Source organism: Streptomyces bathyalis, assembly GCF_015910445.1.
GTDB classification, from domain to species: Bacteria; Actinomycetota; Actinomycetes; order Streptomycetales; family Streptomycetaceae; genus Streptomyces; species Streptomyces bathyalis.
In genome coordinates this window covers 5,761,940-5,876,264 of the sequence record NZ_CP048882.1, presented here as the reverse complement: position 1 = coordinate 5,876,264, position 114,325 = coordinate 5,761,940, and the positions used below count along the sequence as shown (strand labels likewise).

The following is a 114,325-nucleotide window of genomic DNA, read 5'->3' as shown; positions in this document are numbered from 1 at the left end:
CGTCGGCCGTGTGACCGACCGGGCCCTGCTGGTGCACGGCGGCATCGGCTACACGCGAAAGCACCCGGTCGAACGCCTCTATCGCGACGCCCGCCTGAACTGGCTCGAGGAGGGCACGCCCACGATTCAGTACATGGTGGCCGCGCGGGAGTTGCTCTCCGGGTTCCGGTTCAGCGACGGCTTCGGGGCGATAGGCTGGCCCGGCCGTGACGAGCGAGTTCAGGGGTATGCCGGCAGATGAGCACGACCTACGGGGACAACCGGGAGCGCGTCATCGGCATCGCCGCCGAACTCTTCGCCCGAAACAGCTATCACGGCACGGGTGTTGCGGAAATCTGCACGGCAGTCGGCCTGGGGCGCGGTGCGCTGTATCACTACATCGGGAACAAAGAGGCCCTGCTGTACGAGATCAGCAAGACCCAGGTCGACCGCATGAACGACCAGGCCGAGGAGCTCCTGAGGGCCGGTCGTCCCGCGGAGGAGCTGCTTCGCGAGATGGCCCGGCAGCTCCTGCGGAACATCGCGAGTCATCGTTCCGAATGGGCGGTGTTCTTCCGGGAGTACACAGCGCTCACGGGCGAGAAACGGGACAAGGTCGTCGCCGCTCGTGAGCGCTACGAAGGATATTGGCGCCAGGTACTCGACCGCGGTGTCGACGAGAGGGTACTCAGGCCCACCCCTCGACTGCTCGTAAAGGGAATCCTGGGCATGCTCAACTACACGTATCTGTGGTTCGAACCCGGAGGCCCGGTCAGTCCGGACGAGCTGGCGGACGAATTCCTCGACGCGCTGCTGGACGGTGTGCGCTTGAAGGGTTGAGTGCGTCGCGGTCTGCTCCGGACGCCTTCCCTCGACACGTAGCAGCAGGGCCGTGCACCGGAGGCGGAACCCGCGCTCCCACCCGGCGCGCTCCGCCGTACCGCTGCCGCACCTGGTCTCACGTGATCAGTGCTGTTCCATCTCCCAAGTCACCGATCAGCCGCGTCAACGACGCATCAGGTCAATACATCTAGGCTCGTCCTCATGACTTCTGCGGACATGCGCTACGGCCGCTGTGGGGTGTGCGGCAGCGCCGAGGTGTACCGGGGTGAGTACGTGTCGCAGGCCGGGATCCGCCGGCCCGGAGCGGGCGAAGCAACCGGTGTTCGACGCCTACGTCTGCGCGGCCTGCGGGCATGTCCAACTGCACGTGCAGCTGGACGCGAAGATGTCGTCACACATCCGGCACAAACTCGACTGGATACCGCCGCAGCAGAGCATGGGCTAGCTTTCGACCTCGTGCGGCGCTGCGCGTCGCACACGCCGGTCGCTGTCGCTGCCGAAGCGCATGACCGTATCAGCAACATGGATGCCGTCCACCCAGGTCAGCATCTCCCGGGGTTGGATGCCGTGACTCTCAAGGTGCTTCGTCGCGGAGAGGATTCCCGTACGTCGGAGTAGGGCGGTGGCCGGAGATCACTTGTCTCCGGCCACCGCCATTGCGCTGCCGGGGCTTGATCGCTCGACGACGCCGAATACCCCCCTGTTGGTTTCGGTGCCTCTCGGATCGTGCCCGGTCAGCTCGTCAAACGCGAGGTGCGGCCGAGAACTTGTAGGTGCGCGTGCCCTTGCCGTCGTTGTTCCAGTTGAGCCGGAGCGCTGCGTCGCCGCGGCCGTACTTGCTGACCCGGCAGCCGACTCCTTCGGCGGTGTAGCTTCCGGTCGACTTTCCGAACTTGCCCCGGAGGGACCGCGAGGTCTTGTAGCAGCGCACAGGGTCCGACCCGGACTTGCTCTTCTTTACGTAGGTGCGCAGGCGGGCGCCGTCGAAAGGGCTGCTCGAGTAGCTGCTGGGCGTCGACCAGCTGACGCGCGACTTGCCGTAGACCGTGCCGCCGGACCGCTTGGAGCAGGCCTTGACCTTGAACGCGACGTTGTCCGCCCACGGTCCGGAGTAGCCGGGATTGTCGATGCTGCGGCTGGACGTGTTGCAGTGCCAGCTGCCCGCCTTCGCGTCCGCCGGCGCGGACGTACCGGCGGCCGAGACCGAGGGTACGGCCGCGCCACCGAGCAGTACGGCGGTGCCGGCCGCGCACACCGCAGCCCGCCGCATCAGATTCGTTGTCATGAAAAGGAGTGCCCTTCTGGGTATCCCGCCCGGTCTGTCCGGGCGGACATCTGTGGTGGGGGTCATGAGTCCTCCCGCGGGTGGGAGTCGTCGGTGGTCGTCATGAGGTCGGTGAGGGCGTCCACATCGTCCGGGCCGGGTGCCGTCCGGTCTTTCAGCGGTCCTGCCCAGAGTCGGAGCGGGGAGGTCAGGGCGCAGATCAGATCGGCGAGAGGGTCGTCGGCCCATGTGAATGCCACGCACAGCGGAGGGTCAGGAGTGAGAGTGCCCGGCTGCTGGACGTACGGGACATGGATGTATCGCGCCCCGGCGGCGGCTGTGCGTTCCGCCAGGCCGGCCGCGTGTGCCAGCGGCAAGGGGCCGAGCTGTACCCAGGTGGCGGGCGGAGAGAGGAGCGGAAGTGCGGGCAGGACCGCGGCGGTTGTCGAGTCAAGTGTGGGGAGGTAACTGATGAGGGTGGTGAGTCGGTGCACGGGCGGGGTGCCGGTGGTCCAGGAGTGCGGTTCGTAGCCGCTTTCGGTCAGCCAGGTGTGCAGGCTCGGTCGGGCCTGGTCGCTCGCCAGCACCGCGATGCGCTCCGGTGTGTTCATCACCCCTCCTCGCTGCCGTCACCGGTGGTTCAAGAGGAAGGTAGAAGGCACGTGGCCGAAACCCGTGGTGCATAGGCACCGATCAGGTGGTGCATTGGCGCCGTATGAGAGACAGCCGGTTCACTTGCGATGAACCGGCTGGTCAGGGAGGTGAGTTGAGGGTCAGTGCGGAGCTGGATCTTCTGCGGTGGGATCGGGCAGGAGCCCGACGTCCAGGTCACCACGGATGACCAGCGCCCACAGCACCTCGTGCAGCCCGCTACCGCCCGGGTCGGTCAGCGGAAGGGCCAACTTGTGCGCGAGTGCCTCCAACCTCCGCCTCACGGTGTTCCGGCCGAGCCCGCAGGCGCGGGCTGTCGCGATCGTCTCCGCGTTGTTCCGCAGCCACGTCGCCAGCAGTTCGATCGAGTCCGGGTCGCTCCGGGGAGAGAGCACCGTCTCGGCCCATCTGCGGGGACCGTCATGCGCCAGCAGACTCGCCAGCGGCTGTACGGGAGTGGTGGAGGCGTCGCCGACGGCCGGTACGGACGGTGCGGTCAGCGCGAGTTGGGCCACGGCACGGTGCGTCTCCTGACGGTGGTCCAGGCCCATGGCACCGATGACGGTCTCCATGTAGGTGCGGACGGTGGTGTGTCCCAGGTTCAGCAACCGGGCGGCGATGGTGGTGCCCTCCGCCACGGCAACGACGGTGGCGTGGACCATGTCCCGCTGACCATCCGGGAATCGCCGTGCCAGGGGGGCTCGCACCGCTGCGGCCCACGCTGCGTACAGATGCTGCGGAAGCTCACCACTCAAGGTGGTGCCGCCGGCAGCGACCACGATGCGGTCCTCGGCGCCCCGGGCCGCGGCCAGAGCCCCCCGTGCCGTGGTGTAGAGGAAAGCGAGACTCCAGTAAGGCATCGTGTTGGAGACACCCACGGCCGCCCCGGTGCCCTCTGTCAGAGGGGAGAGCATGGCCCGGACTGCGGCATCGTCCCGGGCGATCCGTTTCGGCAGCACGATCAGAACGTCCCGCTTCACCGCCGGGCATTCCGACACCAGAGCACGCCCCCCGGTCGCGTCCTCGGCAGCCAACATGGCCAGCTCACGGTCTTCCGCTGTCGCACACTGCAGCACGGCCATGCGCGCGTCCTGGCCCGTGAGTTGACCGGAGGGCAGCCCCGCAGCCGCGCGACGGGCATGGCCGACATCCCCCGTCAGCAGCTGCTGAACAATCGCAACCCGGACGGCCAGTTCCGTCTTCCTGAGTTGCTGCCGCAGCGCGACGCCCTGGGAGTAGAGGATGTGCCGGGCGGTCTGCCGCGCCAGATCGACCAGGTGCGGAGTCCATTCCCGCGGACTGGCGGCCACCAGCACCTCGAAGGGCCGCGTCGCGCTCGTGCGATTGAGCAGCACATTGGGCTTTCCCGGTATGTGAGCGGTGGGCCGCTTCCCGTCACGCACCTGCCGGTACGCCTCCTCGGCGACCTCGTTGCCGGTGATGATGTCGGGAGGCCGCTCGCTCGGCGGTACCCGTCGTGCCGTGGCCTCCTCGCGGGCCAGTTCGCCTGCCAGCCACCGGGTCAGACGGGCCGGGGCATTCTCCGGGTCGCGATGCTCCAGCTCCGTCGCCAGCCGCGCCCCGTACGCGATCTGCTCCCTGTGCGCCTCCTGCACGGCCACCTGGAGGTCCACCAGGTCACCGCGGATACGCTCCGCGGTGGCGCTCCCCGCCCGCGCAGGAACAAGAACGGGGATTCCGCAGCGGGCGGCCTCCCGCTCGATGCCGTCCGGGAATGTCACACCGTCAGCCGCCGTGAGAGCTATGGCCGTGACTCCCTGCTGCACCAGGCGGGCCATGGCCTGCGGGATGGTGGCGGCGTCGATGTCTGCGCCCTCGGCAGGTATGACAGCCAGCGCCGCCTTGCCCGGCTCCGCCTCGCTCAGCCGCCAGTCCGTATCCGTGATCACCACGCGCTCGACCACGGCGGATTCCCGCCGCAATGTATGGATCCCCGGGTAGTAACAGAGGCTGTCCGCCGAGGAGTACAGAAAGTCGGCCAGACTCAGCATCCGTCTCACTTCCTACAGGGCGAAGAGACATCGTCCCCCAACCGCGCCACGTGAACCAGCATCAGAGACTGCAGGACGACGGCGCCATCGCCGCGGGGATCGCCGCCGGCGGTGAAGTCCTCGACGCCCTAGCCACGACCTCCGCCGCCCACACCGGACGCGAACTACGCGAAGCCGCCTGGCCGTTCGAGCGTGCCTCCAGAACCCACGTCCGTGCCGTCCGCGGCCACGACCGCGCACTGCGCCAAGCCGCCCGCGGCATCGTCCACAGGGGCCGGGCCCAGCCCCCGGCCGCGGTGCGGACCGGGGCCACCACCGCCATGGTCATCGACATGCTCTTCTTCGCTCGCGAGACGCCCGGGACGAGGGCGTCGGGGCCGGCGTCCAGGCCCTGTTCCGTCGGCTGCTGCGGAGCCGGACGATCAGCTCGACGGTCTCGTGCCGAGCGCGTCGGTGAGGTCTTCGCCGCCTGTGTGGTGGCTATTCCTTGCGAGTGTGTTCGGTAGCGGCTACCCAGGTGACCACGTGTGCTCGGGTCTGCAGATTCAGTCTGATCTTCACGGCTTCCAGATGGCTCGCGGCGGTACGTGGCGAGATGTGCAGACGCGCGGCGATCTGCTGGTTGGTCAGGCCCTGTGCGACGAGTTCGGCCACCTGCCACTGGCGGGAGGTGAGAACCGAATCGGGGTGGTCGCAGCGGCCCGGCGGCCAGGCGTTGTGCAGGGCGTAGCGGATGACCTCGTCATGGCTGAGCTCCGCCCCGTCCGCCAGCGCGGCGGCGGCACGGGCTGGGGGCAGGTCCTGGCGGGCTCGCTCCGCGGCCGTCTGCACCATGTCGTTCCACCATGCGTCAGCGACCAGATGTGATTTCTCCCGGATCGTTTTCGCGGTGGAGAGCAGGCGCAGTCCGCGTTCGGGCTGGCCGTCGGTCATGGCGACGAGCGCCAGGCCTTCGAGGTTGTACAGCTTGCCCTCGGCGTCAACGGACTGCATGGTGAGCGCCATCGTGAAGTACTGGGCGGCCTCTTCGAACCGCTGCCGGGTGATGGAGACGCCAGCCGCGGTGTGCAGGGTGGCGCTGAGCGCCTCCAGCGCGTTGTCGCTGTCAAGTAACGACAGCGCCTCTTCGATGTGCCCGGTCGCCTCGTCGGCCCGGCCGATCATCAGCAGCTTCCAGGCGAGGCGGTTCAGGATCATCGCGAGGAGTGTGGGCTGCTCCAGTGTGCGGAGCAGCTCCACCTGCCGCTGATATATCTCAAGCGCCACGTCGTGCTCACCCAGGCAGCTGCGTACTCTGCTGAGCGCACCGAGCGCGCGGACGATGAGCGTGGGATGCTCTCGGGTCTGGGCGATGCCAAGAGCTTCCTCCGCGGGGGCGACGGCGTCCGCGTGGTGCCCTCGTCGGCAGAGTGCGTCCGACAGCGTGGTGGACAGGCAGGCACGTCCTACCGAAGGGGACGCGTGGGCTGCGAGCAGCCTCTCCGCGAGCCTCTCGGCCTGGCGGGGAACGCCGCGCCTGTTCCAGCAGGACGTGAGCGCGGCGCCGAGGAGCGGTGTTCGCGGATCGCCGAGACGTTCAGCGGTGGTGACGGCGTAGTGCAGGTTGTGGCGTTCCCGATCGAGTTGTCCGGCGAGGTCGACGGCGGGGTTGCTGGTCCACAGCAACAGCCTCTCCGAGAAATCCGCCATCCAGGCCAGCAGCCGCTCGTGCACTTCTTCGGACTCGTCTGCCGCTTCGAGGCATTCCCGGCCGAAGACCCGCAGTGACTCGAGCATGCGGAATCGACCCGTGGCTACCTGGTCGCTCACCAGCAGGGACTTGTCGGCCAGGGCGGTCAGCAGTGTCCACATACGGTGTCCGGACAGTCCGAGACCGGCGCACAGAGCCGTCGCCAATGGCTCCTCGAAGCCGCCTGGGAGCACTGACATCCGACGGAACACCTGCTGCTGCTCCGCGTCGAGCAGGTCGTAGCTCCAGCTGATGGCGGACCGCAGGCTCTGGTGGCGGTGCGGCGCGGTGCGCAGACCTCCCACCAGCAGGTCGAGCCGCCGGTCGGCGTCCTCCAGCAGACGGGTGGGAGAGAGGAACGCGGTCTGCCGCGCGGCCAGTTCGATGGCGAGTGGGATGCCGTCGAGACGCATGCACACCGTCGCGACGGTTTCGGCCATCGTGTCCGTGAGGGTGAAGGATGGTTGCACCGAGCGCGCCCGGTGTACGAACAGTTGGACGGCGGCGCCGGAGCGGGCCACGGTGCCCCTGCCAGATCCGGGTACGGGCAGGGGTGTGACAGGGAAGACGGTCTCACCGGTGATCTGCAGAGCTTCGCGGCTGGTCGCCAGCACACTGAGCCGGGGACATCGCTCCAGTAACGGTTCGACGAGTTCCGCGCAGCTCTCGATCACATGCTCGCAGTTGTCCAGCACGATGAGGGCGGACCGGGAGCCGCAGCCGTCCGCGACGGCATCCTCGACGGAACCGTTCGGCATGGATCCGCCAAGGACGGCCGATGCGACCGTGGGCGCGACCAGCGAGCCATCCGACAGGGGCGCGAGGTTCACCCACCGCACACCACCACCGTAGGAAGCGCGGATCTTCGCGAGGCATTCCAGCGCCAGCCGCGTCTTGCCCACGCCACCCGGACCGGTCAGGGTGATCAGGCGGTTCTTGGCGAGTAGCGGACGCAGGTCCGCGAGTTCGCGTTCCCGCCCGACTAGCTGGTCCAGCACGGCCGGGGGATCGCCGTCCTGCTGGCGTGGCGGCGCTCCTGGGGAGGTGGCCGGGGCGTCGGCGAACGTGGGCTGTCCGGCCGCGTTCGCCTGTCGGTCTCCCGTCTCCGTGTTCGTCTCCGTGGGCGCCGGGCCGCCGCGGTGCTGTCCGATCGCGAAGACGCCGTGTCCGGAGTTGAACTGCCGGTGCAGCGTCATCGCCGGCATGTCGAGTGTGACGGCGAGCTGACGCCAGCTCGCTCCCCGCTGCCGGGCACGTGCCACAGCGGCTCGCAGGGCCCAGCCACTGGTCCTCTGCAGTTCGGCCAGTACCGAGGCCTGATCCTTCCCGCTTTCGCCATTCGGAGATGTCCGCGCAATTGCCTCCAGGCGCACCAGGCTGCGCACAAGAGTGCGGAGGGAAGCGGAAGCATCCTGCTCATGACTCACCACCTCATCGTGCATCTGGCCGCGAAGTGGGCGGAGTTCATGGTGCTTGCGTGACAAGAACCAGGACGGGATCTGTGTGAGAAGTCGAGTGGTTTTGATTCCGATCTCTTGCGTTCCTCTTCGCTTGTGTGGAGGTGCTATCCGTCATGCGGCTGAACCAGATCGGTACGCCCCGGGCGTCCTGCGGTCACCCCCGGTGGCCCCTGTCGCCCCCGACGTCCGGTAGCGGCCGGCCAGGTCGTGCGGGTGCGGATTCGCACCGCCCCTCATCGCTGCACGATCTGCCGATGCACACTCAGTCAGCAGCCGGTGAGGATCGAAAGACAGGTGATGGGGCAGATCACTTTGGCGCGTAGTCCACACACTTCGGGCCGAAGAAAATGACTCTAGATCCCAGAGATGACTGCGATGAGCCAGACCATTCAGATCCACGGCACAGAGGCCACACAAGCGCGGCAAGCGGGTCGAAGGCGTTCGGCGTCGCCGGACTGGGGGCGGACCTCCAGTTACCGAAGACAGCCCACCTGAAACGCTGCCACAGATTCTGTGAACCTCGATATCGACCGGGCTGGTCGCGTCGGGCAGTACCCGACGCACGGGCGCACGGGCCCACGAGCAGTGCGAGCAGCGCGCCTTCCACAAAGACCACCGGGGTCGCTTACCAACTGCCAAGAGAGTCCACGTACAGCCGACACCGGTGAGCGGTGTGGCCTGTCCACGTGAACCTGCCCCTGAATGAGGAGCTCTGAGTCCAACTCCCATGCGTGATGTGCTTCTCAGCGTCCCTGCTCCCACGCCACCGCGTCGTCCGTCGCGCATCAGAGCAGGTCGTCAGCCCCAGCCGACCCAAGAGCAACGTGGGCGCGGGTTGGATACCAATGCGATGGCAGTGCTCGGTGTGAGCGCGGCCGAAGAAAAGGTCTACCGGTACTTCCTACGCAACCCGAACACCTCCGTTGAGGAGATCCACGCGGAGCTGAACCTCGACAAGGAGTCAGTACCGGACTGTGTTGACAGGTTGCTGGACCTGGGCATGCTGCGCATCATCGGCGGGTGCCGCATGATCCCTACCGATCCGCACACCGCCATCGCGCGGCTCGCGGACCAGCGACTGGGAGCGCTGCACAGCGAACTCCAGCAGGTCACCGGGTGTCGGCAGATCGCCGATTCGCTGCGTACCGAGCAGAGTTCACGGACTACCGCCTCGTGTGATGTCGAGCAGCTCACGGATCTGGCGGAGATGCGCAACCGGATAGACGACCTCTCCTTCTTCGCGCGGGAGGAAGTGCTCTCCGTCGAACCCTACGAGGAATTGCAGCCGGAGAGCATCGAGTACGCCCGCCGCCTGGACCTGCGCTGTCTGCGCAGGGGAATCCGGCTGCACATGATCGTGCTGCGCGCCGCGCTCGATCATCCCCCAACAGCCGCCTATCTGCGCGAACTGGCGGGCCAAGGAGCACGGATCCGGGTCGTCGACGAGACCACGGAACGCATTCTGGCCTACGACCGGAACGTCGCCGTGGTGCCCGTGGATCCCGTGGAAACGTCACGCGGAGCGTTGATAGCGCACGAGAGCGGGTTGGTCTCCAGCATCGTCGCCCTCTTCTGGCGGATCTGGGAACAGGCCGAGGAACTCCCGGCCAGAGACGAGGAGTCAGCCGACGAAGCGCTGAGCGCCGCGACCAAGCGGGAGGTGCTCGTGGCCATGTGTTCGGGCGACAAGGACGAGGCCGCCGCACGGAGCATCGGCGTATCGGTGCGTACGTTCCGGCGCAAAGTCGCAGCCGTGATGAAGCACCTGGGGGCTGACAACAGGGCACAGGCGGCACTGTTGGCCCGCGAGCGGGGCTGGATCTGAACCCGGGTCAGCCCATGCCCTCCGCCACAGTCGGCTCGGGTGCCAGCGAGGGTGTGGTGGTGATGCCGAAGCGTGTGCGCAGTGCGGATTGTGCGGCCAGGTAGCCGGACATGCCGTGGACGCTGGGTCCTGGTGGGGTTGCGGCGGAGCACAGGAAGAGGCCGGGTAGTGGGGTGCGGTAGGGATCGATGCTGAGGGTGGGGCGGGCGAGGGACTGGGTCAGGGTCATGGCGCCGCAGCCGATGTCGCCGCCGACGTAGTTGGGGTTGTAGGTCTCGTAGCCGGCGCCGGTGACGCAGCGGTGGGCGAGGATGGTGTCGGTGAAGCCGGGGGCGTAGTGCTCGATGCGGGAGCGCACGAGTTCTGCGGGTTCTCTGGAGTCGCCGTTGGGGACGTGGGCGTAGGCCCATACCGGGCGTTTGCCGGGGCGGGCGCGGCCCGGGTCGGTGACGGCTGGGTCGACCAGCAGCACGAAGGGTTCCTGGGTGGGTATGCCGCGGGCGGTCAGGGTCTCCTGGTGGATCATCTGGGCGTGGGTGCCGCCGAGGTGCACGGTTCCGGCTCTCCCGACGGCGGGGTTGGCCCAGGGGATGGGTTCGGTGACCAGGAAGTCGACCTTGGCGGCAGCTGGGCCGTAGCGGTATCGCTTGAGGCGGCGGGTGTAGCGCGGTGGCAGTTGGTCCTCTGCGAGGGTCAGTAGTCCTTTGACGCTGGTGTCCAGCAGGATCGTGTGGGCGCTCGTGAGCTGGTCCAGGCTGGTGATGGGGCAGTTGGTGTGGAAGCTGCCGCCGTGTGCGGTGATGTCGGCGGCCATGGCCCGGGCGATGCGGGCGCTGCCGCCGCGTGGCAATGGCCAGCCGGTTCCGTGGGCGAGGTGACCCAGCAGCATCGTGACGGCTGCGGAGGCGAGGCTGGGGAGTTTGCCCATGGCGTGTGCGGCGACGCCGGTGAGCAGGGCGGCTGCTTCTTCGGTGGCGAAGCGGGCGGCGCCGAGACGGCTGGCGTGTACCGGTATCCGGGTGGCCAGTGCCAGTGCGGCGGACGGGTCGCGGGGCAGGGTGCGCTGGCCGGAGAGGATCAGGTCCACCACGCCCTGGCTGTGGTTCAGCAGTGGCTGCATCAGTGTCCGCCAGCGTTCGCCGTCCGGGCCGAGTTCCGTGCAGGTGGCGGCCAGGTCGTGGTGGGCGAGTCCGGCCCGGCCGCCTTCCAGCGGGTGGGCGTAGGAGATTTCCGGGTGCAGGAGTTCCACGCCGCGGGTGGCAAGGTCGAATTCGCGGAAGAAGCGGGAGGCGGCGGCCATGGGATGGACGGCGGCGCAGATGTCGTGGGCCACGTCCTGCTCGAAGAGCGGCTGGGTGCGCAGTCCGCCGCCGATGGTGTCGGCCGCCTCGTACAGCTCCACCTTCAAGCCCGCCCGGGCCAGAGTCACCCCCGCCGCCAACCCATTGGGCCCGGTACCCACAACCGCCACGTCGGCGGAGGTCATATGGTGCCGCCCACCGGTTCCGGGAACTGCTGACCGGCCTGGACGTCCGAGGTGCCCTCCGCGCTCTGCGGCTGGAACGCGTCCGCATCCGGCCTGAGTTGCTGCGGCGGGTACTCGAACGCCTCGTAGGCCGGGTGCTGTTGCTCCAGTCGCGGAATGACCGGCTCGCCCACGAGCCCTGACTCGGCGTGGAGCTGGGAGCCGGCGAGACGGCGGTAGAGGTCGTCCCGCTCCATCAGATCGTCGTGGACTCCGGTGGCACGGACCCTGCCGTTCTCCAGCACGACGATCTGGTCCGCGTCGATCACCGTGGAGATGCGGTGCGCGATCGCGACGACCGCGCAGTGCCGGGAGATCCGCTGGAGCACTTGCCGGAAATCCCGCTCCGAGTCGGAGTCCAGATGAGAGGTGGCCTCGTCCAGAAGTGTGATCGCGGGCTTCTGCAGCAGCGTGCGGGCGATGCACAGCCGCTGCCGCTGACCGCCGGAGAGCCCGCTGCCCTGATCGCCCAGATCGGTGTCGAGTCCTTGTGGCAGACCTTGGATGACGTCCGAGAGACCGGCCATCTCCACGGCCTCGCGGATGTCGGCCTCTGCGGCCTCCGGGTTGGCGTAGGTGAGGTTCTCCCGGATGGTGCCGCGCATCGTCGCGCTGTCCTGCTGTACGTAGCCCACCAGCCCGCGGACGGTGTCCAGGGGCAGTGCTTCGATGTTCTGGCCGCCGAGAAGGATCCTGCCGCCGTCCAGCCGGTAGAAGCGCTCGATGAGCTGGAACAGGGTCGTCTTGCCCGCTCCGGACGGGCCGACGATCGCGGTCAGCCCGCGCGTCGGTACGTGGAAGGACACGCCCGCCAGCGCGTTCGCGTCCGCACTCTGCCCGTCATACCCGAACCGGACGTTGTGGAACTCGATCGCGCCCCGGTCCTGGATCAGCGATCCGACGAGGGCGGGCTGCTGGACCCGTTCCTCCTGCCCCTCCTGGGGCAGTGCGGCCAGCCCGTCCACCCGCTGTACCGCGGCGCGCCCCTGTACGAACTGGCCGATGGCCATGAAGAACAGCACCAGCGGCGACACCAGATGGAAGAGGTACATCACAAAGGCGGTCAGGTCGGCGATCGACATCGCTCCGCCGGCCACGCGGGTCATCCCGACGCCCACCACGATGGCCAGCGCCGCCTGGGTACCGACGTTCATGGACGGCATCAGCAGCGCGTTGAACGCGTTGACCCGGATTCCCGACGTACGTGCGAGGTGGGCCTGTTGGCCGATACGCAGCAACTCCCGGTCCTCCGCACGGGAGGCCTTGACCGTGGGCAGCGCCGAGAGCACCCGCTGCACCTCGGTGCCGAACGCACCGGTGTCCTCACGGTTCTGCACGGCTACCTGCCGGAGTTTGCGGGCGAGGCCGATGGACACCAGGCTGGCCACTCCCAGACAGGCCAGCGTGATCAGCATGAGCCAGATGTCGATGGCGAACATCAGGGCGACACCGCCGATGATCGTCGCCCCGTTGATGAAGAGCTGCGCCAGGCTCTGCGAAAGTGCGATCTTCACGAGGGAGGTGTCGGTCACCGTCCGGGTGAGGATGTCGCCCTGTGGCTGCTTGTTCACCGACGTCAGTTCGGCCCGCACCAGCCGTTCGATCAGGTTCCGGCGGACGTCGAAGACGATGTTCTCCCCGGTTCGTCCGATGGCGTAGGCCTGGAGTGAGGAGAAGGCCGCGTCCGCGCAGAAGAGTACGACGAGCAGAGCGATCGGCCCGGCGAGCGACTGGTCCAGCTCGGCAGTCTCGATCAGCTTGCCGATGGCGTAGGGCTGGGCGAGCGAGGCGACGACACCGAGTAGTCCCAGCAGCATGCCCGTGATCAGCAGCGCCCGGTGCTGGAGAGAGACGGTCCAGACTGAATCCGGCTTGCCGCAGGTCCCCTCCCAGGTAGTGCGGTCGGTCTTGCGGCTGTGCCGTCCGCGGCCCCGCCGACGATCGGTGTACCGCGTGGCGGTCATTGCGGGCTCCTCCCGGAGTTGGTGGGTCGTGTCCCGGAGTTGGTGGGTCGTGCTTCGGTGGCTGCTGGGATCCGCGCCGGGCTCGCCGGCCCGTCTCACCATCCCGTCAGGGGACCTCGTAGACGGCGATGTACATCGCGCCGCGCTCGTCGTATGCCGTGCCCTGCCAGTCCGACCAGCGGTGAACCAGTTCCAGCCCGCACGCGGAGGCGTAACGGTCGACCTCCTCCGGCGGGATGAGCCGGTTGACGTCGGAGGCGATGCGGAAGCTGTTGTCCTCGAACCAGACGTGGGACGACTGCCACAGACCCGTGTCCTTCTCGACCAACCAGGAGGTGAGCAGCCCGGTGTTGGGGTCCGGGTAAGGAGCGAAGGAGGTGAAGTGCCCGCCTTCCTGGCTCATGGCGAGGATTCCCGGGGTGTTGAAGTTCTCGATCACCAGGCGGCCGCCCGGTGCGACGCGGTGTGCGGCCCTGGCGACCGCCTGCCGCTGCTGCTGGGGCTCGAGCACCATCGAGAGGGTCCCGCACACCAGGTAGACGAGGGGATAGCTGCACTCGTCCTCGTATGTGCGCAGGTCACCGTGGACGGCCTGGACCGGAGCTCCGGCGCGTTCCACGTCGCGGCGCAGTTCCTCGAGCATCTCCGGGGAGGAGTCGACGCCGATGACAGCGCCGATGCGTTCGGCGAGCGGTATGGCGATCCGCCCGGTGCCCACGCCCAGTTCCAGGGCGGGACCGCCATCGGCCATGGATGCGAGAGCCTCGGCTATCGCATCCGCACCGGCGTTCTTGGGGAAGAGCTTGTCGTAGAAGTCGGCGAACCTGCGGCCGTAGCCGGGGTCGTCGACCTGCGGCGCGGCCTCGCTCTTCGTCATGCCGCGTGCTCCAATTGATCTGCGGCACCAGTGTGATCGGCGTCGCCGGCGTGGTCCGTGGGATCTGGCTCGGACAGCCGGATGAAGGGAGAGATGAAGGAGTACTGCGGGTCCTCGGAGTCGTCGTGTCCGCTGTAGAGCACCACCAGGAACTGGAAGCCCGTGAGCGAGACGCGTCGCGGGTCGGACTCGTCGAGGTGCCGGATGACGAAGTCGCGAAGCAGCCGGTACGCCGCACTGTCGGCGACCTTCACATCCTTACGGACGATCAACCGGCCCAGTTCGCCGCACACGTCGAAGATGGCCTTCTCCTGACGGCGTCCGGGAAACCAGACGGCGTGGGCCCATTTCCGTTTGTTGATCTGTGATGCCGACTGCCAGGCGGACTGCTCGCCGTCGGTATCCAGCGTCCGGTACAGCAAGTGGTAGTCGTGCTGGGCCGGAGTCGGGGCGAAGAACCGCCAGTTGGGTATGAGCAGCCCGACCTTGTCGGCTGTCCGAAGCCGATCGAAGGCTGTGTTCGGGTGCTGGCTCAGTATCGTGATCGTCAGCCAGCTCGCGAAGCCGAGCTCCACCGCCCGCCTTATCGCTTCGCTCTTGGGCCTGGGCAGCAACATCAGCGCACCTCCGGCGCGTCGAGTGTCGGGCGGAGCCCGCTCGTGCAGAGCCCGCTCGTGCGGAGTCCGATGGTGAACTCCCGGATCAGCTCTGCTACCTGGGCCGCGGGCCGTTCGTTCATCACGAGCTCGTCGTGCCTTGCGTCCTCGATCAGGCACAGGTCGCCATCGGGCGACGTGCCAACGAGTTCCCGGTGCAGCTCGGCGTGGATCGGGTCCCTGGCGTGCGTGGTGGCCGCGGCCACCAGGCGGAGCGGTACGCCGACCTTCGGCAGCACGCCGTCGTGGTCGAGGAACTCGGTGTGGGTCGCGTGCCATTCACGAACGGTGGCCTTCCACAGCTTCCAGTCGCGGAACTGGTCCAGAATCAGCGGCCGCATGTCCTCAGGCAGCCACCGCAGCCAGGGAGGAGAGGTGAGCAGGCTGCCGAGACCGAGCCGGGCGGACTCCGGCATGAGCGCCAGAGCGGAGGTCAACACGTTGGCGCCGTCGGCCTGCACGCGCGACCGCAGCAGCTCGGCGGGGTGGCTGGGGTCCAGCAGCACAACGCCGGTCACCAGGTCGCGCAGCGGCTCGATCGCCCGTAGCGTGAGATGGCCGCCGAGCGAGTGTCCGACGAGTACCACCGGCCTGGAGGGGCAGACCGCACGGACCAGGTCGCTTAGGTCGGCGACGGCCGCGGCAAGGGAGAAGGGCTCCCGCAGCCGGTACTCACTTCGTCCGTACCCGGCCCGGTTGTACGCCAGGACCGGGTGGTCGCAGCCGAGCATGCGGCGTAGCCGGATCCAGTGCTCCACGGTGGAGCACAGGCCGGTCTCGCAGACCAGGACCGGCGACGAATCCGGTCCTTCGGCCTCGGTGAGCTGATAGGCGAGCACGTTGCCCGTGGACGTCTCGAAGAACGACTCGTCGCCCTGGCCGCGCAGCACCCTGCGGTGGCGAAGCTGCTGGACGGTCAGCCCGGTCGCGACGACGGCGCTCAGCAGGCCGCCGGCGATGCGAGGGAGCGCGTCGTTGCGCACGGGATGCATCGTGATCCTCGTGGTTGCGGTCATCGGCTGCCTCCGCCGGGCTTCGTGGACTCGCGGCTCTGGGTGACGTAGAGGATCGCGGGGTAGGTCGCCAGGAAGGCCCACACGAATCGGCTCAGACCCATCACCCGGGCATTGACGACGTGGAACGAGCCGAGTCCGGCGAGCATCGCTGGGGTGAGCCGTCCCTTGGCGAGGAATACGGCGGGGAAGGCGCACTCCATGGCGAGTACCGCGTGCGCCAGCTTCCGGGATGCCTTGGGATAGCGCTTCATCAGGTCGTAGACCTTGCCGTCACCGTAGGTCTCGGTGCGCATGATGCCCGGCAGGGCCTCGCCGGAGCGCCAGATGGGGCTGGCGATCTTCACATAGCCCGATGTGGCGTACGAGAGCGTGGCCTGGAGCGCCACGTACCACAGGCAGCTGTCGACGAGTGCGGGCTGCCGCTGGCCGAGTCGGGCGATCATGGCCGCGGACTGCACGAGGAAGGAGAGCTGATCCGATCCGTCGGTGCCGTAGTGGTGCCTCGGGTAGGTGGCGACCGAGGTGAGGGCGAGGAAGCCGTTCGCGGCAGCGCGGTGGCGCCGACTGGTGCCCGGTACGAGCAGCGAGGCGCTGGCAAGTGCGCGGGCCCCGTGGATCCACCGGGTGACGTCCGGCCTGGCGAGGAAGTCGAGCGACGCGCGCACCTTCGGCGGTGCCCATGTGTAATTGTCCCGGGCCAGATCCCAGTTGTTCAATCCGCCTTTCTGGCGGTCGCGTTCGGCTGCCAGTATTTCCAGGCTGCTCATGAGATATGCGGTCGCGCTGAGCTGTTCCGCGGTGGTCAGTGCACGCTCCCGGCCTATGACCGGGGAGGAGAGTGATCTCCGTGCCGCAGAGGAGATGTTCATTTTTGCTCTTCCCTTTCCCTTCCCCGGCCATAGGAATTATGTGCCGCCTCTCACCGGCGTGGGTGGCAGGTGGTTATCGAGAGGCGGCATTGGTGCGACGTGAGTCAGCCGCCCGCGGCCTGCCCGGCGGCGTTTCCGACCGCAATGCCGCCGGCTGCCGCACCGGCGATGGCGGCTGCGCCGGCAAGCCCGGCGCCGACCGCGGCAGGGGTGGCGAGGACCGGAGACATCCGGCCGTTCCACTCGTTCTCACCGGCGTGTATCGAGACGCCGTTGAGTTCCTGGCTTGCGTTGACCTTGGTGGAGATTGCAGTCACGTTTACTCCTTGAGCGACGGTTTGATTCTGCTTAGGGCGCCGATGTGGCGGTTGTCAGCCGGCCTGGGCCTGGGTGACCCCGAGCCCGACGCCGGCTCCGAACGCACCCGCGGTGACCAGGGCTCCGCCGGCAACGGCGGCCGGGGTGGACAGGACGGGCTCGGCCGGCGACATGTCCTCCACGTTCGCGGCATCCGTCAGTACGGTGTCCAGCAGGTGACTGTTGTTGACCTTCTCAAGCAGCATGAGCGTGTCTCCTTCTTTCTCGTGCTTTCGTGGTTTCTCGTGTGGCACCGGACTCAGGAGCCGAGTGCGCGGAAATCACGGAATCCCGCCATCAGAATGGTGATTGGATTCCTCGACTGCTCGCTTCCGACATCACATACGATGGCATGCGTCAATCTCCGAACGAAGGGGTTTCGGTGTCATCTTGCTGCCTCGCATGCGGCAGCATCGGGCCTCCATTAGGCCGCCAGCCGTGTGGGAGTGTTGTGGGTATGCAAATGACGCTCGATGAGCAGGTGGTTCTGCTCTCCATTGACGCTCGGGGGCGCTTTCCGGAGCCGTGGCGGACAGATTGCGCCGCCGCTGGAGCTGTCCTCCTTGAACTGGCCTTGGCAGGGCGGCTCGACGTGGACGACCACAAGGTCGTCGTAGCCGACCGGACACCTGTGGGCTCTGCCGTACTGGACGACGTGCTTGCGGTGCTGGCCGCACGCGAGAAGCGGGCCACCGCGCAGAGCTGGGTGCGTGAGCTCCGTAAGAGCGTTCGCGGTAAGGCACTGGACCGGCTTCGGGAGAGGGGGACAGTGGGCGAGGAGGTGAGCAGGACGCTGGGGCTGTTCACCACACGTCGCTACCCCACGCTCGACAGCTCCGTAGAGGTCGCGCTCCGCGATCGGTTGGACGGTGTGGTGCTACGGGGTGAGACACCGGATGAACGCACCGTCGGCTTGGCGGTTGTGCTGAGTGCTGCTGGTTTGTACGAGTGCGCCTTCCCCGGGGTGCCGGCCCGGGACGTCGAACGGCGCACGGCAAAGCTGGCACGTGACAACTGGGCCGCTCCCGCAGTACGTAGGGCCCTGGAGGCAATGCAGTACGAACTCGTCGCCGTCGTGGGCGCCGCGACCGTGGGCGCCGCGACCGTGGGCGCCGGCACCAGCTAGTGACCTGAGTCGGAGATTCGTTGGCAGTATGCGGCGACTCTTTCGAGGATCTCGTCGGCGGTTTTCGTCCAGAGGAACGGTCTGGGGCTGTCGTTCCAGTCGGCGAGCCACGTTCGGATATCGCGCTCAAGGGCCTGGACGGAGCGGTGCACGCCACGTTTCAGCTTCTTCTGCGTCAGCTCGGCGAACCACCGCTCCACCATGTTCAGCTACGACGATGCCGTTCCGTCGGAACGCGAAGAACGTGCGCCGGCGCGGGCGAGCTTGTCGATCCTGGGCGGCTTCCTGTTGCCGCGCTCGATGTCACAGCGGCGGCAAGCTGCGCAGGGTGAGGGCGAGTCCGACGGTGAGGACGGCGAGTGCGGTGAGGAGTGTGCCGAATCGGGTGTAGCGGGACCATGCGGGAAGGCGTCGCTCAGCGAGTGTGGTGAGGCGGTTGCCGCCGCCGGAGAGCAGCAGACCGGCTGCGGTGAGGGTGGCCGCCATGCCGAGTCCGTAGCCGAGGACGAGCAGGACGCCGAAGAAGGTGCGGCTGAGGGAGACGGCACCGAGCAGTACGACCAGGGCTGAAGGGCTCGGCACGAGTCCTCCGGCGAGTCCGACGCCGAGTAGGGAGGGCAGGCGGAGGTCCGTGCGGTGCTCTTCATCTCGGGCGCGAGGATGCTCATGGCTGTGGCTGTGGCTGTACTCATGGGCATGATCGTGCGAACGGTGGTGGTGGTGGTGCCGGTGCTGCCAACTCGTCGGCGGCCTGCCGGTGTTGAGGGCGCGTACGGCCGTGATGACCAGCCATGCACCGATGGTCGCGATGAGCAGGCCGCTGATCGTGCCCAGCCAGCCCAGCAGTTGATCTCCCAGCAGGCTGCCGGAGAGGGTCAGCGCGAGGCCCACGATCAGCACGCCCGTGGTGTGTGTGGCCGTTACGGTCACGCCGACAGTCAAGGCGGCTCGGACGCCGCCCGTACGGCGGGCGAGGCATGCTGCGACGGCGAGTTTCGCGTGTCCGGGCAGGGCGGCGTGACCTGCGCCCAGGAGGACGGTGAGCATGACACCGAGAAGTCCTACCGGAAGGGTGAGGTCGCGGCTTGTGGTGAGTGCGGTCAACTCCCGCTCCAGAGAGGGGAAGAGGGAGGTACCCGCTGCGGCGGAGGGGCCCGCGCCGGGTGCGGCGTCGTCCGTGCCGGTGGAGGGCCGGTCGTCGCCGGGCCGCGTGCGCAGGCTTGCCGTGGTCTGGTTCGGCGGCTCGTCGGCGGCGCCGGAGGGATAGCGGCGCAGTCCCGCGCTCGCGCTCCGTTCCGGAGCGGACGATGCCGTCAGCCGCACCCGGTTTCCGCCTGTGGCGGTGATCTCCTTCCAGCCGGTACGACGTCGGTCCGCACCCGAGGCGAACGTGATGGCTGCCGCCCGTGAGAGATCGGCGTCGGTGCGGAGGCGGCAGGTGAGCCGGGCGATCGGCAGACCGGCTGTTCCTTTGCCGTATGTGAGGCGGCTGGCGCGCACGCGCCATTCCTTGCGACGGCTGTTGACCGTCACCCGGGAGGCTTCGGCGAGTCGGGAGCAGCGTTGCCGGGCGCGGTTGGTGGCCTCGGACCGGGAGACGTCGCCGTCGTTGTCCGTATCGGTCTTCTCGCGATCCTGGGCGGTTGGGATCTCCGCGCTGTCGACGACGGCGGTGTCCTCGATGTGCCCCGAGGACAGCCGCAGTCCGTCGTGGTGGTTGAGGCTGAAGTCGCCCAAAGGATGGGCGTGCGTGCCGGGCGCCGCCCCGACGCTGATCAGCAGCACGAGGACCATCGTCACGAGGACGCGGAGCGGGGTACGGGAACGCTGGATCACCGGCGGTCACCGTGCTCTTCGGCGGTCGCGCAGTCGCGTCGGTGGAGCAGCCTGGCGGCGCGGGGAGCGTGGTACGGCGAGAAGTGCGGGTTGAGCTGGAGCGCCTGCCGTAGGTGGTGATCGCCTGCGGTGTCCTGCCCGAGCCGGTACTCGATCACCCCTCGGTGGTAACGGAAGAGCGCATTCTTCCACCCGGTGCGGGCCGCGGCCCTGGCGTAGGTCAGTGCCTCGGCGTCACGTCCGGAGCGGTGCAGCGCCCAGCTGAGCGCGTCAGCGACGATGACGCTGCGCGAACGCTTCCACTCGCGTCGCAGCAGTGCGACCGCGGTTGCTGAGTCCCCGTGGTCGGCCTCGTACAGCGCAAGGTGGGGATCGACGGGGCCGCCCGTAGCACGCAGCATCCGCGCCTGCGCCTTCAGCCCCGCGAGTGCGCCCCTGTCCCGTCGACCGGGCCGTGCCAGCCGCAGTTCCGTCGCCTCCAGCAGGAACTGCGGCAGTGGCGTCCGTTCGACCAGCCGGTCGTACATCCTGAGCGCCTCCGCCGGGTGCCCGCGTGCCGCCTGAAGCCGGGCGAGCCCGGCCGCAGAGTAGGGATGATCCGGCACCGTGGCCGTGGCGCGCTCGAAGTGCCGTTCGGCACGCCGCAGTTCACCTTGTGACCAGGCCAGTTCGCCGAGCCGGGACTCGGCGAAGGCCATCTCGTCGGGTGTCTGGGCACTCTCGGCGGCTCGTTGGAGAGCGAAAGCGGCGTCCTGGTCGCGGCCATGGGTCTCAAGGTCGTAGGCGGCGCGACTGTATGCGGCAGTCGTCGGCTTCAGATCGAGCATGCGCTGAACGGCCACCCGGGCACCGCGGTAGTGCCCGAGCTGGATCTCGGCGTCGGCGAGTACCCCATAACCTTCGGCCCGGTCGGGTGCCATCCGTGTGCTGCGCAGACCCCACCTGCGCCCTGTGGTGAACTCGTGCCGCGCATTGGCGAGTTGCCCCATGCCCGTGGTCGCCGGGTAGTTTCCCGTGCGCTTCAGGGTGAGCGAGCGGCGCAGCGCCTTCCCGGCCGCATCCAGACGCCCGGCGTCCAGGGTGGTGCGGGCTTTTTCGATCTCCGCGTGCGCCAATTCCGACCAGACGCCCGGGTCTCTCGGTGCCGTGTCCACCGCCCGGCGCGCCGCAGAGAGAGGATCGTCTGCCCCAGCGCCCGCCCGGTGCGCGGTGCGCGGACTCGGAGACGGAACGTCGTCGTTGAATCCGGCCGGCCCCATGGCCAGCAGTCCCGCGACACAGGCTCCGATGGCGCAGGTCACGCCGACGGCCGCGCCCCAGCTCTTCACACGGCCCTCACAGTGCCGCGTGCGGCGGATTGAGGTAGGGGAAGGTGTATTGCGCGTCGGCGGGCTGGAGCTTGAAGTCCGGGGTCGGCAGCAGGTGTTCGGCGGATGGGCCTCCGGGCTCGCCCATCAGCATGCGGATCAGGGGCCCGTCGATGGTGTCGTTGAGCCGGCGCCCGTTGGGGAAGCCCTGCCTGTCGCCGTCGATGAGGCCGTTGGGCTTCGGATTCCTCGTCACAGGGGTGGTGAGGTTCAGCCGCAGTTCCTCCGCCGGGACGATCTTCGACGGGTCGGCGTCGGCGTTCATGGCGGGCGTGTTGAGGTCGTAGCCGAACTTCGCCCCGTTGTCCTCTCCGATGCCGCGCAGGAACAGAGCCTCGATGTCCTTGCGCGGTGTGGCGGGAGCCTTGACGTGGTGGGCCCGTTCGATGCGGTGCGGCGGCTTCGGGTCGTTCACCGCGGCGAGGAAGTCCCGCTCCAGGTGGTCGTCCTCGGGGTCACGCTGCTGGAAGCGGTCCTCGGGGCCACCGGGGCGGGCCATCCCCACGGTCGAACCGAAGATGCTGAACGCCAGGTGCGGGTTGCCGTGCCGTGAGACCTGACGGAACACCGGATCCTGTCCTGACAGGCCCCTACTCAAGTCCGCGCCCGGACGGGAGACCGAGGCCCATACACCCACGACCGGATTTGCCTGCGGATCCTTGCGCAACGCGATCGCTTTCTTGGGCACCTGGACGATCAGGCTGTTGACGTTCAGAGCCGACAGGGGCTGGGCGTCGGGCAGCCAGCCGCGTACCGGCCCGGCCGTGCCGACGGTGTAGAGCCCGAACACTTCGGAATCCGCCTTGAATGCCTCAGCCGATTGCCCGGCCAAGGTGCGTCCGCCGCCGGGCAGTTGCCGGACGGCCTCCTCGCGCAGCTTGCCGTAGTCGGGCATGAGTGCCCGGCCGGCGTGCGTGGGGGCGGCGACGCCCTTGCCGATGAGCGTCTCGGGCTTCGCTCCTTTCCGGACGCGCTCCAGCGTGTAGGTCTGCCGGACTCTCAGGGAACGGTCGTCCAGCGAAGTCACCTGGCCGGGCCCGACCTTGGGACCTGCCTTGAGGGGCCTGCGGTCGTCATTCGCGAAGGTCCAGCGGTAGGTGGTGTCCGGAGTTCCGTCGCCATCGGCGTCCGTGTTGATCTCGTACCGGGCCCCGTTGGCGAACGGATGGTCGGCGACCGAGCTGGTCGCGTTGCCCGGCAGCTGGAACGGACGGACGTTGGCGATCAAGGTGACCATGTCGTGGTCGTCGGGGCTGGTGAAGGCGTAGACATCGGTGATGTCGGCCGCCGCGTCGGCCAGCGACGAGGGGGCGTCGACATGACCGCCGGCCTGGCTGACGGACAGGAGCGGACCTGACATGGCGGCGCCGGCCACGACGGTCGCACCTGTGATGAGAGCGATCCGGCGACGGCTCGGGCCGGTGGCCCAGGGCCTGCGGAACAAGGGCATGAGTGCTCCAGGTGTTGAGGTGTTGAGGACGCCATCCGGAGCCACAGCGTGTCGCGCTGCCGGATCTTGCCGGGCTGTTCTCTGCCGGGCACCACACGTGTGAGGTACCTACTGCACCGCGAGGACTGACCCGGCTCGCAACGCATTGACGGACCGTCAAGCACGGGTGTGCGGAGGCCTTCGGGGATGCCCTCGCCGAAAGTGCCTCTGTGCAGCGGTTTCGATGGGCTCGCTGTCCCTTGCGGCAGGCCGGGAAGACGAGAGCAATACACGAAATAGCTGGTTTCCCCACCAACTATGGCTTTGCGGTCATCGGGGGCTTACTCATGGACTGTGCAGACCGGCGAGTGGACCGCTTTGCGGCCAAGGTGGTTGCGACTCAGTGCTCCAACGCCAGCTCCACGAAGGCCTGTTCAGGCGGCTTCACGGTTCCCGTCATGCCGTGGCCCTGCCGCCGTCCATCACGGGCTTCACCTGTCCCGATTTCGGAAGGGTTCACTGTTCATGTTCAAGCACGGACTCCGTCGCCGCGTTGCCCTGCTGGCCTCCGCGACGGCACTGCTGCTGCCGCTCGGGGTCGCCCAAGCTGGCGCCGTCACGCCGGCTACGGCAAGGACCGCGTCCGCCGAGGCACCGATTCCCGGCGCCTACATCTCACCTTGGGGCAGCGCCGACGTCGAAATCTCGCCGGAGACCCAGCAGGGGTTGCAGAGGGAGGGCGTCACTCTGGAGGCCATCAGCCCGTTCACAATGCACTCCGACGGCAAGGGCTTCAGCATGCCCATCGGATCGACGGCCGGCGACGGCCTCGATTCCAAGGGCCGCATCTACTACCCCGGCGGCCTGCGGCTGCACCACGCCGAGTCCGGCCAGACAGCCACCCTCAAGCCGACCTGGATTCGCGTCATGCCCCAGCCGGCGTACTCCGCGGGCGTGGAGGTGGACGGCCAGACGGTCTCCGAGGAGACACAACTCGGCTACAGCAACTACTACGAGGTGATGAAGGGCGCCCGCCCCAGCCCGACCGGCTTCCGTCTGGAGAAGATGCCCTTCTACTTCTCACAAGAGGCCGAAGACCTGATCGAGGCAAACAGCGACATCGACGCTCCCGACGGAGGCACACCGTTCGGCACACTCACGCCGCACTTCGACTACATCCCCGGACAGCAGCCGACCCTCCCCGGCCTGCCCGGCTGAGGCGTACCTGTTCCGCAACAGGCTCGATGTAGCGGCACCCGCCGACGGGCACACCGGCGGCGGGTGCACACATGAGTATCGCTCTTCATCCGACGATCTTTAGCAGTGCAGTGCAGTCGACGCACCGTCCGGTCGGTCAGGCAGCGTCCGCCCGCCGCCTCTCACCTCGTCGGCAACATGCCGCCGGTGATGTGCCTGTATCAGGCGGCCGCGGCCCGGGGTCCGCAGCCGAACGATTCAGTGAGCGCGGCAAAGGCGGTGGCCCGCCGGAAGACGCCGGAAGGCGTTTCCGCGGGCCACCGAAGCAACGCGCCGTCGAAGGCGGATGACAGGCCTCCGCCTTTAGATGTCGAAGTACCGCTGCGAAGGAGCCCTGACCTGCACAGAAGCAGGACGTTCGGTGGGTCGGTGCACATCGGGTGCACAGCGCGGGCATCTCACGTCGACCCTGCGCCGCCAGCATCCGGCCGACCTCTCGATGTCCTGTGCACCAACCCCGGCCCATCCAGATTCAGCGCTGCCCCCACTCGCCGGAATTGATCTGGGTTGATCAACTCAGCAGTGAGGTAAGTGCGTTGGCGAGGGCTTCGCCTCCTTGCGGGACGACGGTTCCCGTGACCAGGGCCGGCAGCGCCTGGGCAACCTCGTGCAGCGTGCCCGCCTGAGCGTCGGGAGTGGAAAGCGAAGTGCCGACGGTGGCACCGCTCGGACCTTCGCTGCTGCTTTGGTGGCGGCCCGCGCTGCCCTCGGTCAGACGGTCTCAGGTGCTCCAAGCATCGCGGAAGCCTCTTGGAAGGGGGTGAGGCCGCGCGTTGGCGCGGCGGCCTGGGGAAGGCTGCGGCAGGTGAAGCCGAGCCGGGCCATGGCCCGGAGGACTTCGCCGGCGCTGAAGTCGCGGCGGTCCTGGCCTGTGACGACCTGGCCGACCTGCTTGACGGGGTAGGTACGGCGGCCGATGGTCACGGATTCGCCGACGACCTGCTCGGGCCTGACGCCTTTCATCGATTCCAGGACGCCGGTCTTGGTGAGGTCGAAGGGGAAGCGGGCGATGATGCAGCGCATGGGTGCCTCACAAGGAGAAGAGCGAAGGGGGACGGTTCTGCTGCGGCGAAGTGTTCAGCGGACACGGCGGGGACGCCCGGGGCGCTGACTTGTTCATCAATGACAGGCAGTCGAGTCGGCGGTAGTGCATCGCGTGCTGCTGGACGGCCCGCGGTCGCCGAGGATGTCGCGCAGCTGGGCACGGTCCGCGTGCTCGGAGCTGTCGCGGACCGCGACGAGCTGGGCCTGGGTGGCCGGTCCCGTGCGCAGGCCGTCGTTCACGCTGACGAGCAGGTGCCCGGTGCGGGCACTGTCCATGACGGACGGGGCGGCCTCGATGGTCATGTCGTCACAGACCTGCGGTGAGGTCGCTTCCAGTGCGTCGGCCTGCGTCATGTGCACGGGGGTGGCGCTCGCCGCTCGGGACTGCACCTGAACCAACGTCAGAGCGTGCCTTCTGCAGAGGTTGGTCAGCTTCTTGATCACGAAGGCTCTAGGCCGCCGCACCAAAGGAGGAGCGCCGCACCTTCACGCTCCGGGCAGCCGAAGCGGGGCTGCGTCGGCCGCGCGAGGATGCGCTGCGCTTACGCCTCTGCGCACCTTCGGTCACCGGCGCGGTGATCGTCACGGGGATGCCGGAGGGGGTCTGGGCGCCGGTGATCCGGCTGAGTGCCTCCTCACCGGAGCGGACCTGGGTGGTCTGGGGCACGATGCCGGCGGCCGCCATGAGGCGGGTCATGGTGCGGCGCTGGTTGGGGGTGACCAGGGTGACGACACTGCCGGACTCGCCCGCCCGCGCAGTGCGTCCGCCGCGATGGAGGTAGTCCTTGTGGTCGGTCGGCGGGTCGACGTTGACGACGAGGTCGAGGCTGTCGACGTGGATGCCGCGCGCTGCGACGTTGGTCGCCACGAGCACGGTGACGTGCCCGGTCTTGAATTGGGCCAGGGTCCGGGTGCGCTGCGGCTGCGACTTACCGCCGTGCAGGGCGGCCGCTCGCACCCCGCTGTTCAGCAGGTCCTTCGTCAGCCGGTCGACGGCATGCTTGGTGTCGAGGAACATGATCACTCTGCCTTCGCGCGCCGCGATCTGTGTCGTCGTGCGGTGCTTGTCGGCCCCATGGACGTGCAGCACGTGATGCTCCATCGTGGTGACCGCACCTGCGGACGGGTCGACGGAGTGCACGACCGGATCGGTGAGGTAGCGGCGGACCAGGAGATCGACGTTGCGGTCGAGGGTCGCGGAGAACAGCATCCGCTGGCCCTCGGGGCGGACCTGATCCAGGAGTGCGGTGACCTGGGGCATGAAGCCCATGTCGGCCATCTGGTCCGCCTCGTCCAGGACGGTGATCGCGACCTGGTTCAGCCGGCAGTCGCCGCGGTCGATGAGGTCCTTGAGGCGGCCCGGCGTCGCGACGACGACCTCTGCGCCACCCCGCAGCGCACTGATCTGCCTGCCGATCGACATTCCGCCGACGACGGTGGCCAGGCGCAGCTTCACCGAGCGGGCGTAGGGGGTCAGAGCGTCGGTCACCTGCTGCGCCAGCTCACGCGTCGGTACGAGGATCAGAGCCAGCGGCTGGCGGGGCTCGGCGCGCTGGCCGGCGGTGCGGGCCAGCAGGGCCAGTCCGAAGGCGAGAGTCTTGCCGGAGCCGGTGCGCCCGCGTCCGAGGACGTCGCGGCCGGCGAGGGTGTTGGGCAGGGTCGCGCCCTGGATCGGGAATGGCACGCTCACGCCTTGCGCGGTCAGCGCGGCCAGCAGCCGCTCGGTCATGTCGAGGTCGGCGAATGCCTCCACGGCGGGCAGCGCGGGAGTGATCGTCTTCGGCAGGGCGAACTCGCCCTGCACCCCTGCGGGCCGCCGGCCGTGGCCGCCTGAGCGGCGCGGTCCGGCAGAACGGCTCGGGGCGGGCAACCCGAAGCGGCCGCTCCGGCCCGCACCGGCGCCACCGAAAGCGGGACCGCCGGTGCGCCTGCGGGAGGAGCGGTCGTTCGTACGTGTGGGGTTCATTCAGAACCTTTCCTTGATACGGCACGTATCAAGGAATTCCCGCATCGGAAGAGCAGCGCGGGGGATCACAAGAACGAGCCGAATGGAATGTGGATCTGGCCCTGCAGCGAATCCGGTGCGGGTCCAGGTGATGAAATGAGTGACATCATGTGGACGTGAAATCCAGGACGTCGAAGTGTGCAGATGAAGAGGAGCAGCAGGCTGCGGCTGCCCCACAGGCGAAACCACTGCGGAAAGTTCCGCAGCTGGACCCGCCCCGAGAGACGCCAGCTACAAAGTGCGTGTCAGCGTCAGGCGGGAACGATGTTCTCTGCAGTCGGGCCCTTCTGGCTCTGCGCGATGTCGAAGGTGACCTTCTGACCTTCGAGCAGCTCACGGAAGCCCTGGGCTGCGATGTTCGAGAAGTGGGCGAACACGTCAGGACCGCCACCGTCCTGCTCGATGAAGCCGAACCCTTTGGCGGCGTTGAACCATTTCACGGTGCCAGATGCCATGCCATATCTCCCTTTGGGGCAGTACGCCGGGACCCGCAGTGCACGGGTACCGGGTCGCCGCGATGATGCCCCGACCGGGAAATACCCGGAAATACAAAAACGCTTCCAGCGGAGGAAAAACACCTACCGGGAGCATTGGAAGTTTTGGGAACCAAGACTGCAACTGACATCGACAGTAGCACGCGATCGCGGCCTGCGAACGCCAGATAAGTCCACTCTGTTCGTTGCGGCAAAAACACTCACCGCCCGACAAGTTAAACCCTCACCTCGCGGTCGTAGATATTGATCCACCCGGAGCGCCAAGGTTCTTGGGTCATCCGACTGTCCGGCGAGGGCGATCGGCAGAGCCCCGGATCCGGTGAGCGCTGCCGGTACCGCTGCCTTGGCGCTACCCGGCGAGGGGGGCGGTGCGCGGCCACCTCGACGCCGTCCGGGTGCGCAGTCAGCCCCAGACGGCGCCGCAGCACGGGGCGTCGGTGACGAGTGCCGAAACCATCAGAACCACCGTTTCAGGAGCCTCGGCTGCGATCGCGGTCGTCCGAGCCCCGCGACGAACCACCGGGCGCTCCCGCGTGCGCCGTCGACGGCCCACGGAACGAACGGTTGCGGCGTTGATGCTCATCATGTTCATCACGGTCACCCTGTTCGTTGAATGCCGGGTCCCCTCTGTCAGGGCTTGTGCCCCGGCAGGGCCTGGTGACCCGGCTGGTGACGGCCCTCGCCCCTGTCAGCTCACCGTTCGAGGTCGATTACCTCACCGTCGAACTCGCAAAATCTATGTCGGCCGGAGTAGACATGGAGTGCTGGCGTGGTTAGGGTTTCTGCCATAGCCCAGAGAGACAGCAGGGCCTGGCAGAGACGAACTGCCGGCCAGCAGTACCCGAAGTTCGCAGGACGGTGCGGTGGTGGAGTTCCGAAGCCAGAGTTGTTGCAGGACGGCGACGGACTGACGACCGGACCGGGTGGCCGCAGCATCAGGGGCCGCCGTGAGCAGGACCGCAGTACCCAGCAGTGAAGTCAATGAGCAGCACCTCAGTGAAGGCGTCGGCTGCGGGCGCGCGCACTGGGAAGTTCGGCAGTGGGGTTCCAAGCCAGAGCAGACGCAGGACGGGCGACGGGGCTGGCTGCCGAAGGGCGGCGCTATTGCAGGCCGCTGGCAGTTCGCATCAACAGCAGTACGCAGTATCCCGCTTGGTAAGTAGTTGATCACCGAGGGAAGAACGGAGGACCTACGCGCCATCAGGATCGCCCGGGCGGAGTTCTTGAGCCCGGGTACCGCAGGACATCGATAGTGAGGTGGTCTTCGGTCAAGCAACCGCGATCCCCGCACCCTCGACAGCATCTCGGTCGGGTCTGCGGAAACAAGAAGCCGACGCAGTATCAAGGTCGGCAGATGGTGTAGCAGTTCCTTCGGGGTCCTGGTGCCGTATGGCACCAGGACCCCTCAATGCGTCCACAGAGAGGTGCAATGACAGCAGACGACTCGTTCAGCCGTCTCGACGACGACGATTACCCCGCCTACACGATGGGCCGGGCCGCCGAAATGCTCGGCACCACCCAGGGCTTCCTCCGCGCCATCGGAGAAGCCCGCCTCATCACCCCGCTCCGATCGGAGGGCGGCCACCGCCGCTACTCCCGCTACCAGTTGCGCATCGCCGCCCGGGCCCGGGAGCTCGTCGACCAGGGGACTCCCATCGAGGCTGCCTGCCGCATCATCATCCTCGAAGACCAACTCGAAGAAGCCCAGCGCATCAACGCCGAATACCACCGCGCCGCCGAATCAGCGGACCCGACAACCGCGGCCTGAGACGACTGAGACGTGCAACTCTCCGCGCGACTGCCGCCAACCCATGCTGCGCGGGACGCAAAGCGTTCCGGGTAGTTTGAGCCTCGCTGCAAGCCGCGCCGGTCTGGCTGCCCGCCTGGATGCCCTCACCCGCCACACCAACGGCCTGCTGGCAGGCCAGCAGCGACCGGCATCAACACCGAGGCCCCGAACTTGGTTTGCCCTGAACAGCCCTCGGCTTCGTGTGGGGATTGCAGCTCCCCTTGACGGCGGCACCTGACCACTCGACAGCACATCCGACACCCGGTGCACTTCCGTGCACATGAGGGCGGAAAAGACGATGACCCGCGGAGGCGCTCGCAAGGCGCTTCCGCGGGTCATCAATTCCCGTACCGCGAAGGCCGGTTCGCCCGGCCCCGGGTCTAGATGTCGAAGTACAGCTGAGAAGAAGCCCTGACCTTCATGGAAGCAGAACGATCAGTGGGTCGGTGCACATCGGTGCACAGCATGGGCATCCGACTTCCCGTACCGGACGTCATCCCGCTGTGCGCCGGTCCACGAACGTGCGCAACTTGCCGCTGCCCGCGGTCCGTTCGAACGCGGCGCCGTCGGTGATCTCGACGGAGCACGTGAGGAGGTCCTCCTCCTCGACCGCGGAGCGCAGGGCCGGAACCTCCGCCAGGAAGGCGGCCCGGGCGGAATCGGCCGACGGGGCGTAGCGCTCGTCGAGCCGGACGGTGAGCCGCTCCCGCGCGGCCTCCGAGGTGAGGACGATCTGGAGTTCTCCGCGGTAGCCGAGGTGCCTCTCGGCGGCGTCGACGAAGCGCCGGTAGTGGTAGGAGTTCGTGCCGATGCGTGCCACGTCGCCGTGACGGCCGAGGAGTTCGATCCGCGGGGCGCGGCTGCCGCAGGGGCACACACCGCTCAGCGCCCGTCCGATGTCGCCGATCTGATAGCGCTCGAGCCGCTGTCCGGACCGGGCCCGGCTGGAGAAGACCAGTCGCCCCGGTTCACCGGCTCGTACCGGCCGGTCCTCCTCGAGGTCGAGGATCTCCAGGGTGTGCAGGTCGGTCAGCACGTGATGGACGGAGCCTTCGGCGTGCTCGCACTGGTACGCCAGCGGCCCGAGGTCGGTGCTCCCGTACGCCGCCGACCGGATCACCTCGACACCGAAGTCCTCGGTGAGGACGCGGCGTTGCTCGGCGGTGAAGTGCTCGCCCCCGTAGTACACCTTCCGGACTCCGCCGTAGGCGAGCAGTGTCTCCCCCTGGGCGTGGAAGAGCTGCCAGAGGTAGGAGGGCATGCCGAAGAGGGTGTCGGCCCGGTAGCTCACCAGGGCTTCCGCGACCGCGGCGAGGTCGGTGCCCGCCGACAGCGGGATCTGCGTGGCGTTCAGCCGCTCCAGTATGGAGAAGAAGCTGATGAAGCTGCCGTACAGGCCGCCGCTGTAGAAGAGGTTGGCGGCACGGTCGCGGGCCGGATCGAACCCGGAGTCGAGGAGGCCGTTCGCAGCGGCGCGCATCTGGGTGTCGTAGTCGGTGTTGGTGAAGACCGAGAGGGCGGGCGCGCCTGTGCTGCCACCGCTGCGGAAGTACAGGTGGGCGTGTTCGGGGGCCAGGCACCGCAACTGCTCCTGGACGCCTGCCTTGTCGAGCAGCGGGCCGGTGGGCGGGGCCGGCTGTACGGCCGGAGCCACGAGGTCGTCCAGGCATGAGGTGGCGGTGAAACGCTCGTCGGCCTGTACGGCGACCCGTCTGCTGTATCGCTGCAACGCGTAGACGCCGTCGTGGGGTTCGCCGTCGTAGGCGTCGAGCATGGCGCCCACCGGGGTCACTCGTGTGACACCTGCGGTGACGACGGAGCGGGCGAGCTCCGCCACGTCTACGCGGTTGCCGGCGACCGCGGCGGTCTGGAGGTAGCGCCGCATGGGCCGCAGGGTGGCGGCGATGTCGTGGCGTGGCAGCGGCTTGACCCAGACGCTGCGGTGGAGCGGTGAGGCGGTCATCGCGGGACGGGTGTCGGCGAGGACGCGCCAGGAGCCGTCAGCGGCGGCGACGACCCGGGTCAGGCCCAGGTGCTGTTCGAGCCGGGCGACGAGTTCGGTGCTGGTGACCTCGGCGTGCTCGGCGACGTCGAGTCGGACGGATGGCAACTTGTCGGAGACTTCGGCCAGTCGGGCCGCGAAGCCGTCCGCGAAGGCGAAGACCTCCTCCGGATCGTCGGTGTCGAGATAGACGACCTGGGGACTGGAACAGGCCTGCTGGTCGAGGCGGCAGACGTCCGTGGCGAGCGCGGACTGGACCGAGGAGTCGCTCCAGGCGTCCCGGGTCAGGTACGCGAAGGAGATCTTGTGGCCCCACTCGATCAGTCGGCAGCCGGGCGGCGTGAGCGCGGCGATGCCGGCCACGGCGTCCTCGCCGCCCCAGACGGCGACCGCGTCGGCAGCGGCGCACAGGGGCTCCAGCCATGCCCTGCGGCCGGAGGGGAAGCTCAGGGCGATGACCCGGCGGGCGAGGATTCCGGTCTCGTCGGCGGCAGCGAGTTCGGCAAGCAGAAGCGGAGCGAGCGGTGTGTCGGAGCTGCTCGTCTTCAGCACGTTGAGGTTGCCGGTCAGCAGTCCCTCGACGACGCTCAGCGGAGCCACGCCCGCCGCGTTGCCCGGTGCGATGTGCACGACGAGGCCGAGCGGCGCCCACGCCTCGTAGACGGTCTCCCGGGCGTCGGGCCGGGTGAACCGCTCCGGGTGGAGTCCGCCGAGTTCGCGGTGGAGCTTGCGCTCCAGCGCCGGGCGGCCGAGCGCCTGGGCCAACTCGGCGAGCAGGGAAGCCGCCTGCTCCGGTTCCGTGCCGCTCTCGGCGAGACAGTCCGTCAGCCGGGCGTGAACCGGGTCACCGGGGGTGAGCAGTGCCTCGGAGAGCCGGTCGCACGCGCTCAGCACGACGTCGGTGGGCAGCTGCTCCGCCATCGTGCGCTCGGTGAGGGCGGGCAGGTCGGCGAGGAGCTCGGTGACCTTCGCGTCGTCGATGAACGTGCCCTGCCACAGGTGGAGTCCGCTGGTCGCTCCGGTGTTCGGCGCGCTGGTCATGACATTCCCTTCAGAAGTTCGGCGGCGGCCACCGCACAGCTGCGATTGCGGCTCACTCCGGCCCTGCCGTGGACGGTGAACCAGGGGGTCGGCTGGGCGCAGCCGCATTCCTCGCCGGGGTGCAGCGAGGCGAGGTCGCCCATGAGCACGCTCTGCGCCGGGACCGAGGTGATGTACGGGGAGACGAGGTGGAGGTAGCCGCGCTCACCGTGGGGAAGCGGCTCGAGGGTGGCGGTGTCGCGTACGGCGGCACGGGACCACACCGGAACGTGCAGCCGGTGCCGTTCGCACTCCACGTAGGGCACGCAGTGCTCCACGGACCCGAAGGTGTCGCGGATCCTCTCGCAGGGAATGCCCAGATACTCGGTGACCTCCGCGTAGAAGGCGTCCTTGCCGATCTGCCGGTCGGCGTGGCCCTTCCAGCCGCCGCCGAGCACGACGAGCGAGCCGGGCGGCAGCTGCACCGGAGGGATGCCCAGCGACCGCATCCGCTCCAGGGTGAAGTGGAGGAAGGCCGGGAAACCGAGGATCCGTACCGGCAGCCCCTCGTCCGCGTACCGCTGGAGCGCCTCGATGCAGCCGCGCACGTCGAACTCGTGTCCCGTGCCGGTGTGGCGCAGGGCGTGAGTGGTGTCCCGGGCGGGTGCGAAGTCGCACAGGTAGTTGTCGGTGAACGAGGTGCCGAGCTTCAGCTGCGGTGCGGGCTCGTAGCTGTAGAGCAGGTAGTTGACGGGCTGGTCCGGGGTGATCCATCCGTAGTGGTCGAAGACGCGGGCCACCATGCGCTGGGCGGAGCGGATGGTCCACTCGTCGAAGAACATCTGCGACTTCTGACCGGTGGTGCCGGATGAAGTGAGGTGGAGAAAGACCTCGTCGCGGGGGACGGAGAGCACTTCGTGGCGCTTGAAGAAGTTGGCGTGCACCAGCGGGGCGCGGACGTCCGTGCCCACGTCGGGGGACGGCGTCCCGGGCTCGTCGATCAGCAACGACCGGAAGAACGCGGAGCGTTCGGCATGCCATGCGTTGCTCTCTGCCATCGCGGCGGCGAAGAGGGCATCGGTCTCCGGGCCCTGCTCGTAGGGTGCCGCGAGGTCGCACAGTTGCTGGACGTGCCGCAGCGACGCCGGATCGGGGACCTCGACGGGACGCAGATGGCGGTTCATGAGACAACCTCGTGAAGTGGAAGGTAGGTCGCGGTCCAGGCCCGCAGGTACGCGCTCAGGTACGGCTGCACCAGCGAACTGACGGCGGTGGCACGGAAGTCGATCTGCCGGTTGGTCCGGGAGAGCACGACGTAGTCGTGGAAGCGGTCGCCGAGGCGGCGCATGGCCGGATAGAGCGCGCTGGGAACGAATCCCGCGGCCAGGAAGGCGCTGAGTCCCGCGGTGTCGGAGAGCGGGAGCAGCGTCTCGACGTAGTCCACGCCGGTACGGGTGACCGCGGTCATCAGTGGTTCCAGGGCGTGCGCCATGGCGGCGGCGCAGGGGTGCACCGCGATGAGCGAGCAGCTTCCGGTGACCGGGTCCAGGTCCGCGTACGCCTCGAACTCACCGTTCTCCGGGGTGAGGATCGCGTTCGGGGAGTGCAGCGGGAAGAAGCGTCCCGCCGGGTCGGGGAACTGTTCCAGGAAGCGCCGGTTGACGAAGGAGCGGGCGGTGACGATCTCCATGGCTGTGGTGGAGGGGGCTGCCGGTCCGGTGGGCGGGCCCGCGTCCGGTGCCTCGGCAGGACGGACGTTCGCGTAGCCGATGCCCGAGGCCTCCTCCGCGGCGGTGAGGAGCGGAGCCAGCGGGGCGGGCACGTACGGCACCTGCTCGCGGCGGTCCAGTACGTCGTCGGCGTAGCGGGCGAAGAGTGCGAGGCTTTCGCAGCCCGCCACTTCGACGGCGTTGGGCATCAGCCCCAGCGGGCGGAAACCGTTGCGCACGACGATGTGCTGGGGGCCTTCGGTGACCACCCGGACCGTCGTGTAGATCGAGTCGAGGGAACCGGTGGCCAGGGCGCCGGTGCAGACGGCGCCGGTCAGTCGTCCGGCCAGTCCGCCCTCGCGGTGGACGGGGTGGACGACGAGTCCGACGAGTTTGCCGATCCGGCTCCCGGGGTCGGTCTGCACGACCACCGAGCCGGCCAGTTCCCCGGTGCCGGGCTTGCGCGCGACCAGCCAGTGGGTGTGCGCGTCGGCGATGAGCCGTCGCATCTCGGCGGGGTCGCTGCCGAGCGGCACCGGGTATCCGTGGCCGTAGACCTCGAAGTACAACTGCCGCAGTTCCGCGACGTCCTGGAGGACGGCGGGGGTGATCGTGACGGTCATCGTGCTCCTCCTTCAGCGGTGGCCGCGGCAGCGGCGGTGGCGGTTGCAGCCGTCGCGTCCGGCAGAACGTGCCCGGGGTCATGGGCGGACGCCGGCTCGCCGGCGCCCGGATCACCCGGGCGCTGCCCGGCGGCCGCCGCCGTCGCCCCGGAGCCGGGCGGGACCGTCAGTTCGCCGGCGGCCTTCCCCCCGGCGCCCGTCCACCACAGGACGAGCGCCACCGGCACCAGTCCCGTTGCCTGGACCAGACAGAGGGTCTGCGGCGAGATCTGGTCGCCCAGGACGCCGAAGAGCAGGGAAGCGAGCGGGAAGGTGGCCCCGAGCAGCGACTGCATGACGGCGAAGAACCCCGGCTTGTCGGCGGGCGGTACGAGCCGCTGGAAGAGAGCCACGAACCGTACGCCGACGGCGCCGACGCACCATCCCGCGACGGCCATGGCCACCGCGTAGGCGGTCCGGTCCGCGAGCATGCCCGGAAGTGCGAACGAGGCCGCCATGAGTCCGAGGCAGACGGCGCCGACCGTGGTCGGGCGCCCCGGCAGCCGGGCGCCGGTGAACGACCCGGCGAGGGTGCCGATACCGAGCGACGCCTCCAGCAGCGCCACGGTCGAACCGTCGGCACGCAGCACGGAGGCGGTGTAGAGCGGCATGACGACGAAGACGGCCGTGGTGAAGACGTTCGCCGCGGCGAAGCTGAGCAGCACCCGCCGGATGAACGGCAGTCCGGCGAGGATCTGCCGCAGCGTACGACGCGGAGCGGCAGACGGTTCGCCGCCCGGTGGCGGCTCCTCGGCGGACCGTGCCGCCGTTCCTCCGCTTCGCGTTCCCTCGACTCCCGTCCCGTCAACTCCCGTCCCGGCGGGCGTGGTTCCGGCGGGCGCGGTTCTAGGGAAGCGTGTGACGCCGATCAGCCCTGCGGCCAGCAGGTACGCACCGGCGCATCCGGCGACGATGCCCGGCAGCCCCCAGGCGTCGGCCACGAGCGGGCCGAGGAGACCGCCGGCCAGCCCCGCGAGGGATTGCGTGGACAACTCGAAGCCGGTCGCCGCCTCGATGTCGGCGTCGTCGACGAGTTCGGGAACGGACGTGGTCAGACAGGGGTCGAACAGGGCCTGGCAGCCAGCCAGGAGCAGGGCCGCGCCGTAGGCGACGCCCGTCGGCAACGGAGTCGTGAACGCCCACGCCGCAGTGCACGCGGCGACCAGTCCGGCCGCGGCGGCCGACGCGGCCATGACCGACCGGTACGGGTTGCGGGCGATGACGGCGGCGACCACCGGGGCCAGGGCGACCGCGGGAAGCGTGCTCACGGCGAGGAACGCGCCGGAGGCGAGGCCCGGTTCGGACTCGGCGGCGTACTGCACGAGCCACCAGACGATGCCGACCTGGAACATCCGCGCCGAGCCCTGGGTGAGGACCTGGGCGATCCACACGGCGCCGAAGGCGGGGTTGCGCAGGACGACGGGCAGTCGTCCGCCATGCCCCTTCGCCGCACTCATGCGTGCGGGCGTTCGTCGATGGCGCGAATCAGCTTCCCGGAGCGGGGGTTGACGGCGAGGTCGGCATGACGCACCCACTCCACGGCCATCGGGTGGACGTGACGGGCGGCGACCGCCGCCGCGTACATCGGGCGGGCCGCCAGGAACGCCTTGTCCACGGCCGCGGTGAGTTCGGGCAGGTCCTCGTCCCGGAGGTCGGAGCCGAGACGCAGCATCAGCCCGTCGCGGTCCTCCCAGCGGCGCACCACCAGTTGCAGACCGGTGATGCGGCCCGCGGGGTCGACCGACCGCACCAGGTCGTGCATGTCCTGGGTGTGCAGCGCAACCGGGCCCACGCGGAGCCCCTCTTCGGCGCGCCCGAGGATGCGGAAGTGTCCGGCCGCGGTGTCGGTCCACTCGGCGCGGTCACCGACGGGGTAGCGCAGGACCGGCATCAGGCGCCGGCGCAGATCGGTGACGACGACGCGGCCCGGGACGCCGGGGCGGGTGACGGGTTCCCCGGTGTGCTCGTCGAGGATCTCCACCACGGTGTGCGGGGTGAAGGCGCGGTGCAGCCGCGGGTCGCCGCCCGGCACAGCGGCGCCCACGAGTCCGGCGTCCACCGCGGCGTAACCGACGGAGGCCACACGGGCGTTGGGGAAAGCCGTTGCCAGCAGGCGCTGCTGGTCGCTGAAGATGCTCTCGCCACCGAAGAACAGGGTGGTCACGTGGGGCAGTCGGCGACCGTCTGCCTGTAAGTACTCGGCGAGGGAGCAGAGAGTCGTCGGGGTTGCTGCGAGCACCTCGACGTCGAACTGCTCGAGTGTGTCGACGGTCGAGGCCACGGGCGCGGCGCCACCGATCGGAAGGCGGACGTTGGCGACCGGGGCCCGGTGCAGTGCGTCCAGGATGAAGATGAAACTGGCGTAGAGGTCGCCCGTGTAGAAGAGGTCGGCGACCCGCTGACCGGGCCGCAGCCCGGCCTCGACCAGCCCGGCGCCGAAAGCCGTGGTGAATTCGTGCCATTCCTCTCGGGTGTAGAAGGAGAACTTCGGCGCCCCCGTGGTCCCTCCGCTCTTGAAAACCACTGCCTCGTCCAACGGGCCGGTCAGCAGTGTGTTTCCGCGAGGGGTGTTGGCCTGCCAGAACTCGGTCTGGGGTATGACCGGCAGTTCACTCAGCTCCGTCACACGGTCGGGCAGACCGGAATAAAGAGCTGCGTAGAAGGGCGAATTGCGGCGGACGAAGCGTACGAGTTCCGCGAGTGATTGAACGGGCATGGTTTCGTTTCCTGCTTCACGGCATGCGTAGGAGAACGGCGCCCCGGAAGAGCGGACACCGTCGAGGTGTGGGGTGGTTCAGCTGCAGTTCGTGCAGTACAGCGTTCTACGGCCCGTCCCGGAAATCTCACGGGGAACCGGAATTCTTCTGGAAGACCCTGTGCAGAAGCCTCGCTTCTGCCTCGGTCAACTCTGGCTTGCTACTTACTGCCTGAGGCTTGCGCCGACGATCGACAGTAACACTCCCCCGACACCCCGATTACACCCAGCTCTGCACTGCGACGGTGAGTTACATCTCATGTCAGGCGAATTGTCATGACAGTGATGGGTATTGCCCGGCGGTGCTTCATCGGCGCTGCCGAAGCGGTCCCCGCCCGGGGACGCGACGGTGCCCGCGCACCCTCGGCGCCTTCGAATTCAGGGCATACCCCCGTGGCGTGGCGCACGCGATGCCGGAAACGAACGGTGGCCCGCGGAGACGCCGCCTTGAGGCGTCCTCCGCGGGCCACCGAGGTGACGCGCCGTCGGAGACCGGATCAACCGGCCCCGCTCTGCTTCTAGATGTCGAAGTACAGCTCGAACTCGTGCGGGTGCGGCCGCAGTTGCATCGGAGCGATCTCGTTCTCGCGCTTGTACTCGATCCACGTGTCGATCAGGTCGGCCGTGAAGACACCGCCCGCCTGCAGGTACTCGTTGTCCGCCTCGAGGGCTTCCAGGACCGCGGGGAGGGAGGTGGGGACCTGCGGGACGCCCGCGTGCTCCTCGGGGGCGAGCTCGTAGAGGTCCTTGTCGATCGGCTCGGCCGGCTCGATCTTGTTCTTCACGCCGTCGAGGCCCGCCATCAGCAGCGCCGCGAAGGCCAGGTACGGGTTCGAGGACGGGTCCGGCGCGCGGAACTCGACGCGCTTGGCCTTCGGGTTGGAGCCCGTGATCGGGATGCGCATCGCGGCGGAGCGGTTGCGCTGCGAGTAGACCAGGTTGACCGGCGCCTCGAAGCCCGGGACCAGACGGTGGTAGGAGTTCACCGTCGGGTTGGTGAACGCCAGCAGCGACGGGGCGTGCTTGAGGATGCCGCCGATGTAGTAGCGGGCGGTGTCGGACAGGCCCGCGTAGCCCTGCTCGTCGTAGAAGAGCGGCGAACCGTCGTTCCACAGCGACTGGTGCACGTGCATGCCGGAACCGTTGTCACCGAAGATCGGCTTGGGCATGAACGTGGCGGTCTTGCCGTTGCGCCAGGCGGTGTTCTTCACGATGTACTTGAAGAGCATCAGGTCGTCGGCGGCGGCGAGCAGCGTGTTGAACCTGTAGTTGATCTCGGCCTGTCCGGCCGTGCCCACCTCGTGGTGCTGGCGCTCGACCTTGAGGCCGGCGCTGTTCAGCTCCGAGGTGATCTCGGCACGCAGGTCGGCGAAGTGGTCGACGGGCGGGGCCGGGAAGTAGCCGCCCTTGTAGCGGACCTTGTAGCCGCGGTTGCCGCCGTCCTCGATGGTGCCGGTGTTCCAGGCGCCCGCTTCGGAGTCGATGTGGTAGTAACCGGCGTTGGCCTTGGTCTCGAAGCGCACCTCGTCGAAGACGTAGAACTCCGCCTCGGGGCCGAAGAACGCGGTGTCGGCGATGCCGGAGGATGCCAGGTAGGCCTCGGCCTTCTTCGCCACGTTCCGCGGGTCACGGCTGTACTGCTCGCCGGTGATCGGGTCGTGGATGAAGAAGTTGATGTTGATGTGCTTCTGCTCGCGGAAGGGGTCCACCCGGGCCGTGCTCAGGTCGGGGACGAGCGCCATGTCCGACTCGTGGATGGCCTGGAAGCCGCGGATCGAGGAACCGTCGAACATCAGGTTCTCGTCCGGGTCGAAGGATTCGGCCGGGACCGTGAAGTGCTGCATGATGCCCGGCAGGTCGCAGAACCGGACGTCGATGAACTTCACGTCGTTGTCCGCGATGTATTTCTTGGCCTCGGCGGCGTTCTGGAACATCCATCCTCCTAGTCCCGCCGCGGAGGGACGGGAATTGCTGGTACGCAGGCCAGTGCGGTGGCGCGCGCTGTGGCGACCATAGGCAGGCGCGATTTCTCAAGCGTGACCCACCTGTTTCGCTGATGTTAACCAGTGTCCCGCCGATACCCGATGACCTGCGGACAAGGTCATTCTCACCCGCGATACGGTTGCCGTGTGAACAACAGGGATGCGATCGGGTCATGGCTGTCGGGCCCCCGTGCCGCGGCCGAGGGCATGGGCGCGGACTTCGGGCACCGCGGTGAGCGGTTGGGCCTGCCCGCCGAGGGGTCACGTTCGATCGCGCCGGTCGGACGCCGGCTGGGCGCCCTGTTCATCGACTGGGCGATCTCCGCGCTGATCGCGTACGGACTGTTCGCGGGCGGTGACCTGCGCAGTGCGAACAACTGGGCTCTGGGCGTCTTCCTCGTACTGAGCCTGCTGACGGTCGGCACGATCGGCAGCACCCCCGGCAAGCGGCTTCTCGGGCTGCGCGTGGTGGCCGTGGAGGGGCTGGGACGGCTGGCGCTGTGGCGCGTGGCGGTCCGTACGGTCCTGCTGGGGCTGGCCATTCCGGCGCTCGTCTGGGACCGCGACGGGCGCGGACTGCACGACAGGCTCTCCGGCGCGGTTCAGGTACGGATCTGACCCGGCGGCCGGTACGCGGCCACGCCCGGCGGCGACGCCCGGGAACCTGCTACGTCACCCGGAGCCCGTTCCGTCGCTCCGCGGGCACGCGGACGGCACGGTCCGGCACGCGGACTGCAGGGTCCGGTACGCGGACATCAATCGGCACGCAGACATCAAGAGGTCCGGCCCGGGAGCTCGAAATCCCGGGCCGGACCTGTGCGTATGCGATGCACGGCCGTGCAGGCGACCGTGCGGCGCGGCCGCTCAGCGACCGCTCTGACCCCGCGGCATCCGCATGCCCTTCGGCATCGGGCCCTTCGGGATGGGCATGTTGCTCATCAGGTCGCCCATCGCGCGCAGCCGGTCGTTGACCTGCGTGGTCTGGGGACCGGTGAGGACTCTCGGCAGCTTCAGCAGCTTGGTGCGCAGCTTCTTCAGCTCCACCTGGTCCTCGTCGTCGCCGACGATGAAGTCGTGCACGGGAACGTCCGAGACGACCCGGGCCATGCGCTTCTTCTCGGACGCCAGCAGCGAACGCAGCCGGTTCGGATTGCCCTCGGCGACGAGGACGATGCCCGCACGGCCCACGGCACGGTGGACGACGTCCTGGCTGCGGTTCATCGCCACGGCCGGAGTGATCGTCCAGCCCTTGCCGATGTTCTCCAGTACGGCCGCCGCGGCGCCGGGCTGTCCTTCCATCTGGCCGAAGGCCGCCCGCTCGGCCCGGCGGCCGAAGATGATCGCCATCGCGAGCAGGGCCAGCATCACGCCCAGGATGCCCGCGTAGATCGGGTGCCCGATCAGGTAGCCGATGGCGAGGAGTACACCGAAGGTGACAAGCCCCACGCCGGCCAGGATCAGGCCGATCTTCCGGTCGGCACGCCGGGTCATCTTGTACGTCAGAGCGATCTGCTTGAGCCGCCCCGGGTTGCTCTCGGAGTCTTCCTTCCTCGCCATGCGGGGAAGTTTACGTGGCGGCCGGCCTCCGGTCGGCCGCGGCCTCCAGTACCCGCTGGGCCTCCGTACGCGCGACGGCCCGGCGTCGGTCCTCCAGCACCGCTGTCCAGGCGTTTCGGCGTGCTGTCTCGTGTCCCCTGCGCATCAGCAGGTTCTCGAAGCTCTCCAGCGCGCGCAGTGTGGTCCGCAAGGCGGTTCCCCTCCGTGATCTCACATAGCTGCCATGAACGGTATGTACAGCCATCGTCACCGTTAGGTGTTACCAGCGGATGACCAGCGGGTCAAAGGCTGCGAACGCCGATGCGGCCAACGTCACGCCGCCGTCCACGCGGGGAGTGGCCCCCGTCACGCCGCCCGGGCGTCGCGTGCCTCCACCGCCTGCTTGTACAGACGTCCCGCGCGGTACGAAGAGCGCACCAGCGGGCCGGACATGACGCCCGCGAAGCCGATCTCCTCGGCCTCCTCCTGGAGTTCGACGAACTCCTGGGGCTTCACCCAGCGCTCGACGGGGTGATGGCGTGCGGATGGCCTCAAGTACTGGGTGATCGTGATGAGTTCGCAGCCGGCCCCGTGCAGGTCGCGCAGTGCCTCGCTGACCTCCTCGCGCGTCTCGCCCATGCCGAGGATGAGGTTGGACTTGGTGACCAGTCCGTCCTCGCGGGCGCGGGTGATCACCTCGAGGGAGCGCTCGTAGCGGAAGGCGGGGCGGATGCGCTTGAAGATGCGGGGCACCGTCTCGACGTTGTGGGCGAGGACCTCGGGACGCGAGGAGAAGACCTCCGCGAGCTGCTCCGGTACGGCGTTGAAGTCGGGGATGAGCAGCTCGACCCCGGTGTCGGGCATCAACTCGTGGATCTGGCGCACCGTTTCGGCGTAGAGCCAGGCACCGCCGTCGTCGAGGTCGTCGCGGGCGACGCCGGTGATCGTCGCGTAGCGCAGCTCCATCTGCTGGACGGACTCCGCGACGCGGCGCGGCTCGTCCCGGTCGAGCTCGGCCGGCCTGCCCGTGTCGATCTGGCAGAAGTCGCAGCGGCGGGTGCACTGTTCGCCGCCGATGAGGAAGGTGGCCTCCCGGTCCTCCCAGCATTCGAAGATGTTGGGGCAGCCGGCCTCCTGGCACACCGTGTGCAGACCCTCGCGCTTCACCAGGTCCTGCAGAGCGTTGTACTCGGGCCCCATCTTCGCCCGGGTCTTGATCCACTCGGGCTTGCGCTCGATGGGGGTCTGGCTGTTGCGGACTTCAAGGCGGAGCATTTTGCGACCGTCGGGTGCGACAGCGGACACGTCCGGCTCCCTACGTACTTTCGATTCCTCGGCGAACTTCAGGGTACGCCCATCGCTCCGGTGTCTCCCACCGCCGGTGGCCTCACAGACGCAGGCCGCGGTCACAGCAGCGTCGCAGCAGGCAGAGCCGGTGCGGCAGGCTCACACGGCGCGGGGCAGCGGCTCCGACGACTCCAGGACCTCGCTCAGATGCTTCTCCATGACGGGCAGCACGTCGGTCACCGGAACGTCGTGACCGAGTTCGTTCGAGAGCGACGTCACGCCCGCGTCGCGGATGCCGCAGGGGACGATGCGGTCGAACCAGGTGTTGTCCGGGTCGCAGTTGAGCGCGAAGCCGTGCATGGTCACGCCCTTCGCGACGCGGACGCCGATCGCGCCGATCTTGCGGTCCTCGCCTCGCTGGCCCGCGTTGGAGGGCGCGTACTCGGGGCCGCGCAGCCGCGGGTCGTACTCGTCGTCCTCGGTCTGCGCGTCGAAGTCGAGGGAGAGACCGCCGAGATCCTTCCCCGGGCGGCCCACCGTGTCCCCCAGCACCCACGCACCGCTGCGCCCCTCGATCCGTGTGGTCTCCAGACCGAAGTCGGCGCAGGTGCGGATCATGGCCTCTTCCAGCCGGCGCACGTGCGCGATCACGTCGACCGGTCGGGGCAGCTTCAGGATGGGGTAGCCGACGAGCTGCCCCGGGCCGTGCCAGGTGATCTTCCCGCCGCGGTCGACGTCGACGACGGGGGTGCCGTCGACGGGGCGCTCGCTGGGATCCGTGCGGCGGCCCGCAGTGAAGACCGGGGTGTGCTCCAGGAGCAGGCAGGTGTCGGGGATCTCGTCCGCGAGACGCGCCGCGTGCACTCGGCGCTGCTCCTGCCATGCCTCTTCGTAGTCCACGGCTTCGGCGCCGAACCCCAGACGGACAAAGCGCAGCTCGCTCACGGCTCCTCCAATGTCGTACCGGCCCGTGCCGGATCGGCCGGCTCCGGCCGGGGCGGGCCGTGGAGCCCGGCCCCGCAGAAAACTGTACGGCCGCGGCGGCCCTCTCCGGCAGCCGGGCACCTCCTCACACGTATGGATGAAAAGGACAGCGAAGGGTGCGAGCAGCCCCGGTGGGGCGGCTAAGTTCGCGCCGTTCCGCAGGGTGCCACGGCGCCTGCAGCAAGCCGTAGCTCAGGAGCCCGTAAAGCTGATGACCATCGAACGTTCCGGGGACTCCTCGGCCGAGTCCTCCCCCTCTTCCTCCGCCGCGTCCTCCCCTTCGTCACCGTCTCCTTCGTCGTCGCCCGGGCAGTCCTCGGCGCAGCGCGTCCCCAACCGCCAGCTCGCCGCGCTCATCGCGGAGGCCGGCTTCTCCAACGCCGGACTGGCCCGGCGCGTGGACCAGTTGGGCCTGGAGCACGGGCTCGATCTGCGCTACGACAAGACTTCGGTGACGCGGTGGCTGCGCGGCCAGCAGCCACGCGGCACGACGCCCGCGCTGATCGCGGAGGTCTTCACACGCCGGCTCGGCAGGCGGCTGAGCGCACAGGACCTCGGCCTGGACGCCTGCGCGCCCGTCTACGCGGGGCTGGAGTTCGCCGCGACGCCGTCCGAAGCCGTGGACATCGTCAGCGGGCTGTGGCGCAAGGACTCGGGAAGCCACGCGGAGCTGCGCAAGATCGCCTTCACCCCGGCGGGGCTCGTCGTTCCCAGCCGTGACTGGCTGATCGGGCGTCCCGACGAGCGGGTTGCCCGGGGCGTCGACCCGGACGCCGGGCCGGGAGCGGACGGGGCCGGGGGCCTGCTCGGCCGCCCGCATGCCCCGGGAGTGGCGGCACGGCAGGGCGCGGGCGGTGCTCGGGTGCCCTCGCAGGCGCGTGGGACCGCGGCCGTGCCTGCCGGGGCCCGCACGGCCGCGGGTGCCGCCGCGGCGGGGACGCTGGCGCGGGGAGCGGTCGGCGTCGCCGGTGCGATCCGGGCCGAGCGGCCCGACCGCACGGAGCGCGGCCCGGGCCAGCGCGTCTCCGCGGGCGACGTCAACGCCCTGCGCTCCGTCGGCGAACTCTTCCGCGCCCTCGACCACGCTTACGGCGGCGGCCACGCCCGTCAGGCCCTGGTGCGGTACCTGGAGCACGAGGCGGAGCCGATGCTCCGCGGCGTGTACGGGGAGCAGTTGGGGCGGCGGCTCTTCGGGGCCGCCGCCGACCTGACGCGGCTCGCGGGCTGGACGTCGTACGACATCGCGGCGCACGGGCTGGCGCAGCGGTACTTCGTGCAGGCGCTGCGCCTTGCGCAGGCTGCGGGCGACCGTGCCTACGGCAGCTATGTGCTGGTGACGATGAGCAGGCAGGCGGTGTATCTGGGGCACGGCCGCGAGGCTGTGCAGCTGGCAAGGGTGGCGCAGCAGGGCGTGGGAAGCGCCGCCCCGCCGCTGGTGCAGGCGCTGCTGCACGCGGCGGAGGCCCGAGGGCACGGTGTGCTGGGCGAGGTGCGTGCCTGCACGTCCTCGCTGTCGCGGGCCGAACGGGCCCTTGAGGCGGCGAAGTCGGGCGAGGAGGTGCCGCCGTGGGCGCGCCTCTTCGACGAGGCGCAACTGGCCGACGAGAGCGGGCACTGCCACCGTGACCTTCAGCAGTACCGGGCGGCGGCGCAGCACGCGGAGCGCTCGCTCCAGCTGCGCGGCACGGGCTTCGCACGCAGCCGTCTGTTCTGCCGGGTGGTGCTGGCGACGGCGCGGCTGGGGCTCGGTGAGGTCGAGCAGGCGTGCGTGCTGGCCGCGGAGGCGGCGCAGCAGGCGGCGGAGATGCGGTCGGTGCGCGCACACGAGTACGTACGCGACTTCGAGCGGCGGCTGGAGCCCTACCGGGACGCGGCGCCGGTGCGGGGCTACCGCGAGCGCGTGGCAGCGCTGAACTGAGCGGCTCCGCAAGGCCGTTGCCTCACGGCAGCCGCAGCGCGGATACGGGCAGGGGCGGCTGCCGGACGCGGCCGCCCGTCCGCCGCGCTCAGTCTCCGGTGCGGCCGTCGATGTGCTCCCGGAGGAGGTCGGCGTGGCCGTTGTGCCGGGCGTACTCCTCCGTCATGTAGATCAACAGGCCGCGCAGATCCATGAGATGGCCCTTCGGGCGGCGGAAGGAGTCGTCGAGAGAGCGTTCGGCGGCGGCCGCGCGGGCCGCCGCGACCTCCTGGTGGTAGATCTCGAAGTCGCCGGGGGCGCTCTCGGGGGTGCCGTCCTCGAAGTCCCCCTCCATGTTGTCCTCCGTGAAGAAGACCCATGGCAGACCGGTCTCACCGGCGAGGTGGTTGCGGAACCACCAGCGTTCGCAGCCGGCAAGATGCCGGGCCAGGCCCAGCAGGGACAGCGTGGAGCGGCCGACGGGCCGCAGCGTGAGCTGCTCGCCGGTCAGGCCTCCGCACTTGTACAGGAACGTCGCGCGGGCGTATTCCAGCGCGGACTCCAGCACCGTTCTCTCATCGCCTGCGTACACGCGCTCGGGACGCTGCACTTCGGGAGTGGTCCAGGTCATGCGCTCAATCTATGGCGCACCGCTGACAACGGCTCCCCGCTCGCACAGTCCCGCTGCCCCCTGCACCGGTCGCCTCCGGCCGGTGCAGACCCGGCTCATTCCCGCCCCTTCAGCCCAGCCACCGCAGCCCGGCCGCCGTCGGGCCGAATCCGCACCGGGTGTAGAACCCCGTCAGGTGCTGCTCGTGGTCGACGTGCAGCCACCGCGCTCCGGCCAGGCGCGCCTCGTCGGCCGCTCGCCGTACGAGCCGCACCCCCACTCCCTGCCTCCGCACGCACGGGTGCACGGTCGTGTCGAGCACGAAGGCATGGACGCCGCCGTCGCCGACGACGTTGACGTAGCCGACGAGTTCGTCGTCACGGAAGGCGGCGACCCACAGCAGGCTGCGCTCCATCCGGGCGCCGAAGTCGGTGTGTTCGTGCGCCGGCCAGGACGCGGTGAAGAGCGCGTTGAGTTCGGCGTCGCACAGCGGCGCCCGCACCCGGAGCCGCACCGGCGGTACGGCAGGCCGCACCGTCACCGGCCGATCATCTCGCAGGGGATCTCCATCGTGACCATCGTCGGGCCGCCGGGCGGGCTGCTGACCGCGAGGATCCCGTCGAACTGGCCCAGCCGCCGCTCGATTCCCGCCATTCCGGAACCCTTCCGCGGGTCGGCGCCGCCGCGCCCGTCGTCGGTGACGGCGATGCGCAGCATGCCCTCCCCCGTGTCGACCGCCTCGCTGAAGTGGATGTCCAGCCACACGCGTTCGGCCTGTGCGTGCTTGGCGGCGTTGGTGAGGACCTCGCTGATCGCGAAGTACGCGGCGGACTCGACCGGTTCGGCGAAGCGTCCCTCCAGTTCGACGTCCGCCTCCACGGGGATCTGCATGCGCAGGGCCAGTGCTCGCGCGGCGTCGCCGAGGCCCCGTTCGGCGAGGACCGGCGGGTGGATTCCGCGTACGAGGTCGCGCAGTTCGGTCAGCGCCTCCGCGGAGTTCTCACGTGCCTGCGCGAGGAGCTTCTTCGCCTGTGCCGGGTCCGTCTCGATGAGTGCTTCGATCGCGCCGAGGCTCATGCCCATGGCGACCAGGCGTGCCTGCGCGCCGTCGTGCAAGTCGCGTTCGATGCGGCGCAGTTCGGCGGCGGAGGAGTCGACGGCGTCGTGCCGCGTCTCGTAGAGCCGCTCGACGCGCTGCTCGAGCTGCGCGCCCCGGCTGGGCGAGATCATGCCTTTGACGATGAGGAAGTGCCCCTTGATGAAGTACGGGTTCACACTCGTCGCGAGCACGATCAGCAGGGCGCCGAGGCCCGCGCACAGGGTGGCCGTACCGAAGCCCTCGACCGGGATGAAGGCGTACCAGTAGTCGTGCTGCACGGCCCGCCAGACTCCCGCGAAGATGACGAGGCCCTCGATGCCGTACGCGATGAGTGCGGCGGGGAAGAGCGCGGTGACGAAGCCGAACACGGCGTCCGTGAGCAGCCAGCCCAGGTCGCGCCATGTCGCAGGGTCACGCAGCAGCCGCATGCAGCGCGCGACGACGCCGCCGGCGCCCTCGGCCGGCGGGAGCGGACGGTAGGGCGGCAGGACGGTGATGTCCGCCCAGTCGCGGGCGAGTTGGCGCCTCTGGTTGGCGTGCATGCGCACCAGGTGCATCACCGCCGGCGTCGTGAAGAGGCCGACGCCGAGCACGATGAAGGCGATGGACAGGACGCTCGCGATGAACAGCGCGAGCGAGACGCCCAGCGAGAGCATGCACAGCGCCAGCCCCCGTGCCGCCGCCGTCAGCGAGTCCCGGGCCCGGCCCCGCAGCGCCGGTTCCCGCGGCGTCGCCGGAGGGGCCCCCGGGACGATCCCCTCAGCCGCTGCTCGTTGATTCACCGCTGCCGCCCCTTCCGCCTGGTCCCCACAGCCGCTCCCCCACCGGGGTGCCGCGGCGCTCCGTGCGCCGGGTACTGCTCCAGTCTGCGCCGCGCCCGGCCTCACGGGCAGGGGGACCGGCCCCCGTACGACGGTGTAGCCAACGACACCCCCGCACTGGCACCTCCCCCTCCATGAACAGGGGGCTTCGGCGGCTGGGGAGGCCGGGCGCCGCTTCCTAGCGTCGAGTCGACCGGATCACACCTCCCCTGAGCTCCTCAGGGGGACCAGGACGAGGGGGAGTTCACCCATGCGCGATACACCGGGGCAGGCAGTGCCTCACGGAGATGCGTTCGACGATCCGTACGGGGATCGATACCCCGGCCGGGGCAGGCAGGGCGGCCGGAGACCTCGCGGTCCCGGCCTCGCCGCCCGGCTCGGCGGCTGGAGCACACGGCACCGCAGGACGGCGGTCTTCGGCTGGCTCCTCTTCGTCGTGCTCGCGGCCTGCCTCGGCGGCGTCACCGGCGTGGCCGAGGTCAGCGAGTCGGAGGGCATGTCGGGCGACTCCGCCCGCGCCGAGCGCATCCTCGAGGACGCCGGGATCGAGGCGCCGGCCGGCGAGATGATCATGGTGAGCGCTTCGAGCCCGGACGGCTGGCGGCAGGTCGCCCGCGAGGTCACCGGGGCCGTGGAAGCCACGGGCGAGGCCCGGCACCTGCGCGGCCCGGTCCCGTCGGAGGACGGCAGGGCGGGTCTGCTGCAGTTCCGCATGCACGGCGACGCGGAGACCTCCGGCGACCGGGTGCAGCCGGTCATCGACGCCGTGGAGAAGGTGCGCGCGGCCCACAAGGGTGAGGGCGTCACCGTCCACCAGTACGGGGAGGCAAGCGCCGACAAGTGGCTGGGCGAGATGCTCAGCGACGACTTCGCCAAGGCCGAGTGGACGGCGGTGCCGCTGGCTCTGGGCATCCTGCTGGTGGCCTTCGGGGCGCTGGTCGCCGCGCTGCTGCCGGTGGCGCTGGCCGTCACGGCGTTCGTCGCGGCGAACGGGCTGCTCGCCGTCGTGAGCCACCAGCTGCACATCTTCGACACCACCAGTTCGGTGATGCTGCTGATGGGCCTCGCGGTCGGCATCGACTACTGCCTGTTCTATCTGCGCCGGGAACGCGACGAGCGTGCCGCCGGGCGGGACGCGCAGACCGCGCTGCGGGTGGCCGCCGCCACCAGCGGCCGTGCCGTGCTGGTGTCGGGGCTGACCGTCATGGTGGCGATGGCGGGCCTGTTCCTGTCGGGCCTGCTGATGTTCAAGGGCTTCGCCGTGGCCACGATCCTGGTCGTCCTCATCGCGATGCTCGGCTCGGTGACGATCCTGCCCGCGCTGCTCTCATGGCTGGGCGACCGGGTCGAGCGGGGCAGGCTGCCCCGGTGGCGCCGGCGGGGCGAAGCACGCGGCCGGGCCCGCCGGAAGGGCGGGCACGGCGGGAGCGGCCGGATCTCCGCCGGTGTGCTGCGTCCCGTACTGGCGGCACCGGGCGTGTTCGCCGTGCTGGCGACCGTGGCGATGCTCGCGCTGTCCGCGCCGATGCTCGGGATGAAGACGGAACAGCTCACGCTGGACAAGCAGATGCCCTCCGGCTCACCGCTGAGGGTCAGCTCGGAAGCGATCAACGAGACCTTCCCCGGCGGACCCGCACCGGCCCACGTCGTACTGAAGGCGCAGGACGTCGACTCGCCCCGGGTGCGGGCCGCCCTCGCCGACTTCGCCCAACGGGCCCGCGCCGACAAGCACTTCGGCAAGGGCGTCGAGACAACGGTGCACCGCGCCGCGGACGTCGCCGAGATCGACGTCCCCCTGGCGGGCAACGGCACCGACGACGCCTCGAAGGCCGCGGTCGAACGGCTGCGCGACACGCTCGTCCCGCAGACGCTGACACCGGTGGCACGCGGCGGCCAGGCCTACGTGAGCGGCGAGCTGGCGAGTTCGATGGACTTCAACGACCAACTGGGCCGGGGCATCGTGCCGGTCCTCGTCTTCATCACGGCCGTCACGTTCCTGCTGATGCTGGTCAGCTTCCGCTCGCTGCCCGTCGCGCTCGCGTCCGTGGTCCTCAATCTGCTGTCCGTCGGGGCCGCGTACGGCGTCATGACGGCCGTCTTCCAGCACGGCTGGGGGGCGGAAATGCTCGGCACGGAGGCGGTCGGGGCGATCGAGTCGTGGATGCCGCTGTTCGTGCTGGTGGTGCTCTTCGGCCTCTCGATGGACTACCACGTCTTCGTGGTCTCCCGCATCCGCGAGGCCCACGAGCGCGGCGCGGCCACCCGGGAAGCGATCCGGGAAGGGGTGCGCGCCACGGCAGGTGCGGTGACCGGCGCCGCGGTGATCATGGTGGCGGTCTTCGCGGTCTTCGGCACGCTGTCGATGCAGGACATGCAGCAGATGGGCATCGGACTCGCGGTGGCGGTGCTGCTCGACGCGACACTCGTACGGATGGTGCTGCTGCCCGCGGTGATGATGCTGCTCGGCGAGCGCAACTGGTACCTGCCGCGCATGCTGCGCGGGCTGCCCGGCCTCTCGCACGGGGACCCCGTGGAGGCCGAGACCGTGCCCGGCACCGCTGGTCCCGCGTACGCACAGCCCGTCGCTGCCGGGTCCTCCGATCCGGCGCCGGCTGCCCGCTCCCGCTGACAGGCTTCTCCCGGCTCGTCGAACACGTCCCGGCCCGCGGCACACGCAACGCGGGCCGGGGCGCCTTGTTCTCCCGACGGCCGCCGACGCCGACGCGGAACCTGGGCGCCGACGCCTCGTTCCCGCAGGTCAGAGTGGGTGCAAGGGCAGACTCGCGTGGGCGTCACCGCACCTGGCCTGATCGGCGAGCTTCTCTCGTGGGCCGCCGCCACAGCCCGTACGCTGCCCCCATGCCGCACATCACTGTCGACTACTCCGATGCCCTCGCCGAGACGTTCGACCGCCGTGGCTTCGGGCTGGCCCTGCATCCGCTGCTCGCCCGCACCGTGGTGGGTTCCGTGGCGGGCTGCAAGACCAGGTTCCGGCAGATCGACGAGTGCGTGATCGCGGACGGCGTGGACGAGGTCGCGATGCTCCACGTAGAGGTGGCGCTGCTGTCCGGCCGCACTCCCGAGGCGAAGGCCGAACTCTCCCGTGCCGTCCTCGGGCTCGCCCGGGACCACGTCAAGCCGACGCCGGGCGTCACCCTCCACACCTCCGTGGACGTCTGCGACCTCTCCCGCGGCAGCTTCGCAAGTCACACGGAAGAGGACCACGTATGAAATACGGACTGCTCGGCACCGGGCCGTGGGCGCTCAACACGCACGGGCCCGCTCTCGCGGCGCACAAGGACGTGGAGCTGACGGGCGTGTGGGGCCGCCGCTCCGAGGCGGCGAGGGAGCTCGCCGGCGAACTCGGCACGCGCGCCTACGACGACGTCGACGCGCTGCTGACCGACTGCGACGCCGTCGCCGTCGCGCTTCCCCCCGACGTGCAGGCGCCGCTGGCGGTGCGGGCCGCCGAGGCCGGCTGCCATCTGCTGCTGGACAAGCCCGTCGCCACGACACCCGAGTCGGCGCGGCAGGTCACCGAAGCGGTGGACGCGGCGGGCGTCGCGTCCGTCGTCTTCTTCACGCTGCGCTTCAGCGAGCCGACCGCCACGTGGATCGGCGAACAGGCCGCCGTGGAGGGATGGCTGACGGGCCGTGCGGACTGGCTCTCCCCCGTCTTCGGCGGCGCCGACTCCCCTTACACGGCCTCGCCGTGGCGCAAGGAGAAGGGCGCCTTGTGGGATGTCGGGCCGCATGCGCTGTCGGTACTGCTTCCGGTGCTCGGCGATGTGACCGACCTCGGTTCCGTACGGGCGGGGCGCGGCGTCGGCGACACCGTCCACATGATCCTCCGGCACGCGGACGGGGCCTCCAGCACCTGCACGCTCAGCCATTCCGTGCCGCCGGCGGCAGCCGGGGTCACGGCGGAGGTCAGGGGTGCCGCGGGTGCGGCGGCCCTGCCCCCGCGGGAGGAGCCGCCGGTGGACGCCTTCGCACGGGCCGTCGACGCGCTGGCCGAGTCAGCACGCACGGGGCAGGCCCACGCCTGCGATGTCCGTTTCGCGCAGCGGGTCACGGAGATCCTCTCGAGCGCGGAGGCCGCTCTCCAGCCGTAGCGGCGGGGAGAGCGACGGCGCGCGCCGGAAAGCACACCGGAACGACGCAGAAGGGCGCGGGGAGCGCGGCAGCGGCAGCGGCAGCGGCAGCGGCACGGGACGACCACGACGGCGCGCGGGCGGGGCGATCCCGCTCGCGCCCTGCCGACTTCGCGGACGTACTCCCGGCGCACATCACAGCCATCCCGGGCAATTCCCGGACGTTTGCCCGCAACTGCCCTTTCCCGGACTCCGCCTGTGCGGTGCTCCCAAGCCGGTAGATTCGGTGAGCGACCCAGCTTCCCGGCCACCGTGGAGACGTTGTGCGAGTCGTCATCGCCGAAGACCTGTTCCTGCTGCGTGACGGCCTCGTGCGCCTGCTCGAGGCGTTCGGTTTCGAGATCGCGGCCGCCGTCGACAACGGGCCGGAGCTGAGCAAGGCGCTCAAGGAGCTGGAACCCGATGTCGCCGTCGTCGACGTACGCCTGCCGCCGTCGTTCAGCGACGAGGGGCTGCAGTGCGCGCTGGAGGCGCGGCGCAGACGCCCCGGGCTGCCGGTCCTGGTCCTCTCCCAGCACGTCGAGCAGCTGTACGCACGCGAACTGCTCGCGGACGGCACGGGAGGCATCGGCTATCTGCTCAAGGACCGGGTCTTCGACGCGGAGCAGTTCGTGGACGCGGTGCGCCGCGTCGCCGCGGGGGGTACGGCGATGGATCCCCAGGTGATCCAGCAGCTGCTCTCCCGGCGTTCGCGGGAGGCGCCCATGGCGAAACTCACAGCCCGGGAGCGGGAAGTGATGGAACTCATGGCGCAGGGTCGTTCCAACACCGCGATCGCCACTCAGCTCGTCGTCACGGAGCGGGCCGTCGCGAAGCACACGTCAAATATTTTCGGGAAGTTGGGGCTTCCGCCCTCCGACGACGACAACCGTCGCGTGCTCGCCGTGCTGGCTTATCTGGACGGGTCCGACCGGGGCTGACCAGCGCAATCTTTGCCGCGCCCTCTCGTCCAATCACTTAACACTCCATTAGCGTGCGCACCACATGTGTCAGCGGTGACCGGATGTTGCGAGAAGTGGAGCACGCCGTGGAGGACATCAACAGACGCAAGCTCCTGGGTACGGCGGGAGCGCTCGGCGCGGGTGTGGCGCTGGGTCCCAGCACGAACCCGGCAGCGGCCCAGACGCCGGCCGCGCCCGGCCTCCACGCGGCCGCGGACATGAAGCACGCAGAGGCCGCCGTCCAGCGTCTGCTCCCCGGCCACGACGATCAGATCTCCTTCACCGTGCTCACCGGCGGCAAGGAACGGTTCAAGGTCTCCGGACGCGCGGGCGCCATCGAGATCGCCGGGACCTCCCCTGCCGTGGCCCTCACCGGACTGCACTGGTATCTGAAGTACACCTGTGCGTCCCACATCTCCTGGGCGGGCAGCCAGACGGATCTGCCCAAGCAGCTCCCCGCGCCCGGCAGCCCGTACGAGCGCAGCGCCACCGTGCCGCACCGCTTCATGCTCAACGACACGCACGACGGCTACACCGCCCCCTACGCGGACTGGGCGCACTGGGAGCGCTTCATCGACGTGATGGCGCTGCACGGCTGCAACGAGGTGCTGGTGACGACCGGTTCCGAGGCCGTCTACCACCGCCTGCTGATGGACTTCGGCTACTCCGACGACGAGGCCCGCGAGTGGATTCCCGCGCCCTCGCACCAGCCGTGGTGGCTGCTGCAGAACCTGTCCGAGTACGGCGGGCCCATCTCCACCGGCCTGCTGAAGAAGCGTGAGGACCTGGGCCGCCGCATCGTGACCCGGCTGCGCGAACTGGGCATGCACGCCGTGCTGCCCGGCTACTTCGGCACGGTTCCCGACGACTTCTCGGACCGTAATCCGGGCGGAAGGACCGTGCCCCAGGGCGACTGGAACGGCCTGACCAGGCCCGCCTGGCTCGACCCGCGCACGTCCGTCTTCCGCAAGGTCGCCGCCGCGTTCTACAAGCACCAGAAGGACGTCTTCGGCGACATCCGCCACGTCAAGATGGATCTGCTGCACGAAGGCGGCAAGGCCGGCGACGTGCCCGTCGCGGATGCGGCGCAGGCCGTGGAGAAGGCGCTTCAGACGGCACTGCCCGGCGCTACGTGGATGATTCTCGGCTGGCAGAAGAACCCGCGCCGCGCGCTGCTGGACGCCCTGCGGCACAAGGACCGCGCGCTCGTCGTCGACGGCCTCTCGGACCTGGAGAGGATCACGAGCCGCGAGTCGGACTGGGGCGATGTCCCCTACGCGTTCGGCACGATCCCCAACTTCGGCGGCCGCACGACGATCGGCGCCAAGACCCAGATGTGGTCGGAGCGTTTCACCAAGTGGCGTGACAAATCCGGCAGCAAGCTGGCAGGCACCGCGTACATGCCGGAGTCCACACACCGCGACCCCCTCGCCTTCGAACTCTTCAGCGAACTCGCCTGGCGTGAGGAGGCCGTCGACCGCGAGCAGTGGTTCGCCAACTATGCGCGGCTTCGCTACGGCGGCGACGACGAGAAGGCCCGCGCCGCCCTCGCGGCCCTGCGCGGCACCGCGTACGAGATCAGCAGCACCGACGGCCGTCCGCACGACAGCATCTTCTCGGCACGGCCCAGCCTCGACGCCCGCTCCGGTGCGCACTACGCCACGCACACCCCGGCCTTCGACCTCGCCGACTTCGACGCGGCGCTGACGGCCCTGCTCGGCGTCCGTGAATCGCTGCGCGGCAGCGACGCCTACCGCTACGACCTCACCGACATCGGGCGCCAGGCCCTCGCCAACCGTTCGTGGATGCTGATCGGCCGGCTGAAGTCCGCGCACCAGCAGCAGGACACGGCTGCCTTCCGCAAGCTCAGCAACCTGTGGCTCTCGCTGATGAAACTGAGCGACGAGATCGCCGGCACCCACCAGTCCTTCCTGCTCGGCCCGTGGCTGGCCGACGCTCGGGAGCTGGCCGGCGACGCGTCGGAGAAGGACAAGCTCGAACTCACCGCGCGTACGCTTCTCACCGCGTGGGCGGACCGCCCCGCCGCCGACAACGGCATGCTCGCCAACTACGCCAACCGCGACTGGCAGGGCCTCATCGGCGACTTCCACCAGCCCCAGTGGCGCGCCTATCTGGAAGAGCTGGAGGACGCCCTCGCCGAGGACCGGACCCCCAAGAGCTTCGACTGGTACGAGCTGGAGTCGGCCTGGACGCGGGAGAAGAAGTCGTATCCGCAGCGTCCCTCCGGTGACACCTACCGCACCGCGAAGCGCGTGCACGCCGCCCTGTCCAAGGCGCCGTTCCAGGGCAGCCTGACCGCCAAGTCCGACCCGGTCACCCTCACCCCCGGTGCCTCCGGCGAGTTCGAGGCCGTCTTCCGCAACGAGAGCGGGCTGCGCGCGACCGGCACCGTCGACTTCTCCCTGGCCGGACTGCAGGACGCCGAGCCGCAGGGCTCCACCTCCGTCCTCCGCGTCGAGCAGGGCAGCAGCGCCAGCGTGACGTGGCGTGTGCGGGCGCCGAAGGACGAACTGAAGGACCCGCTGAAGCCGCTCGACTACGAACTGGCCGTGGAGTACGGGCCCGAGGGCGAGCGCCGCGTGCGGATGCCGCAGCCCGGCAAGCTCTACGTCGCCGGGCCGCTCGACCAGGAGCTGTCCACCGTCAGCACCAACGACGCCGTCTTCGGCCAGCTCGGCAAGCGCTTCGCGATCGAAGGCGGCGGCGACGACATGTGGAAGGGCACGTCGCACTTCGGCGCCATCTACCGCGAGGGAGCCCTGCGTGACGGCGTCTCGGTCACCGTGCGCGTCACCTCGCAGGAGGAGACGGGACCGTGGGCCCGTGCCGGGATCGTCGCCCGCAACGAACTGCCGGGCGCGGTCTCGCAGGGCTTCGTGAACCTGTCGGTGACACCGGGCAACGGTGTGGTGCTCTCCTACGACTCCGACGGCGACGGCACCCTCGACCGCTACGAACGCGTCACCGGCGTCGCCGCTCCCGTCACGCTGCGCCTCACCCGCGACGGCCGCACCTTCCAGGGCGAGCTGTCCACGGACGAGGGCGCGAACTGGCGCTCCGTCGGAACCGTCACCGTGCCGGGCGTGCTCTCGCAGCAGGACGTGGGGATGTTCATGTCGGCGACGAACGGCGGTACGGGGATCCGCGGCACCGTCGAGTTCGGGGACTGGGAAGTGCGCTGACCTTGGCGGGCCTTGCTCTCCCCGGATGCGGCGGACGCGTCGGCGCACCCGGGGGCGCCAGGTGACCAAGCCGACGGTCGTTCGTTCTCGTGGGCGTGGCCCTTTCGGAAACGACTTCGCAGCATTCACGCACACCGTCCGGCTCCGTCGACGTGGAGCAGGCCCAGGCGGCGCTCGTCGAGCACTACCCGCGGCTGGTACGGCTGGCCTATCTCGTACTGCCGCCCTCCCTCGCCCGGCACCGGCGGGTCCTGACGGCGCACTCGCTCGTACAACGGGCGCTTCCCCGCGGCCGCGGCAGCGCCGAGGTCAGGGCGCTGCCGACGCAGCGGCGCGGCGGTGAGCACCGGCCCGGAGGCGTGGCCGCGGACGCGACACGCTCGGACGTCTACGACTATCTGACGACGTGTGTGCTGCGGTCGGCTCTCTCCGGTGAGCGCCGGCGGCGCCTGGGCCCGTGGCGGCTGCGCCCGCTGCCCGTGCGGCCCGGCTTCTTCCCGCTCGTCCTCGGGCTCCGGCTCTTCCCACGCTCCGGCGGCGCGTACGAACTCGCCCTGGAGAAGGCGCTGTCGGAGATCTCCGGCGCGGCACGGGCGGCCTGCGCGCTGCGCGGCTGGGAGGGCATGCCGGACGAAGAGGTGTGCCGGGTACTGGAAGCGGCCGGGGTGGAGGAGCCCGCCGCGGCGCTCGCCGCGGCGTCCGCCATCCGTCTGCCCGCGGCCGGCAAGGACCGGCCGGTGCTGGGTCCTTCGGAGTTCGACCCGTGCTCGCTGCAGGCACGGCCCACCGACCTGCTGCGCCGCCGCCAGCATCTGCGCGCGGCTCTCGCGGCGGTGGCGGCGGTCGTCGTCTGCGGCGGGCTCCTGGGGCTTCCCGGCGACTCGTGGGGACCGGACGGTGCGGCGGCGCCGCTCTACGCCCGCAACCCGGCGGCCGAACAGGCCCTGGAACCGGGCTCGTTGATCCGTGTACCGGCCAACGCCTGGAAGGAGGCGTCACGCACGGACTTCTCCGCCTGGCCGGCACGGGGCGACCTGACCAACGACGAGGGACTGCTGCGCCGTGCGCTGGCCGTCTGGGCGCGCCCCGGTGGAAAGGTGCGGCTGTCGCTGACGCAGGGCACATCGGCCGGGCCACCCTCCGGACCGCCCCAACTGCTGTACGCGGGACGGGTGGACGGAGCGAAGGTCGTCCTGCTGCACGACGGGCAGCGGGCCGCGCGGTACGCCGAGCCCGAGGGTGCGGACAGCGGCGGAGCCGTCCTGGACATCGCGCGTACGGACGGTGCGGACACCGCGGGGTCCGGTGCGCTGGTCGTCTCCCGCAGCGACTCCAACGTCCGCTATCTGACCGCGCCCTGGATCTCCAAGGCGGCCGAGGTGGATCTGCTGCACGCCGACGACGAGGGCCGGCGGCTCAACCGCGAGGACGACGGGGTGCTCATGTCGCTGACGGGCCCCGGCCCCGACCCGCGCCAGTGCAACCACTGGCCGGGGCTGCTGCTGTCCACGCGCGGCGGGTCGACACGTCATCTCTACACCGATCTGGGCGAGTTGACGCCGGCACGGGTCACGTCCGGAAACCCCAAGAAGAAAGTGCGCGACGCGACGGGGACGAAGGCCCGTGGGCGCCTGGAGCACACGGCCTGCGGGTTCCGCTCGATGCTCGGTGGCGGTGTCCGCTCGGTCAACACCTGGAAGTTCGCGACGCAGTTGCTGCCGGGCGGGGTGAGTTCGGCGACCTGGCTGTGCACCCGCGGTGAGACGTGGCGGGGCAAGGACGCGCGGATCTTCACCAGCTTCCGGCGTTCGGGCCTGGAGCAGGGCGAGCAGGCGATGTTCACGTCGCGCGTGACGGACACCCCCGCGTGCGGCCCCCGCCGTCCGCACGCCGTGAGCGGCGGGCTGTGGAAGAGCGACGCCGGTAACTGGTACGTGCTCGCCGCGGGCAGCAAGAAGGTGGCCAGCATCCGCGTGAAGGGCAAGTCGGGCGGTCCGAGCGGCACTTCACTGGACCGGAAGCTGGCTCTGCCCGCGAAGAAGGGCGCCAAGGCGAGGATCACCGCACGGCTGGCCAACGGCGAGAAGCTGAGCCTCAAGCGCTGACCGTCCGGGCGGGAGGCCGTACCAGGCCCGGATGCCTCCCGCCCCTTCGGTGGTCGGCGGCGGTGGTACGAGGACCGGCCCGACCGGCCGGGCGCGTGCGGACCGCTCGTGGCGGGCCGCCGGCCGGCCGGACCGGAGAGTGGGACCGGGCGCGGAGCGAGGACGGCGGCCCCCATATGAGTGCCGCCGGGACGGTCACCCGCCCGCCCGGGATCTGTCCCCCGCGCGCGGGGGCGCCTGACCCGTGGACCCTCGTACGACGAGCTCCGGTTGGAAGACGAACTCGCTGTGGGGCACGGGGTTTCCGCGGATCTCCTCCAGCAGCGTGGTCACCGCGGCGTTCGCCATGGCGCGCACGGGCTGCCGGACGGTCGTCAGCGGCGGGTCGGTGAAGGCGTTCAGCTCCGAGTCGTCGTAGCCGACGACAGAGACGTCGCGGGGCACGTCGAGTCCGCGCTGGCGTGCGGCGCGAATGGCGCCCAGCGCCATCAGGTCGCCGCCGCAGACGATGCCGGTGCAGCCCTCGTCCAGGAGGCCGCCCGCCGCGGCGTGGCCGCCCTCCACCGTGAACAGGGTGTGCCGCACGAGGCCGGACGCCCGCCCCGGTCCGTCCTGGGCCAGCTCCTCCGCGAAGCCCTGAGCCTTGCGGCGAACCGGCACGAACCGGTCCGGGCCGACGGCGAGCCCGATCCGCTCGTGGCCCAGGTCGCGCAGGTGCCGTACCGCGATGCGGGCAGCCGCCCGGTCGTCCGGCGAGACGAAGGGTGCGGCGATCCGCTCGTTGTAGCCGTTGACCAGGACGTACGGCACGCCACGGGCCGCGAGCCGCGCATAGCGTGCGGGATCGGCCGTCAGGTCGGCGTGCAGCCCGGAGAGGAAGATGACGCCGGTGACGGCACGCTCGACGAGCTGGGCCACCAGTTCGTCCTCGGTGGCCCCGCCGGGCATCTGCGTGCCGAGCACGGGCGTGTAGCCGTAGCCGCTGAGGGACTGCTCGATGACCTGGGCGAACGCCGGGAAGATCGGGTTGGTCAGCTCGGGGATGACGAGGCCGACGAGTCCGGCGCTGCGCGGCCGCAGCCGTACGGGCCGCTCGTACCCGAGCACGTCGAGCGCGGCCAGCACCCGCTGCCTCGTCGAATCGGCCACGCCCGCCTTGCCGTTGAGTACGCGGCTGACGGTCGCTTCGCTGACGCGCGCCTGCCCGGCGATGTCGGCGAGGCGCGTGGCGGGGAGCGCCGAGGCGGGTGCCGTCATGCGCCCGCCTGCCCGGTGGCCGCGCCCGTGCCGTCCGTCGTGGCGGCCCCGGTACCCGGCGCGGCGCTCCACCATGCTGTGGTGTCGGCCGGCAGGTGGCCACGGCCGTCGTAAGGGCCGCTCGCGAGGATCAACTCGCCCGGGATTTCCTGGAGTTCGGCGGGTCCGTCGCCGGTGTTGGCGGTGCAGACGAAGTCGCCGCGGCGGAAGGCGAGAACCCCCTCCGGTGCGTGCAGCCACTCGACGGACTCCCCCGCGCCGAGGCCGGGGTGCTCGTGGCGCAGCCGCAAGGCCTTGCGGTACAGCTCCAGCGTCGAGTCGGGGTCGCCGGCCTGTGCAGCCACCGACATCTCGCCCCAGTCCTCCGGCTGCGGCAGCCAGCTCCCACCGCGGCCGAAGCCGAAGGAGCTGCCTGCCCGGTCCCACGGCAGGGGCACGCGGCAGCCGTCGCGCAGCCCGTCCTGCCCGTTGTCGCGGAAGAAGGACGGGTCCTGGCGGGCCTCGTCGGGGAGTTCGGTGACCTCGGGCAGGCCCAGCTCCTCCCCCTGGTAGACGTACGCGGAGCCCGGCAGCGCCAGCATCAGGAGCGCGGCCGCACGTGCGCGGGGCAGGCCCCCGCCGAGGCGGGTGCGGTGGCGTACGACGTCGTGGTTGGAGAGCACCCACGTCGCGGGAGCATCGACGGGCCGCATGGCCTCCAGGGACTCGGTGACGACGGCGCGCAGCGCCTCGGCGTCCCAACCGGTCTGCAGATAGTGGAAGTTGAACGCCTGGTGCAGCTCGTCCTCGCGCACGTAGAGGGCGGTGCGCTGCGAGTTCGGAGTCCACGCCTCGGCGACGCCGATGCGTTCGCCGGGGTACTCCTCCAGGACGCGCCGCCAGTCGCGGTAGATCTCGTGCACGCCGTCCTGGTCGAAGAAGGGCAGCCGCGCGTTGCCCAGCAGCCGCAGCTGGCCGGTCTGCCCCGTGTCGGGAAGGCCCGGTGCCTTGACGAGTCCGTGGGCGACGTCGATGCGGAAGCCGTCGACGCCGAGGTCGAGCCAGAAGCGCAGCACCGTGCGGAACTCGTCGTGCACGGCGGGGTGTTCCCAGTCGAAGTCGGGCTGCTCGGGCGCGAAGAGGTGCAGATACCACTCGCCCGGGGCCCCGTCACTCTCCTTCACACGCGTCCAGGCCGGGCCTCCGAAGACCGACTCCCAGTCGTTCGGCGGCAGTTGACCATCCTCGCCCCTGCCGGGCCGGAAGTGGTAGCGCGCACGGGCCGGCGAACCCGGGCCCTCCTCCAGGGCCTGCTGGAACCACGCGTGCCGGTCGGAGGAGTGGTTGGGCACGACGTCGACGATGACGCGCAGCCCCAGCGCGTGCGCGTCCTTGATCAGCGCGGCGGCGTCCGCCAGGTCACCGAAGCGCGGGTCGACGGCGCGGTAGTCGGTCACGTCGTAGCCGCCGTCCGCCTGCGGTGAGGCGTAGAAGGGGCTGAGCCAGACAGCGTCCACGCCGAGATCCGCGAGGTACGGCAGCCGGGACCGTACGCCCGCGAGGTCGCCCATGCCGTCACCGTCGGCGTCGGCGAACGAGCGCGGATAGACCTGGTAGATGACCGCGTCACGCCACCACCCCGTGCGCTCCGGTCGCCTTCCCTGCTCGCCGGCCGGAGCCGCGCTGCCGGTGTGTCCGAGATGCTGGGTCATGTCATCCCTGAGAGGTAGAGGAGTGGTGGGGTTCCCCGGCCGGTCCGGCCGGGTCTGTGGCGGGCCCCGGAACTTCGTGGCTCACGACTTCGTGGCGCCGGCGGTGAGCCCGGCGACGAGATGGCGCTGCGCGAACCCGAAGACGACCGCAGCGGGGACGGCGACGATGACGGCCGCGGCGGTCATCGAACCCCAGTCGGAGCCGTACCGGTTGACGAAGGTCTGCAGCCCGCCCGCGAGAGTCAGGTTCTCCTCCCCCGTCATGAAGGCCGTGGCATAGGCGACTTCGGCCCACGCGGTCACGAAGGTGTAGAACCCGGTGACGGCCAGGCCGGGCCTCGCCAGCGGCAGCACGAGCCGCCAGAAGGTCCCGAAGGGGGTGAGCCCGTCGACACGCCCCGACTCGTCGATGTCGACGGGGACGGTGTCGAAGAAGCCCTTCATCATCCACGCGCAGAAGGGCACGGCCACCGTCAGATAGGTGATGATCAGGCCGACGGGCTGGTTGAGCAGGCCGAGGCTCGCCATGGTGTTGTACAGCGGCACGATGAGCACCGCCATGGGGAACATCTGCGTGACCAGCAGCACCCACATCAGCGGCCGCATCCCGGGGAAGCGGAACCGGCTGATGGCGTAGCCGGTGGTCGCGGCGATGAAGACGCCGATCAGGGTCGTGCCCACGACGACGACCAGCGAATTGCCCAGCCACGTCAGGAAGTAGGTGTCGGCGACGACATGCGTGTAGTTGTCGAGCGTGAAGTCGTTCACCAGGGCGGTGGAGAACGACTCGCTCTTCGGCTTGAAGGACGTCACCAGCAGCCACAGCGGCGGGAAGAGCGCGACGGCCGTCGCCGCCAGCAGCCCCGCGTGCAGTCCGAACGCGGCGAGCGGGCCTCGCCCGCCCCGCCTTCCCGGAACGGGGATCGTCTTCGTGGCGGTCACCGTCACCACACCTCTCCCTGGCGGCGCAGCGCTCGCCTGTAGACGACCGTGAACAGCGAGAGCAGCACCAGTATCAGCACGCCCCAGGCGGCCGAAGTGGCGAAGTCCCGCGGGCTGTTGATGAACGACAGCCGGAAGGCGTACGTCACGAGGATCTCCGTGGAGTCCTCGGGCCCGCCCCTGGTGAGCAGGTAGATCACGGGGAACATGTTGAACGTCCAGATGGTGCTGAGCAGCACAACGGTGCTGCTGACCCCGCGTACTCCGGGCAGCGTGATGTTGCGGAAGCGCTGCCAGGGCCCTGCACCGTCCATCTCGGCAGCCTCGTACAGCTCACCGGGTATGCCCTGCAGCGCGCCGAGCATCGCGACGATCATGAAGGGGACGCCGAGCCAGACGTTGACGGCGATGACGGCGACCTTGGCCCACACCGGATCGCCCAGCCACGGCACGGCGTCGATGCCGCCCCCGTCGAGCACCTTGTTGAGCAGGCCGTTCTTCTCGTTGAACAGCATCTTCCAGGCGAAGACGGAGACGAAGGCCGGGATGCCCCACGGCACGATCATCCCGATGCGGTAGAAGGAACGGCCGCGCACCTGCCTGTTGAGCATCACGGCCAGCGTCAGGCCGAGGGCGAAGGTGACGCCGACACAGCCTGCGGTCCACACCACCGTCCAGCCGAGGCGGTCCCAGAAGACGCTGTCGCCGAGGATCTCCGCGTAGTTGTCGAGGCCCGTGAACCGGTACGTCGCCGGCAGGTGGTTGACGCCGATCGTGCGCTCGACGTTCGCCTCGTCGGCGTCGGTGAGCGACAGATAGACGCCGCGCACCAACGGGTAGCCGATGATGACGCCGATCACCACGACGACGGGGGCGACCATCGCCCACGCGTACCAGTGATGCGCGGCCGCCCTGCGCAGCCGTCCGGTCTCCCCGCTCTTCCTCCCGGTCCCGCGCCGGTGGACGCGGGCGCCGCCTTCGGCGTCCGCGTCCACGCGGGCCGGCCGGCTGGTGGTCTCCACAGCCATGTCCCCTGGGCCGTCCCCTCCTGCTCGCGGGCCTACTTGTAGTCCTTGAGGAGCTTGCGGAAGCCCTCACCCGTCTTGTCCGCGGCCTCCTCGGGGCTGCGGTCGCCCGCGAGCACGGCGTCCATCTGGCCCCGGATCGGTTCGAAGAGGGAGTTGCCCTCGGCGATCCACGGCCGCTGGACGGCCTTCCCGACCGCGGGCCTGAAGAACTCGACCATGGCGTTCCCACTGACCGAAGGCTTGTCGTAGACGGAGGTGCGCGTGGGCAGCAGGCTCAGTTCCTCGGTGGTGCGCTGCTGCACCTCGGCGGAGCTCATGTACTTGGCGAACTCCTGCGCGGTCCGCATGTTCTTGGTGCCCGCGTAGACCGAGAGGTTCCATCCGCCCTGCGGCGAACCGCTGCCCTTGCTCCCCGCGGGTACGGGCGCGACCCCCAGGTTGTCCTTGTCGTGCTTGAACTGCTTGCCCTGCTGTGCTCCGGCGATGTCCCACGGGCCGTCGATGATCATGGCGACGTCGCCGTCCTGGAAGGCCTTGAGGCCGTTCTCCTGGCCGTCGCTGCTGTCGGTGACCGCCGCCTTGGAGTCGACGAGGTCCTTCATCCGCGCGAAGGCCTTGGCGCCGGGCGCGTCGTCGACGGTGATCTTCTTGGTCGTGGCGTCGACCAGGTCGCCGCCCTCCCCGTAGAGGTAGGGCAGGAACCAGTAGGGGTCGTCGCCGCGCAGGTAGAGCGCGGTCCCGCCGGTCTGGCTCTTGATCTTCTTGGCGGACCTCTTCAGCTCGTCGAAGGACTTGGGCACGCCGACGCCCGCCTTCTTGAGCATCTTCTTGTTGTAGAAGAGGCCGAGGGTGTCGGTGACCTGCGGAACGGCGTAGGTCTTCCCCTTGAAGCGGGTGCTGCCCGCGGCCGTCTTGATGTAGTCGCCGGTGTCGTCGAGCGCGGGCGTGCCGTCCAGCGGGGCGAGGTAGCCGAGGTTGGCGAAGTCGGCCACCCAGGCGACCTCGGTGCGCATCACATCGGGGGCACCGGAGTTGCCGCCCGCGGCGTTCTTGAACTTCTGGTTGGCGTCACCGAAGTTGACGTGCACGTACTTCACATCGACCTTGGGGTGCTTCTTCTCGAAGTCCTCCGCGATCTTCTTGTACGTGCCCTTCTCGGCGTCGTTCGAGGTGTCCCAGTACGTGACGGTGCCGGCGATCTCGCCCTTGCCGGCGCTGTCGCTGCTCCCGCCGTCCCCGCCGCATGCCGTCGCCGTCAGTGCGAGCACCGCTATCGCCGCGGTGACTGCTGTGCCACGCCGCATGTCATTCCCTCCCATGGACCGCCCCCTGCGCCTGGGCGGCGCCGGACTGCCGAGGAACGTAACGGGGCCCGACGCGTTTGCGCAAGTACTTGCAGCAACTTTCAGCAAGCCCGATTCGGGCTCCGGCACCCATGCGCGGTGTGCAGTGATTGCCGCGCCCGGTACAGTCCAGCCCTGTGACCGCACGGCTAGCTGACATCGCAGCACAGGCGGGGGTCAGCGAAGCGACGGTCAGCCGTGTCCTCAACGGCAAGCAGGGCGTCGCCGCGGCCACCCGTGAATCCGTCCTCGCCGCCCTCGACGTGCTCGGGTACGAGCGTCCGCTGAAGCTGCGGCACCGCAGCGCGGGCCTCGTCGGGCTGATCACCCCCGAGCTGGAGAACCCGATCTTCCCCGCCTTCGCCCAGGTGATCGCCCAGGGCCTCACCCGGCAGGGCTACACGCCGGTGCTCGCCACGCAGACCCCCGGCGGATCGACGGAGGACGAACTGACGGAGATGCTCGTCGACCGCGGCGTCGCCGGGATCGTCTTCGTCTCCGGGCTCCACGCCGACACGACCGCCGACATGCAGCGCTACGAGCGCCTGCGCGGGCAGGGCGTGCCCTTCGTCCTCATCAACGGCTACTCGGACAAGGTCCGCGCCCCCTTCGTCTCCCCCGACGACCGCGCGGCGATGCGACTGGCCGTCACACACCTCGCCGCGCTCGGCCACCGGCACATCGGCCTGGCCGTCGGACCCGAGCGTTTCGTGCCCGTGCAGCGGAAGATCGAGGGCTTTGTCCGGGCCGCACAGGAGCAGCTGGACCTGACGGCCGGTCAGGCACGGGAGTACGTACAGCACTCCCTCTTCACGCTGGAGGGCGGACAGGCCGCCGCGAGCGAGCTGTTGGACCGCGGCTGCTCAGCCGTGGTGTGCGCCAGCGACATGATGGCGCTCGGCGCGATCCGTGCGGCCCGGCAGCGCGGGCTGGAAGTCCCTGACGACGTCTCGGTGATCGGCTTCGACGACTCCCCGCTGATCGCCTTCACCGATCCCCCGCTGACGACGATCCGTCAGCCGGTGCCGGCCATGGGGCAGGCCGCCGTCCGCGCGCTGCTCGAGGAGATCGGCGGCACGCCCGCGCCCCACGGCGAATTCGTCTTCCTTCCTGAACTGGTCGTACGCGGATCGACTGCGTCTGTCCCCTCGGTCGCAGGGAGGACGGAAGGGGCCGGATACCCGACCGCAGGATGATCGGAGCGGTGTCCCCTTCTGGCAGACTGTCCCCTCATGGGGGCATCCACAACGAGGACCGAACGGACAAACGGGACAGCCACCGCGGGACCACAGACCGAGGATCGCGGGGCCCGAAGAACCGAGGGCGCCGAGGAGAGTGACAGAGCCGCCGAGGCCACGCGGGCACGTGCCGCGCGCAGGCCCAGCATCTGGTTCGAGATCGTCCTCGTCCTGGTCTTCTACGCGGTCTACTCCGCCATCCGCAACGCCGTTCCCGAGCAGCGCGTCCAGGCCCTCAACAACGCCGACTGGGTGTGGAAGACGGAGCACCTCCTCGGCATCGCCGTCGAGGACTCCATCAACCACGCGGCCGACAGCGTCACCTGGCTCATCCTCACGATGAACTACTACTACGCGACGCTGCACTTCGTCGTCACCGTCGTCGTGCTGGTCTGGCTGTACCTCGCGCACCCCGGCCGCTACGCCGCCACGCGGCTCGTCGTCTTCGCCACCACGGGCACCGCCCTCCTGGGGTACTACCTCTTCCCGCTCGCGCCGCCCCGGCTGATGCGCGGCGACGAGTTCATCGACACCGTTCAGGTGCACCAGACTTGGGGCTCGATGGCCTCCGGCAACCTCGCCGACATGTCGAACCAGTACGCGGCGATGCCCTCGATGCACATCGGCTGGTCGGTGTGGTGCGGCATCACCATCGCCGTGCTCGCGAAGCCGCTTTGGGCACGAGTGCTGGGCGCTCTCTATCCGCTGGTCACTCTCACGGTCATCGTCTGCACGGCCAACCACTTCTGGCTGGACGCGGTCGGAGGCGTCATCTGCCTGGCGTTGGGCTTCGCGCTCTCCTGGGGCTGGTACGGGCGCATGGCCTACCGGCTGCCGAGACTGGCCGCGGTGCCGGCCCGGGCGTAGCCCCCGGAAGGCCCGCCGCCTCAGCCCTCGTAGAAGAGCCGCTCGGCGACGGCTCGCGCCCTCCGCGTCACGCGGCGGTAGTCGTCCAGCATCTCACCGCTGCCGCCGGTCTCCGTCGGCCGCGGACCCGGCCCTGCGGACTCGTATCCGAGGTAGCGTCCGACGGCGCCCAACTCCCTTGCCTCCGAAGGGAATGTGTCGCCCGCACGGCCCCGCACGAGCATCACAGCGTTGCGTACACGCGTCGCCATCAGCCACGCCTCGTCGAGGATGCGGGCGTCCTCCTCGCCGATCAGGTCCGCCTCGCGGGCCGCGGCCAGCGCCGCACGCGTACGTGTCGTGCGCAGCCCCGGCACGGAGGCGCCGTGCCGCAGCTGGAAGAGCTGCACCGTCCACTCCACGTCGGCGAGGCCGCCGCGGCCCATCTTGGCGTGCGTCGTGGAGTCCGCGCCGCGCGGCATCCGCTCGGCCTCCATACGGGCCTTGAGCCGCCGGATCTCGCGCAGCGACTCCTCGGTCAGGCCGTCGGCCGGATACCGCAGGGGGGCGATGAGTTCGGTGAAGCGGCGGCCCAGCTCCTCGTCGCCGGCGACGGGCGCGGCGCGCAGCAGCGCCTGGCTCTCCCACGCCGAGGACCACCGGCGGTAGTACGACGCATAGGAGTCGAGCGAGCGCACCAGCGGCCCGGACTTGCCCTCCGGGCGCAGATCGGCGTCGATGACGAGCGGCGGGTCGGTCGTGGGCAGCTGAAGCAGCCTGCGCAGCTCGGTGGCCACCGCGAACGCGGCCTTGTTCGCCTCCTCTTCGCTCACGCCCTCGCGTGCCTCGTGCACGAAGAGGACGTCCGCGTCGGATCCGTAGCCCAGTTCGGCGCCGCCGAAGCGTCCCATGCCGATGACCGCGAAGCGCGTGGGCAGCTCGTCGCCCCACTGGCCGCGGACCGCGGCGCGCAGCGCACCGGCGACCGTGGCGGAGTTGATGTCGGTCAGCGCCGTTCCGACACGGTCGACGCCCGCTGCCGGGTCCTCCGCCGGCAACTCCTCCGTCCCGTAGGCGCCGATGATGTCGCCGGCGGCCGTACGGAACAGTTCCCTGCGCCGCACTCCGCGAGCTGCCGCCACACCCGACTCGGCATCGTCGGCGCGGCCGACGGCGGCCAGTACCTCCTGGGTGAGCGACTCGCGTGACCGCGGCAGCAGCCCGTGCTCGTCGCCGAGCAGCGCGACCGCTTCGGGAGCGCGCAGCAGCAGATCGGGAGCGAAGCGGCCGGCCGAGAGGATCCTCGCGAGGTTCTCCGCCGCCGCTCCCTCGTCCCGCAGCAGGCGCAGATACCAAGGGGTGTTGCCCAGTGCGTCGGAGACCTTGCGGAAGCCCAGCAGCCCCGCGTCGGGGTCCGAGGAATCCGCGAACCAGCCCAGCAGCACCGGAAGAAGGGTGCGCTGGATGGCGGACTTGCGGCTCACGCCGCTGGCCAGGGCCTCCAGGTGCCGCAGCGCCCCGGCCGGGTCGGCGTAGCCGAGCGCCTCCAGACGCTGCCGTGCGGCGCGCGGGGAGAGCCGTGCCTCGCCGACCTCCAGCTGTGCGACGGCATCCAGCAGCGGACGGTAGAAGAGCTTCTCGTGCAGCCTCCGCACGGCCGCGGCGTGCCGCCGCCATGCCCGGTGCAGCTCGGTGACGGGTTCGCTGCGGTAGCCGAGCGAACGGCCCAGGCGCCGCTGGTCCTCCTCGCTCTCCGGCATCAGGTGCGTACGGCGCATCTTGTGCAGCTGGATGTGGTGCTCCATGGTGCGCAGGAAGCGGTACGCGGCATCGAGCGCCGCCGCGTCCTGACGCCCGACGTAGCCGCCCGTGGCCAGCGCGTCCAGCGCGGCGAGGGTGGTGGGGCTGCGCAGCGTCGTGTCGGAGCGTCCGTGCACCAACTGCAGGAGCTGTACGGCGAATTCGACGTCCCGGAGCCCGCCGGGCCCCAGCTTCAGCTCGCGTTCGACCTGGGCGGCCGGGATGGCCGCGACGACGCGGCGGCGCATCTGCTGCACGTCGGGGACGAAGTTCTCCCGCTCCGCGGCCTGCCAGACCAGCGGCGCCACGGCCTCCACGTACGCCTCGCCGAGTGCGGTGTCGCCGGCGACCGGACGTGCCTTCAGCAGCGCCTGGAACTCCCATGTCTTCGCCCAGCGGTTGAGGTAGGCGAGGTGGGAGTAGAGCGTCCGCACCAGCGGGCCGTTGCGGCCCTCGGGCCGGAGGTTGGCGTCGACGGGCCAGATCGTGCCCTCGGCCGTGGTGTCGGAGCAGATGCGCATCATGCGGGAGGCGAGGCGTCCCGCGGCCTGCAACGCCTGTGATTCCTCGGTGCCTTCGACGGGCTCCGCGACGAAGATGACGTCCACGTCCGAGACGTAGTTCAGCTCGTGGCCCCCGCACTTGCCCATGCCGATCACCGCGATCCTGCACATGGCCGCGTCCTCGGGCGCCTCCCGCTGCGCGATGGTGAGGGCGGCGCGCAGCGTCGCGGTTGCCAGGTCCGCCAACTCGGCGGCCGTACGGGCCAGATCGCTCGTGCCGCACACGTCGCGGGCCGCGACGGACAGCAGGCTGCCCCGGTAGCGGTGCCGCAGATCGTCCGGTCCGCTCGCGGGGCCGACGAGGGCCTCGAACTCCTCGACGCCCGGGTGCAGATCGGCCGCGGCCTCGTACGTCACGAGCGCCTGCCAGTCGTCGGGGTGGACCACCAGATGCTCGCCCAGCGCCTCGGAGACCCCGAGCACGCCGAGCAGCCGGTCACGCAGGGGCTTGCTCGCCAGCAGCGTGTCCACGAGGGGCTGCGGGTCCTCCTGCGCCTCGATGAGCCGTACGAGCCCGCGCAGCGCCAGGTCCGGGTCGGCGGTGGCGGCGAACGCGTCCAGCAGGCCCGTGTCGCCGCGCACCTCCTCCAGGCCGGGCGTGGCGAGCAGCCCTTCGGCGGCGGCGGGTTCGGTGAATCCGCGCCTGATCAGTTGTCCGTACCGGCTGTCCCGGCGCCCGCCGTGCACCTGACCGTCCTCCGTCGTCTCGCTCCCCGAGTCTCCTGGTGCCCGGACCTCGTGCCTCCCCCTGGGCCTTGCGGCCCGGGTGGTACCCCAGATGCGGCCGGGCCTCACAGCACGGGCAGGCTCTTGCGCAGTTCGAAGGCGGTGACCTCGCTGCGGTACTCCTCCCACTCCTGCGTCTTGTCGCGCAGGGAGTGATCCACCGAGTCTGCCACGGGCAGCTCCACGTCGATACCTTCGGCTGACCTGCGCTGCCCCGCCTTGGCCCCCACTTTGACCCTGGCTCGACCCACGCGCCATTCGTCCCGAAGCGATGGGGCGCGGTTGCCATGGGCCTCCCTGAGCTGTGGGGGTATCGCCCACCCTGTCAAGTGTGCTTGACTTGGCGACCAGCAGGTCAAGTCTGCTTGACTCGACGAGGTGGGGAGGCAGCCCGTGCAAACACACGATGAGACCGCAAGCTATCGGGACTCGAACAGGAAAACCGCTCAGCTTGTGCTCTGGGTATTCGCCTGGCTGGCGACCCTTGCCACAGCCAGGTTCGGCCCCGGGTTCGCGAGGGACTCGCAGCAGCAGCCGGCGGCGAGCTGGGCCGCGGTCGTCGCCAACCTTCTGGTCGGCACGGCCTGGATCGTCGCCTTCATGCGCTTCCTCCGAGCGCTCGACGACCTGCAGCGCAAGATCATGCAGGATGCGCTGGCGGCCACCCTCGGAGTGGGCTGGGTCGTCGGCTTCGCCTACTTCGTGGCGGACGCCGCCGGCCTCGTCACCCGCGACCTCGACGTCGCGCTCTTCCCCGCGTTCCTGGGAGTCGTCTACATGGTGGCCTTCGCCGTCGGCAGAATCAGGTACCGATGAAGAACCGCATCACGGAGCTCCGGGCCGAACACGCCTGGACCCAGGCTGACCTGGCCAAGCGAATCGGCGTGTCACGACAGACGATCAACGCGATCGAGACCGGGAAGTTCGACCCGAGCCTGCCGGTCGCGTTCCGCCTCGCCAGGCTGTTCAGCCTGACGATCGAGGACCTCTTCACCGACGATCAATGACGCGCCTGGCCGCCCCGACCGTCTGGTTGAGGCGGCGAGAGTCTTACCGCCCATGCTCTTGGGCCTGGCGTTTCCCGCGACCGCGGGGCGGGGCTCGTCCTGCGGGACCGCGCCGACAGGGCATGTCACGTCCTGGGTCGTCGCCTCGTCGTAACGGTGAACATCCAGCCGGTGTTCGCGCGACGAAGAAGGAGACTCCCGTGTTCGCGACCTACCTCGTGGTCACCCTCCTCGCCTCGGCCGCCAACGGCTTGGCCGCCACCGCCAACTTCATCGGCCACCACTACCCCAAGAGCCAGGCGGACAAGCTGTCCGTACCCCGGTCCTGGATGCGCCCGTTGGGCGCACTGCTGGCTGCGGGCGCGCTGGGGTTGCTGGCCGGGTTCGCCGTGCCGGTGCTGGGCATGCTCGCCGCCGCCGGCCTCGTGCTGTACTTCCTCGGTGCGCTCTGCGCCCATCTGCGGGTTCACGACTACCAGTTGGGCCCCTGGGCCGTGTTCTTCTGCCTGCCGGTGGCCGCCCTGGCCGTGAACCTGGCACGCCACGACCCCGGGTGGCCCGGCCTGGCGTGACCGGCCGGCGCGTTGCCGGCCGATCCGCACGCCGGCCGGACAACGACACCGGCGCTGACCCGCGACTACAGCACCGGCAGGCTCTTGCGCAGTTCGAAGGCGGTGACCTCGCTGCGGTACTCCTCCCACTCCTGCTTCTTGTTGCGGAGGAAGAAGTCGTACACGTGCTCGCCCAGCGTCTCCGCGACGAGCTCGCTGCGTTCCATCAGCGTGATCGCCTCGCCCAGGTTCTGCGGCAGCGGCTCGATGCCCATGGCCCGGCGCTCGGCGTCGGACAGGGCCCACACGTCGTCGTCGGCGCCGGGCGGCAGTTCGTAGCTCTCCTCGATGCCCTTGAGGCCGGCGGCCAGAAGGGTGGCGTAGGCGAGGTAGGGGTTGGCACCGGAGTCGAGGGAGCGCACCTCGATGCGGGTGGAGCCCATCTTCCCCGGCTTGTACATGGGCACGCGGATCAGCGCGCTGCGGTTGTTGTGGCCCCAGCAGATGTACGAGGGGGACTCGCCGCCCTCGCCCGCCGTGCGGTTGGCGCCGCCCCAGATGCGCTTGTAGGAGTTGACCCACTGGTTGGTGACGGCGGAGATGTCGCCCGCATGGGTGAGCAGCCCGGCGATGAAGGAGCGGCCGACCTTGGAGAGCTGGTATTCGGAGCCGGACTCGTAGAAGGCGTTCCGGTCGCCCTCGAAGAGCGACAGGTGGGTGTGCATCCCGGAGCCCGGGTGCTCGGAGAAGGGCTTGGGCATGAACGTGGCCTGCACGCCCTGCTCCAGCGCCACCTGCTTCATCACGAGCCGGAACGTCATGATGTTGTCGGCGGTGGAGAGCGCGTCGGCGTAGCGCAGGTCGATCTCCTGCTGGCCGGGGGCGCCCTCGTGGTGGGAGAACTCCACCGAGATGCCCATCGACTCCAGCATCGTGATCGCCTGCCGCCGGAAGTCCATGCCGACGTGCTGCGGTGTGTGGTCGAAGTAGCCCGATGAGTCCGCGGGCACCGGCCTCGTGCCGTCCACCGGACGGTCCTTCAGCAGGAAGAACTCGATCTCGGGGTGAGTGTAGAAGGTGAATCCGAGGTCGGACGCCTTGGCCAGGGCGCGCTTGAGCACGTACCGCGGGTCCGCGTACGACGGTGAACCGTCCGGCATGAGGATGTCGCAGAACATCCGTGCCGTACCGGGGGCCTCGGCCCGCCACGGCAGTATCTGGAAGGTGCTCGGATCCGGCTTGGCGATCATGTCGGACTCGTAGACACGGGCGAAGCCCTCGATCGCGGACCCGTCGAAGCCCATGCCCTCGTCGAAGGCCTGCTCGAGCTCGGCGGGTGCGACGGCCACGGACTTGAGGAAACCGAGGACGTCGGTGAACCACAGCCTTACGAACCGGATGTCGCGCTCCTCGAGCGTACGGAGCACGAATTCCTGCTGCTTATCCATAGTCACCCATCCTCGCTGGTCGGGGTGGCTCCTCGCACCCGGTGGGCCCTGGACCGGACGGCCCGGAGGGCCCCGCACACGGGCCGGCCGCCCGGATTCCGGGGCGGGCCGGACGAGCATCCCACCTCAAGGTTTCCGGAGCGTTGCCTGCGTCCGCTCCGTCTCCTCACGCCGCTCCCAGTAGACCACGGGAGGGGCGGCCAGACGCGAGCCGGGAAAGGCGTCATCGCGGGGTCGGGCAGGTGTCGGAAGGGCGTCCGGCGGACGCCTCTGCTCGGCGCAGGCGAGGGCTTCGGGCGGGCCCCGATCCCGGAGCGGGGGCTCGGGTCCCGGACCATCGGTCTCGGTTGCGGTCCCGGTCCCGGTCCCGGTCCCGGTTGCGGTCCCGGTCTCGGTTGCGCTCGCGGAAGCCGGCCGCGGAGGGGGGGCCGCGGGAGCCTGGCCCCGCGAGCGACTCCGGAGACCCTCGCCGGGGACGCCGGGGACGACGGAAGCCTGCGGATGTCTGGCGGCAGGAGGCCGGGCAAAGTGAGAGCCGCGGTCCGGTAGTGGGGGATACCGGACCGCGGCTGGGTGGTGCCGGCCGGTCCGCCGCGGGCGGCGCCCGGCCTTGTGGTCGTGAGTCGTGAGCCGTCCTGCCCGGCGACGTCACGCATTGAAGTTCGCACACCGGCGAAGGGGAGAACAAGAGTTACCGGTGAGTGTGCCAATCGACATCTTGTGGTGCGTACTTCGCGGGTCGGACACCCCTGAAAACCCCTCAGGCGATCTCTCCGGTGCCGGGTCCCGGCCCGATCCGCACGGCCCCGTCCGCCGGCTGTGAGACCCAGCCGAGGCTCGCGGCACGCATGCCGAGCTGGAAGCGGGTACCGGCGCCGAGCCGCTCCATCAGACCGCTCAGCCGACGCTGGAAAGTGCGGTAGCTCACGCCGAGTTGACGCGCCATGACCTGGTCCGTCAGCCCCGTCGTCAGCAGCGCGAGCAGGCGCGCCTCGTCCGACGTGGGAGCGTCACCCGCGCCGCCCGGGCGTCCGGCCAAGTAGGCGGACAGGGGCAGGGCGCGCGCCCACAGCACCTCGAAGAACTCGCAGAGCGCGTCCAGCAGGCCCGAGGGGTGCACCACCACGCTGCTGGCCATCTCGTGCGGCGCGGAACGCAGCGGGATGAGAGCCACCCGGTCGTCCGCCACCAGGAGTTTCGTGGGGGTGTCCGCCATCACCCGTGCCTCTTCGCCGAGTTCGGCACAGGCCTCGATGTCGGTGTCGATGCGGTGGAAGGTCTCCAGGCCGTGGGTGTCGTAGATGACGCGGTATCCGATTCCGCGCCGCATCGTCTTGGCCTGCACCGGCATCATCCCCGTCTTGGGGTCGAGACGGTCCGGGTCGCTGTTGGCGTAGGGCGGCCGGTCGATGCCGCGTATCTCGCTGGTGGCGCTGTGCTGCAGCTGGTCGACCTGCTGGATGACGGCGGCCCGTCCCGTGACGATCTCCACCAGGTCGACGGGATCCCGGGCAGTGGCGTTGGCGCGGAAGCGCGTGGCCAGCAGCTGGATGTGCCGGCGGGTGCGGTGGATTGCCTCCTCGCGGGCCAGCAGCAGCGACTCGAACGCGACCTCGGGCGCCACCGGCAGGAACCGCTCCTCCCCGCGCCGCTCGCCCGGGTACCGTCCCACCAGGCCCAACTTCTCGAGCGCGGCGAGGGTTTCGCGTACCCGCCCGGCGCTCAGGCCCAGCGTCGTGCGGAGTTCGGCGACAGTGACAGCACCGTCGACGAGCGCTTCGTACGCCTGCTGTTGGACGGGTTCGAGCCCGAGCGACTCCAGCATGTCGATCCCCCTGTGCTGTGGCGAGTTCACGTCACTGACCGATGCCCGCCAGGCGGGCGCCGAATCCAGTACACCAGGTATCGAAATCCTGCGGATACCCTCGTGTAGGGGTAGCCGCAGGCTGGATACGGTTGTGAAGCTTGCGTGAACGCCTCGTGACGGACGGTGGCACATAACGCCCCGTAACCGCAGGCGCAGCGCCGTGACCACCGGTAGGATACGGCCCGCCGCATTGCGTCAGAGAGACGATTACAGTGGGACTCGTGCCTCAACTACGTCTCGCACTGAACCAGATCGACTCGACCGTCGGCGACCTCGAAGGCAACGCCGACGCGGTCGTGCGGTGGACCCGCCACTCGGTCGCGCAGGGGGCGCACCTCGTGGCGTTCCCCGAGATGATGCTGACCGGGTACCCCGTGGAGGACCTGGCGCTGCGCGGCTCGTTCGTCGACGCCAGCCGCGCCGCGCTCCGCACGCTCGCGCGGCGGCTGGCCGACGAGGACCTGGGCGAAGTGCCCGTCGTCGTGGGCTATCTCGACCGCGCCGAGCACGTACGGGCGACGCTGGGCAGCCCCGCGGGCGCACCGCAGAACGCCGCGGCCGTGCTGCACAGGGGCGAGGTGGCACTGGCCTTCGCAAAGCACCACCTGCCCAACTACGGCGTCTTCGACGAGTTCCGCTACTTCGTACCCGGCCAGACCCTGCCCGTCGTCCGCGTCCACGGGGTCGACGTCGCCCTCGCGATCTGCGAGGACCTGTGGCAGAACGGCGGCCGGGTGCCGGCCGCCCGTTCCGCCGGGGCCGGGCTGCTGCTCTCCGTCAACGCCTCCCCGTACGAGCGCGACAAGGACGACACCCGCCTGGAACTGGTGCGCAGGCGCGCCCAGGAGGCCGGCTGCACCACGGCGTATCTCGCGATGACGGGCGGTCAGGACGAGCTCGTCTTCGACGGCGACTCGATCGTCGTCGGTGCCGGCGGCGAAGTCGTCGCGCGCGCCCCGCAGTTCGAGGAGTGCTGCGTCGTACTGGATCTGGACCTGCCGGCCGCCGCGGACGAACCGCCCTCCGGCACGGTCGACGACGGACTGACCGTCGAGCACGTCGTCCTCTCCGGTGACCCGCTGCCCCCGTACGAGCCGGAGGCCACGGGCAGCGAGGCACCGCGCATGGAGGACGACGAGGAGATCTACACGGCGCTGGTCGTGGGACTGCGCGCCTACGCGGCCAAGAACGGCTTCCGCTCCGTGGTGCTCGGCCTCTCCGGCGGCATCGACTCCGCGCTCTGCGCCGCGATCGCCTGCGACGCCCTCGGGCCCGAGAACGTGAACGCCGTCTCGATGCCCTCGCGTTACTCCTCCGAGCACTCCAAGGACGACGCGGCCGAGATGGCGCGGCGCACCGGCCTGAACTACCGCACGGTGCCGATCGGCCCGATGTTCGACGCCTTCATGAAGAGCCTGGAGCTGACCGGCGTCGCCGAGGAGAACCTCCAGTCGCGACTGCGCGGCGTCACGCTGATGGGCATCTCCAACCAGGAGGGCCACATCGTCCTCGCGCCGGGCAACAAGTCCGAGCTGGCGTGCGGCTATTCGACGCTCTACGGCGACTCCGTCGGCGCCTACGGGCCGATCAAGGACGTCTACAAGACGAACGTCTTCCGGCTGGCGAAGTGGCGGAACCGCGCGGCGGCCGAGCGCGGCGAGACACCGCCGATCCCGGAGAACAGCATCGTCAAGCCGCCGAGCGCCGAGCTGCGCCCGGGCCAGGTCGACACCGATTCCCTCCCCGACTACGACGTCCTGGACCGCATCCTGAAGCTGTACGTCGACGGCGACGTGGGCCGGGAGGGGATCATCGCGCGCGGCTTCGACCCGGAGGTCGTCGGCCGGGTGCTGCGCATGACGGACGCCGCCGAGTACAAGCGCCGCCAGTACCCCCCGGGCACGAAGATCTCCGCCAAGGGCTTCGGCAAGGACCGCCGCCTGCCCATCACCAACCGCTGGCGTGAGACGGCGATGGGAACCGCCGGCTGAGACGTCAGCGGTGCGCTCGGGTCGTACCGGTCCGGGCGTTGGCCTCTGTCTCAAGGGCCACCGTGCCGGGCCGGCCGCGCCCGGGACGCAGGCCGGCCGCCGTGTCCCGGCTCAGGGTTCTCTTCCCATCCGGTGCAGCAGCCGGCCCCGTCACATCGTGTCCCGTCCGTGCCACGGGATCCGGCAGGTTTCGGACGCCGTGGCGCTGCCGCCGGACGCTGTGCGAGGGCCGGGCCTCCTCCCGCCCGCGGGCGCGTCACGGGGCCAGCGTTCTTCCGAGATACACCCGGACGGGCTCATGAAGGGCGTACGGCACGTACTCCGCCAGCCCGGAGCGGCCGCACCACGCGACCTCCGCCAGCTCATCGGGGTCGGCCACGGAAGCGGTTCCATGCACGACCTCGCACGCCGTGTACGAGATGAGCCGCCCCGTGTACGGGTGCATCCGCTCACCGAGGTGCCGGACGGCCCGCACGGTCAGACCGGTCTCCTCACGGGTCTCCCGTACGGCTGCCTGCGCCGGCCGCTCCCCCTGCTCGACCTCACCGGCGGGGAACTGCCAGACGAGCACGCCCTCTTGGGCCCGCCGCCGCACCATCAGGACCTTGCCCTCGTGGACGACGACGGCGGCAGCGACGGCTGGACGCTGCTCCTCTGCCGGGACCGGCGCATCGCTCACGCCGCCGGTACGCTCCGGATGCGGGCGGTCGCCGTGGCGACGGCCACCGTCTTGCCGTCGGCACCGAGCAGTTCGCCGGCGAGGAAGCACACCTCGTTGCCGCGCTGGACGACGCGCCCTCGCCCCACGAAGCGCCCCGGCCGGGCGGGCCGCAGGTACTGGACGTGCAGATCGAGGGTCGGGGCCAGTACCTTCGAGTCCAGTGTCGCGCCCAGTGCCGGCCCCATCGCGTCGTCGAGCATCGCGGCGATGAACCCGCCCTGTACGGTGCCGCCCGGGTTCGTGAACTGCTGGCCCGCCTCGAACGCGACCTCGATCCGCCCCTGTTCGGGATCCACGTCGATCAGCTCCCAGCCCAGCGTCCTTGCCGAGGGCGGCCATTCGGCCCGCCCCGCCAGCATGTCCCAGAAGAGTCCCTGCCGCTGTCCGTTGGTCTCCATGCCCGGCATTGAACTCCCCGGCACCGACAACCCGCCGGAAACGCGCCTCGCGGCCGGTCACCCCGGCATTCCGGACCCACGGGTCCGCCGGGGTGACCGACGAAGCGGGCCCGCGCCTGAGCGCGGGCCCGCTGCTGGAAGGGGCGGCGGCGGGCGGTGCTTCGCCGCCGCCCCGGCAGATCACCCGGAGACGCTCTCCACCGGCCGCGCCCTGCGCAGGCCGGGCACGCCCCGGGCGACGATCCGCGAGCGCGACACGGTGGTGCCGCGGTCAAGCGCGCCCGCCAGCACGGCTATGCCGAGGCCGGCCAGCGCCAGCACCACACCCACGAGCATCGGCGAACGCCAGCCCCAGCCCGCGGCTATGGCGACGCCGCCGAGCCATGCGCCGCCCGCGTTGGCCAGGTTGAACGCGGACTGGTTGCCGGCGGAGGCCAGCGTCGGCGCGTGCCGGGCGTTCTGCATGATCAGCATCTGCAGCGGGGTGGTGGTCATGAATCCGAGCCCGCCGAGAACCACGACCATCGTCATCGCGGCCCACTTGATGTCGACGACCGCGTGGAAGGCGAGCATCGCGGCGGCGAGCGCGCCCAGACCCCCGTAGAGGGTGGGCCGCAGGGCGCGGTCGGTGAGCGGACCCGCCACCAGGGCACCCAGCGTCATGCCGATACCGAAGAGGGCGAGCACGATCGTCATGGAGGAGTCGGCGAGTCCGGTGACCTCCGTCATGATCGAGGCGAGGTAGCTGTAGACCGCGAAGACTCCGCCGAAGCCGAAGACAGCGGTGAGCAGCCCGAGTACGACCTGGCGGTGGCCGAGCGCACGGACCTCGTGCCCCACGCCCCGCTGGTGCTCCAGGGACAGGTGCGGTACGAGCGCGGCGAGGCTGACCATGGCGAGCAGGCCGATGGCGCTGACGACGAGGAACGTCGCCCGCCAGCCGAGCGCCTGACCGATCGCGGTGCCGGCCGGTACGCCGACGATGTTGGCGACGGTCAGCCCCAGGAACATCGTCGCGACGGCGCGTGCCCGCCGGTCCTCCGTCACGAGACGGGCGGCGACGACCGCGCCGACGCCGAAGAAGGCGCCGTGCGGCAGCCCCGCCAGCACACGCCCGGCGAGGAGCGCGCCATAGCCGGGCGCCAGCGCGGAGGCGAGGTTGCCGACGGTGAAGAGGCCCATGAGCAGCACCAGCATCCGCTTGCGCGGGACGCGGGCACCGACGGCGGTGAGCAGGGGTGCGCCTATGACGACGCCGATGGCGTAGGCGGAGACGAGGTAGCCGGCGGTGGGCACGGAAGTCCCCATGTCATCCGCGACGTTGGGGAGGAGCCCCATCATCACGAACTCGGTCGTGCCAATTCCGAAGGCGCTGATCGCAAGCGCGAGCAAGGCCAGAGGCATGGGCGGGAAACCTTTCAGGGCAGGGTCGAGCAAGGCGTCAGGAGGTTCATGGGATGTGTGTGCGCTCGGCGTGCGCGCCGAGAGTGCCTACGGCGCCTGCCGCACTGGCACAGCTTCTTATGTTCTCACACTGAACAAAGTCTCTCAGACGTCATGCCGCCACGGCCGCCATCTGTGTTTCAGGACGGCAACAACCCGCCGGATCAGGCGTGATTCACACCACGGGCCGCCAGGACCTGTCGTCCTGGCGGCCCGTTGACCGGCGCTGTGCGCCCGGTGCCGTGTGCTGTGTGCGGGGGCGTGTGAAGAGCGCCACCCCGCCACGTCTAGAAGTCGACGGAGGCCGCCACCGGAAGGTGATCGCTGCCGGTGGTGGGCAGGGACCAGGAGGAGACCGGCTCCAGTCCCTTCACCATGATCTGGTCGATCCGCGTCGTCGGGAACGACGCGGGCCAGCTGAAGCCCGGGCCGTCTCCCGCCGCGCCCTGCGTCGAGCGCATCTGGGACGTGACGGGGGCGAGGGCACGGTCGTTCATCGTGCCGTTGAGGTCTCCGAGCAGCACTGCCTTGCCCGTACGGTCCTGCGCTATGGCCTTCCCGAGCGCCTCGGCGCTGTCGTCCCGCTGCCCGGCGGTGAAGCCGGAGGCGAACTGCAGCCGCACGGACGGCAGATGAGCCGCGTACACGGCGACGTCGCCCTTGGGCGTGGCGACGGTCGCGCGCATCGCACGAGGCCAGCCCATTTTGATGTCGACGGTCCGCGCGTCCCGCATCGGGTACTTGCTCCACACGCCGACCGTGCCGACGCGCTTGTGGTAGCGGTACGCACCCGCCATTCCCTTGTCGTACTGCCTGGCCTGCGACCCCGCGACCTCCTCCAGCGCGACGATGTCGGCGCCGGAGCCGGAGAGTTCACGTGCGGTGCGCGCCGGGTCGGGGTTGCCCGCGTTGACGTTGTGCGTGACGACGGTCAGATCGCCGCCCGTGCCGGACTTGCTCGTGAACTGACCGCCGAAGAGGTTCAGCCACACGAGGGCCGGCAGCAGCAGCGCCACGAGTGCGATCAGGGACCGGCGCAGCAGTGCGATCAGCGCCAGTACGGGCACGAGGACGCCGCCCCAGGGGAGGAAGGTCTCCCAGAGCGAGCCCAGGTTGCCGATGGTGTTGGGCACCTCGGAGTGCAGGAAGAGAGCGAGACCCAGCAGCACGGCGAGCACGGCGAGGAACCAGCCGCGGCGCCAGGCTCCCGGCCCGCCCCAGCGGGCGAACACCCGGGGCGCCAGACTCCCGTAGCGGCGGGCGCGGGATCCGTCCCCGTACCGCTCGCCAGAAGTCTTCGAGGCCTCCGCCATGTACCCGCGCGCCATCCGCTGTCCTCACTCGCTTGCCGTTGCTTGTCGAACGATAGGTGATGCGGAACCGGGAGTTCCCTTCCGACGAACGTCCAACACGACCACCCGTCCCGCAGGAGTGGCTCGGTGGATCCCATGTGCCGTTCAGGACGAACACCCGGCCAGGTGAGGTTCCTGCCATGAGCCACCGCGCGGGGTTCTGTGACGGATCACGCACACGGGCCGCGGAGGGAACCGCGTACCGGGAGGGCACCCCGCTCGACCGGGGAGCCGCCCCGCCTGCACACCGGCGCCTCAGGAGCGGCCGCGCTCACCTGCCGGGGCGCACGCCGTCCAGCACGGAATCGACGATCTGCTCGGCCAGCCCGTCCGGGAGGTCCTTGCTTTCGTGGAGGACCGTACGGGTGAGCATCGGCCCGGTGAAGAGCTCGCCGAGCAGCCCGAGGTCGATGTCGTCGCGCAGCTCGCCGGACGCGACGCCCCGCCGCAGCACGCCGTGAAGGGTCTCGCGGCGGGCCTTGATGACGCTGTCGTGGTACTGCTGCCACAGCTTCGGGTGGCTCTTGACGTGGCTCGTCATGGTCCGCAGTACGGCGGACTGTCGCTTGGCCATCCCCACGCGCCTGTACCACTCCAGGAGCGTGACGAGATCGTCCCGCACGGAATCACCGCGCGGCTGGGCCGGCGGCTCCTCCAGCGCGTCCACGACGGCCAGCAGCAGCTCGTCCTTGCCGCCGGGCCAGCGCCGGTAGACGGTCGCCTTGCCGACCCCCGCGAGCCGTGCGACGCCCTCGATGGAGATGGCGTCGATGGACGTGCCCTCCTCCAGCAGGCGGAGCACTCCCTCGACGATCGCGCGCTCCGCCGCCTCGCTCCGGGGGCGGCCGCGCCGCGCGGGCGCGGCTTCGGCCGCGGGCGGCGTCGGGTTCATCGTGGCGCTCCTTCTTCACGGGCTTCCGTCGAGGGCTTCCGTCGCGGGTCGCACGCAGGGCCGACGGACGCTGCCCGAAGGCCGCTTCTCACCTGCCGGCCGGGCCGCCCGATTCTGTCACGGCCCGGCCCTCCGACCGCTTGACCATCGCTCGAGTTCCGGTCAACTTCCCGCACCCACGGGCGTCTTGGTCTCCTCCTGCTCCGGCGGTTCGGTGGCGTCCTTGCCGGCCCGCGGCTTGCCGGGCAGCCAGAGGGCCACGACCAGCGCGCCCAGCAGTGCCACGGCGGCCGAGCCGAGCACGGTCACGTGCATCGCTTCGATGAAGGCGTTCTTGGCCGGATCCACCAACTCGCGCCCCGCGGGCCCCAGTCGCGACGCCACCGCGAGTGTCCCCTCGATCGATTCCGCGGCGGCGTGCCGCGCGCCCTCCGGCAGCGGCAGCTGCGCCAGCCGGCCCTCGATGCCCTCCCGGTAGCGCGCAGAGAGCAGCGAACCGAGCACGGCCACGCCCATGGCGCCGCCGACCTGCCGGAACGTGTTGTTGACGGCCGACCCCGACCCCGCCTTCTCACGCGGCAGCGACTGCATGATCGATACCGTCGCGGGCGGCATGATGTGCGCCATCGCCGTGCCCTGCAGGAAGAACACGACCTCCAGCGCCCAGATCGGCGTCGTACGACCGAAGAGCAGGAACGCCGCCATGCCCGCCCCCACCAGCACCATGCCGCTCGCGCAGACCAGTTTCGCTCCGAAGCGGTCGACGACCAGCCGTGCACGCGGCGCGAAGATCAGCTGAGCGAGGGCGAGCGGCATCATCAGCAGCCCCGCCTCCAGGGCCGAGAAGCCGCGCACGCTCTGCATGTAGAAGACCGCGAAGAACGTCACGCCCATCAGCGCGAAGAAGACGAGCGCGATCGCGACGACGGCTGCGGAGAACGCCGGGTTCCTGAAGTAGTTGACGTCGATGGCGGGATGATCGCTGCGCCGCTCGTGGAGCACGAAGACGACGAGGATTGCCACTCCCCCGCCCATGGTCAGGAGCACCTCGGGGTCGGTGAAGTCGGCGAGCTGGCCTCCCTTGATGATCCCGTAGACCAGCAGCACGAGACCCGCGATGGACAGCAGCACGCCGAGCGGGTCCAGCCGTCCCGGCTTCGGGTCGCGGGAGTCGGGGACCAGCAGCACCATGGCCGCGAGAGCGACGAGGACGATCGGCACGTTGACCAGGAAGACCGAGCCCCACCAGTAGTGCTCCAGCAGCGCGCCGCCCGTGATCGGTCCGACGGCGATGGCGAGCCCCACGCCGCCCGCCCAGATGCCGATGGCCTTGGGCTGCTCGTCCCGCTCGAAGACGTTCATGAGGAGCGCCAGCGTCGAGGGCATGACGAACGCTCCGCCGAAGCCCATCACGGCCCGGAACGCGATGAGTTGCTCCGGCGAGGTCGCCATGGCGGCGAAGACGGAACCCGCCCCGAAGACGACGAGGCCGAAGAGGAGCACACGCCGGCGCCCCAGCCGGTCCCCCAGCAGGCCCGCGGTGAAGAGGAGCCCGGCGAAGACGAGGGTGTAGGAGTTGATCGCCCACTCCAACTCGCTCTGGCTCGCTCCGAGTCCGGTGGGCGCCGGCTGGGCGATGGTCTTCATCGCCACGTTGAGGATCGAGTTGTCCAGGACGACTATCAGCAGGCTCAGCATCAGCACGCCGAGGATCACCCAGCGTCGGCGGTGCACGTTCGGGGGCACGGGGGAACTCATGGCCAGCACTCTAGCCCATTCCGATACGATGCCGTCTCGTATCGGATACCGAGGGCGGCCGGCCCCGCCTTCCTTCTCTTCCTTCGGCCGACGGTGCGTGCCAGCATGGAGGGGTCTCCAGGCGAAGCCACTGGGGACGTATCCGGGGACGCCGTCAGGGCGCCTCGAGACGAACACACACAGGAGCGTTCAGCCATGCCTGATGCGCAGAAACAGGACGGGCCCTCCAAGAAGCAGCCCGCAGCTCTCTACGGCGGCGTCCGCAACCGCCGTGTCACCGTCCGCGACCTGGGCTCCGCGAAGGAGCGCGGTGAGCGATGGCCCATGCTCACCGCCTACGACGCGATGACGGCCTCGGTCTTCGACGAGGCGGGCATCCCCGTCCTGCTCGTCGGCGACTCCATGGGCAACTGCCACCTCGGCTACGAGACCACGGTCCCGGTCACTCTGGACGAGATGACCATGCTCACCGCCGCGGTCGTACGGGGCACCAAGCGGGCCCTGATCGTCGCCGACCTCCCCTTCGGCACGTACCAGGAAGGCCCCGTACAGGCGCTGCGCAGCGCCACCCGGCTCGTGAAGGAGGCGGGAGCCGGTGCGGTGAAGCTGGAGGGCGGCGAGCGCTCGGCGCACCAGATCGAGCTGATGGTGCAGTCCGGCATCCCGGTCATGGCCCATGTCGGCCTCACCCCGCAGTCCGTGCACGCGATGGGTTACCGGGTGCAGGGCCGCGGCGAGGAGGCAGCCCAGCAGCTGCTGCGTGACGCCAAGTCGGTGCAGGACGCGGGGGCGTTCGCGGTCGTGCTGGAGGCCGTCCCGGCCGCACTCGCGGCCGAGGTCACACGCTCACTGCACGTACCGACGGTCGGCATCGGCGCCGGAGCGGACACCGACGCCCAGGTCCTGGTGTGGACGGACATGGCGGGGATGACGGCGGGCCGCGTGCCGAGTTTCGTAAAGCAGTACGCACAGCTTCGCCAGACGCTCGGCGACGCGGCGAAGGAGTTCGCGCAGGACGTGATCGCGGGCGACTTCCCCGAGGAGCGGCACAGCTTCGCCTGACCGGCGGTTCGGCTGAGGGCCGGCCTCGCCCGACCGCCGTCTCTCCGACCGCCGGCACCGTCCATGAGCGGGGCCGCCCGGTGCGTTCGCGCGCCGGACGGCCCCGCTCGCAGGCGTGGCCGCGGCCTTCGGCGCGGGCGCTCGGCAGGACGGCGCGAGCGGCGGCGATGTGGGCGCGGCACGGCGCCCCGCGGGGACATTCCGGGACCGTACGCCCGTGATCGGGACGAAGTCCCCCAAGGGACGGGACCGTTGGCCGGGCCCTTCACGCTGCGGGTACGGTCTGACTCCATGACCAGCGCCTCCACCCATCCGGACCACCACCGCATCAGCCCGGTCTTTCTCGGGCTCGCCGCGATCATGGCCGTCTCCGGCTGGGCGGTCTGGTCGGGCCTGGCCGACGTGACCGGTGTGGCGGTCTTCTTCTTCGTCGTGTCGGGCTGGGTCGTCTCGCTGTGCCTGCACGAATACGCGCACGCCCATACGGCGCTGCGCAGCGGCGACACCTCGGTCGCGGCGAAGGGCTATCTCACGCTCAACCCGCTGAAGTACACGCACGCCCTGCTGAGCATCGTGCTGCCCGTCGCCTTCGTGGTGCTCGGCGGCATCGGGCTGCCGGGCGGCGCGGTCTACATCGAGCGCGGCCGCATCCGCGGCCGCTGGCGGCACAGCCTCATCTCCGCCGCCGGGCCCGCCACGAACGCCCTCTTCGCAGCGGTGCTCACGGCTCCGTTCTGGCTGGACGCGATGGCGGACGTACCGTTCGCCTTCCGCTACGCCCTCGCGTTCCTCGCGATGCTCCAGGTGACGGCGGCCATCCTGAATCTGCTGCCCGTGCCCGGCCTTGACGGCTACGGAGTGCTGGAGCCGTGGCTCTCACCCGCGGCGCGCCGGCAGGCGGAGCCCTTCGCCCCCTTCGGGCTGCTGGTGGTCTTCGGCTTCCTGTGGGTCCCGGCCGTCAACGGCGTCTTCTGGGACGCGATAGGCCACGTCATGGGCGTGCTCAACGTCACGGAACTGGACGTGAGTTACGGCTACGACTTCTTCCGCTTCTGGCAGGGCGAGCCCGAACTCTCGGTCACTCCGCAGCCGTAGTGCCGGCGGCGGACGTGCGCCGGGCCTTGCGCCCGTAGTACCAGGCCATGTTGGAGGCGAGACCCGCCAGCAGCACCCATACGACGCCGAGCCAGCTGCCCTTGACGAACGAGATCACCGCCGCGATCGCGGCGAGGACGCACAGAACGGTGGCGTAGAGGGCGATCCCCCGCGGCGAGCGGAGGGAGGCGGCGGGGGCGGACATGCGGGCGGCTCCAGTCGGACGTGCGGCGGGGACGGCGGTACGGGACGGGCGACGCCCGGCCCGGCCCGGCAAGGGGTCACGGTGCGCGGCGCGAGCGGTCCTCGTGCCCTGCGAACCGGACCGCCTCGGCCATTCTCCCCCATCGCCCGCAGTGGTCCCCGGGCGCGGCCCGGCCCCCGCCACGGCTCACAGGTCGGTGAGCCGGATACCCGCGTGCACCTTGTAGCGACGGTTGACGGAGACCAGGTTGGCCACGAGCGATTCCACCTGGTGCGCGTTGCGCAGCCGTCCCGAGAAGACGCCCCGCATGCCCGGGATGCGCCCGGCGAGCGCCTGCACGACCGCGCAGTCCTCCCGGTCCTCGCCGAGCACCATCACATCGGTGTCGATCTTCTCGACGGCAGGGTCCGAGAGCAGCACCGCGGAGAGATGGTGGAAGGCGGCGGTGACCCGGGACTCCGGCAGCAGCGCCTCGGCCTGCTGTGCGGCGCTGCCCTCTTCGGGACGGATCGCGTAGGCGCCCTTCTTGTCGAAGCCGAGCGGGTTCACGCAGTCCACGACGAGCTTGCCGCGCAGCTCCTCGCGGAGCGCCTCCAGCGTCCTGGCGTGCCCGTCCCACGGCACGGCGACGATCACCACGTCCGAACGGCGCGCGCACTCCGCGTTCTCGGCGCCCTCCACGCCCTGGCCCAGCTCGTGCGCGGCCTGTTCGGCCCGTTCCGCGGCACGCGATCCGATGACGACCCGCTGGCCCGCCCTCGCCAGCCGGTAGGCCAGGCCACGGCCCTGATCGCCGGTGCCGCCGAGGACGCCGACGGTGAGGCCGGAGACGTCGGGCAGGTCCCACGGGTCCTTCCGGGGCGCGGGTGATGAGGACGCGGACGCAGATGCAGAGGAAGTCATGTGCAGGATCCTGCCACCCGGCCCACCGGCCGCGCCTCAGTCCCAGCCGTGAAGGTGATCACGTCTGGGTGCGCACGGAGCTCTGCTCCGCCTCCGGATCAGGGGCCGCCTCCGCCAGCTCCGAGACCGGTATCCGCCTGAACGTCACCGTCGCGTAAGGGCTTTCGTCCCCCGTCTCGTACAGCAGGCCGAGGGTGTGGTCGTCGATGCGCACAAGATCCGAGTAGGCGGCGGGCCGGTCGTCCACGGTGTGCACCGTCCTCCAGTTCGCGCCGCCGTCCGTCGACGCGCGCAGCGTCATCCCCCGCCTCTCCGCGGGGTCGCCCGGCGCCGAGAAGACCAGCACGTCAGGGTCGTTCAGCTGCAGCACGCTCGCCTCGACCACGGGCGCGGTGAGCTGGGGCTGCGGCGCGAAGGGGGCGAGCAGCCCCTCGCCGCCGTCCTCGGAGTGGGCGTCGGCGCGGTGCTCGGGTGCGATCGCTTCGGTGCGGGTGTTGAAGTAGATGCGGCCGTCGGGGAGTTCAGCGGCTGTCGTCTCGTTGACGTTGACCCAGCCGTCCGGGTTGTCGTCGATGTAGCCGATGTGCCAGGTCCGGCCGCCGTCGTCGCTGATCACGTCGTGACCGCCGTTGTAGCGGGCTTCGGTGCCGTCGTCGTCGCCCTCCGGGGGCAGCGAGTGGTTGGCGGGAACGACGAGACGGCCCTCGTACGGAGCGCGCTCCAGGCGCAGGGCGTGGCCCGGTGTCGTCGCGTACCAGCGCCATTCGTGCAGCTTGGTCGACGAGGTGATCTCCCGGCCCTCGGGCCACGTCGCGCCTGAGTCCTTGCTCTCCTTCACCCACACGCGGCGGCTCTCCTTGTACGAGACCTCTCCGCGCCGGATACGGCTCTCCGTCGCGTCGGCGGCGTTGGTGACGTACACCAGGACGATGCTTCCATCGGTGGCGTCCTCCCCCTCGCCCTCACCGGCGGGGATCACGATGGGCGACGGATTTCCCGCGGTGCCCGACGCGTGCGAGGCGGCGACGTGCAGCTCGCCCCAGCTCCGGCCGCCGTCGTCGGACCGGCGCGTGACGATGTCGATGTGACCGGCATCGCTCGCGGAGTCGACCCGGCCCTCGGCGAAGGCGAGCAGCGAGCCGTCGGGCGCTCGGACGCACGCGGGGATGCGGAAGCTCGCATAGCCATCGCTTCCCGCTCTGAAGGGCACGGAGGTCTCGTACGGCATGTGCGGCTCCCAACTTCCGGGCTCGGGAACGGAGTCGACAGATGCCCGAAAGTAAGCAGACGGCAACAGAGCGTCAATGAAACGGGAGATGAACATCCGTGCCGGTGTCACAGCAGGGCGCGTCCTCCCTCTCCCCCCGGCGCCTCCGGCGGCCTGTGCGGTGTCCCCCGTCACATCCGTACGGGTGACCACAGCCGAATCGCCCGTCGCGCAAGGGCTGTTGAGGCATCATGCCGGGCAATGGATGCAGTACGAGTCGCACATCTGCGGGAAGCGCTTGCGGGAACGGAATGGGTGCAGTCCGCGCGCCGGTTCGCCGGATCGCTGCGTACGTCCGTCACGCCGCACCGGGGCGGTCTGCTGCTGGTCGGCACCGAGACGTACGAACCGTGGCACCTGGCGGCACACCTGGACGACGAGGCCGCCTGGTCCGGGCAGCCCGAGCTGTCCCCGACGCTCGTACGGCACCGCGTACCGCCGGCCGCTCCCGCGCATCTCTCCGCCGGGCTCGGCCGGATCGAGGCGGCGGGCCGCAGGGAGACGGTCCTGGTGGTGTCCCCTGGCGATCCGGGTCCGGAGCTGCTGGAACGCGTGCACGACGCACGACGGGCGGGTGCCACGGTGCTGGCGCTGGACGAGGGCGGCGGCGCGGGCGGCACGGCCGAGCTCCAGGGCATCGCGCACGACGCGCTGAGCGCCGACGCGGCGGAGGTCGACCTCGAAATGGTCCAGCATCTGGTGAGCGCGGCGGCCGGGGAGACCTTCCAGGGGCGGCGCGGCCCGAGCGGCGCGCCGGGCCTCCCCGCGGCCGGCTCGCGCCCCACGTTCCGCGACCGCCTCTCGCGCATCGCGGAGCAGCTCTCCGCCCCGCCGCCGACCCGCTGGTGAGAGCGATTCCCGCGACGAGGTGACAGGGGGCACCTCCCAGGCCGGAGGCTCTGGGGGAGGTGCGGCGGCAACGGCCGCCGGCTGGGCGGTTCTTCCGCAGCCGCCGCTGCTCCCTCTGCGGGGTCGCCGGCGGAGCCGTCCGCTGCGCCCGCTGCTCGCGCGCATCAGAACGGTCCCCACGCCATCTGGCGCGCCGGACCGGCACGGGGCAGGCTCGTACAGATCCGGCCGCCGGGCCGTACCAGCCAGCGCAGGAGACAGATGCCCGCTCCCCGCCGTCCCCGTGCCGCCCTCGCCATGGACCCCGCCGCGGCCCGCGCCGTCCTCCACGACGACGTGCTCGCGGAACTCGCCGAACTCACCGATCCGTCACCGCTCCCCGCCCTCGACGAACTCGGCAGCGACCGGGCACGGCAGGTCCTCTCCAGCACCGAGCTGCTGATCACGGGCTGGGGCTGCCCGCCCCTCGACGAGGCCGTGCTGGCGTCCGCCCCGCATCTGCGAGCGGTCGCGCACACCGCCGGCAGCGTGCGGGGGCACATCACCGACGCCTGCTGGGAGCGCGGCATCGAGATCTCCTCGGCGGCGGCCGCCAACGCCCTCCCGGTCGCCGAGTACACGGTGGCGATGATCCTCCTCAGCGGAAAGAGGGTCCTGGAGACTGCCCGCGACTACGCGGCCGCACGGGCCCGCGCCGACTGGCTGCACGACCGTCCCGGCATGGGCAACTACCGCCGCACCGTGGGCATCCTCAGCGCCTCGCTGATCGGCCGCCGCGTGATCGAGCTGCTCCGCCCCTACGACTTCCAGGTGCTGCTCCACGACCCGTACATCAGCACCGAGGAGGCCGATGCGCTCGGCGCACGCCCGGTCCCCCTGGACGAGCTCTTCGCGCAGTGCGACGTGGTCAGCGTCCACACGCCGCTGCTGCCCGAGACCCGCAGGCTGGTGGGCCGCCGGCTCATCGGCCTCATGCGGCAGGACGCCACCCTCATCAACACCGCGCGCGGCGCCGTGCTCGACCAGGACGCGCTCACCGAGGCCGTGCGGGCGGGCCGCGTCCGCGCCGTGCTGGACGTGACCGAACCGGAGGTGCTGCCACGCGAACACCCGCTGTGGGACTGCGAGAACGCGTTCATCACCCCGCACATCGCCGGTTCCCTCGGCAACGAGCTGCGCAGGCTCGCGGACCTGACCGTCTCCGAAGTCGCCCGCTGGGCCCGCGGCGAGGGCTTCGCCCATCCCGTACGACGCGAAAGGCTGGCGTTCCTCGCATGACCGCGACCGCTGCCGCCCCGGGACCCGTCCCCTTCGAACTGCCGCCGGAGAACCGGGAGTTGAGCCCTTTCACGGGCTGGACCCGCGCCCACTGGGAGGCCACCGCCGATGGTCTGCTGACCGCCGCATGGCGCTTCGCCACCCCGCGTGGGGCGATGCTCGACCTGCCGGGCCGCCCGTCCCGCACGGGGGTCCGCTCCGACGGGCTGGAGGGCTACGCGCGCACCTTCCTCGCCGCCGCCTTCCGCGTCGCCGGTGCGCGGGGCGCCGACCCGGACGGCCGGCTGGAGCGGTACGCGGACGGGCTGGCGGCGGGCACACGTACGCCCGGACGGGACGACGAGGAGTCGTGGCCGCCGATCCTCGACCACACCGTCTACGGCCAGCCGATGGTGGAGTCGGCGTCCGTCGCTCTGTCGCTGCGGCTGACCCGGCCGTGGCTGTGGGACCGGCTCGACGAGGACGTGCAGGACCGTGCCGAGGAGTGGCTGCGGGGTGCGCTGCGCCACGTGCCCGCGCCCAACAACTGGTACCTCTTCCCGCTGACCGTCGCCGGGTTCCTCGAATCGGCTGGGCGCGGCGACAGCGCGACGCGGCAGGCGATCGAGCGGGGACTTGAGCTGCTGGAGAGCTGGTACAGGGGCGAGGGCTGGTACGCGGACGGCGACGGCCGCGCCTTCGACCACTACAACGGCTGGGCGCTGCACCTCTATCCGCTCCTTCACGCCCATCTCGCCGAGGACTCCGGGCAGTTGGCCCACCACGGCGCCCGCCTCCGCGCCCATCTCGAAGGCTTCTCCCTGCTCTTCGACGGCAACGGCGCCCCGCTGCACTTCGGACGCTCGCTGACCTACCGCTTCGCCGCGAACGCCGCCGTCGCCCTGGGCGCACTGACAGGTCATACGCCGTTGACGCCCGGCGTCTCCAGGCGGCTGCTGAGCGGATCCGTGCGGTACTTCCTGGACCGGGGCGCGGTCAGCCGGGACGGCCTGCTCACGCTGGGCTGGCACGGCCCGCACGACGCCACGCTGCAGGACTACTCCGGTCCCGCGTCGCCGTACTGGGCATCCAAGGGCCTGCTGCCGCTGCTCGTACCGGAGGACGACCCGCTGTGGACCGCCCGCGAGGAGCCGGCACCCGGCGAAGGTCCGGCGCGTGCGGTCGCGCTGCCCTCGGCGGGCCTGCTCATCCAGACGGGCGGCGACGGGACGGTGCGGCTGCACAACCACGGCAGCGACCACGTGCCGCCGCACGAGGGCGAGAGCGCACGGGCCGCCGACTCGCTGTACGCGCGGCTCGCCTACTCCACACGTACGGGCCCGACGGCGGCCGGCAACGTGCCCGACAACCACTTCGCCGTGGAGGTGCAGGGCCCGAGCGGCACCGCGGTCCGCAGCGCACGCGTACGCATCCACCCCATGGGCGCCGCTTCCGCTCCCGACGGGGCGTGGGGCTGGGCGGCGTCCTGGCACACACCGGTCTTCCCCTCCGGCGGCCCGATGGTGCCGGGGCTGCGGGTTCAGAGCCTCACGTATGTGCGAGGCGGCCTCGAGCTGCGCGTGCACCGCGTGGTGGGTGCGCCTCCGGGGGCGCGCGTACGGCTGACGGGCTGGGCGACGGGCGTTCCGGATCACGAGGCGCACGAGCCGGCGCCCCACGAGCCGCCCGGGTCTCCGGCGCTCCACGGCCTGCACGGCCTGCACGGCCTGCACGGCTGGGACGAGAACGCTCCGGCCACCCTGCGCGCCCCGCAAGGCACCGCCTTCACCCGCTGGGCCCTGGTACCGGCGGTCACCGGCGACGCCGAGGGCACCGCGCTGTTCGCCGCACTCGCCACGCTCCCGTCCGGCGCCGGACCCGAGGCCGAAGCGGACGCGGTCCCACTCCACGACGCCGCCGCCCTCCTCTCCGCGGACGACACCTCCGCCGTGGTCCGCTGGAGCGCGGACGGCTCCCTCACCCGCATCGCCTTCACCCCGTACTCGGCCGAAGTCACCACGTCCCAGGGCCCGTAGCACCCGCTCGGAGACCCGGCGGACGACGGCACGCGCGGCGTACGAGAGCACACGGCGACGAAGGCGGACGCGGTGAAATCCGTTGCCGGGCGCCCGCCACACGCCCGAGCACGGCCGCTCGTGTCCACCGCTTCCCGCGCTTCCCGGTCGCCCTCTTCCCCTTCCTCGCCGAGGACTTGGGCGCCGAGTGATCGCTGCGCCTGCTGTACGCGGCGCTGCCCTTCGGCTCCACGCTCGTCAGCGCGACGATCGGCCGGACGGTCCGGATCCCTCGGAACGGCCGGGCTGTCGCGTGGGCTCCCATGGGCTGGGGCGCGGCGACGGCGGTGGCGGGCCTGCTGGCGCTGTCGCTGCCGAACCCGATGTCGTACGACGCCCGCACGGACCCGCACGCCCACCGCGTGCGGGAGCAGCGGACGGCCACCGCAGCGGCACCGGAGGGGGCGGCACAGGGCGCGGGGCATGAGCCCTCACCCGGCAGCCACCTCCCGCCTCCGCGTCGGCCGTCAGCTGTCAGCCGCCCGAGCCGCCGTCCCCGTCACGCCGCGGCGCGTCGCTCCAGCGAGGGTCGTTGTCCCAGGCCTCGTTCTTCTTGTGGACGGTCTCGATCGCGCGGGACGCCTCGGCTCTGGTCTCGTAGGGGCCCAGCCGGTTCTTGGCAGGGCACTCCGGACCCTCCTCGACCTTGCCGTGCTTGATGCAGTAGTACCACTCGCCCGGTTTACCTGGCGCATTGCGCTTGAAGAGAGCCATACAGTCATGCTCCCCCCTGAGCCCCGGACGTACCACAGTTAGACTCGCGCACATGTCTGGCCAGTCATTGCTCTCTCCTGGTGAACTCTCGCCGCACCGCACCGTCCCCGCCTCGATCCCGCGTCCCGAGTACGTGGGCAAGGACGCCCCCACCCCGTACACGGGGGCCGAGGTGCAGGACAGCGAGACCATCGAGAAGATGCGCGTGGCCGGCCGCATCGCCGCGAGGGCGATGGAGGAGGCCGCACGGCACATCGCTCCGGGCGTCACCACGGACAAGCTCGACGAAGTGGCGCACGCCTACATGTGCGACCACGGCGCCTACCCGTCCACCCTCGGCTACCGGCGGTTCCCGAAGTCGCTGTGCACGTCGGTCAACGAGGTCATCTGCCACGGCATCCCGGACTCCACCGTCCTGCGCGACGGCGACATCGTGAACCTCGACGTGACCGCCTACATCGACGGCGTGCACGGCGACAACAACGCCACCTATCTGTGCGGAGACGTCGACGAGGAGTCCGCGCTGCTCGTCGAGCGCACCCGCGAGGCGCTCAACCGCGCGATCAAAGCCGTACGCCCGGGCCGGCAGATCAACATCATCGGCCGCGTCATCGAGTCGTACGCCAAGCGCTTCGGCTACGGAGTGGTCCGTGACTTCACGGGCCACGGCATCAACACCTCGTTCCACTCCGGCCTGATCATCCCGCACTACGACGACGAGCGGGCGACGACGGTGATGAGGCCCGGCATGACCTTCACCATCGAGCCCATGCTGACGCTGGGCACCCACGAGTGGGACATGTGGGAGGACGGCTGGACGGTCGTCACCAAGGACCGCCGCCGCACCGCGCAGTTCGAGCACACCCTCGTGGTCACGGACTCCGGGGCGGACATCCTCACGCTGCCCTGACCACTCGGAGCGCTCGCGGGGTTTTTCCGACAGCCTGTCGGTAAAGAATGGCGTCATGACCTCACGGCTGCCGGCACATCTGCCTTTCTCGACCCTGATCCGTGACGCCACGAAGGCGCAGCACACTCAGGCGGAGAACTCGACGTTCATGAGCGACATGCTCAGCGGCAGGCTCGGCAGGGAGGCGTTCACGCGCTACACCGAGCAGCTGTGGTTCGTCTACGAGGCCCTGGAGGAAGCGGCGCGCCGGCTCGACGACGACCCGGTCGCCGGCCCGTTCGTGCGGCGGGAGCTCTTCCGCCTCCCCTCCCTCGAACGCGACCTCGACCACCTGCACGGCACGTCCGCATGGCGCGGCACGATCGCTCCGCTCGCCGCGACGGAGAGCTATACGAGGCGCATCGCCGAGGTCTCACGGGACTGGCCCGGCGGTTACGTGGCCCATCACTACACCCGCTACCTCGGCGACCTCTCCGGTGGCCAGGTCGTTCGGGGTACCGCGGAGAAGAACTGGGGCTTCGCACACAAAGGCGACGGGGTCCGGTTCTATGTCTTCGAGGACATTCCGAACCCCGCCGCCTTCAAGCGGGGGTACCGCGAACTGCTCGATTCGGTACCGGCCGACGACGAGGAGAAGTGGCGCATCGTCGGCGAGTGCGGGCGCGCTTTCACGCTCAACACGGCTGTCTTCGAGGAGCTGGCAGCTCCCGCTCCGACAGCCGGCTGACGCGCCGAGGCGGCACCGGCCGCTCAGCGGCGCACCCGCGCCGTCAGCCCATGGCCTTCTGGGCCTTCGCGGTGTTGTTCAGGGCCGAGGGGCGTACGTCCTTGCACCACTTCACGTGGCCGACGGCCTTCGTGTAGCGACCGCTGATCCAGAAGTTGCTGTGCCGCAGCTTGTACCAGATGGGGTCGCCGTGGATGAGCTGGGCACGGATCTTGCAGTCCAGGCCGCGCTTGGCGCCGTAGGGGAGGACGTACTTCACCGAGGAGTCCGTGCTCGGGTACTGACGGACGTTCAGGCCCGACCTTGCGAGGACGATGCCGTAGGGCTTCTTGGGGTGGGCGACTGTGTCGGCGGAAGAAGGGGACGCCTGTGCGGTGCTCGCCCCGAGGAGCGAACCGCCCATGAGGACGGCGCAGGCCGTGGCGGCGATCCGTACACGACGAGCAGTAGTGGCAGCCATTCAGCTGCCTCCTTTCCGTATGCCGTGAGCGGGTGGGGCTCCTCGACGCGTACCGGGACGCGTTCTGCACGGACGACCACACGCCGGATCACGGGACAACTGGGACGTTCTGCCCGATTTTATGCAGCTCTGTGGTGGTCTATCGGGTTTCACACGCGCGATCCGCGGCTTCTGTTCACCAGTGCGGACGGACGCGCCGGATGCTCCCGGAACACCGGGGACGGATCGCGAACCCCGCGGAGTCCTCGCAGTTGACGGGGTGCCATACGGAACCTCCCAGGAGGCTCCACCGGGCCCCCCTGAGATCCACCCCGAAGGCGCGCATGATTGCATACGGGCGCCCGGTGCTGTGAGACGAACGCCTTGGGCGGGGCGATAAGGTGCTATACCGCAAGCGGGGCGGGGAGGACACGAGAATGAATGCGCGGCAAGCGCGGCGGACGCGGCTGCTCGGGGCGTCGACGGCCACGGTGGTGCTGTCGGTGGCGCTGTCGGGATGCGTGACGGTGCACGGCGAGACGGCGGTGATCCCGGCGGTCTCCAAACCCGACGCGAGGAAGATCCTCAAGGAGTTCAACGCCACCAGCAACAAGGCCAACTCCTCCCACGACCCCGGGCTGAACTCCACCATCGAGACGGGCGCACTCGGCGCCATAGACGGGGCGGGGCTCAAGTCGCGCAAGAAGCTGGCACCGAAGGGCAACCCGGGCTACAAGCCGCTGCGGCTCTCCGACCCCCGCTTCCTGATTCCCAAGCAGGCGGGCTGGCCCAAGTTCTTCGTCGCCGACGTGCGCAGCAACCGTACGGCGGAAGGGCGTTGGCTCCTGGTCTTCCAGCGCGACGACGCCAACTCCGACTGGCGGGCGTCGTATCTGGCGGTCCTTCAGGACTCCGAGATCCCGGAGTTCGTCACCGGCAAGGGCGGCTATGCGAAGGCGGTGCTCGGCGGTCCGCGCTCGAAACTCGTCGTCGCGCCGGACGAGATGAGCGACGCCTACATCGGCTATCTGGGCGAGGGCACCGGCGACTTCGCTCCGGGCGAGCACACCAGCAAGCGGCGCGCGCAGCGCGAGGGGTCGGCCAACCGGCCCGGAAAGCGGACCGAGTTCGCGGACGTGCCGGCCAAGGCGCCGCAGTACGCGGCGTTCGGGCTGCGCACCGCGGACGGCGGCGGGCTGGTCTTCTTCGCCTCGCAGCACCACACGAAGGAGACCTACGCGAAGGGCTACAAGCCCCCGGTGAAGGAACCGCTGGTGAAGGCGCTGATGACGGGCACGCCGCGTCAGTCGGTGACCTATGTGCGCGTCTCCGAACAGGTCGTCAAGGTGCCCGCGAAGAAGGACGGCGGGGAGATCGAGTTCCTCAACCGGATCGACGGCCTCACGGCGGTCAAGGGCGAGTAGCCTGCGGCCGGGGCGTCGTCGCCTCCGGCACCGCCCACAGACCCCGTCCCGTCAACTGACGTGTTGCGGCGGCCTGTTCACCGGGCGAAGCCGCCGTCGACGTGTCGTCAGCGCACCGGCCAGGCCGCCGTGTCCTCGCCCACGTGCTCCGCGCACGCGTCGGTGAGCGCTTCCAGCAGGGTCAGCGGTTCGGGCAGCGATTCCGTCCCGCCCGTGGCCTCACCGTCCGATGTCTCCGGGGGACGCACCCAGCGCACCTCGCGGTTCTGCCCCGTCCCGGGCAGGGTCGCGGGCGGGACGAGCACGTAGCTGCCCCGGCAGTGCCAGCGCAGGCCCGGGTGCTCGTCCATCGTCTCGGGGTGGCAGTCCAGTTCGCACGGCCACCACTCGTCCTCGTCGTCGGGGGTGCGGGTGGCGGTGAAGAAGAGCATCCGCTCGTCCCCGGAAACGGCCACCGGGCCGAGTGGCGCCTTCTCCGAGTCCAGCCGTTCCAGCGCCGCCCAGCCGGCCTCCGCCGGGACGTCGAGCACGTCGTGGTCGCGGCCCGTCGCGGTGACGAAGTTCGCCAGCGGCTGGCTCTGCGCCCAGCGCTCGATCTGTGCCGCGTCGGTGGTGGCCTGCGTCTGCCATCCGAAGGACAGAGGGTGGCGGCCGGGAGTGGGACAGCCGATGCGTACGCACGAACAGCCGTACCCCGAGGGGTGCGCGGCGGGCGCGAGTGGAAAGCCCGCCGCTGCGGCGGTCAGCAGGAGTTCCGTACGGGCGCGGGCGGCGTCGGCCTGTGCGACGGCGCTCCTGGACCTGGAGGTCCTCACCCTGGGGCCGCTCCGCGTGAAGTGACGCAGCCACCGGTCGAACCTGCTCTCGCGTTCCATCTATCGCCTCACTCCGCAACTCCGCGACGACACCGTGGATCTCCGAGGGTACGCAGCACAGGGCACGTGCCGGGCCGAATCCCTGGATCGTGGCTGACCCGTCGTCATCCCGTGCTGCCGGCCCGTCCACACGTCCGCGCCGGTCCGGGCGCCCGTACGGGCGAGGAACACCCGTCTGCCGCACAACAGTCTCTCCGGGCGGCATGTTCCGTCGTGCGCGCTTAGCTTGAGACCCATGGTCATGATCATGGTCAGGGCCGTCCGGGCCGTCGAAGCCTGTCTGTTTCCGCTGCTCGTCCTCGCACCCGTGGCAATCGCTCCGGGCTGTGCCCCCGCGCCCGCGCGCATGCGGGGCCCCGAGGGCCCGCGCGCCGCCGGTCTGCCGGGCACGGTCTACGCCGCCCACCGCGGAGGCGCCCTCGAGGTGCCGGAGAACAGCATGGCCGGGCTGACGGCCGCCTACCGCCGCCGCTCCGCCGACGTGCTCGACGTGGACGTGAGGACGCTGCGCGACGGAACCCTCGTCGCGTTGCACGACCGGACCCTGGACCGCACCACGAACCACAAGGGAGCCGTCTCGGGGCTGACGCTGCGCCAGTGGCGCCACGTTCGGCTGCGTCCGGCCGCGGGGCTGCCCGGCACCTGGTCCCGTGAGCACCCGCCGACGGTGTCCGCCGTCCTCGACCGTTTCGGCGGCCGCATCGTGCTGAACGTCGAGCTCAAGGACGGCGGGAGCCTGAAGCGGCTCGCGGGAATGATCCGCAAGCGGGGCCTGACCGACTCGGTCTACGTGCAGTCCAACGAGCTGTCGCCGGCGGTGCGGGCTCACCGGATGGGTCTGCTGACCTCGGTGTGGCGGTCGGTGAAGCAGGCGCGGACCGACCGGCCGGAGAAGTGGCGCGACGTGGTCGACATGCTGAGCGTCGACCACCACGCACGCGACTCCGACATCCGCAGGGCCGTCGACTCGGGCATCGCGCGCGTGTGGGCGCACACCGTCCGCACGCCGGCCGACCGCGACCGGGTACTGCGGCTGGGGTGCGACGGGGTGATGACGGACGCTCCGGGACTGCTGGCCCGTACACCACAGCGGGACAAGAAGGACGCCTCGGGCGACGCTCGCGACCGGTGAGCGAACATTCCGATCACAACGCGGCGAAGAGCGTTCCGACGGCGCACCATGGGCTCAACACAGTGCGCGTCGACCCCGTGAAGGAGCCTTCGTTGTACGGACCCGGCTACACCCCGCGCCGCTTTCTGATGTGCCCACCGGCACACTTCCGCGTGACGTACTCCATCAACCCCTGGATGGATCCCGAGAAGCCCGTGGACATCCCGCTCGCGCTCGCGCAGTGGGAGGAACTGCGTGACCGGTACCGCTCCCTCGGCCACACCGTCGAGGAGCTCGAACCGGTCCCCGGCCTGCCCGACATGGTGTACGCGGCCAACGGCGCCACCGTCGTCGACGGGCGTGTCCTCGGCGCACGCTTCGCTCACCGCGAGCGCGCGGGAGAGGCCGAGGTGCACCGCGCCTGGTACCGGGCCAACGGCTTCGCGGACGTGCAGGAGCCGGAGCACATCAACGAGGGCGAGGGCGACTTCGCGGTGACCGGCACATGGCTGCTGGCGGGGCGGGGTTTCCGCAGCAGTCCGCTCTCCCACGGCGAGGTCCAGGAGTTCTTCGGACGGCCCGTGATCGGCCTCGACCTGGTCGATCCGCGCTACTACCACCTGGACACGGCACTGTGCGTGCTGGGCGGTGACGAAGTCATGTACTACCCGCCCGCGTTCTCCCCGGGCAGCCAGGCCGTCCTCAAGCGTCTCTTCCCGGAGGCTCTCATCGCGTCCGCGGCGGACGCCGAAGCCCTCGGTCTGAACGCGGTCAGCGACGGGCATCACGTGATGCTGCCGCAGGCCGCCGTGGGACTGCTCGAACCGCTGCGCCGTCGGGGCTACGACCCCGTGCCCGTCGACCTGACGGAGCTGCTGAAGGGCGGCGGCAGCGTGAAGTGCGTGACGGCCGAGCTGCGCGCGGCGGCCTGACACCCGGCGCAAGGTCCCACGGGTCGCAGGCCCGTGGGACCCGATGTGCCACTCACGGGAGCGGGGAAGTCCCGTATCCGGGCCGGGTCCCGCTACGGGTCCGGTCCCGCTACCGGGCGGGCTCCACGTCCGGCTCCGGCGGCCAGGCGTCGCCCCACTTCGCGTCGCGGGCCCGGCGGTAGTCGGCGCCGTGCCGCTTGGTGACGGTCGCCGGACGCAGCCCGTCCCCGGCGGTGCACAGATCCAGCAGCACCTGGCCCTTGCGCTTCTGCGGCCTGCGCACGATGCGTCCCGGCGCGGGGGCACCCGCGATGGCGGGATGTGCGGCCGCGACGTAGCTGAACTTCTCGTCCTCGTACGGCAGTGAGCCGCCCTTGACCTGCCGGTGCAGCGAGGACCGGTTGACCCTCGCGGCGAAGTGGCACCAGTCCTCGCCGGGGACCATCGGGCAGCGTTCGCTGTGCGGGCAGGGCGCGAGGACGCGCAGCCCGGCCGCGACGAGGTGGTCGCGTGCGGCGATCGTCCGCGCGTAGCCGTCCGGCGTTCCGGGCTCGGTGACGACGACGGCCCGGCCGGCGCGGGCCGCCGCGTCGACGACCGTGAGCCTGTCGCGCTCGGCCAGTTCGCCCAGTACGTAGGAGACGGTGACGAGGTCGGCCTCGGGCAGCGCGGCTTCGCCCGGCCTGCCTCCCTGGTCGTGCCCGGTCAGCGAACGGTGCCGCCATGCGGCCGCGCCGAGCGCGTCCGCGGTGGAGGCGCCCGCCAGTTCACGTCCGAGGGCCAGTGCGGGCTCCGACCGGTCGAGCACCGTGGTGCGGCGCGGGCCGTCCGGACCGCCGTCGTGCGCCCCGCCCCAGACGTCGGCGGCGGCCCAGACGGCGGCGCCCGTACCGCCGCCGATGTCCAGGTGGCTCTCCGGGCGCCACTCGCCCGTACGTGAGGCGAAGGCCTCGAGGGCCGCCGCCTGGGCCGCGAACGTCGCGGGCATCCGGTATGCGGCGTAGGCGACGACGTCCGCGCGGTCACGCAGCACGGGCGCGGCCTCACCGTGCCGGTAGCCGGTCATCAGACGCTCGACGGCACCAGCCGCCTGACGGGGCGGCAGCCCGTCGACGAGCGCGGCGAGGGCGTGCCGCAGTTCTTCCTCGATCACCGCGACAGTCTAAGGAGCCGCCGCACGCGCGGCCCGTGCCAGCCAGGTCGCCGCGGCGGCACGCGGCAGGTTGTCGGGCGGACGGCGCACCGGATGGACGGTGTTGGCGAGCAGCACCAGGAAGGTGTCCGTGACCGGGTCGATCACCAGGCTCGTGCCGGTGAAGCCGGTGTGCCCCGCGGCCCTCCAGCGGTCTCGCGTGCCCGCCTCGCCCGCGGGGCCGGCCAGCTCACCCATGAACCATGGCTGATCGACGGCGAACCCCAGCCCGGGCGGCGTCCGCAGCGCCTGCCCCGAGGCAGGCGTGAGGATCCGCGCCTGCCCGTACGCGCCGTCCGAGAGAAGCGCCCGGCACAGCACGGCCAGATCCGCCGCGCTCGAGAAGAGCCCGGCGTGGCCCGCGACGCCGCCGAGAGCGGAGGCGTTCTCGTCGTGCACCACGCCGCGCAGCATTCCGCGGTCGGCCTTGGCCCAGGGGCGGCGCTGGTCCTCCGTCGCGGCAGCGGACGCGGCGGGCACGGGCCCGTAGAAGGTGCTGCGCATCCCGAGCGGTCCGGTGATGCACTCCCGCACGAGGGAGTCCAGACCCTTCCCGGTGACGCGCTCCAGCACCTGCTGAAGGGCGATGAGATTGAGGTCGGAGTAGCGGTACGTGCCGCCGGGCGCCAACACCGGCTCCTCTTCCCACAGGGGCGCCAAGAGGTCGTCCGGACTGGGGGCCGCCGCCCCGGCGGTGGCGGGATCGCCCGTGGCGGGGTCGCCCGTGCCGGTGCCCGCGGGCCCGTGCGGGCGTTCGCCGAAGGGGAGTTCGGGCCGCAGCCCGGAGGTGTGCGTCAGCAGCTGCCGCACGGTGATGCGCGCCTTCCCGTGCGCTCCGAACTCCGGCACGTACGCGGCGGCCTCGCGGTCCAGCTCCACCGCGCCCGCTTCGTACTGCTGCATCGCGGCGACGGCGGTGAAGAGCTTGGTGAGCGACGCGAGGTCGAAGAGCGTCTCCGGCGTCACCGCCTCCCACTGCTCCCGCGGCAGCTCGACGCCGGTGTCGCTCTCCGGGTCGTACGCCGAACAGCGCACCGCCCAGCCGGTGGCATGCTCCAGCGCGATCCACCGGCCGCGGCCGGCGAGCACGACGGCGCCGGCGCACCAGCCGCGCGCGGGCAGTTCGTCGACGCCGTCGCGCAGAGCGGCCAGTTCCGCCGGGCGCAGCCCCGCCTCCTCGGCGGTTGCGGCGCGCCTCAGCTCCGCGACGTCCGCCACGGACGGCACAGCCCCAGGAACGCGGCCGCGGCAAGCAGCAGCGCGCTCAGCTGCACGAGTGCCATCGGCACGGCCGTGCGCTCACCCGCGACACCGACGAGCGGTGACGCGAAGGCACCGATGAGGAACTGGGCGGTGCCCAGCAGCGCGGACGCCGAACCGGCGGCGTGCGGAGCACGCATCAGGCCCTGGGAGTTGGCGTTCGGCATGACGAAACCCATGCCCGTCATCAGCACACACAGCGCGGCGGCGATCGGAAGGAGCCCCGTCCGGCCGAACACACCGCTGGTCATCAGCAGCAACGCGACCGAGGCCGCACCGGTCAGGCAGAGCCCGAAGCCGAGGACCCGGTCCAGCGGCACCCGGCCGACGAGGACCTTCCCGTTGATCTGGCCGGCGGCGACGAGGCCGATGGAGTTGACCATGAACAGGAGGCTGAAGGTCTGCGGGCTCGCCCCGTAGATCTCCTGGACGACGAACGGCGAGGCGGAGACGTAGGCGAAGAGCGCCGCGAAGCTGAGGCTGCCGGCCAGCAGGTAGCCGGTGAAGCGGCGGTCGGCGAAGAGGCCGCGCATGGTGCGCAGGGCATCGGGGACGCCGCCGCTGCGCCGCTTGTCGTGCTCCAGCGTCTCGGGCAGCCAGCGCGCGACGACGACGGTGAGTACGACACCGATGCCGGCGAGGATGAGGAAGACGCCCCGCCAGTCCGTGAAGCGGAGTATCTGGCCGCCGAGGACGGGGGCGAGGATCGGCGCGAGGCCGCCTATGAGCATCAGGGTGGAGAAGAAGCGGGCCATGGCGAGCCCGTCGTAGAGGTCGCGGACGACGGCCCGGGCTATGACGATGCCGGCGGCACCGGCCAGGCCCTGCACCAGGCGGAAGACGATCAGCGTCTCGATGGTGGGTGCGAGCGCGCAGGCGGCTCCGGCGAGGATGTACCCGCACATGCCTATGAGCAGCGGGCGGCGCCGTCCGAACTGGTCGCTCATCGGGCCCACGACGAGCTGGCCCACGGCCAGCCCGAGCAGGCAGCCGGTGAGCGTGAGCTGTGCCGTCGCGGCGGGAGTGTTCAGCGTGCCGCCGACGGCCGGCAGCGCCGGGAGGTACATGTCCATCGACAGCGCGGGAAGTGCGGTGAGGCTGCCGAGGATGAGGGTCACCAACAGGCTCGCCCGCCGGCGGCCGGTGAGCCGGGGAGCGGGCTCGCCCACGGAGACGCCCGCGGGAGCCGCGGCGGGACCGTTCACGTGACCGGTCGCGGGACCGGTCGCGGGACCGGCGGGACGGACCGCGGGTCCGGGGGCGTTCCCTGGGGCGGAGGTCGATTCTGAGGCGGCGGCGGAGTGGTCGACGGGGGCGGTGACGGCGGCCGTTCGGGCAGGGCCGGGCTCGGACATGAACCTCTCCAGGAGATTGTTGATGACAGGCACATTCTCCCAGACATTTCCGTCCCTGACCGAACGGGTTTTCGTCACAGCACCCCGAACGAGACCGCTCCCGGCGTCCTCACCAGGGGCTGTCAGAGCGGCTGGAGACCCGGATCACCGGCCCGCGAGACGAAGGACGCAGCCGTCGTGACCGGTGCCCCCGGCCGGGTGACCACGTCCACGGTGCGGTAGTCGGCGCGCAGTTGCCGCTGGTCGAGGGTGAGCAGGACGTAGCCGCGGCGACCGTCGTAGAACTTCATGTGCGGGTTGGCGTCGAGGAAGGTCTGCCAGTCGCCCGGCTTCGCGACCCCGTCGCCGCCGCTGGCCACCGACGTGGTGACGAGTTCCACACCCACGGAGCGGGAGCCGGAGTCGTCGAAGTCCTCCTTGATGTCCATGGCGTAGTGCACGTGTACGTCGCCGGTGAGCACGGCGAGGTTCTTCACGCCCGCGGTGCGCGCGGCCTCCAGGAAGCGCCGCCGTGCAGCCGGGTAGCCGTCCCAGGCGTCCATGGACAGCGGGAACGGCCCGGTGGTCCGGTTCCGGCGGCGGGAGAGGACGGTCTGCTGCGGGACCAGGTTCCAGACGGCCTTCGAGTTCTTCCAGCCGTCCTCGAGCCAGCGCTCCTGAGTCGTGCCGAGCATCGTCCGGTCCGGCCTGCCGGTCTCGGCGGTGGGCACCTGCCAGCCGTCGCCGGCTGACTGGTCGTCACGGTGCTGCCGGCCGTCGAGGATGTCGAGCTGCGCGAGCTTGCCGAAGTGCAGGCGCCTGTAGAGCTGGAGGCTGGAGCCCGAGGGCTGCTGGGGCGGGCGCAGCGGCAGGTTCTCGTAGTACGCGCGGTAGGCGGCGGCCCGGCGGGCGAGGAAGGCTTCGGGCGGCGAGCCGTCCGGGATCTCGTCGGCGTAGTTGTTCTCCACCTCGTGGTCGTCCCAGGTGACGATCCATGGGTGGGCGGCGTGCGCGGCCTGGAGATCCGGGTCGCGGTGGTACAGCGAGTACCGCAGCCGGTAGTCCTCCAGCGTCACGGTTTCCTTGTTGAACCTGTCGGGGAGTTCGAGCGAAGGGTCGGCGCGGTCGCCTCCGTGTGCGTCGACCGCGTACTCGTAGAGGTAGTCGCCCAGGTGGAGCACGGCGTCGACGTCGCCCTCCTGCGCGAGATGCCTCAGCGCCGTGAAGTACCCGTCGTGGTAGGCCTGGCAGGAGACGGCAGCGAAGCGCAGCGAACCGGAGGCGTCTCCGGCGGCGGGCGAGGTCCGGGTACGGCCGGTGGGGCTCGTCCAGGAGCCGACACGGAAGCGGTAGTAGTAGCGGGTCCGCGGGCTGAGGCCCTCGGGCACGACGTGCACCGAGTGGTGGAACTCCGGGTGCGCGGTGGTGCTGCCGCTGCGGACCTTGCGCTTGAAGCGCTGGTCGTGCGCCAACTCCCAAGTGACGGCGACGGGTTTGCGGTCCAGGCCGCTGTCGGGCTCGTACGGATCGGGGGCGAGCCGGGTCCACAGCACGACGGAGTCGGGCAGCGGGTCACCCGAGGCCACACCGAGGGTGAAGGGGTCTTTGTTGATGCGGGCAGGGTCGAGCTTCGCCGCTGCGTGTGCGGGCCGGGGAAGGTTGGTCCCGAGGGCGAGTGTCACGGTCGCCGCCGTCCCGGTCAGCAGTCGGCGACGGCACAATTTCCGTGCGGCCGCACGGTATTCGCTGTCTGCGCTCGAAGGCTGCGTCATACATCTGATTGCACAGTCCGTGAGCGTCACGCAGCGGTCAGACACGCGACCGCGGGGTGTCCGTTCGATGGCGGTCCGTCCTCTGACCGAACGTCAGCCGCCGCCGGGGCACGTACCCTGCCGCCCATGACGAACGACGAGACGACACGGACGGCGCTGGTGACCGGAGCCGGCTCCGGTATCGGACGGGCCGTCGCCCTCGAACTGGCCGCCGCGGGCTGGCCGGTGACGCTTGCCGGACGCCGGGCGGGACCGCTGGAGGAGACGGCGCGGCTGATCGGGGGAAGGGCGGGAGCGGCCCGCGCGGACGTCGTCCCCACGGACGTGACCGATCCGGAGGCGGTCGCGGCCCTGTTCGCCTCCGTGCACGAGAGCAGCGGCCGGCTCGACCTGCTCTTCAACAACGCCGGGACCTTCGGCCCGACGGTGCCGCTGGAGGAGATCTCGCCCGCGGAGTGGCGCGGTGTCGTCGACGTCAATCTGACGGGCGCCTTCCTGTGCGCGCAGGCGGCCTTCCGGCTGATGAAGGATCAGCGACCGCAGGGCGGACGGATCATCAACAACGGCTCGATCTCGGCGCACGTGCCGCGCCCGGGCTCCGTCGCGTACACGGCGACCAAGCACGCGGTGACCGGGCTGACCAAGTCCCTTTCGCTGGACGGCCGTCCGTACGGCATCGCCTGCGGCCAGATCGACATCGGCAACGCGGCCACCGAGATGACCGCACGCATGCAGCAGGGCGTGCCGCAGGCGGACGGGACGACGAGGCCGGAACCGGTGATGGACGCGGCGGACGTCGCCCGCACGGTCGTGCAGATGGCCGCGCTGCCGCTGGAGGCGAACGTGCAGTTCGCGACGGTGATGGCGACGGCGATGCCGTACATCGGACGCGGCTGACGAGCCGCCGGCGGATTCCCCGCGTGGGTGGCCGCGGAGAGGCCGGCCCGGCCGGAGGGCGGAGGGGCCGGCCCGAGACCGACGTACCGGTCGACGGAGGGTAGCCGCAGGCGCCCTGCGCAGCGCAGACTCAAGGGTCGGCAGAGGGCCGGCAGAGAGAAGGGTGCTACTGCGATGAGTGAGGCGTCCGGGACGCCCGGGGCCGATGCGGCCGGGGCGGAAACCGAATCGACCGGGGCGACGGGAGCGGCGGACGCCGCGGAGGCACCCCCGGGACCGGGCTTCGGCAACTACCAGAACGACATCTACCTCAACGGTCTCGATGACCGGCTGCCGCCGTTCACCACCGACCTCACCCTCCTCGGCTCGTCGGCGCGCGAGCACCTCGACCCGGGGGCCTTCGGCTATGTCGCGGGCGCCGCGGGTTCCGGTGCGACGCACCGCGCCAACCGCGCCGCCTTCGAGCGGCACCGCCTCGTCCCGCGCATGCTGCGCGGCCCGGGCAGGCGCGACCTGAGCACGACCGTGCTGGGCACCCGCATACCCGCTCCGGTGATGCTGGCGCCGGTCGGCGTCCAGTCGATCATCCACCCCGACGGAGAGCTGGCCACGGCCCGCGCCGCCGCCTCCGTCGGCATCCCGATGGTGCTCTCCACGGCCTCGTCGCACACCATCGAGCAGGTCGCCGAAGCCCACGGCGCGGGCAACCCGCGCTGGTTCCAGCTGTACTGGCCCAACGACGACGACGTGTGCGTCAGCATCCTGGACCGCGCCCGCAAGGCCGGGTTCACGACCCTCGTCGTCACCCTCGACACCTGGACGCTCGCCTGGCGCCCGCAGGACCTCGACCAGTCGTATCTGCCCTTCATCCGCGGCATCGGCACCGCGATCCCCTTCTCCGACCCCGCCTTCCGGGCCGGGCTCGAGAAGTCGCCGGAGGACGAGTTGATCCCCGCGGTGCTGCGGTGGGTGCCGATGTTCACCGGCACCGACCACTCCTGGGACCAACTGCCGTTCCTGCGGGAACACTGGGACGGGCCGATCGTTCTCAAGGGCGTCCTCCACCCCGACGACGCCCGCCGGGCGGCGGACGCCAGCATGGACGGCATCGTCGTCTCCAACCACGGCGGACGTCAGGTCGACGGCGCGATCGCGGCCCTGGACGCCCTCCCCCCGATCGTCGAGGCGGTGGGCGACCGGCTCGAGGTCCTCTTCGACTCCGGTGTCCGCACGGGCTCGGACGTCCTCAAGGCGCTGGCTCTCGGTGCGCGCTCCGTGCTCGTCGGCCGCCCCTTCGCGTACGGGCTGGCGCACGGCGGCGAGGAGGGAGTGCTGCACGTGCTGCGCAGCCTGCTCGCCGATCTGGACCTCACGCTCGGCCTCTCGGGCCACCGCTCACCGGCCGATCTGTCGCCGGACTCGCTGCAGAGCGGGACGTGAGCCGCGGCTATCATTGGACGTGCGGCGGACGAGCCGGCCGGGCGGCCGCGGCGGACCCCCGGGCCGCGAGGTCCAGGTCCGTCGAGGAACGTCCGGGCTCCACAGGGCAGGATGGTGGGTAACGCCCACCCGGGGTGACCCGCGGGAAAGTGCCACAGAAAACAGACCGCCGGGACGACGCGAGAGCGAGAGTCCCGGTAAGGGTGAAACGGCGGTGTAAGAGACCACCAGCGCCCAGGGCGACCTGGGCGGCTCGGCAAACCCCATCCGGAGCAAGGTCAAGAGGGGCCGTCGGCTGACGGCCCTGCGCGGACGACCGAGGGCTGCCCGCCCGAGTCCGCGGGTGGACCGCACGAGGCCGGCGGCAACGCCGGTCCCAGATGGATGGCCGCCTCCCCCGGCGCCGCAAGGCTCCGGGGAGACAGAACCCGGCGTACAGGCCGGCTCGTCCGCCGCACCGTCAGACCGTCGGAGGCCCTGGCCTTGGACGGTGTTCGCCCGGACCGGCATTGCTGGTCCGCATCGGCAGGCGGTCCGATCCCCAGCCCGGCCCCTCACGCCGCGACGGCTGTCCTGGCCCGCTGCTTCTCGGCTGTTCGAAGGTCGCCCCGTGTCGAGCACTTGGGCCGCTGAGCCCGTTCATCCGGGAGGGACGGGGCTGGCCCTCTTGCTCGTCGGCCGGGGAGCGCGGAAGGCCCCGGAGCGCCGGACGACGACGACGGCGGCCAGGCCGCATGCGGCTGCGATGGCCACCGCGACGGGCAGGGCATCGCGGTCGAGGCAGACGCCTCCGATCCCCGCTCCGAGGGCGATGCCGACCTGGAACGCGACGATGTAGACAGCGGACGCGAGGTCTTGCTGACGGGCGGCGGTGCGCAGGACCGCGGCCTGCAGCACCACGGCCACACCGGCGGCGGGCACCGCCCACAGCACGACGGCAACTCCCGCGACGGAGGCGGAGTTCGGGCCGAGGACCAGCAGCGCGAGCATGCATGCGGCGAGGCCACCGGTCACGACCAGAGCGGTGCCCTGCGGACGGCTGTCCACCTGCCGGCCGAACAGCACCAGGCCGAGCAGGCCCGCCGCCCCGTGGGCGAGCAGAAGGCTCGAGGTCGCGGGGCCGGTGAAGTGGACGTAGTCGGCGACGATCACGGTGATGTAGGTGAACGCCGCGAAGTGGCCTGTCACCAGAATCAGCGTCACCAGGTTGACGGGCGCGAGAGAGCGATCGGTGACGACGCGTCGGATCTCAGACGGTCCTCGCCGCGAGGAGGCTTGCTCCGACGGCAGGGGGCCGATCGTGAGACGTATCGCCACTGCGCATATCGCCGCGGTGCCTGCCACGGCAAGGACGGTGGGCCGCCAGCCGATGGTCGCGCCGAGCCACGAACTCAGCGGGATCCCGATGAGGAAGGCGAGCGAGTTCCCGGCGAAGACCACTGCGGTGGCACGGCCACCCCGCTCCTGCCCGAGCAGGCGTGCGGCCACCGGCGCGACGACCGACCAGAACACCCCGTGGCCGACAGCGGAGACGATCCGGGCGACCACCGCTACGCCGTAGCCGGGCGCCGCGACCAGCACCAGGTTGGACACCATGATCGCGGCCACCGTCACCAGGGCGGTCGTGCGGCGGTCCCAGTGGGCCGTCATGGCCACCAGCGGCACCACCGTGACCGCGACGACGACCGCGTACCCCGTGACCAGCAGGCCGATGGCGGAGCCGGACACGTCGAAGCTGGACGCGAGTTGAGGCAGCAGCGCGACCGGCAGGTACTCCGATGTCACGGACACGAAGCACGCGGCACTGAGCACGCCCAGGGCGGCCCCCGTCCGAGACAACCTCACAGCGAGCATTGTGTAACGATACACAGATAGGCTTGGCGCATGTCCAGCCCCGGGTCGTCGCGCGTCACCATGGCCGAGGTGGCGCGCCGCTGCGGTGTCTCACCCATGACGGTTTCGTACTGCTACAACCAGCCGGACCGGGTCGCCGCGGACACCTTGCGCCGGGTCAGGGAAGTCGCCGCCGAGCTGGGCTACCGCGGGCCGGACCCGACAGCGCGCTCGCTGCGCCGCCGCCACAACGACGCGATCGGCGTCGTGCTCGGCGAGCACCTCGCCTACGCCTTCGAGGACCCGCAGGCCCGCCGCTTCCTGGCCGGCGTCGCCGAGGTCTGCCGGGAGCGCGGCAGCGGACTCAACCTCATCCCGACCACGGGTGAGGACAAGGACGTCGACCGGGTGAGGTCGGCATCGGTCGACGGCTACATCGTCTGGACGACCGTCGACTCGGACCCCGTGCTCGACGTACTGAGCGGGCTCGACAAGCCGGTCGCCGTACACGGAGGTCCCGCGGTCCCGGGCGCGCAGGTGGTCAGCATCGACAACCGCGCCTCCGCCCGCGAACTCGCGGCGTGCACCTTCTCCGGAGCCCGCCGTCCCGCCGTGCTCAGCTTCCCGTTCGGACGGGACCGCAGGCCGCGGCTGGAGAGCGGGCCCGACCCCGGGAGCGTGGACTTCCCGGTCACGCGGGACCGGCTCCTCGGCATCTACGACTACTGCGAGGAAGCGGGCATCGATCCGTGCCGTCTGCCTGTCGCGGTCGTGGCCCGCAACGACCGCCCCGACGCCACGGCCATGGCCGAGGCGCTGTTCGACTCCTGCGACACCGACGCGGTGATCGCGATGAGCGACCAGCTTGCCTTCGCGGTCCTCGCAATCGCCCGCCGCCGAGGACTCCACATCCCCGATGACCTCGCGATCGGCGGTTGGGACGACGACCCGGACGCGGAAGGAGAAGGTCTCACCACGATCGCCCAGTCGCTGTTCGAACAGGGCCGGACCTGTGCCTTGCTCGCGCTCGGCGATCGCGGACCGGGCGCCGACGCGGCATGGACGGCGACCGTCCGGACAAGCACGAGAGGAACAAGAGGAAGCGGCTCCGCGACCTGACCCTTCAACGGTCCGGGCGCGACCTCACCCGGAGACGGAACACCGGCTCAGGAACCGGCCTCGTGCGAATCCATCAGTTCGACCCCCAGTGGCCATCCCGCTCGCGAGACGGCGAAGTCGGAGTTCGGCTGTGCGGAGACCTCCATCGGTGCCGTCATCACATCCAGGAACATCTCGTGGGTGGTCGGCAGCGCGGGCATGTGCTCGGTGGCCGCCGGCCAGCCGGGCGAGGGAAGGGTGCGAGGGGTGGGGGCGGTCATGGGCTCGCCTCCGGTTCGATGTCTCGGACGGAAGGGGCGGGGCCTCGCCGGTCGAGGGCATGCGTCGCCTCGGCAACGGCGGACACGGACCGGGGAACCCGGACGGAGCCGAGGAGTTGGGTCCCCTCGCCTCCGTCCAGGTGCCGGCCGGGGTCAGGACAGGTTGGCGAGTTCCTCCGTCAGGAGCTCGACCGTCGTGACGATCTGCTGCTCCGTGTGCTCGGAAGTGATGAAGAAGCGCAGCCGTGTGAGGCGTTCCTCGACCGCGGGGTGGAGGATCGGGTTGGCGCTGACGCCTCGTGCGTAGAGCCGGTCGGCGAGCTGCAGCGCCTTGAGGGAATCGCCGGTGATGGCGGGCACGATCGGGGTGTTCTCGCTGGTGCCCACGTCCACCCCGGCCTCTGCCGCGAGCCGCCGGAACATCTCGGCGTTGTCGTGCAGCCTCGCGATGCGCTCGGGCTCCTTGCGGATCAGTCGCAGCGCCTCCACCGCCGCGGCGGTGGAGGCCGGGGGCAGCCCGGCGCTGAAGACGAATCCGGGGAGCGTGTACCGGAAGTGCTCGATGAGTTCGCGTCGGCCGGCGATGTAACCGCCGCAACTGGCCAGCGACTTGGAGAGGGTGCCCATCCAGACGTCCACGTCTTCGGGGTTGACCCCGGAGAACTCCGCCATGCCTCCGCCGGTCTTGCCCATGACGCCGATGCTGTGCGCTTCGTCGATCATCAGCAGGGCGCCGTGCTTCTCCTTGACGGTGATCAGCGCGGGCACGTCAGCCGTGTCGCCGTCCATGCTGTAGACGCCCTCGACCACGATCAGGACGCGCCGGTAGCGGTCTCGTACCTCGGTGAGGATCCGGTCCAGGGCAGCGACGTCGTTGTGCGGGAACGGCTGGCGAGCGGCCCCCGACTGCCGGCAGCCCTGAAGGATGCTGTCGTGGGCGAGGGAGTCGTGGAGGATCAGGTCCTCCGGGCTCATCAGGTGGCCGATGACGGTGACGTTGGTGGCGTGACCGCTGACCAGGGTCAACGCGTCCTGTGCTCCGACGAGTTCGGCCAGACCCCGGTCGAGCTCCTCGTGGATGGGCCGGTTTCCGGAGAGGATCCGGGCGGCGGACACCGAGGAGCCGTAACGCTCAATGGCCTTCTTGCCCGCCTTCGCCACCTGCGGGTGCCCGGACAGTCCGAGGTAGTTGTAGCTGGAGAAGGAGATCAACTCGCGGTCGCCGACCCGGGTGGTGTCGCGGATGTTGCCCTCGTGCTGCAGGAAGAACGGGTTGTGCGTGCTGGCCGAGGCAATGGTGCGCGCACGCTCCTGGGAGGCGACGACCTCCGGGAACAGGCGGACGTCGGCGCTCTCCCGGCGGTCGAAGGCGGTACGTGCCGGCTCACCGGCGTCCTGCCGGGCCGGCGCGGGCGGCGTCGCCGTGCGCTGCGCGGGAGCTGCTGCCGGCCGCTGTGCCCCGAGGCGGTTCTGCACGGTGCCGATCAGTGAGCCGACGTCGGCGAGGTCGATGATCTCCGCGACGCTGATCTCGATTCCGGGCCACTGCTTGCGCAGCCTGACGGTGAGTTCGCCGAGCATGAGGGAGTCGAAGCCGAGGTCGGTGGTGAAGGCGTGCTCGGCGCGCAGGAAGTCCTCGGAGTACGCGCTGACGTTGGCGATGGCGGACAGCACAGTGGCTTCCACTTCTTGGGCGGCGTCCGCCGCGCCCTCTGCCGTGAGCTGGGCGGCGCCGGAGCCCGGTGCGGCCGCCTCGGCCGCCTGCTGCGCGGGTACTTCGGCCGTGCGCCGAGGATCCGCGGTGGGGAGGGCCCGGCCGTCCGGGTCGACGGACTGGAGCAGCGCGACTTGCGCGTGCAGGAACTCAACGAGACCGCTCATGTTCGTCTCTCCAAGCTGATGCGTAGGGACAGGGGAGGAAGTTGCGGCGGAGGGGCCGGGGGCCGCGTCCTGACGGGGGGCCGTTGCCGGAGACGGCGCTGCTGTGGCCGTGTCGGACGGCACGGACGGGCGTGCGGACTTGGACTCGCGACCCGTACCGGTGAGGACGCTGTAGACCTCCGTGTCCAGCGGCGACGGCGGGAGGGTCAGCAGCGGCTCGGCGTCGGCGTGAAAGAGCACCGACGGCTCGACGGGCACCCCCGCGACCGCGAGCCGGGCGAGAACGGTGAGGAAGGCCCGTCCGCCGTCGGCCCGGCCGTCGGTCACGGCCAGCAGGTCGAGCCCGGCGCCGGCGTCGCTGCGGCGGGCCATCTGCAGCAAGTTGTCGCCGCCGTGGAGCTGGACGAGGAAGCGCGCACCGGCCTCGGCGACCGAGCGGACCGCATCGACGAAGCGCACGGGTTCGATGTGGTGGCGTGCCCACAGCTGCTCTAGCTCCTGCGGTTCCGGGCAGGGCCTGCCGCTGACGCTGGAGACGAAGGTGCACGTGGGGGCCGCCAGGGGAAGCTCCGTGACGATCTGTTCCATCGCCTCGTCCGCGGCGGCCACCAGGGGCGAGTGGAAGGCGTGGGAGACCTCCAGCCGCGCGGAGGCGACGTCTTGCTGAGCGCAGTGCTCGCGCAGAGCGTCGACTGCCTGGCTGCTACCGCTGAGGACGAGTTGGCCCTCGTGGTTGTAGCAAGCGGGCCACACGCCCTCCACCGCCGTGGCGAGTTCCTCCGCCTGGGCGATCGGAGCCTGGACGGCCAGCATGGCGCTCTCGCCGGGTGCCACCGTCTCGGCGAGGGCCGAGCCCCGCCGCGCCAGGAAGGGGACCGCGTCCCGCGGGTCGAGCACGCCGGCCGCCGCTCCCGCCGCGAACTCGCCGACGCTGTGCCCGACGGAGATATCGGGTCGCACTCCGCAGGCGGCCAGCATCTCCATGATGCTCATGCCGGAGATGCCGAGGGCGGGCTGGCACCGGTCGGTCAGCGTCATCACCGCTTGTGCCTCGTCGTCGTCCTGGTGCCGGCCCCACAGCAGGTCCGGCAATTCCTGGGCGAGTTCAGCGGACGCTTCGGCCGTCGACCCGGCCAGTTCGGCGGCGGTCCCGGCCAACAGCGGGAAGCGCCGGACCAGTTCGGTCAGCATGCCGGGGCGCTGGGAGCCCTGGCCGGGAAAGGCGAAGGCCATCTTCCGGTCCTGGGGCGGCAGGGGCTCGGCCGCCGCGTGTACGCCGTCGGCCAGCGCACCGACCCGTCCCTCTGCCAAGTGCCGGGCGGCCAGTTCGAGGCGGCTCAGCAGCTCCTCGCGAGAGGCGGCGACGACGGCCAGGCGTGCGGTGAGCAGCGTACGGGAGGCGAGAGTGCGGGCGACGGCGACCGGTCGGGCATCGGGATTGTCCGTGACGTAGCGGTGGATCTCCTCGGCATGGCGGGCGAGTTGCCGGACCGACCCGGCGGACAGCAGGAAGAGCCAGGGCCGGTCCTGGCTCTCCTCGGTGGATTGCCGGACCGCCCGCTCCCCTCCGGTAACCGGGCCGCGGGTGTGACCGGGTGGCGCGCTCTCCAGGACGGCGTGCACGTTCGTACCGCCGAAGCCGAACGAGCTGACGCCCGCCCGGCGCACCTCGTCGTGCGGCCACGGCTGCTGCCGCGTGGTCAGACGCAGCTCTGCTGTCTCCAGCGCCAGCTCGCTGCTGACGCGAACCTCCTCGGGCTGCGGGGGTACGACGCCGTGGTGGATGGCGAGCGCAGCCTTCACCAGGCCGGCGGCACCGGCACCGGAGAGCGTGTGGCCGATGAGTGCCTTGGAGGAGGACACGTAGCACGGCCGGACCTGTTCCTCGCCGGCACGCAGCAGCTGCAGCGCCTCCACCTCGGTCCGGTCGCCGACCGGGGTGCCGGTTCCGTGGGCCTCCAGCAGATCGATGTCTCCGGGGACGACCCCGGCGTCCTGGTACGCCGCGCGCAGGCTGGCGAGTTGACCCTGCGTCTGCGGGGTCATGGGACCGCCGCCGCGGCCATCGTTGGCCATGCCCACACCGGCGATGACGGCGTAGATGCGGTCGCCTGCCGCCAGGGCGTCATCCAGGGGGCGCAGCACAAGCGTCGCGCCGCCCTCCCCCAGGACGAACCCGTCGGCGCGCTCGTCGAAGGGCCGGCACACTCCGTCCCGGGACAGGGCGCCGGCGCGGGAGAAGCCGACCATGCCGGACGGGGACAGACCGAGGTAGACGCCGCCGACGACGGCGATGGAGCAGGCGCCGGAGCGAAGCGAGCGGATCGCGGTGTCCAGGGCGACGAGCGCCGAGGAGCAGGCGGCGTCGACGGAGAGGGAGGGGCCGCCCAGATCCAGGATCTCGCTGACCGTGGCCGGGACCATGTTGGCCAGTGCTCCGGGGATGGTGAACGAACTGAACGGCATCACCGAGGAGTTGCTCGCCTCGT

Annotated in this window: 93 protein-coding genes, 1 other RNA gene and 2 pseudogenes (2 of these 96 cut by a window edge); 35 read left to right on the top strand and 61 right to left on the bottom strand. The window is 70.4% G+C overall.

What is annotated here, in order from left to right; translation table 11 throughout:
* From G4Z16_RS25430 to G4Z16_RS25420, 3 genes are all read left to right on the top strand, one after another.
* On the top strand, positions 1-241 hold the final stretch of the coding sequence (locus tag G4Z16_RS25430) for an acyl-CoA dehydrogenase family protein (protein WP_197352972.1). Its footprint begins 965 nt before the window's first position; 241 of the gene's 1,206 nt are visible here — the last part of the coding sequence; its start codon lies beyond the left edge, outside the window; it ends in the stop codon at positions 239-241.
* Positions 238-819 carry a TetR/AcrR family transcriptional regulator gene (locus G4Z16_RS25425; RefSeq protein WP_197352971.1) on the top strand — a complete coding sequence of 194 codons (582 nt, stop codon included), beginning with the start codon at positions 238-240 and terminating at the stop codon, positions 817-819. The genes G4Z16_RS25430 and G4Z16_RS25425 overlap by 4 nt, the downstream gene beginning before the upstream one ends.
* A gap of 268 nt (positions 820-1,087) precedes the next feature.
* Positions 1,088-1,267: a hypothetical protein gene (locus G4Z16_RS25420; protein ID WP_197352970.1), complete on the top strand. Its 180-nt coding sequence runs from the start codon at positions 1,088-1,090 to the stop codon at positions 1,265-1,267.
* Between the two features lie 297 nt (positions 1,268-1,564).
* On the opposite strand, the gene G4Z16_RS25415 is transcribed toward G4Z16_RS25420, so the two are convergent.
* From G4Z16_RS25415 to G4Z16_RS25400, 4 genes are all read right to left on the bottom strand, one after another.
* Positions 1,565-2,107, bottom strand: coding sequence for a hypothetical protein (locus G4Z16_RS25415; RefSeq protein WP_197352969.1), 543 nt, complete (start codon positions 2,105-2,107; stop codon positions 1,565-1,567).
* A 62-nt stretch (positions 2,108-2,169) separates the two neighbouring features.
* Complete coding sequence (locus tag G4Z16_RS25410) at positions 2,170-2,697, bottom strand: hypothetical protein (protein ID WP_197352968.1); 528 nt, start codon at positions 2,695-2,697, stop codon at positions 2,170-2,172.
* A 162-nt stretch (positions 2,698-2,859) separates the two neighbouring features.
* Positions 2,860-4,749 (bottom strand): helix-turn-helix domain-containing protein, encoded by a 1,890-nt coding sequence (locus G4Z16_RS25405; protein WP_197352967.1) that lies wholly within the window; start codon positions 4,747-4,749, stop codon positions 2,860-2,862.
* A 480-nt stretch (positions 4,750-5,229) separates the two neighbouring features.
* Positions 5,230-7,740: an ATP-binding protein gene (locus tag G4Z16_RS25400; protein ID WP_197352966.1), complete on the bottom strand. Its 2,511-nt coding sequence runs from the start codon at positions 7,738-7,740 to the stop codon at positions 5,230-5,232.
* A 1,048-nt stretch (positions 7,741-8,788) separates the two neighbouring features.
* On the opposite strand from G4Z16_RS25400, the gene G4Z16_RS25395 reads away from it, so the two are divergent.
* On the top strand, positions 8,789-9,763 hold the full coding sequence (locus tag G4Z16_RS25395) for a helix-turn-helix domain-containing protein (RefSeq protein WP_197352965.1): 975 nt from the start codon (positions 8,789-8,791) through the stop codon (positions 9,761-9,763).
* 7 nt (positions 9,764-9,770) lie between these two features.
* Here G4Z16_RS25395 and G4Z16_RS25390 read toward each other — a convergent pair whose 3' ends face one another.
* The 8 genes from G4Z16_RS25390 to G4Z16_RS25355 form a co-directional block, all read right to left on the bottom strand.
* Positions 9,771-11,249, bottom strand: coding sequence for a phytoene desaturase family protein (locus G4Z16_RS25390; RefSeq protein WP_197352964.1), 1,479 nt, complete (start codon positions 11,247-11,249; stop codon positions 9,771-9,773).
* Positions 11,246-13,252 (bottom strand): ABC transporter ATP-binding protein, encoded by a 2,007-nt coding sequence (locus tag G4Z16_RS25385; protein WP_246531062.1) that lies wholly within the window; start codon positions 13,250-13,252, stop codon positions 11,246-11,248. The genes G4Z16_RS25390 and G4Z16_RS25385 overlap by 4 nt, the downstream gene beginning before the upstream one ends.
* Positions 13,253-13,358: 106 nt before the next feature.
* On the bottom strand, positions 13,359-14,129 hold the full coding sequence (locus G4Z16_RS25380; protein ID WP_197352963.1) for a class I SAM-dependent methyltransferase: 771 nt from the start codon (positions 14,127-14,129) through the stop codon (positions 13,359-13,361).
* Positions 14,126-14,746 (bottom strand): hypothetical protein, encoded by a 621-nt coding sequence (locus G4Z16_RS25375; protein WP_197352962.1) that lies wholly within the window; start codon positions 14,744-14,746, stop codon positions 14,126-14,128. Before G4Z16_RS25375 ends, G4Z16_RS25380 begins: the two co-directional genes overlap by 4 nt.
* Entirely contained in the window at positions 14,746-15,801 is a 1,056-nt protein-coding gene (locus G4Z16_RS25370; RefSeq protein WP_197352961.1) for an alpha/beta hydrolase, read from the bottom strand. Before G4Z16_RS25370 ends, G4Z16_RS25375 begins: the two co-directional genes overlap by 1 nt.
* Positions 15,798-16,670, bottom strand: a complete 873-nt coding sequence (locus G4Z16_RS25365; protein WP_197352960.1) for a hypothetical protein — start codon at positions 16,668-16,670, stop codon at positions 15,798-15,800. Before G4Z16_RS25365 ends, G4Z16_RS25370 begins: the two co-directional genes overlap by 4 nt.
* A 104-nt stretch (positions 16,671-16,774) precedes the next feature.
* Complete coding sequence (locus G4Z16_RS25360; RefSeq protein ID WP_197352959.1) at positions 16,775-16,987, bottom strand: hypothetical protein; 213 nt, start codon at positions 16,985-16,987, stop codon at positions 16,775-16,777.
* 54 nt (positions 16,988-17,041) lie between these two features.
* Positions 17,042-17,233, bottom strand: coding sequence for a hypothetical protein (locus G4Z16_RS25355; protein ID WP_197352958.1), 192 nt, complete (start codon positions 17,231-17,233; stop codon positions 17,042-17,044).
* Between the two features lie 257 nt (positions 17,234-17,490).
* On the opposite strand from G4Z16_RS25355, the gene G4Z16_RS25350 reads away from it, so the two are divergent.
* Complete coding sequence (locus tag G4Z16_RS25350; protein WP_197352957.1) at positions 17,491-18,153, top strand: GOLPH3/VPS74 family protein; 663 nt, start codon at positions 17,491-17,493, stop codon at positions 18,151-18,153.
* Here G4Z16_RS25350 and G4Z16_RS32735 read toward each other — a convergent pair.
* From G4Z16_RS32735 to G4Z16_RS25335, 4 genes and pseudogenes are all read right to left on the bottom strand, one after another.
* Positions 18,150-18,362 (bottom strand): annotated as a pseudogene (locus G4Z16_RS32735) (IS630 family transposase); the annotation flags it as partial. The gene G4Z16_RS25350 and the pseudogene G4Z16_RS32735 sit on opposite strands and share 4 nt — an antisense overlap.
* 94 nt (positions 18,363-18,456) lie before the next feature.
* On the bottom strand, positions 18,457-19,989 hold the full coding sequence (locus G4Z16_RS25345) for a nickel/cobalt transporter (protein WP_246531061.1): 1,533 nt from the start codon (positions 19,987-19,989) through the stop codon (positions 18,457-18,459).
* Positions 19,986-21,143 (bottom strand): tetratricopeptide repeat protein, encoded by a 1,158-nt coding sequence (locus tag G4Z16_RS25340; RefSeq protein ID WP_246531060.1) that lies wholly within the window; start codon positions 21,141-21,143, stop codon positions 19,986-19,988. Before G4Z16_RS25340 ends, G4Z16_RS25345 begins: the two co-directional genes overlap by 4 nt.
* A 181-nt stretch (positions 21,144-21,324) precedes the next feature.
* Complete coding sequence (locus G4Z16_RS25335; RefSeq protein ID WP_197352956.1) at positions 21,325-22,806, bottom strand: DUF4331 domain-containing protein; 1,482 nt, start codon at positions 22,804-22,806, stop codon at positions 21,325-21,327.
* Positions 22,807-23,310: 504 nt separating this feature from the next.
* Between G4Z16_RS25335 and G4Z16_RS25330 the strand changes: the two genes are divergently transcribed.
* Positions 23,311-24,003 carry a hypothetical protein gene (locus tag G4Z16_RS25330; RefSeq protein ID WP_197352955.1) on the top strand — a complete coding sequence of 231 codons (693 nt, stop codon included), beginning with the start codon at positions 23,311-23,313 and terminating at the stop codon, positions 24,001-24,003.
* Between the two features lie 750 nt (positions 24,004-24,753).
* Here the strand turns inward: G4Z16_RS25330 and G4Z16_RS25325 are convergent.
* The 4 genes from G4Z16_RS25325 to G4Z16_RS25310 form a co-directional block, all read right to left on the bottom strand.
* Positions 24,754-25,065 carry an SCO5918 family protein gene (locus tag G4Z16_RS25325; protein WP_197352954.1) on the bottom strand — a complete coding sequence of 104 codons (312 nt, stop codon included), beginning with the start codon at positions 25,063-25,065 and terminating at the stop codon, positions 24,754-24,756.
* Positions 25,066-25,161: 96 nt separating this feature from the next.
* Positions 25,162-25,485 (bottom strand): hypothetical protein, encoded by a 324-nt coding sequence (locus G4Z16_RS25320; RefSeq protein WP_343070909.1) that lies wholly within the window; start codon positions 25,483-25,485, stop codon positions 25,162-25,164.
* A gap of 52 nt (positions 25,486-25,537) precedes the next feature.
* A complete protein-coding gene (locus G4Z16_RS25315) occupies positions 25,538-27,052 on the bottom strand; it encodes a DEAD/DEAH box helicase (RefSeq protein WP_197352953.1) in 1,515 nt (504 codons plus the stop codon).
* A 290-nt stretch (positions 27,053-27,342) separates the two neighbouring features.
* Positions 27,343-27,546, bottom strand: a complete 204-nt coding sequence (locus G4Z16_RS25310; protein WP_197352952.1) for a cold-shock protein — start codon at positions 27,544-27,546, stop codon at positions 27,343-27,345.
* Between the two features lie 1,468 nt (positions 27,547-29,014).
* Here G4Z16_RS25310 and G4Z16_RS25305 point away from each other — a divergent pair.
* Positions 29,015-29,353, top strand: coding sequence for a MerR family transcriptional regulator (locus tag G4Z16_RS25305; RefSeq protein WP_197352951.1), 339 nt, complete (start codon positions 29,015-29,017; stop codon positions 29,351-29,353).
* 514 nt (positions 29,354-29,867) lie between these two features.
* Here the strand turns inward: G4Z16_RS25305 and G4Z16_RS25300 are convergent.
* The 6 genes from G4Z16_RS25300 to glnA all read right to left on the bottom strand — a co-directional run bounded on the left by G4Z16_RS25300 (position 29,868) and on the right by glnA (position 39,456).
* Positions 29,868-32,417 carry an acyl-CoA reductase gene (locus tag G4Z16_RS25300; RefSeq protein WP_197352950.1) on the bottom strand — a complete coding sequence of 850 codons (2,550 nt, stop codon included), beginning with the start codon at positions 32,415-32,417 and terminating at the stop codon, positions 29,868-29,870.
* Positions 32,414-33,580: a LuxE/PaaK family acyltransferase gene (locus G4Z16_RS25295; protein WP_197352949.1), complete on the bottom strand. Its 1,167-nt coding sequence runs from the start codon at positions 33,578-33,580 to the stop codon at positions 32,414-32,416. The genes G4Z16_RS25300 and G4Z16_RS25295 overlap by 4 nt, the downstream gene beginning before the upstream one ends.
* Complete coding sequence (locus G4Z16_RS25290) at positions 33,577-34,728, bottom strand: GNAT family N-acetyltransferase (protein ID WP_197352948.1); 1,152 nt, start codon at positions 34,726-34,728, stop codon at positions 33,577-33,579. Before G4Z16_RS25290 ends, G4Z16_RS25295 begins: the two co-directional genes overlap by 4 nt.
* The gene (locus tag G4Z16_RS25285) at positions 34,725-36,224 is read right to left on the bottom strand and encodes an MFS transporter (protein WP_197352947.1); all 1,500 of its coding nucleotides are present in this window, start codon (positions 36,222-36,224) and stop codon (positions 34,725-34,727) included. Before G4Z16_RS25285 ends, G4Z16_RS25290 begins: the two co-directional genes overlap by 4 nt.
* Complete coding sequence (locus tag G4Z16_RS25280; protein ID WP_197352946.1) at positions 36,221-37,483, bottom strand: phenylacetate--CoA ligase family protein; 1,263 nt, start codon at positions 37,481-37,483, stop codon at positions 36,221-36,223. Before G4Z16_RS25280 ends, G4Z16_RS25285 begins: the two co-directional genes overlap by 4 nt.
* Positions 37,484-38,040: 557 nt before the next feature.
* Positions 38,041-39,456 carry a type I glutamate--ammonia ligase gene (gene glnA, locus G4Z16_RS25275; protein WP_197352945.1) on the bottom strand — a complete coding sequence of 472 codons (1,416 nt, stop codon included), beginning with the start codon at positions 39,454-39,456 and terminating at the stop codon, positions 38,041-38,043.
* A 195-nt stretch (positions 39,457-39,651) separates the two neighbouring features.
* On the opposite strand from glnA, the gene G4Z16_RS25270 reads away from it, so the two are divergent.
* Positions 39,652-40,122: an RDD family protein gene (locus G4Z16_RS25270; protein WP_197352944.1), complete on the top strand. Its 471-nt coding sequence runs from the start codon at positions 39,652-39,654 to the stop codon at positions 40,120-40,122.
* Between the two features lie 246 nt (positions 40,123-40,368).
* Here G4Z16_RS25270 and G4Z16_RS25265 read toward each other — a convergent pair whose 3' ends face one another.
* The 4 genes from G4Z16_RS25265 to lipB all read right to left on the bottom strand — a co-directional run bounded on the left by G4Z16_RS25265 (position 40,369) and on the right by lipB (position 43,272).
* Positions 40,369-41,061 carry a DUF4191 domain-containing protein gene (locus tag G4Z16_RS25265; RefSeq protein WP_197352943.1) on the bottom strand — a complete coding sequence of 231 codons (693 nt, stop codon included), beginning with the start codon at positions 41,059-41,061 and terminating at the stop codon, positions 40,369-40,371.
* Positions 41,062-41,071: 10 nt separating this feature from the next.
* The gene (locus G4Z16_RS25260; RefSeq protein ID WP_028434864.1) at positions 41,072-41,251 is read right to left on the bottom strand and encodes a hypothetical protein; all 180 of its coding nucleotides are present in this window, start codon (positions 41,249-41,251) and stop codon (positions 41,072-41,074) included.
* Between the two features lie 155 nt (positions 41,252-41,406).
* Positions 41,407-42,345, bottom strand: a complete 939-nt coding sequence (gene lipA / locus G4Z16_RS25255) for a lipoyl synthase (protein WP_197352941.1) — start codon at positions 42,343-42,345, stop codon at positions 41,407-41,409.
* 141 nt (positions 42,346-42,486) lie between these two features.
* Positions 42,487-43,272, bottom strand: a complete 786-nt coding sequence (lipB, locus tag G4Z16_RS25250; RefSeq protein ID WP_197352940.1) for a lipoyl(octanoyl) transferase LipB — start codon at positions 43,270-43,272, stop codon at positions 42,487-42,489.
* 250 nt (positions 43,273-43,522) lie between these two features.
* On the opposite strand from lipB, the gene G4Z16_RS25245 reads away from it, so the two are divergent.
* Positions 43,523-45,229: an NsdA family TPR-like regulatory protein gene (locus G4Z16_RS25245; RefSeq protein ID WP_246531059.1), complete on the top strand. Its 1,707-nt coding sequence runs from the start codon at positions 43,523-43,525 to the stop codon at positions 45,227-45,229.
* An 88-nt stretch (positions 45,230-45,317) separates the two neighbouring features.
* On the opposite strand, the gene G4Z16_RS25240 is transcribed toward G4Z16_RS25245, so the two are convergent.
* The 3 genes from G4Z16_RS25240 to G4Z16_RS25230 form a co-directional block, all read right to left on the bottom strand.
* On the bottom strand, positions 45,318-45,839 hold the full coding sequence (locus tag G4Z16_RS25240; RefSeq protein ID WP_197352939.1) for a DinB family protein: 522 nt from the start codon (positions 45,837-45,839) through the stop codon (positions 45,318-45,320).
* Positions 45,840-45,948: 109 nt separating this feature from the next.
* Positions 45,949-46,359, bottom strand: coding sequence for a GNAT family N-acetyltransferase (locus G4Z16_RS25235; RefSeq protein WP_343070908.1), 411 nt, complete (start codon positions 46,357-46,359; stop codon positions 45,949-45,951).
* Entirely contained in the window at positions 46,356-47,573 is a 1,218-nt protein-coding gene (locus G4Z16_RS25230) for a sensor histidine kinase (RefSeq protein ID WP_197354897.1), read from the bottom strand. The genes G4Z16_RS25235 and G4Z16_RS25230 overlap by 4 nt, the downstream gene beginning before the upstream one ends.
* A 415-nt stretch (positions 47,574-47,988) precedes the next feature.
* On the opposite strand from G4Z16_RS25230, the gene G4Z16_RS25225 reads away from it, so the two are divergent.
* The 6 genes from G4Z16_RS25225 to G4Z16_RS25200 all read left to right on the top strand — a co-directional run bounded on the left by G4Z16_RS25225 (position 47,989) and on the right by G4Z16_RS25200 (position 58,141).
* On the top strand, positions 47,989-50,367 hold the full coding sequence (locus G4Z16_RS25225) for an MMPL family transporter (protein ID WP_197352938.1): 2,379 nt from the start codon (positions 47,989-47,991) through the stop codon (positions 50,365-50,367).
* 230 nt (positions 50,368-50,597) lie between these two features.
* Positions 50,598-50,969, top strand: coding sequence for a 5-carboxymethyl-2-hydroxymuconate Delta-isomerase (locus tag G4Z16_RS25220; RefSeq protein WP_197352937.1), 372 nt, complete (start codon positions 50,598-50,600; stop codon positions 50,967-50,969).
* A complete protein-coding gene (locus tag G4Z16_RS25215) occupies positions 50,966-51,853 on the top strand; it encodes a Gfo/Idh/MocA family protein (protein ID WP_197352936.1) in 888 nt (295 codons plus the stop codon). The genes G4Z16_RS25220 and G4Z16_RS25215 overlap by 4 nt, the downstream gene beginning before the upstream one ends.
* A 302-nt stretch (positions 51,854-52,155) precedes the next feature.
* Positions 52,156-52,812, top strand: coding sequence for a LuxR C-terminal-related transcriptional regulator (locus G4Z16_RS25210; protein WP_197352935.1), 657 nt, complete (start codon positions 52,156-52,158; stop codon positions 52,810-52,812).
* Between the two features lie 83 nt (positions 52,813-52,895).
* Entirely contained in the window at positions 52,896-56,036 is a 3,141-nt protein-coding gene (locus G4Z16_RS25205; protein WP_246531058.1) for an alpha-N-acetylglucosaminidase, read from the top strand.
* Between the two features lie 95 nt (positions 56,037-56,131).
* A complete protein-coding gene (locus tag G4Z16_RS25200; protein WP_197352934.1) occupies positions 56,132-58,141 on the top strand; it encodes a hypothetical protein in 2,010 nt (669 codons plus the stop codon).
* Positions 58,142-58,336: 195 nt separating this feature from the next.
* Here the strand turns inward: G4Z16_RS25200 and G4Z16_RS25195 are convergent, their stop codons facing one another.
* The 5 genes from G4Z16_RS25195 to G4Z16_RS25175 all read right to left on the bottom strand — a co-directional run bounded on the left by G4Z16_RS25195 (position 58,337) and on the right by G4Z16_RS25175 (position 64,363).
* A complete protein-coding gene (locus G4Z16_RS25195) occupies positions 58,337-59,398 on the bottom strand; it encodes a LacI family DNA-binding transcriptional regulator (protein WP_197352933.1) in 1,062 nt (353 codons plus the stop codon).
* Positions 59,395-61,089, bottom strand: a complete 1,695-nt coding sequence (locus G4Z16_RS25190) for a glycoside hydrolase family 13 protein (protein WP_197352932.1) — start codon at positions 61,087-61,089, stop codon at positions 59,395-59,397. The genes G4Z16_RS25195 and G4Z16_RS25190 overlap by 4 nt, the downstream gene beginning before the upstream one ends.
* Before the next feature lie 81 nt (positions 61,090-61,170).
* On the bottom strand, positions 61,171-62,031 hold the full coding sequence (locus G4Z16_RS25185; protein ID WP_246531057.1) for a sugar ABC transporter permease: 861 nt from the start codon (positions 62,029-62,031) through the stop codon (positions 61,171-61,173).
* A 2-nt stretch (positions 62,032-62,033) separates the two neighbouring features.
* Complete coding sequence (locus tag G4Z16_RS25180; RefSeq protein WP_197352931.1) at positions 62,034-63,059, bottom strand: carbohydrate ABC transporter permease; 1,026 nt, start codon at positions 63,057-63,059, stop codon at positions 62,034-62,036.
* A 32-nt stretch (positions 63,060-63,091) separates the two neighbouring features.
* Positions 63,092-64,363 (bottom strand): extracellular solute-binding protein, encoded by a 1,272-nt coding sequence (locus tag G4Z16_RS25175; protein WP_197352930.1) that lies wholly within the window; start codon positions 64,361-64,363, stop codon positions 63,092-63,094.
* Positions 64,364-64,539: 176 nt separating this feature from the next.
* On the opposite strand from G4Z16_RS25175, the gene G4Z16_RS25170 reads away from it, so the two are divergent.
* Both G4Z16_RS25170 and G4Z16_RS25165 read left to right on the top strand, forming a co-directional pair.
* Positions 64,540-65,598: a LacI family DNA-binding transcriptional regulator gene (locus tag G4Z16_RS25170; RefSeq protein WP_197352929.1), complete on the top strand. Its 1,059-nt coding sequence runs from the start codon at positions 64,540-64,542 to the stop codon at positions 65,596-65,598.
* A 36-nt stretch (positions 65,599-65,634) separates the two neighbouring features.
* Positions 65,635-66,507, top strand: coding sequence for a phosphatase PAP2 family protein (locus G4Z16_RS25165; RefSeq protein ID WP_197352928.1), 873 nt, complete (start codon positions 65,635-65,637; stop codon positions 66,505-66,507).
* 20 nt (positions 66,508-66,527) lie between these two features.
* On the opposite strand, the gene G4Z16_RS25160 is transcribed toward G4Z16_RS25165, so the two are convergent.
* Both G4Z16_RS25160 and G4Z16_RS25155 read right to left on the bottom strand, forming a co-directional pair.
* A complete protein-coding gene (locus G4Z16_RS25160; protein ID WP_197352927.1) occupies positions 66,528-69,536 on the bottom strand; it encodes a bifunctional [glutamine synthetase] adenylyltransferase/[glutamine synthetase]-adenylyl-L-tyrosine phosphorylase in 3,009 nt (1,002 codons plus the stop codon).
* Positions 69,537-69,640: 104 nt separating this feature from the next.
* Positions 69,641-69,733 (bottom strand): annotated as a pseudogene (locus G4Z16_RS25155) (glutamine synthetase); the annotation flags it as partial.
* A 295-nt stretch (positions 69,734-70,028) separates the two neighbouring features.
* Between G4Z16_RS25155 and G4Z16_RS25150 the strand changes: the two are divergent.
* The 3 genes from G4Z16_RS25150 (at position 70,029) to G4Z16_RS25140 (ending at position 71,154) form a co-directional block, all read left to right on the top strand.
* Complete coding sequence (locus tag G4Z16_RS25150) at positions 70,029-70,391, top strand: hypothetical protein (protein WP_197352925.1); 363 nt, start codon at positions 70,029-70,031, stop codon at positions 70,389-70,391.
* Complete coding sequence (locus tag G4Z16_RS25145; RefSeq protein ID WP_197352924.1) at positions 70,388-70,582, top strand: helix-turn-helix transcriptional regulator; 195 nt, start codon at positions 70,388-70,390, stop codon at positions 70,580-70,582. The genes G4Z16_RS25150 and G4Z16_RS25145 overlap by 4 nt, the downstream gene beginning before the upstream one ends.
* A gap of 200 nt (positions 70,583-70,782) precedes the next feature.
* Complete coding sequence (locus G4Z16_RS25140) at positions 70,783-71,154, top strand: DoxX family protein (RefSeq protein ID WP_197352923.1); 372 nt, start codon at positions 70,783-70,785, stop codon at positions 71,152-71,154.
* A gap of 65 nt (positions 71,155-71,219) precedes the next feature.
* On the opposite strand, the gene G4Z16_RS25135 is transcribed toward G4Z16_RS25140, so the two are convergent.
* Together G4Z16_RS25135 and G4Z16_RS25130 are read right to left on the bottom strand one after the other, a co-directional pair.
* Positions 71,220-72,581 carry a glutamine synthetase family protein gene (locus G4Z16_RS25135; RefSeq protein WP_028434887.1) on the bottom strand — a complete coding sequence of 454 codons (1,362 nt, stop codon included), beginning with the start codon at positions 72,579-72,581 and terminating at the stop codon, positions 71,220-71,222.
* A 760-nt stretch (positions 72,582-73,341) separates the two neighbouring features.
* The gene (locus G4Z16_RS25130; RefSeq protein WP_246531056.1) at positions 73,342-74,436 is read right to left on the bottom strand and encodes a helix-turn-helix domain-containing protein; all 1,095 of its coding nucleotides are present in this window, start codon (positions 74,434-74,436) and stop codon (positions 73,342-73,344) included.
* A 233-nt stretch (positions 74,437-74,669) separates the two neighbouring features.
* Between G4Z16_RS25130 and G4Z16_RS25125 the strand changes: the two genes are divergently transcribed.
* Positions 74,670-76,439 (top strand): NAD+ synthase, encoded by a 1,770-nt coding sequence (locus G4Z16_RS25125; protein WP_197352922.1) that lies wholly within the window; start codon positions 74,670-74,672, stop codon positions 76,437-76,439.
* Positions 76,440-76,695: 256 nt separating this feature from the next.
* On the opposite strand, the gene G4Z16_RS25120 is transcribed toward G4Z16_RS25125, so the two are convergent.
* From G4Z16_RS25120 to G4Z16_RS25095, 6 genes are all read right to left on the bottom strand, one after another.
* A complete protein-coding gene (locus G4Z16_RS25120) occupies positions 76,696-77,118 on the bottom strand; it encodes an NUDIX hydrolase (protein ID WP_197352921.1) in 423 nt (140 codons plus the stop codon).
* Positions 77,115-77,558, bottom strand: a complete 444-nt coding sequence (locus tag G4Z16_RS25115) for a PaaI family thioesterase (RefSeq protein WP_197352920.1) — start codon at positions 77,556-77,558, stop codon at positions 77,115-77,117. The genes G4Z16_RS25120 and G4Z16_RS25115 overlap by 4 nt, the downstream gene beginning before the upstream one ends.
* 180 nt (positions 77,559-77,738) lie before the next feature.
* On the bottom strand, positions 77,739-78,962 hold the full coding sequence (locus G4Z16_RS25110) for an MFS transporter (RefSeq protein WP_197352919.1): 1,224 nt from the start codon (positions 78,960-78,962) through the stop codon (positions 77,739-77,741).
* A gap of 326 nt (positions 78,963-79,288) precedes the next feature.
* Positions 79,289-80,329: an endonuclease/exonuclease/phosphatase family protein gene (locus G4Z16_RS25105; protein WP_197352918.1), complete on the bottom strand. Its 1,041-nt coding sequence runs from the start codon at positions 80,327-80,329 to the stop codon at positions 79,289-79,291.
* A gap of 295 nt (positions 80,330-80,624) precedes the next feature.
* Complete coding sequence (locus G4Z16_RS25100; protein WP_197352917.1) at positions 80,625-81,245, bottom strand: TetR/AcrR family transcriptional regulator; 621 nt, start codon at positions 81,243-81,245, stop codon at positions 80,625-80,627.
* 162 nt (positions 81,246-81,407) lie between these two features.
* Entirely contained in the window at positions 81,408-83,003 is a 1,596-nt protein-coding gene (locus G4Z16_RS25095) for an MFS transporter (protein ID WP_197352916.1), read from the bottom strand.
* A 195-nt stretch (positions 83,004-83,198) separates the two neighbouring features.
* Between G4Z16_RS25095 and panB the strand changes: the two genes are divergently transcribed.
* Together panB and G4Z16_RS25085 are read left to right on the top strand one after the other, a co-directional pair.
* The gene (gene panB, locus G4Z16_RS25090) at positions 83,199-84,065 is read left to right on the top strand and encodes a 3-methyl-2-oxobutanoate hydroxymethyltransferase (RefSeq protein WP_197352915.1); all 867 of its coding nucleotides are present in this window, start codon (positions 83,199-83,201) and stop codon (positions 84,063-84,065) included.
* A 291-nt stretch (positions 84,066-84,356) separates the two neighbouring features.
* Positions 84,357-85,160 carry a site-2 protease family protein gene (locus tag G4Z16_RS25085; RefSeq protein ID WP_197352914.1) on the top strand — a complete coding sequence of 268 codons (804 nt, stop codon included), beginning with the start codon at positions 84,357-84,359 and terminating at the stop codon, positions 85,158-85,160.
* Here the strand turns inward: G4Z16_RS25085 and G4Z16_RS25080 are convergent.
* From G4Z16_RS25080 to G4Z16_RS25070, 3 genes are all read right to left on the bottom strand, one after another.
* The gene (locus tag G4Z16_RS25080) at positions 85,144-85,365 is read right to left on the bottom strand and encodes a hypothetical protein (protein WP_197352913.1); all 222 of its coding nucleotides are present in this window, start codon (positions 85,363-85,365) and stop codon (positions 85,144-85,146) included. The two genes, G4Z16_RS25085 and G4Z16_RS25080, sit on opposite strands and share 17 nt — an antisense overlap.
* Positions 85,366-85,551: 186 nt before the next feature.
* Positions 85,552-86,268, bottom strand: coding sequence for an NADPH-dependent F420 reductase (gene npdG / locus G4Z16_RS25075; RefSeq protein WP_197352912.1), 717 nt, complete (start codon positions 86,266-86,268; stop codon positions 85,552-85,554).
* 58 nt (positions 86,269-86,326) lie between these two features.
* Entirely contained in the window at positions 86,327-87,496 is a 1,170-nt protein-coding gene (locus G4Z16_RS25070; protein WP_197352911.1) for a sialidase family protein, read from the bottom strand.
* Positions 87,497-87,736: 240 nt separating this feature from the next.
* Here G4Z16_RS25070 and G4Z16_RS25065 point away from each other — a divergent pair, with 240 nt between their 5' ends.
* From G4Z16_RS25065 to G4Z16_RS25055, 3 genes are all read left to right on the top strand, one after another.
* Positions 87,737-88,384: a hypothetical protein gene (locus G4Z16_RS25065; protein WP_197352910.1), complete on the top strand. Its 648-nt coding sequence runs from the start codon at positions 87,737-87,739 to the stop codon at positions 88,382-88,384.
* 261 nt (positions 88,385-88,645) lie between these two features.
* Positions 88,646-89,662 (top strand): hydroxyacid dehydrogenase, encoded by a 1,017-nt coding sequence (locus tag G4Z16_RS25060; protein WP_197352909.1) that lies wholly within the window; start codon positions 88,646-88,648, stop codon positions 89,660-89,662.
* Complete coding sequence (locus G4Z16_RS25055; protein WP_197352908.1) at positions 89,659-91,677, top strand: DUF2264 domain-containing protein; 2,019 nt, start codon at positions 89,659-89,661, stop codon at positions 91,675-91,677. The genes G4Z16_RS25060 and G4Z16_RS25055 overlap by 4 nt, the downstream gene beginning before the upstream one ends.
* A gap of 513 nt (positions 91,678-92,190) precedes the next feature.
* Here G4Z16_RS25055 and G4Z16_RS25050 read toward each other — a convergent pair.
* The gene (locus G4Z16_RS25050) at positions 92,191-92,430 is read right to left on the bottom strand and encodes a hypothetical protein (protein ID WP_197352907.1); all 240 of its coding nucleotides are present in this window, start codon (positions 92,428-92,430) and stop codon (positions 92,191-92,193) included.
* 52 nt (positions 92,431-92,482) lie between these two features.
* Here G4Z16_RS25050 and map point away from each other — a divergent pair, with 52 nt between their 5' ends.
* Together map and G4Z16_RS25040 are read left to right on the top strand one after the other, a co-directional pair.
* Complete coding sequence (gene map, locus G4Z16_RS25045) at positions 92,483-93,340, top strand: type I methionyl aminopeptidase (RefSeq protein WP_197352906.1); 858 nt, start codon at positions 92,483-92,485, stop codon at positions 93,338-93,340.
* Positions 93,341-93,395: 55 nt separating this feature from the next.
* Positions 93,396-94,067, top strand: a complete 672-nt coding sequence (locus tag G4Z16_RS25040; RefSeq protein ID WP_197352905.1) for a biliverdin-producing heme oxygenase — start codon at positions 93,396-93,398, stop codon at positions 94,065-94,067.
* 43 nt (positions 94,068-94,110) lie between these two features.
* Here G4Z16_RS25040 and G4Z16_RS25035 read toward each other — a convergent pair whose 3' ends face one another.
* A complete protein-coding gene (locus G4Z16_RS25035) occupies positions 94,111-94,527 on the bottom strand; it encodes an SH3 domain-containing protein (RefSeq protein ID WP_197352904.1) in 417 nt (138 codons plus the stop codon).
* A 416-nt stretch (positions 94,528-94,943) separates the two neighbouring features.
* Here G4Z16_RS25035 and G4Z16_RS25030 point away from each other — a divergent pair, with 416 nt between their 5' ends.
* Positions 94,944-95,930: an SCO2278 family lipoprotein gene (locus tag G4Z16_RS25030; protein ID WP_197352903.1), complete on the top strand. Its 987-nt coding sequence runs from the start codon at positions 94,944-94,946 to the stop codon at positions 95,928-95,930.
* Between the two features lie 107 nt (positions 95,931-96,037).
* Here G4Z16_RS25030 and G4Z16_RS25025 read toward each other — a convergent pair whose 3' ends face one another.
* Positions 96,038-96,805 (bottom strand): bifunctional DNA primase/polymerase, encoded by a 768-nt coding sequence (locus tag G4Z16_RS25025; protein WP_197352902.1) that lies wholly within the window; start codon positions 96,803-96,805, stop codon positions 96,038-96,040.
* 235 nt (positions 96,806-97,040) lie between these two features.
* Between G4Z16_RS25025 and G4Z16_RS25020 the strand changes: the two genes are divergently transcribed.
* Together G4Z16_RS25020 and ddaH are read left to right on the top strand one after the other, a co-directional pair.
* Positions 97,041-97,937: a glycerophosphodiester phosphodiesterase gene (locus G4Z16_RS25020; RefSeq protein WP_197352901.1), complete on the top strand. Its 897-nt coding sequence runs from the start codon at positions 97,041-97,043 to the stop codon at positions 97,935-97,937.
* Between the two features lie 92 nt (positions 97,938-98,029).
* Positions 98,030-98,848, top strand: a complete 819-nt coding sequence (gene ddaH, locus G4Z16_RS25015; protein ID WP_425508181.1) for a dimethylargininase — start codon at positions 98,030-98,032, stop codon at positions 98,846-98,848.
* A 109-nt stretch (positions 98,849-98,957) separates the two neighbouring features.
* On the opposite strand, the gene G4Z16_RS25010 is transcribed toward ddaH, so the two are convergent.
* The 4 genes from G4Z16_RS25010 to G4Z16_RS32730 form a co-directional block, all read right to left on the bottom strand.
* A complete protein-coding gene (locus tag G4Z16_RS25010; RefSeq protein ID WP_246531055.1) occupies positions 98,958-100,001 on the bottom strand; it encodes a small ribosomal subunit Rsm22 family protein in 1,044 nt (347 codons plus the stop codon).
* 9 nt (positions 100,002-100,010) lie between these two features.
* Positions 100,011-101,258, bottom strand: a complete 1,248-nt coding sequence (locus tag G4Z16_RS25005) for a serine hydrolase domain-containing protein (RefSeq protein WP_246531054.1) — start codon at positions 101,256-101,258, stop codon at positions 100,011-100,013.
* The gene (locus tag G4Z16_RS25000) at positions 101,237-102,655 is read right to left on the bottom strand and encodes a multidrug effflux MFS transporter (RefSeq protein ID WP_197352900.1); all 1,419 of its coding nucleotides are present in this window, start codon (positions 102,653-102,655) and stop codon (positions 101,237-101,239) included. Before G4Z16_RS25000 ends, G4Z16_RS25005 begins: the two co-directional genes overlap by 22 nt.
* Positions 102,656-102,777: 122 nt before the next feature.
* On the bottom strand, positions 102,778-104,406 hold the full coding sequence (locus tag G4Z16_RS32730; RefSeq protein ID WP_246531053.1) for an alkaline phosphatase D family protein: 1,629 nt from the start codon (positions 104,404-104,406) through the stop codon (positions 102,778-102,780).
* Between the two features lie 126 nt (positions 104,407-104,532).
* Here G4Z16_RS32730 and G4Z16_RS32725 point away from each other — a divergent pair, with 126 nt between their 5' ends.
* From G4Z16_RS32725 to rnpB, 3 genes are all read left to right on the top strand, one after another.
* Complete coding sequence (locus G4Z16_RS32725) at positions 104,533-105,303, top strand: SDR family oxidoreductase (protein ID WP_246531052.1); 771 nt, start codon at positions 104,533-104,535, stop codon at positions 105,301-105,303.
* Positions 105,304-105,477: 174 nt separating this feature from the next.
* Positions 105,478-106,743 carry a lactate 2-monooxygenase gene (locus G4Z16_RS24990; protein WP_197352898.1) on the top strand — a complete coding sequence of 422 codons (1,266 nt, stop codon included), beginning with the start codon at positions 105,478-105,480 and terminating at the stop codon, positions 106,741-106,743.
* A 29-nt stretch (positions 106,744-106,772) separates the two neighbouring features.
* An RNA gene (gene rnpB, locus G4Z16_RS24985) (RNase P RNA component class A) lies at positions 106,773-107,195 on the top strand.
* 187 nt (positions 107,196-107,382) lie between these two features.
* Here the strand turns inward: rnpB and G4Z16_RS24980 are convergent.
* Complete coding sequence (locus tag G4Z16_RS24980) at positions 107,383-108,588, bottom strand: MFS transporter (protein ID WP_197352897.1); 1,206 nt, start codon at positions 108,586-108,588, stop codon at positions 107,383-107,385.
* Positions 108,589-108,627: 39 nt separating this feature from the next.
* Here G4Z16_RS24980 and G4Z16_RS24975 point away from each other — a divergent pair, with 39 nt between their 5' ends.
* Positions 108,628-109,695 (top strand): LacI family DNA-binding transcriptional regulator, encoded by a 1,068-nt coding sequence (locus G4Z16_RS24975; RefSeq protein WP_197352896.1) that lies wholly within the window; start codon positions 108,628-108,630, stop codon positions 109,693-109,695.
* A gap of 47 nt (positions 109,696-109,742) precedes the next feature.
* Here G4Z16_RS24975 and G4Z16_RS24970 read toward each other — a convergent pair whose 3' ends face one another.
* The gene (locus G4Z16_RS24970) at positions 109,743-109,955 is read right to left on the bottom strand and encodes a hypothetical protein (protein ID WP_197352895.1); all 213 of its coding nucleotides are present in this window, start codon (positions 109,953-109,955) and stop codon (positions 109,743-109,745) included.
* Between the two features lie 153 nt (positions 109,956-110,108).
* Positions 110,109-114,325 carry the 3' portion of a type I polyketide synthase gene (locus G4Z16_RS24965; RefSeq protein WP_281393814.1) on the bottom strand. 469 nt of this gene lie beyond the right edge of the window, so 4,217 of the gene's 4,686 nt are visible here — the last part of the coding sequence; the start codon falls outside the window, past its right edge; the stop codon is at positions 110,109-110,111.

What these genes read in the sequence shown, in the direction of transcription:
- G4Z16_RS25425 (WP_197352971.1), top strand. Translation starts at nt 238, where the DNA reads ATGAGCACGACCTACGGGGACAACCGGGAGCGCGTCATCGGCATCGCC.
- G4Z16_RS25415 (WP_197352969.1), bottom strand. Translation starts at nt 2,107, where the DNA reads ATGACAACGAATCTGATGCGGCGGGCTGCGGTGTGCGCGGCCGGCACC.
- G4Z16_RS25410 (WP_197352968.1), bottom strand. Translation starts at nt 2,697, where the DNA reads ATGAACACACCGGAGCGCATCGCGGTGCTGGCGAGCGACCAGGCCCGA.
- G4Z16_RS25405 (WP_197352967.1), bottom strand. Translation starts at nt 4,749, where the DNA reads ATGCTGAGTCTGGCCGACTTTCTGTACTCCTCGGCGGACAGCCTCTGT.
- G4Z16_RS25395 (WP_197352965.1), top strand. Translation starts at nt 8,789, where the DNA reads ATGGCAGTGCTCGGTGTGAGCGCGGCCGAAGAAAAGGTCTACCGGTAC.
- G4Z16_RS25390 (WP_197352964.1), bottom strand. Translation starts at nt 11,249, where the DNA reads ATGACCTCCGCCGACGTGGCGGTTGTGGGTACCGGGCCCAATGGGTTG.
- G4Z16_RS25385 (WP_246531062.1), bottom strand. Translation starts at nt 13,252, where the DNA reads ATGACCGCCACGCGGTACACCGATCGTCGGCGGGGCCGCGGACGGCAC.
- G4Z16_RS25380 (WP_197352963.1), bottom strand. Translation starts at nt 14,129, where the DNA reads ATGACGAAGAGCGAGGCCGCGCCGCAGGTCGACGACCCCGGCTACGGC.
- G4Z16_RS25375 (WP_197352962.1), bottom strand. Translation starts at nt 14,746, where the DNA reads ATGTTGCTGCCCAGGCCCAAGAGCGAAGCGATAAGGCGGGCGGTGGAG.
- G4Z16_RS25370 (WP_197352961.1), bottom strand. Translation starts at nt 15,801, where the DNA reads ATGACCGCAACCACGAGGATCACGATGCATCCCGTGCGCAACGACGCG.
- G4Z16_RS25365 (WP_197352960.1), bottom strand. Translation starts at nt 16,670, where the DNA reads ATGAACATCTCCTCTGCGGCACGGAGATCACTCTCCTCCCCGGTCATA.
- G4Z16_RS25355 (WP_197352958.1), bottom strand. Translation starts at nt 17,233, where the DNA reads ATGCTGCTTGAGAAGGTCAACAACAGTCACCTGCTGGACACCGTACTG.
- G4Z16_RS25350 (WP_197352957.1), top strand. Translation starts at nt 17,491, where the DNA reads ATGACGCTCGATGAGCAGGTGGTTCTGCTCTCCATTGACGCTCGGGGG.
- G4Z16_RS25335 (WP_197352956.1), bottom strand. Translation starts at nt 22,806, where the DNA reads ATGCCCTTGTTCCGCAGGCCCTGGGCCACCGGCCCGAGCCGTCGCCGG.
- G4Z16_RS25330 (WP_197352955.1), top strand. Translation starts at nt 23,311, where the DNA reads ATGTTCAAGCACGGACTCCGTCGCCGCGTTGCCCTGCTGGCCTCCGCG.
- G4Z16_RS25325 (WP_197352954.1), bottom strand. Translation starts at nt 25,065, where the DNA reads ATGCGCTGCATCATCGCCCGCTTCCCCTTCGACCTCACCAAGACCGGC.
- G4Z16_RS25315 (WP_197352953.1), bottom strand. Translation starts at nt 27,052, where the DNA reads ATGAACCCCACACGTACGAACGACCGCTCCTCCCGCAGGCGCACCGGC.
- G4Z16_RS25310 (WP_197352952.1), bottom strand. Translation starts at nt 27,546, where the DNA reads ATGGCATCTGGCACCGTGAAATGGTTCAACGCCGCCAAAGGGTTCGGC.
- G4Z16_RS25305 (WP_197352951.1), top strand. Translation starts at nt 29,015, where the DNA reads ATGACAGCAGACGACTCGTTCAGCCGTCTCGACGACGACGATTACCCC.
- G4Z16_RS25300 (WP_197352950.1), bottom strand. Translation starts at nt 32,417, where the DNA reads ATGACCAGCGCGCCGAACACCGGAGCGACCAGCGGACTCCACCTGTGG.
- G4Z16_RS25295 (WP_197352949.1), bottom strand. Translation starts at nt 33,580, where the DNA reads ATGAACCGCCATCTGCGTCCCGTCGAGGTCCCCGATCCGGCGTCGCTG.
- G4Z16_RS25290 (WP_197352948.1), bottom strand. Translation starts at nt 34,728, where the DNA reads ATGACCGTCACGATCACCCCCGCCGTCCTCCAGGACGTCGCGGAACTG.
- G4Z16_RS25285 (WP_197352947.1), bottom strand. Translation starts at nt 36,224, where the DNA reads ATGAGTGCGGCGAAGGGGCATGGCGGACGACTGCCCGTCGTCCTGCGC.
- G4Z16_RS25280 (WP_197352946.1), bottom strand. Translation starts at nt 37,483, where the DNA reads ATGCCCGTTCAATCACTCGCGGAACTCGTACGCTTCGTCCGCCGCAAT.
- glnA (WP_197352945.1), bottom strand. Translation starts at nt 39,456, where the DNA reads ATGTTCCAGAACGCCGCCGAGGCCAAGAAATACATCGCGGACAACGAC.
- G4Z16_RS25265 (WP_197352943.1), bottom strand. Translation starts at nt 41,061, where the DNA reads ATGGCGAGGAAGGAAGACTCCGAGAGCAACCCGGGGCGGCTCAAGCAG.
- G4Z16_RS25245 (WP_246531059.1), top strand. Translation starts at nt 43,523, where the DNA reads ATGACCATCGAACGTTCCGGGGACTCCTCGGCCGAGTCCTCCCCCTCT.
- G4Z16_RS25240 (WP_197352939.1), bottom strand. Translation starts at nt 45,839, where the DNA reads ATGACCTGGACCACTCCCGAAGTGCAGCGTCCCGAGCGCGTGTACGCA.
- G4Z16_RS25230 (WP_197354897.1), bottom strand. Translation starts at nt 47,573, where the DNA reads ATGCTCTCGCTGGGCGTCTCGCTCGCGCTGTTCATCGCGAGCGTCCTG.
- G4Z16_RS25225 (WP_197352938.1), top strand. Translation starts at nt 47,989, where the DNA reads ATGCGCGATACACCGGGGCAGGCAGTGCCTCACGGAGATGCGTTCGAC.
- G4Z16_RS25220 (WP_197352937.1), top strand. Translation starts at nt 50,598, where the DNA reads ATGCCGCACATCACTGTCGACTACTCCGATGCCCTCGCCGAGACGTTC.
- G4Z16_RS25215 (WP_197352936.1), top strand. Translation starts at nt 50,966, where the DNA reads ATGAAATACGGACTGCTCGGCACCGGGCCGTGGGCGCTCAACACGCAC.
- G4Z16_RS25205 (WP_246531058.1), top strand. Translation starts at nt 52,896, where the DNA reads ATGTTGCGAGAAGTGGAGCACGCCGTGGAGGACATCAACAGACGCAAG.
- G4Z16_RS25195 (WP_197352933.1), bottom strand. Translation starts at nt 59,398, where the DNA reads ATGACGGCACCCGCCTCGGCGCTCCCCGCCACGCGCCTCGCCGACATC.
- G4Z16_RS25190 (WP_197352932.1), bottom strand. Translation starts at nt 61,089, where the DNA reads ATGACCCAGCATCTCGGACACACCGGCAGCGCGGCTCCGGCCGGCGAG.
- G4Z16_RS25180 (WP_197352931.1), bottom strand. Translation starts at nt 63,059, where the DNA reads ATGGCTGTGGAGACCACCAGCCGGCCGGCCCGCGTGGACGCGGACGCC.
- G4Z16_RS25175 (WP_197352930.1), bottom strand. Translation starts at nt 64,363, where the DNA reads ATGCGGCGTGGCACAGCAGTCACCGCGGCGATAGCGGTGCTCGCACTG.
- G4Z16_RS25165 (WP_197352928.1), top strand. Translation starts at nt 65,635, where the DNA reads ATGGGGGCATCCACAACGAGGACCGAACGGACAAACGGGACAGCCACC.
- G4Z16_RS25145 (WP_197352924.1), top strand. Translation starts at nt 70,388, where the DNA reads ATGAAGAACCGCATCACGGAGCTCCGGGCCGAACACGCCTGGACCCAG.
- G4Z16_RS25135 (WP_028434887.1), bottom strand. Translation starts at nt 72,581, where the DNA reads ATGGATAAGCAGCAGGAATTCGTGCTCCGTACGCTCGAGGAGCGCGAC.
- G4Z16_RS25115 (WP_197352920.1), bottom strand. Translation starts at nt 77,558, where the DNA reads ATGGAGACCAACGGACAGCGGCAGGGACTCTTCTGGGACATGCTGGCG.
- G4Z16_RS25110 (WP_197352919.1), bottom strand. Translation starts at nt 78,962, where the DNA reads ATGCCTCTGGCCTTGCTCGCGCTTGCGATCAGCGCCTTCGGAATTGGC.
- G4Z16_RS25105 (WP_197352918.1), bottom strand. Translation starts at nt 80,329, where the DNA reads ATGGCGCGCGGGTACATGGCGGAGGCCTCGAAGACTTCTGGCGAGCGG.
- G4Z16_RS25100 (WP_197352917.1), bottom strand. Translation starts at nt 81,245, where the DNA reads ATGAACCCGACGCCGCCCGCGGCCGAAGCCGCGCCCGCGCGGCGCGGC.
- G4Z16_RS25095 (WP_197352916.1), bottom strand. Translation starts at nt 83,003, where the DNA reads ATGAGTTCCCCCGTGCCCCCGAACGTGCACCGCCGACGCTGGGTGATC.
- panB (WP_197352915.1), top strand. Translation starts at nt 83,199, where the DNA reads ATGCCTGATGCGCAGAAACAGGACGGGCCCTCCAAGAAGCAGCCCGCA.
- G4Z16_RS25085 (WP_197352914.1), top strand. Translation starts at nt 84,357, where the DNA reads ATGACCAGCGCCTCCACCCATCCGGACCACCACCGCATCAGCCCGGTC.
- G4Z16_RS25080 (WP_197352913.1), bottom strand. Translation starts at nt 85,365, where the DNA reads ATGTCCGCCCCCGCCGCCTCCCTCCGCTCGCCGCGGGGGATCGCCCTC.
- npdG (WP_197352912.1), bottom strand. Translation starts at nt 86,268, where the DNA reads ATGACTTCCTCTGCATCTGCGTCCGCGTCCTCATCACCCGCGCCCCGG.
- G4Z16_RS25070 (WP_197352911.1), bottom strand. Translation starts at nt 87,496, where the DNA reads ATGCCGTACGAGACCTCCGTGCCCTTCAGAGCGGGAAGCGATGGCTAT.
- G4Z16_RS25065 (WP_197352910.1), top strand. Translation starts at nt 87,737, where the DNA reads ATGGATGCAGTACGAGTCGCACATCTGCGGGAAGCGCTTGCGGGAACG.
- G4Z16_RS25060 (WP_197352909.1), top strand. Translation starts at nt 88,646, where the DNA reads ATGCCCGCTCCCCGCCGTCCCCGTGCCGCCCTCGCCATGGACCCCGCC.
- G4Z16_RS25055 (WP_197352908.1), top strand. Translation starts at nt 89,659, where the DNA reads ATGACCGCGACCGCTGCCGCCCCGGGACCCGTCCCCTTCGAACTGCCG.
- G4Z16_RS25050 (WP_197352907.1), bottom strand. Translation starts at nt 92,430, where the DNA reads ATGGCTCTCTTCAAGCGCAATGCGCCAGGTAAACCGGGCGAGTGGTAC.
- map (WP_197352906.1), top strand. Translation starts at nt 92,483, where the DNA reads ATGTCTGGCCAGTCATTGCTCTCTCCTGGTGAACTCTCGCCGCACCGC.
- G4Z16_RS25040 (WP_197352905.1), top strand. Translation starts at nt 93,396, where the DNA reads ATGACCTCACGGCTGCCGGCACATCTGCCTTTCTCGACCCTGATCCGT.
- G4Z16_RS25035 (WP_197352904.1), bottom strand. Translation starts at nt 94,527, where the DNA reads ATGGCTGCCACTACTGCTCGTCGTGTACGGATCGCCGCCACGGCCTGC.
- G4Z16_RS25030 (WP_197352903.1), top strand. Translation starts at nt 94,944, where the DNA reads ATGAATGCGCGGCAAGCGCGGCGGACGCGGCTGCTCGGGGCGTCGACG.
- G4Z16_RS25025 (WP_197352902.1), bottom strand. Translation starts at nt 96,805, where the DNA reads ATGGAACGCGAGAGCAGGTTCGACCGGTGGCTGCGTCACTTCACGCGG.
- G4Z16_RS25020 (WP_197352901.1), top strand. Translation starts at nt 97,041, where the DNA reads ATGGTCATGATCATGGTCAGGGCCGTCCGGGCCGTCGAAGCCTGTCTG.
- G4Z16_RS25000 (WP_197352900.1), bottom strand. Translation starts at nt 102,655, where the DNA reads ATGTCCGAGCCCGGCCCTGCCCGAACGGCCGCCGTCACCGCCCCCGTC.
- G4Z16_RS32730 (WP_246531053.1), bottom strand. Translation starts at nt 104,406, where the DNA reads ATGACGCAGCCTTCGAGCGCAGACAGCGAATACCGTGCGGCCGCACGG.
- G4Z16_RS32725 (WP_246531052.1), top strand. Translation starts at nt 104,533, where the DNA reads ATGACGAACGACGAGACGACACGGACGGCGCTGGTGACCGGAGCCGGC.
- G4Z16_RS24990 (WP_197352898.1), top strand. Translation starts at nt 105,478, where the DNA reads ATGAGTGAGGCGTCCGGGACGCCCGGGGCCGATGCGGCCGGGGCGGAA.
- G4Z16_RS24975 (WP_197352896.1), top strand. Translation starts at nt 108,628, where the DNA reads ATGTCCAGCCCCGGGTCGTCGCGCGTCACCATGGCCGAGGTGGCGCGC.
- G4Z16_RS24970 (WP_197352895.1), bottom strand. Translation starts at nt 109,955, where the DNA reads ATGACCGCCCCCACCCCTCGCACCCTTCCCTCGCCCGGCTGGCCGGCG.